This window comes from Streptomyces toyocaensis (genome assembly GCF_000725125.1).
In the GTDB taxonomy this organism is placed as follows: Bacteria; Actinomycetota; Actinomycetes; order Streptomycetales; family Streptomycetaceae; genus Streptomyces; species Streptomyces toyocaensis.
In genome coordinates, this window is sequence record NZ_JFCB01000003.1 from 223,899 (window position 1) to 311,359 (window position 87,461).

91 protein-coding genes and 2 pseudogenes are annotated in these 87,461 nt (G+C 70.6%); 73 read left to right on the forward strand and 20 right to left on the reverse strand.

What is annotated here, in order from left to right:
* Positions 1-471: 471 nt before the first annotated feature.
* The gene (gene rpoB, locus BU52_RS06395; RefSeq protein WP_037929505.1) at positions 472-3,957 is read left to right on the forward strand and encodes a DNA-directed RNA polymerase subunit beta; all 3,486 of its coding nucleotides are present in this window, start codon (positions 472-474) and stop codon (positions 3,955-3,957) included.
* 94 nt (positions 3,958-4,051) lie between these two features.
* A complete protein-coding gene (locus tag BU52_RS06400) occupies positions 4,052-7,951 on the forward strand; it encodes a DNA-directed RNA polymerase subunit beta' (RefSeq protein WP_037929507.1) in 3,900 nt (1,299 codons plus the stop codon).
* A 90-nt stretch (positions 7,952-8,041) separates the two neighbouring features.
* Here BU52_RS06400 and BU52_RS36780 read toward each other — a convergent pair whose 3' ends face one another.
* The 6 genes and pseudogenes from BU52_RS36780 to BU52_RS06430 form a co-directional block, all read right to left on the reverse strand.
* Positions 8,042-9,406, reverse strand: coding sequence for a M48 family metalloprotease (locus BU52_RS36780; RefSeq protein ID WP_037929509.1), 1,365 nt, complete (start codon positions 9,404-9,406; stop codon positions 8,042-8,044).
* A 43-nt stretch (positions 9,407-9,449) separates the two neighbouring features.
* On the reverse strand, positions 9,450-10,037 hold the full coding sequence (locus tag BU52_RS06410; RefSeq protein WP_407702029.1) for a Pycsar system effector family protein: 588 nt from the start codon (positions 10,035-10,037) through the stop codon (positions 9,450-9,452).
* Positions 10,034-11,725 carry a hypothetical protein gene (locus tag BU52_RS06415; RefSeq protein WP_063829994.1) on the reverse strand — a complete coding sequence of 564 codons (1,692 nt, stop codon included), beginning with the start codon at positions 11,723-11,725 and terminating at the stop codon, positions 10,034-10,036. The genes BU52_RS06410 and BU52_RS06415 overlap by 4 nt, the downstream gene beginning before the upstream one ends.
* 13 nt (positions 11,726-11,738) lie before the next feature.
* A complete protein-coding gene (locus BU52_RS06420; protein ID WP_037929511.1) occupies positions 11,739-13,991 on the reverse strand; it encodes a hypothetical protein in 2,253 nt (750 codons plus the stop codon).
* Positions 13,988-14,866 carry a hypothetical protein gene (locus tag BU52_RS06425; RefSeq protein ID WP_037929513.1) on the reverse strand — a complete coding sequence of 293 codons (879 nt, stop codon included), beginning with the start codon at positions 14,864-14,866 and terminating at the stop codon, positions 13,988-13,990. The genes BU52_RS06420 and BU52_RS06425 overlap by 4 nt, the downstream gene beginning before the upstream one ends.
* 298 nt (positions 14,867-15,164) lie before the next feature.
* Positions 15,165-15,863 (reverse strand): annotated as a pseudogene (locus BU52_RS06430) (Crp/Fnr family transcriptional regulator); the annotation flags it as partial.
* 446 nt (positions 15,864-16,309) lie between these two features.
* Here BU52_RS06430 and rpsL point away from each other — a divergent pair.
* The 6 genes from rpsL (at position 16,310) to BU52_RS06460 (ending at position 22,046) form a co-directional block, all read left to right on the forward strand.
* Positions 16,310-16,681 (forward strand): 30S ribosomal protein S12, encoded by a 372-nt coding sequence (gene rpsL / locus BU52_RS06435; RefSeq protein ID WP_003948652.1) that lies wholly within the window; start codon positions 16,310-16,312, stop codon positions 16,679-16,681.
* Positions 16,682-16,683: 2 nt separating this feature from the next.
* On the forward strand, positions 16,684-17,154 hold the full coding sequence (rpsG, locus tag BU52_RS06440) for a 30S ribosomal protein S7 (protein ID WP_003992340.1): 471 nt from the start codon (positions 16,684-16,686) through the stop codon (positions 17,152-17,154).
* 39 nt (positions 17,155-17,193) lie between these two features.
* Complete coding sequence (fusA, locus tag BU52_RS06445; RefSeq protein WP_037929515.1) at positions 17,194-19,320, forward strand: elongation factor G; 2,127 nt, start codon at positions 17,194-17,196, stop codon at positions 19,318-19,320.
* A 169-nt stretch (positions 19,321-19,489) separates the two neighbouring features.
* Positions 19,490-20,683 (forward strand): elongation factor Tu, encoded by a 1,194-nt coding sequence (gene tuf, locus BU52_RS06450; protein WP_016434619.1) that lies wholly within the window; start codon positions 19,490-19,492, stop codon positions 20,681-20,683.
* A 188-nt stretch (positions 20,684-20,871) separates the two neighbouring features.
* Entirely contained in the window at positions 20,872-21,783 is a 912-nt protein-coding gene (locus BU52_RS06455; protein WP_037929518.1) for an RpnC/YadD family protein, read from the forward strand.
* Positions 21,783-22,046 (forward strand): hypothetical protein, encoded by a 264-nt coding sequence (locus BU52_RS06460; RefSeq protein WP_037929521.1) that lies wholly within the window; start codon positions 21,783-21,785, stop codon positions 22,044-22,046. The genes BU52_RS06455 and BU52_RS06460 overlap by 1 nt, the downstream gene beginning before the upstream one ends.
* 70 nt (positions 22,047-22,116) lie before the next feature.
* Here the strand turns inward: BU52_RS06460 and BU52_RS06465 are convergent, their stop codons facing one another.
* The 3 genes from BU52_RS06465 to BU52_RS06475 all read right to left on the reverse strand — a co-directional run bounded on the left by BU52_RS06465 (position 22,117) and on the right by BU52_RS06475 (position 25,214).
* Positions 22,117-23,490: an alpha-lytic protease prodomain-containing protein gene (locus BU52_RS06465; RefSeq protein ID WP_078903131.1), complete on the reverse strand. Its 1,374-nt coding sequence runs from the start codon at positions 23,488-23,490 to the stop codon at positions 22,117-22,119.
* Between the two features lie 91 nt (positions 23,491-23,581).
* Positions 23,582-24,529, reverse strand: coding sequence for a LysR family transcriptional regulator (locus BU52_RS06470; RefSeq protein WP_037929524.1), 948 nt, complete (start codon positions 24,527-24,529; stop codon positions 23,582-23,584).
* A 94-nt stretch (positions 24,530-24,623) separates the two neighbouring features.
* Positions 24,624-25,214 carry a TetR/AcrR family transcriptional regulator gene (locus BU52_RS06475; RefSeq protein WP_037929527.1) on the reverse strand — a complete coding sequence of 197 codons (591 nt, stop codon included), beginning with the start codon at positions 25,212-25,214 and terminating at the stop codon, positions 24,624-24,626.
* 165 nt (positions 25,215-25,379) lie between these two features.
* Between BU52_RS06475 and BU52_RS06480 the strand changes: the two genes are divergently transcribed.
* Both BU52_RS06480 and BU52_RS06485 read left to right on the forward strand, forming a co-directional pair.
* Positions 25,380-26,399 carry an aldo/keto reductase gene (locus BU52_RS06480; RefSeq protein WP_037929530.1) on the forward strand — a complete coding sequence of 340 codons (1,020 nt, stop codon included), beginning with the start codon at positions 25,380-25,382 and terminating at the stop codon, positions 26,397-26,399.
* Between the two features lie 125 nt (positions 26,400-26,524).
* Positions 26,525-27,679, forward strand: coding sequence for an endo-1,4-beta-xylanase (locus BU52_RS06485; RefSeq protein ID WP_037929533.1), 1,155 nt, complete (start codon positions 26,525-26,527; stop codon positions 27,677-27,679).
* 72 nt (positions 27,680-27,751) lie between these two features.
* Here the strand turns inward: BU52_RS06485 and BU52_RS34630 are convergent.
* Positions 27,752-27,913 (reverse strand): annotated as a pseudogene (locus tag BU52_RS34630) (SAM-dependent methyltransferase); the annotation flags it as partial.
* Positions 27,914-28,172: 259 nt separating this feature from the next.
* Between BU52_RS34630 and BU52_RS06490 the strand changes: the two are divergent.
* The 3 genes from BU52_RS06490 (at position 28,173) to gdhA (ending at position 30,875) form a co-directional block, all read left to right on the forward strand.
* Positions 28,173-29,051 carry a helix-turn-helix domain-containing protein gene (locus tag BU52_RS06490; protein WP_037929536.1) on the forward strand — a complete coding sequence of 293 codons (879 nt, stop codon included), beginning with the start codon at positions 28,173-28,175 and terminating at the stop codon, positions 29,049-29,051.
* On the forward strand, positions 29,048-29,257 hold the full coding sequence (locus tag BU52_RS06495; RefSeq protein WP_037929538.1) for a DUF397 domain-containing protein: 210 nt from the start codon (positions 29,048-29,050) through the stop codon (positions 29,255-29,257). Before BU52_RS06490 ends, BU52_RS06495 begins: the two co-directional genes overlap by 4 nt.
* Positions 29,258-29,516: 259 nt before the next feature.
* Positions 29,517-30,875 carry an NADP-specific glutamate dehydrogenase gene (gene gdhA / locus BU52_RS06500; protein ID WP_037929541.1) on the forward strand — a complete coding sequence of 453 codons (1,359 nt, stop codon included), beginning with the start codon at positions 29,517-29,519 and terminating at the stop codon, positions 30,873-30,875.
* 18 nt (positions 30,876-30,893) lie between these two features.
* Here gdhA and BU52_RS06505 read toward each other — a convergent pair whose 3' ends face one another.
* A complete protein-coding gene (locus tag BU52_RS06505) occupies positions 30,894-31,652 on the reverse strand; it encodes a YqjF family protein (RefSeq protein ID WP_037929544.1) in 759 nt (252 codons plus the stop codon).
* A 123-nt stretch (positions 31,653-31,775) separates the two neighbouring features.
* Between BU52_RS06505 and BU52_RS06510 the strand changes: the two genes are divergently transcribed.
* Positions 31,776-32,108, forward strand: coding sequence for a cupin domain-containing protein (locus BU52_RS06510; RefSeq protein WP_037929547.1), 333 nt, complete (start codon positions 31,776-31,778; stop codon positions 32,106-32,108).
* A 65-nt stretch (positions 32,109-32,173) separates the two neighbouring features.
* On the opposite strand, the gene BU52_RS06515 is transcribed toward BU52_RS06510, so the two are convergent.
* The 4 genes from BU52_RS06515 to BU52_RS06530 form a co-directional block, all read right to left on the reverse strand.
* Complete coding sequence (locus tag BU52_RS06515) at positions 32,174-32,911, reverse strand: ATP-binding cassette domain-containing protein (RefSeq protein ID WP_037929550.1); 738 nt, start codon at positions 32,909-32,911, stop codon at positions 32,174-32,176.
* Positions 32,908-33,495, reverse strand: a complete 588-nt coding sequence (locus BU52_RS06520; RefSeq protein WP_037929553.1) for a hypothetical protein — start codon at positions 33,493-33,495, stop codon at positions 32,908-32,910. The genes BU52_RS06515 and BU52_RS06520 overlap by 4 nt, the downstream gene beginning before the upstream one ends.
* Positions 33,492-34,766, reverse strand: coding sequence for a hypothetical protein (locus tag BU52_RS06525; protein WP_037929556.1), 1,275 nt, complete (start codon positions 34,764-34,766; stop codon positions 33,492-33,494). Before BU52_RS06525 ends, BU52_RS06520 begins: the two co-directional genes overlap by 4 nt.
* A gap of 83 nt (positions 34,767-34,849) precedes the next feature.
* Positions 34,850-35,302 (reverse strand): hypothetical protein, encoded by a 453-nt coding sequence (locus tag BU52_RS06530; RefSeq protein WP_051857979.1) that lies wholly within the window; start codon positions 35,300-35,302, stop codon positions 34,850-34,852.
* Positions 35,303-35,992: 690 nt separating this feature from the next.
* On the opposite strand from BU52_RS06530, the gene rpsJ reads away from it, so the two are divergent.
* From rpsJ to truA, 31 genes are all read left to right on the forward strand, one after another.
* The gene (rpsJ, locus tag BU52_RS06535) at positions 35,993-36,301 is read left to right on the forward strand and encodes a 30S ribosomal protein S10 (RefSeq protein ID WP_003948644.1); all 309 of its coding nucleotides are present in this window, start codon (positions 35,993-35,995) and stop codon (positions 36,299-36,301) included.
* A 17-nt stretch (positions 36,302-36,318) separates the two neighbouring features.
* Complete coding sequence (gene rplC, locus BU52_RS06540) at positions 36,319-36,963, forward strand: 50S ribosomal protein L3 (RefSeq protein ID WP_037929559.1); 645 nt, start codon at positions 36,319-36,321, stop codon at positions 36,961-36,963.
* Between the two features lie 8 nt (positions 36,964-36,971).
* Positions 36,972-37,631 (forward strand): 50S ribosomal protein L4, encoded by a 660-nt coding sequence (rplD, locus tag BU52_RS06545; RefSeq protein WP_037929562.1) that lies wholly within the window; start codon positions 36,972-36,974, stop codon positions 37,629-37,631.
* Positions 37,631-38,050, forward strand: coding sequence for a 50S ribosomal protein L23 (gene rplW / locus BU52_RS06550; RefSeq protein WP_037929565.1), 420 nt, complete (start codon positions 37,631-37,633; stop codon positions 38,048-38,050). The genes rplD and rplW overlap by 1 nt, the downstream gene beginning before the upstream one ends.
* A 38-nt stretch (positions 38,051-38,088) precedes the next feature.
* Positions 38,089-38,925 carry a 50S ribosomal protein L2 gene (gene rplB / locus BU52_RS06555; RefSeq protein WP_030220992.1) on the forward strand — a complete coding sequence of 279 codons (837 nt, stop codon included), beginning with the start codon at positions 38,089-38,091 and terminating at the stop codon, positions 38,923-38,925.
* A gap of 12 nt (positions 38,926-38,937) precedes the next feature.
* Complete coding sequence (gene rpsS, locus BU52_RS06560; protein WP_003948639.1) at positions 38,938-39,219, forward strand: 30S ribosomal protein S19; 282 nt, start codon at positions 38,938-38,940, stop codon at positions 39,217-39,219.
* A gap of 43 nt (positions 39,220-39,262) precedes the next feature.
* A complete protein-coding gene (gene rplV, locus BU52_RS06565; protein ID WP_014054168.1) occupies positions 39,263-39,610 on the forward strand; it encodes a 50S ribosomal protein L22 in 348 nt (115 codons plus the stop codon).
* The gene (gene rpsC / locus BU52_RS06570) at positions 39,610-40,437 is read left to right on the forward strand and encodes a 30S ribosomal protein S3 (protein WP_037929573.1); all 828 of its coding nucleotides are present in this window, start codon (positions 39,610-39,612) and stop codon (positions 40,435-40,437) included. The genes rplV and rpsC overlap by 1 nt, the downstream gene beginning before the upstream one ends.
* A gap of 5 nt (positions 40,438-40,442) precedes the next feature.
* Positions 40,443-40,862, forward strand: coding sequence for a 50S ribosomal protein L16 (rplP, locus tag BU52_RS06575; protein WP_007443989.1), 420 nt, complete (start codon positions 40,443-40,445; stop codon positions 40,860-40,862).
* Complete coding sequence (gene rpmC / locus BU52_RS06580; protein ID WP_007494763.1) at positions 40,862-41,086, forward strand: 50S ribosomal protein L29; 225 nt, start codon at positions 40,862-40,864, stop codon at positions 41,084-41,086. The genes rplP and rpmC overlap by 1 nt, the downstream gene beginning before the upstream one ends.
* On the forward strand, positions 41,086-41,373 hold the full coding sequence (rpsQ, locus tag BU52_RS06585) for a 30S ribosomal protein S17 (protein WP_006130775.1): 288 nt from the start codon (positions 41,086-41,088) through the stop codon (positions 41,371-41,373). The genes rpmC and rpsQ overlap by 1 nt, the downstream gene beginning before the upstream one ends.
* Positions 41,374-41,481: 108 nt before the next feature.
* The gene (gene rplN, locus BU52_RS06590; RefSeq protein ID WP_003998823.1) at positions 41,482-41,850 is read left to right on the forward strand and encodes a 50S ribosomal protein L14; all 369 of its coding nucleotides are present in this window, start codon (positions 41,482-41,484) and stop codon (positions 41,848-41,850) included.
* A gap of 2 nt (positions 41,851-41,852) precedes the next feature.
* The gene (rplX, locus tag BU52_RS06595; RefSeq protein ID WP_037929577.1) at positions 41,853-42,176 is read left to right on the forward strand and encodes a 50S ribosomal protein L24; all 324 of its coding nucleotides are present in this window, start codon (positions 41,853-41,855) and stop codon (positions 42,174-42,176) included.
* On the forward strand, positions 42,176-42,733 hold the full coding sequence (gene rplE, locus BU52_RS06600) for a 50S ribosomal protein L5 (protein WP_006130773.1): 558 nt from the start codon (positions 42,176-42,178) through the stop codon (positions 42,731-42,733). Before rplX ends, rplE begins: the two co-directional genes overlap by 1 nt.
* Before the next feature lie 5 nt (positions 42,734-42,738).
* A complete protein-coding gene (locus BU52_RS06605; protein WP_003948630.1) occupies positions 42,739-42,924 on the forward strand; it encodes a type Z 30S ribosomal protein S14 in 186 nt (61 codons plus the stop codon).
* A gap of 238 nt (positions 42,925-43,162) precedes the next feature.
* Positions 43,163-43,561, forward strand: coding sequence for a 30S ribosomal protein S8 (gene rpsH / locus BU52_RS06610; protein ID WP_004984520.1), 399 nt, complete (start codon positions 43,163-43,165; stop codon positions 43,559-43,561).
* A gap of 24 nt (positions 43,562-43,585) precedes the next feature.
* On the forward strand, positions 43,586-44,125 hold the full coding sequence (gene rplF, locus BU52_RS06615) for a 50S ribosomal protein L6 (RefSeq protein WP_033272455.1): 540 nt from the start codon (positions 43,586-43,588) through the stop codon (positions 44,123-44,125).
* Between the two features lie 3 nt (positions 44,126-44,128).
* Positions 44,129-44,512 (forward strand): 50S ribosomal protein L18, encoded by a 384-nt coding sequence (gene rplR / locus BU52_RS06620; RefSeq protein WP_037929584.1) that lies wholly within the window; start codon positions 44,129-44,131, stop codon positions 44,510-44,512.
* A 41-nt stretch (positions 44,513-44,553) separates the two neighbouring features.
* Positions 44,554-45,159, forward strand: coding sequence for a 30S ribosomal protein S5 (gene rpsE / locus BU52_RS06625; protein WP_004927232.1), 606 nt, complete (start codon positions 44,554-44,556; stop codon positions 45,157-45,159).
* Between the two features lie 3 nt (positions 45,160-45,162).
* Positions 45,163-45,345 carry a 50S ribosomal protein L30 gene (gene rpmD, locus BU52_RS06630; protein WP_037929587.1) on the forward strand — a complete coding sequence of 61 codons (183 nt, stop codon included), beginning with the start codon at positions 45,163-45,165 and terminating at the stop codon, positions 45,343-45,345.
* Between the two features lie 2 nt (positions 45,346-45,347).
* A complete protein-coding gene (gene rplO, locus BU52_RS06635) occupies positions 45,348-45,803 on the forward strand; it encodes a 50S ribosomal protein L15 (RefSeq protein ID WP_037929590.1) in 456 nt (151 codons plus the stop codon).
* A gap of 244 nt (positions 45,804-46,047) precedes the next feature.
* Entirely contained in the window at positions 46,048-47,361 is a 1,314-nt protein-coding gene (gene secY, locus BU52_RS06640) for a preprotein translocase subunit SecY (protein ID WP_037929593.1), read from the forward strand.
* Positions 47,361-48,014, forward strand: coding sequence for an adenylate kinase (locus tag BU52_RS06645; RefSeq protein ID WP_037929596.1), 654 nt, complete (start codon positions 47,361-47,363; stop codon positions 48,012-48,014). Before secY ends, BU52_RS06645 begins: the two co-directional genes overlap by 1 nt.
* 161 nt (positions 48,015-48,175) lie before the next feature.
* Positions 48,176-49,012 (forward strand): type I methionyl aminopeptidase, encoded by an 837-nt coding sequence (map, locus tag BU52_RS06650; RefSeq protein WP_037929599.1) that lies wholly within the window; start codon positions 48,176-48,178, stop codon positions 49,010-49,012.
* A 217-nt stretch (positions 49,013-49,229) separates the two neighbouring features.
* The gene (infA, locus tag BU52_RS06655) at positions 49,230-49,451 is read left to right on the forward strand and encodes a translation initiation factor IF-1 (protein WP_003948620.1); all 222 of its coding nucleotides are present in this window, start codon (positions 49,230-49,232) and stop codon (positions 49,449-49,451) included.
* Between the two features lie 60 nt (positions 49,452-49,511).
* Complete coding sequence (gene rpmJ, locus BU52_RS06660; protein WP_003998809.1) at positions 49,512-49,625, forward strand: 50S ribosomal protein L36; 114 nt, start codon at positions 49,512-49,514, stop codon at positions 49,623-49,625.
* A gap of 192 nt (positions 49,626-49,817) precedes the next feature.
* A complete protein-coding gene (gene rpsM, locus BU52_RS06665) occupies positions 49,818-50,198 on the forward strand; it encodes a 30S ribosomal protein S13 (protein WP_004984507.1) in 381 nt (126 codons plus the stop codon).
* Between the two features lie 64 nt (positions 50,199-50,262).
* The gene (rpsK, locus tag BU52_RS06670; RefSeq protein WP_003956432.1) at positions 50,263-50,667 is read left to right on the forward strand and encodes a 30S ribosomal protein S11; all 405 of its coding nucleotides are present in this window, start codon (positions 50,263-50,265) and stop codon (positions 50,665-50,667) included.
* A 154-nt stretch (positions 50,668-50,821) separates the two neighbouring features.
* Positions 50,822-51,844, forward strand: coding sequence for a DNA-directed RNA polymerase subunit alpha (locus BU52_RS06675; RefSeq protein ID WP_003966937.1), 1,023 nt, complete (start codon positions 50,822-50,824; stop codon positions 51,842-51,844).
* Between the two features lie 179 nt (positions 51,845-52,023).
* Entirely contained in the window at positions 52,024-52,524 is a 501-nt protein-coding gene (gene rplQ / locus BU52_RS06680) for a 50S ribosomal protein L17 (RefSeq protein ID WP_037929603.1), read from the forward strand.
* Between the two features lie 142 nt (positions 52,525-52,666).
* Positions 52,667-53,524, forward strand: coding sequence for a tRNA pseudouridine(38-40) synthase TruA (truA, locus tag BU52_RS06685; protein WP_037929606.1), 858 nt, complete (start codon positions 52,667-52,669; stop codon positions 53,522-53,524).
* Between the two features lie 19 nt (positions 53,525-53,543).
* On the opposite strand, the gene BU52_RS06690 is transcribed toward truA, so the two are convergent.
* A complete protein-coding gene (locus BU52_RS06690; RefSeq protein ID WP_037929609.1) occupies positions 53,544-54,431 on the reverse strand; it encodes a hypothetical protein in 888 nt (295 codons plus the stop codon).
* 74 nt (positions 54,432-54,505) lie between these two features.
* Between BU52_RS06690 and BU52_RS06695 the strand changes: the two genes are divergently transcribed.
* The 4 genes from BU52_RS06695 to glmM all read left to right on the forward strand — a co-directional run bounded on the left by BU52_RS06695 (position 54,506) and on the right by glmM (position 58,686).
* Positions 54,506-55,711: a glycosyltransferase family 87 protein gene (locus tag BU52_RS06695; protein WP_051857981.1), complete on the forward strand. Its 1,206-nt coding sequence runs from the start codon at positions 54,506-54,508 to the stop codon at positions 55,709-55,711.
* A gap of 232 nt (positions 55,712-55,943) precedes the next feature.
* A complete protein-coding gene (gene rplM, locus BU52_RS06700) occupies positions 55,944-56,387 on the forward strand; it encodes a 50S ribosomal protein L13 (RefSeq protein ID WP_037929612.1) in 444 nt (147 codons plus the stop codon).
* Between the two features lie 41 nt (positions 56,388-56,428).
* Positions 56,429-56,941 (forward strand): 30S ribosomal protein S9, encoded by a 513-nt coding sequence (gene rpsI / locus BU52_RS06705; protein ID WP_010036632.1) that lies wholly within the window; start codon positions 56,429-56,431, stop codon positions 56,939-56,941.
* A gap of 386 nt (positions 56,942-57,327) precedes the next feature.
* Complete coding sequence (gene glmM / locus BU52_RS06710) at positions 57,328-58,686, forward strand: phosphoglucosamine mutase (protein WP_037929615.1); 1,359 nt, start codon at positions 57,328-57,330, stop codon at positions 58,684-58,686.
* 460 nt (positions 58,687-59,146) lie between these two features.
* Here glmM and BU52_RS06715 read toward each other — a convergent pair whose 3' ends face one another.
* Complete coding sequence (locus tag BU52_RS06715; RefSeq protein WP_037929617.1) at positions 59,147-60,094, reverse strand: DUF389 domain-containing protein; 948 nt, start codon at positions 60,092-60,094, stop codon at positions 59,147-59,149.
* Positions 60,095-60,122: 28 nt separating this feature from the next.
* Positions 60,123-61,091 carry a type I pantothenate kinase gene (gene coaA / locus BU52_RS06720; protein WP_037929619.1) on the reverse strand — a complete coding sequence of 323 codons (969 nt, stop codon included), beginning with the start codon at positions 61,089-61,091 and terminating at the stop codon, positions 60,123-60,125.
* Positions 61,092-61,303: 212 nt separating this feature from the next.
* Between coaA and BU52_RS06725 the strand changes: the two genes are divergently transcribed.
* The 11 genes from BU52_RS06725 to BU52_RS35560 all read left to right on the forward strand — a co-directional run bounded on the left by BU52_RS06725 (position 61,304) and on the right by BU52_RS35560 (position 71,084).
* The gene (locus BU52_RS06725; protein ID WP_037929621.1) at positions 61,304-62,089 is read left to right on the forward strand and encodes a hypothetical protein; all 786 of its coding nucleotides are present in this window, start codon (positions 61,304-61,306) and stop codon (positions 62,087-62,089) included.
* A 104-nt stretch (positions 62,090-62,193) separates the two neighbouring features.
* Positions 62,194-64,041 carry a glutamine--fructose-6-phosphate transaminase (isomerizing) gene (glmS, locus tag BU52_RS06730; RefSeq protein ID WP_037929624.1) on the forward strand — a complete coding sequence of 616 codons (1,848 nt, stop codon included), beginning with the start codon at positions 62,194-62,196 and terminating at the stop codon, positions 64,039-64,041.
* Between the two features lie 64 nt (positions 64,042-64,105).
* Positions 64,106-64,630, forward strand: coding sequence for a DUF3515 family protein (locus BU52_RS06735; protein WP_235216270.1), 525 nt, complete (start codon positions 64,106-64,108; stop codon positions 64,628-64,630).
* Between the two features lie 44 nt (positions 64,631-64,674).
* Positions 64,675-65,046 carry a holo-ACP synthase gene (locus BU52_RS06740; protein ID WP_037929627.1) on the forward strand — a complete coding sequence of 124 codons (372 nt, stop codon included), beginning with the start codon at positions 64,675-64,677 and terminating at the stop codon, positions 65,044-65,046.
* Between the two features lie 5 nt (positions 65,047-65,051).
* Positions 65,052-65,174: a hypothetical protein gene (locus tag BU52_RS36785; RefSeq protein WP_268747595.1), complete on the forward strand. Its 123-nt coding sequence runs from the start codon at positions 65,052-65,054 to the stop codon at positions 65,172-65,174.
* Positions 65,175-65,269: 95 nt separating this feature from the next.
* On the forward strand, positions 65,270-66,106 hold the full coding sequence (locus BU52_RS06745; RefSeq protein ID WP_037929630.1) for an RNA polymerase sigma factor SigF: 837 nt from the start codon (positions 65,270-65,272) through the stop codon (positions 66,104-66,106).
* Between the two features lie 97 nt (positions 66,107-66,203).
* Positions 66,204-67,637: a bifunctional ADP-dependent NAD(P)H-hydrate dehydratase/NAD(P)H-hydrate epimerase gene (locus BU52_RS06750; protein WP_037929633.1), complete on the forward strand. Its 1,434-nt coding sequence runs from the start codon at positions 66,204-66,206 to the stop codon at positions 67,635-67,637.
* A 184-nt stretch (positions 67,638-67,821) separates the two neighbouring features.
* Positions 67,822-69,030, forward strand: a complete 1,209-nt coding sequence (gene alr / locus BU52_RS06755) for an alanine racemase (protein WP_051857982.1) — start codon at positions 67,822-67,824, stop codon at positions 69,028-69,030.
* Positions 69,027-70,256, forward strand: a complete 1,230-nt coding sequence (locus BU52_RS06760; protein ID WP_037929636.1) for an alpha/beta fold hydrolase — start codon at positions 69,027-69,029, stop codon at positions 70,254-70,256. The genes alr and BU52_RS06760 overlap by 4 nt, the downstream gene beginning before the upstream one ends.
* Positions 70,225-70,752: a tRNA (adenosine(37)-N6)-threonylcarbamoyltransferase complex ATPase subunit type 1 TsaE gene (gene tsaE / locus BU52_RS06765; RefSeq protein WP_037929639.1), complete on the forward strand. Its 528-nt coding sequence runs from the start codon at positions 70,225-70,227 to the stop codon at positions 70,750-70,752. Before BU52_RS06760 ends, tsaE begins: the two co-directional genes overlap by 32 nt.
* A 158-nt stretch (positions 70,753-70,910) precedes the next feature.
* Positions 70,911-71,084: a hypothetical protein gene (locus tag BU52_RS35560; RefSeq protein ID WP_167343502.1), complete on the forward strand. Its 174-nt coding sequence runs from the start codon at positions 70,911-70,913 to the stop codon at positions 71,082-71,084.
* A gap of 9 nt (positions 71,085-71,093) precedes the next feature.
* Here BU52_RS35560 and BU52_RS06770 read toward each other — a convergent pair whose 3' ends face one another.
* The gene (locus tag BU52_RS06770; RefSeq protein ID WP_037929787.1) at positions 71,094-71,642 is read right to left on the reverse strand and encodes a hypothetical protein; all 549 of its coding nucleotides are present in this window, start codon (positions 71,640-71,642) and stop codon (positions 71,094-71,096) included.
* A gap of 129 nt (positions 71,643-71,771) precedes the next feature.
* Between BU52_RS06770 and tsaB the strand changes: the two genes are divergently transcribed.
* The 11 genes from tsaB (at position 71,772) to BU52_RS06825 (ending at position 84,443) form a co-directional block, all read left to right on the forward strand.
* The gene (gene tsaB / locus BU52_RS06775) at positions 71,772-72,425 is read left to right on the forward strand and encodes a tRNA (adenosine(37)-N6)-threonylcarbamoyltransferase complex dimerization subunit type 1 TsaB (protein WP_037929642.1); all 654 of its coding nucleotides are present in this window, start codon (positions 71,772-71,774) and stop codon (positions 72,423-72,425) included.
* The gene (gene rimI / locus BU52_RS06780) at positions 72,422-72,982 is read left to right on the forward strand and encodes a ribosomal protein S18-alanine N-acetyltransferase (protein ID WP_037929645.1); all 561 of its coding nucleotides are present in this window, start codon (positions 72,422-72,424) and stop codon (positions 72,980-72,982) included. The genes tsaB and rimI overlap by 4 nt, the downstream gene beginning before the upstream one ends.
* Positions 72,975-74,078: a tRNA (adenosine(37)-N6)-threonylcarbamoyltransferase complex transferase subunit TsaD gene (tsaD, locus tag BU52_RS06785; RefSeq protein WP_037929648.1), complete on the forward strand. Its 1,104-nt coding sequence runs from the start codon at positions 72,975-72,977 to the stop codon at positions 74,076-74,078. The genes rimI and tsaD overlap by 8 nt, the downstream gene beginning before the upstream one ends.
* A complete protein-coding gene (locus tag BU52_RS06790) occupies positions 74,075-74,332 on the forward strand; it encodes a hypothetical protein (RefSeq protein WP_037929651.1) in 258 nt (85 codons plus the stop codon). The genes tsaD and BU52_RS06790 overlap by 4 nt, the downstream gene beginning before the upstream one ends.
* 85 nt (positions 74,333-74,417) lie before the next feature.
* Positions 74,418-74,813, forward strand: a complete 396-nt coding sequence (locus BU52_RS06795; RefSeq protein ID WP_037929790.1) for a CU044_2847 family protein — start codon at positions 74,418-74,420, stop codon at positions 74,811-74,813.
* Between the two features lie 105 nt (positions 74,814-74,918).
* Positions 74,919-76,964 carry a VMAP-C domain-containing protein gene (locus BU52_RS06800; RefSeq protein WP_235216271.1) on the forward strand — a complete coding sequence of 682 codons (2,046 nt, stop codon included), beginning with the start codon at positions 74,919-74,921 and terminating at the stop codon, positions 76,962-76,964.
* Positions 76,961-77,911, forward strand: coding sequence for an AAA family ATPase (locus BU52_RS06805; protein ID WP_037929657.1), 951 nt, complete (start codon positions 76,961-76,963; stop codon positions 77,909-77,911). Before BU52_RS06800 ends, BU52_RS06805 begins: the two co-directional genes overlap by 4 nt.
* Before the next feature lie 2 nt (positions 77,912-77,913).
* Complete coding sequence (locus tag BU52_RS06810; protein ID WP_051857985.1) at positions 77,914-81,243, forward strand: SAV_2336 N-terminal domain-related protein; 3,330 nt, start codon at positions 77,914-77,916, stop codon at positions 81,241-81,243.
* A gap of 209 nt (positions 81,244-81,452) precedes the next feature.
* Positions 81,453-82,502: a LacI family DNA-binding transcriptional regulator gene (locus BU52_RS06815; RefSeq protein ID WP_037929660.1), complete on the forward strand. Its 1,050-nt coding sequence runs from the start codon at positions 81,453-81,455 to the stop codon at positions 82,500-82,502.
* A 245-nt stretch (positions 82,503-82,747) separates the two neighbouring features.
* Positions 82,748-83,104, forward strand: coding sequence for a YciI family protein (locus BU52_RS06820; protein WP_037929663.1), 357 nt, complete (start codon positions 82,748-82,750; stop codon positions 83,102-83,104).
* Between the two features lie 64 nt (positions 83,105-83,168).
* Positions 83,169-84,443: an RNA polymerase sigma factor gene (locus BU52_RS06825; RefSeq protein ID WP_037929666.1), complete on the forward strand. Its 1,275-nt coding sequence runs from the start codon at positions 83,169-83,171 to the stop codon at positions 84,441-84,443.
* On the opposite strand, the gene BU52_RS06830 is transcribed toward BU52_RS06825, so the two are convergent.
* Complete coding sequence (locus tag BU52_RS06830) at positions 84,444-85,631, reverse strand: class I SAM-dependent methyltransferase (RefSeq protein ID WP_037929669.1); 1,188 nt, start codon at positions 85,629-85,631, stop codon at positions 84,444-84,446.
* A gap of 90 nt (positions 85,632-85,721) precedes the next feature.
* Here BU52_RS06830 and BU52_RS06835 point away from each other — a divergent pair, with 90 nt between their 5' ends.
* Positions 85,722-86,642 carry a polysaccharide deacetylase family protein gene (locus tag BU52_RS06835; RefSeq protein WP_051857986.1) on the forward strand — a complete coding sequence of 307 codons (921 nt, stop codon included), beginning with the start codon at positions 85,722-85,724 and terminating at the stop codon, positions 86,640-86,642.
* Positions 86,639-87,418 (forward strand): polysaccharide deacetylase family protein, encoded by a 780-nt coding sequence (locus BU52_RS06840; protein WP_051857988.1) that lies wholly within the window; start codon positions 86,639-86,641, stop codon positions 87,416-87,418. The genes BU52_RS06835 and BU52_RS06840 overlap by 4 nt, the downstream gene beginning before the upstream one ends.
* The last annotated feature ends 43 nt before the right edge of the window (positions 87,419-87,461 follow it).

Here is an 87,461-nt window from a genome sequence, read left to right on the forward strand (position 1 = left end):
GCACCCGGGACGGCGGGGGGTATGGTGATCTTCGTTGTGCCTCCACAGGCCGCGAAGAATCGCCTCGCGGCAGACGGTCGTGGCAAGGGGGGCCTTGACGAACCGCACGCAGCGCGCAATTCTCAGGACGCGTCGTCACAAGGATCCGAATCCGAGGCATGGATCGACGGCAAAGAGGGCAGTATCACGGTGCGTTGAGGGCAGCGCCTTGTCGCAGGAGATGAGAACAACGAGGGCCTCCACCCGGTCTCGTACACCGAACTGGACATCAGTGTGCCAAGTGGCTACACTGACCCTTTGCGCTGCCTGTTAGCTGTCCCCTGCCCGTCACCAGGGGCATACCCTCACTCGAGCACGACGATCAGATGATCTCTGACCTGGGCTTTTGTCCACATCCGAGGAATCTGTCCCCGTGCACAGTGGGGGGCCGGTACGCGCGTAGTGAGTCCGAGCCCTCGGAAGGACCCCCTCTTGGCCGCCTCGCGCAACGCCTCGACCGCGAATACGAACAACGGCGCCAGCACCGCCCCGCTGCGCATCTCCTTTGCAAAGATCAAGGAGCCTCTCGAGGTTCCGAACCTGCTCGCGCTGCAGACCGAGAGCTTCGACTGGCTGCTCGGAAACACCGCCTGGCAGAGTCGGGTCGAGGAGGCTCTCGAGAACGGGCAGGACGTCCCCACCAAGTCCGGTCTGGAGGAGATCTTCGAAGAGATCTCCCCGATCGAGGACTTCTCCGGGTCGATGTCCCTGACCTTCCGCGACCACCGCTTCGAGCCGCCGAAGAACTCCATCGACGAGTGCAAGGAGCGCGACTTCACGTACGCGGCCCCGCTCTTCGTCACGGCTGAGTTCACCAACAACGAGACCGGCGAGATCAAGTCCCAGACCGTCTTCATGGGCGACTTCCCGCTCATGACGAACAAGGGCACCTTCGTCATCAACGGCACCGAGCGTGTCGTGGTGTCCCAGCTGGTCCGCTCGCCCGGCGTCTACTTCGACTCCTCCATCGACAAGACCTCCGACAAGGACATCTTCTCCGCCAAGATCATCCCCTCCCGGGGTGCCTGGCTGGAGATGGAGATCGACAAGCGCGACATGGTCGGTGTGCGCATCGACCGCAAGCGCAAGCAGTCCGTCACCGTCCTCCTGAAGGCGCTCGGCTGGACCACCGAGCAGATCCTCGAGGAGTTCGGCGAGTACGAGTCCATGCGCGCCACCCTGGAGAAGGACCACACCCAGGGCCAGGACGACGCGCTGCTCGACATCTACCGCAAGCTCCGTCCGGGCGAGCCCCCCACGCGTGAGGCCGCGCAGACGCTGCTCGAGAACCTGTACTTCAACCCCAAGCGCTACGACCTCGCCAAGGTCGGCCGCTACAAGGTGAACAAGAAGCTCGGCGGGGACGAGCCGCTGGACGCCGGCGTGCTCACCACCGACGACATCATCGCCACCATCAAGTACCTGGTGAAGCTGCACGCCGGTGAGACCGAGACGGTCGGCGAGTCCGGGCGTTCGATCATCGTCGAGACCGACGACATCGACCACTTCGGCAACCGTCGTATCCGCAACGTCGGCGAGCTGATCCAGAACCAGGTCCGTACGGGTCTCGCCCGTATGGAGCGCGTCGTGCGCGAGCGCATGACCACCCAGGACGTCGAGGCGATCACGCCGCAGACGCTGATCAACATCCGGCCGGTCGTCGCCTCCATCAAGGAGTTCTTCGGCACCAGCCAGCTGTCCCAGTTCATGGACCAGAACAACCCGCTGTCGGGGCTGACGCACAAGCGTCGTCTGAACGCCCTCGGCCCGGGTGGTCTGTCCCGTGAGCGGGCCGGCTTCGAGGTCCGTGACGTGCACCCCTCGCACTACGGCCGCATGTGCCCGATCGAGACGCCGGAAGGCCCGAACATCGGTCTGATCGGTTCGCTCGCCTCCTACGGGCGGATCAACCCGTTCGGCTTCATCGAGACGCCGTACCGCAAGGTCGTCGACGGCCAGGTCACCGACGAGGTGGACTACCTGACCGCCGACGAGGAGGACCGCTTCGTCATCGCGCAGGCCAACGCGCCGCTCAACGACGAGATGCGCTTCGTCGAGAACCGCATCCTGGTCCGCCGCCGCGGCGGCGAGGTCGACTACGTCCCCGGCGACGACGTCGACTACATGGACGTCTCGCCGCGCCAGATGGTGTCGGTCGCGACCGCCATGATCCCGTTCCTCGAGCACGACGACGCCAACCGTGCCCTCATGGGCGCGAACATGATGCGCCAGGCCGTGCCGCTCATCAAGAGCGAGTCCCCGCTCGTCGGCACCGGCATGGAGTACCGCTCCGCCGTCGACGCCGGCGACGTGGTCAAGGCCGAGAAGGCGGGTGTGGTCCAGGAGGTCTCCGCGGACTACATCACCACCGCCAACGACGACGGCACGTACATCACGTACCGCCTCGCCAAGTTCTCCCGGTCGAACCAGGGAACCTCGGTCAACCAGAAGGTCATCGTCGCCGAGGGCGACCGGATCATCGAGGGCCAGGTCCTCGCCGACGGTCCGGCCACCCAGAACGGCGAGATGGCGCTCGGCAAGAACCTGCTGGTCGCGTTCATGCCGTGGGAGGGTCACAACTACGAGGACGCGATCATCCTGTCGCAGCGCCTCGTGCAGGACGACGTCCTCTCCTCGATCCACATCGAGGAGCACGAGGTCGACGCCCGTGACACCAAGCTCGGCCCCGAGGAGATCACGCGGGACATCCCGAACGTCTCCGAGGAGGTCCTCGCCGACCTCGACGAGCGCGGCATCATCCGTATCGGTGCCGAGGTCATCGCCGGTGACATCCTCGTCGGCAAGGTCACGCCCAAGGGTGAGACCGAGCTGACCCCCGAGGAGCGTCTGCTGCGCGCGATCTTCGGTGAGAAGGCCCGTGAGGTCCGCGACACCTCGCTGAAGGTGCCGCACGGCGAGACCGGCAAGGTCATCGGTGTGCGCGTCTTCGACCGCGAGGAGGGCGACGAGCTTCCCCCCGGTGTGAACCAGCTGGTGCGCGTCTACGTCGCGCAGAAGCGCAAGATCACCGACGGTGACAAGCTCGCCGGCCGCCACGGCAACAAGGGCGTCATCTCGAAGATCCTGCCCATCGAGGACATGCCGTTCCTCGAGGACGGGACCCCGGTCGACATCATCCTCAACCCGCTGGGTGTGCCGTCCCGAATGAACCCGGGACAGGTCCTGGAGATCCACCTGGGCTGGCTCGCCAGCCGGGGCTGGGACGTCTCCGGCCTCGCGGAGGAGTGGGCCGAGCGACTCCAGGCCATCGGCGCCGACCAGGTCGAGCCCGGTACCAACGTCGCCACCCCGGTGTTCGACGGTGCGCGCGAGGACGAGCTCGCGGGCCTCCTCCAGCACACCATCCCGAACCGCGACGGCGAGCGCATGGTGCTTCCGTCCGGCAAGGCGCGGCTGTTCGACGGCCGCTCGGGTGAGCCGTTCCCGGACCCGATCTCCGTCGGTTACATGTACATCCTGAAGCTGCACCACCTGGTCGACGACAAGCTGCACGCGCGTTCGACCGGTCCGTACTCCATGATCACCCAGCAGCCGCTGGGTGGTAAGGCTCAGTTCGGTGGCCAGCGGTTCGGCGAGATGGAGGTGTGGGCACTCGAGGCGTACGGCGCCGCCTACGCGCTCCAGGAGCTGCTGACCATCAAGTCCGACGACGTCACCGGCCGCGTGAAGGTCTACGAGGCCATCGTCAAGGGCGAGAACATCCCCGAGCCCGGCATCCCCGAGTCCTTCAAGGTGCTCATCAAGGAGATGCAGTCCCTGTGCCTGAACGTGGAGGTGCTGTCCTCGGACGGCATGTCCATCGAGATGCGCGACACCGACGAGGACGTCTTCCGCGCAGCGGAGGAGCTTGGCATCGACCTGTCCCGGCGCGAGCCGAGCAGCGTCGAAGAGGTCTGACGGGAGTCCGGCGGCCTTCCCCGTGAAGGCCGCCGGCCCCAGGACCCCCGTTTCAGACCCCATGACTTACAACCCTGAGAGGGATTGACGCATAGTGCTCGACGTCAACTTCTTCGACGAGCTCCGGATCGGTCTGGCCACCGCTGACGACATCCGTCAGTGGAGCCACGGCGAGGTCAAGAAGCCCGAGACCATCAACTACCGCACCCTCAAGCCCGAAAAGGACGGACTCTTCTGCGAGAAGATCTTCGGTCCGACCCGGGACTGGGAGTGCTACTGCGGCAAGTACAAGCGCGTCCGCTTCAAGGGCATCATCTGTGAGCGCTGTGGCGTCGAGGTCACGCGCGCCAAGGTGCGCCGTGAGCGGATGGGCCACATCGAGCTGGCGGCGCCCGTCACGCACATCTGGTACTTCAAGGGTGTTCCGTCGCGGCTGGGCTACCTGCTCGACCTCGCCCCGAAGGACCTGGAGAAGGTCATCTACTTCGCGGCGTACATGATCACGTACGTCGACGAGGAGCGCCGCACCCGCGACCTGCCCTCGCTGGAGGCCCATGTCTCCGTCGAGCGCCAGCAGATCGAGAACCGCCGCGACGCCGACCTCGAGGCCCGCGCCAAGAAGCTCGAGACCGACCTGGCCGAGCTGGAGGCGGAGGGCGCCAAGGCCGACGTGCGCCGCAAGGTGCGCGAGGGTGCCGAGCGTGAGATGAAGCAGCTGCGCGACCGCGCGCAGCGCGAGATCGACCGCCTCGACGAGGTGTGGAACCGGTTCAAGAACCTCAAGGTCCAGGACCTCGAGGGCGACGAACTGCTCTACCGCGAGCTGCGCGACCGCTTCGGCACGTACTTCGACGGTTCGATGGGTGCCGCGGCGCTGCAGAAGCGCCTGGAGTCCTTCGACCTGGACGAGGAGGCCGAGAAGCTCCGCGAGATCATCCGCACCGGCAAGGGCCAGAAGAAGACCCGTGCGCTCAAGCGCCTGAAGGTCGTCTCCGCGTTCCTGCAGACGTCCAACAGCCCCAAGGGCATGGTGCTCGACTGCGTGCCGGTCATCCCGCCGGACCTGCGTCCGATGGTGCAGCTCGACGGTGGCCGCTTCGCGACCTCGGACCTGAACGACCTGTACCGCCGCGTCATCAACCGCAACAACCGCCTGAAGCGGCTTCTCGACCTCGGCGCGCCCGAGATCATCGTGAACAACGAGAAGCGCATGCTCCAGGAGGCCGTGGACGCGCTCTTCGACAACGGCCGTCGCGGCCGCCCGGTGACGGGCCCCGGCAACCGTCCGCTGAAGTCGCTGTCCGACATGCTCAAGGGCAAGCAGGGCCGCTTCCGTCAGAACCTGCTCGGCAAGCGTGTCGACTACTCGGCGCGTTCCGTGATCGTCGTCGGTCCGCAGCTGAAGCTGCACCAGTGCGGTCTGCCGAAGGCGATGGCGCTGGAGCTGTTCAAGCCGTTCGTGATGAAGCGCCTGGTCGACCTGAACCACGCGCAGAACATCAAGTCGGCCAAGCGCATGGTCGAGCGCGGCCGCACCGTGGTGTACGACGTCCTCGAAGAGGTCATCGCCGAGCACCCGGTGCTGCTGAACCGTGCGCCCACGCTGCACCGCCTCGGCATCCAGGCCTTCGAGCCGCAGCTCGTCGAGGGCAAGGCCATCCAGATCCACCCGCTCGTCTGCACCGCGTTCAACGCGGACTTCGACGGTGACCAGATGGCCGTGCACCTGCCGCTGTCCGCGGAGGCGCAGGCCGAGGCCCGCATCCTGATGCTGTCCTCGAACAACATCCTGAAGCCGGCCGACGGCCGTCCGGTGACCATGCCGACCCAGGACATGGTCCTCGGTCTGTTCTTCCTCACCACCGACGGCGAGATGCGCGACCTCAAGGGTGAGGGCCGTTCCTTCGCCTCGGTCGCGGAAGCGATCATGGCCTTCGACGCGGGCGAGCTGTCGCTCCAGTCGAGGATCGACGTCCGCTTCCCGGTCGGCACCATCCCGCCGCGCGGCTGGACCCCGCCGGCGCGCGAGGAGGGTGAGCCCGAGTGGCAGCAGGGTGACAGCTTCCGGCTGAACACCACGCTGGGCCGTGCGCTCTTCAACGAGCTGCTGCCCGAGGACTACCCGTTCGTCGACTACGAGGTCGGCAAGAAGCAGCTCTCCGAGATCGTCAACGACCTCGCCGAGCGCTACCCGAAGGTCATCGTGGCGGCGACGCTCGACAACCTGAAGGCTTCCGGCTTCTACTGGGCCACCCGTTCCGGCGTCACCGTCGCCATCTCCGACGTCGTCGTTCCCGAGGCGAAGAAGGAGATCGTCCGCGGTTACGAGGCGCAGGACGAGAAGGTCCAGAAGCAGTACGAGCGCGGTCTGATCACCAAGGACGAGCGCACGCAGGAGCTCATCGCGATCTGGACCAAGGCGACCAACGAGGTCGCCGAGGCGATGAACGACAACTTCCCGAAGACCAACCCGATCTTCATGATGGTGAACTCGGGTGCACGAGGCAACATGATGCAGATGCGTCAGATCGCCGGTATGCGTGGTCTGGTGTCGAACGCGAAGAACGAGACGATCCCGCGGCCCATCAAGGCCTCGTTCCGTGAGGGTCTGTCCGTGCTGGAGTACTTCATCTCCACGCACGGTGCCCGTAAGGGTCTGGCGGACACCGCTCTGCGTACCGCCGACTCGGGTTACCTCACCCGTCGTCTGGTCGACGTCTCCCAGGACGTCATCATTCGCGAGGAGGACTGCGGCACCGACCGCGGTCTGCGTCTCAAGATCGCGAGCCGGGGCGCGGACGGCGTGCTGCGCAAGGAAGGCGACGTCGAGACGTCCGTGTACGCGCGCTGCCTCGCCGAGGACATCGTGGTCGACGGCCAGGTGCTGGCCCCGGCCGGCACCGACCTGGGCGACGTCCTCATCGAGGAGCTCGTCTCCCGCGGCGTCGAGGAGGTCAAGACCCGCTCGGTCCTGACCTGCGAGTCCGCCGTCGGCACCTGCGCGATGTGCTACGGCCGTTCGCTGGCCACGGGCAAGCTGGTCGACATCGGTGAGGCGGTCGGCATCATCGCCGCCCAGTCCATCGGTGAGCCCGGCACCCAGCTGACGATGCGTACCTTCCACACCGGTGGTGTGGCCGGTGACGACATCACCCAGGGTCTGCCCCGTGTCGTCGAGCTCTTCGAGGCCCGTACGCCGAAGGGTGTCGCCCCGATCTCCGAGGCCTCCGGCCGCGTGCGGATCGAGGAGACCGAGAAGACCAAGAAGCTCGTGGTCACCCCGGACGACGGCAGCGACGAGACGGCGTACCCGATCTCCAAGCGCGCCAAGGTCCTGGTCTCCGAGGGCGAGCACGTCGAGGTGGGCCAGCAGCTCACCGTGGGTGCCACCAACCCGCACGACGTGCTGCGCATCCTGGGTCAGCGTGCCGTCCAGGTCCACCTGGTCGGCGAGGTCCAGAAGGTCTACAACTCGCAGGGTGTGTCGATCCACGACAAGCACATCGAGATCATCATCCGGCAGATGCTGCGCCGTGTGACGATCATCGAGTCGGGCGACGCCGAGCTGCTGCCCGGCGAGCTGGTCGAGCGCTCGAAGTTCGAGACCGAGAACCGTCGTGTGGTCCAGGAGGGCGGTCACCCGGCCTCCGGTCGTCCGCAGCTGATGGGTATCACCAAGGCCTCGCTGGCGACGGAGTCCTGGCTGTCGGCCGCCTCCTTCCAGGAGACGACCCGAGTGCTGACGGACGCGGCGATCAACGCCAAGTCCGACAGCCTCATCGGCCTCAAGGAGAACGTCATCATCGGTAAGCTCATCCCGGCCGGTACGGGCCTGTCCCGCTACCGCAACATCCGGGTCGAGCCGACCGAGGAGGCCAAGGCCGCGATGTACTCGGCCGTCGGCTACGACGACATCGACTACTCGCCGTTCGGCACGGGCTCCGGCCAGGCCGTTCCGCTGGAAGACTACGACTACGGTCCGTACAACCAGTAAGCGAGCAGCTTGATCCGAGGGGCGGTCACTCCGTACGGGGTGGCCGCCTCTCGGCGTGCCGGGCCGCGCTGTCGGCCGGGGCTGGTGCCGTCAGCGGGTGGGCTGGAGGTACGGCTGCAGGTGGTGCAGCCGAGTGTAGTAGTCCGGGTGTGAGGACAGGAGCTTGCTCACCGGCGTCTCGGTGACCGGCACGCCTCCGTTCGCCGCGCTCAGCGCGGCGGTCTGCTGCTGCTCCTGGTGGTGCAGCTTCTCCAGTACGGCGGCCAGCATCGGGGCGAAGCCGAGCGCTGCGGCGTGCTGGTCGGCGCGCAGCTCGGACCGGCGGCCGACGGCGGCGAGCGCGTACGGCATGGCGAGGATCAGCAGCGGCAGGCCGTAGAGGGTGCTGATCGTGGCGAGCGCGATGCCGCCGACGAACAGGCCGAAGAACAGCACGCCGAAGCAGGAGAACACCCGCGACACCCGGAACATGAATCCGGTGACCGCGCGCAGTACCCGCCAGGCGATCCGGCCGGGCTGCGCGTACCAGTAGCCGAGCAGTCCGGACCAGGCGTGGCCGCCCACGTGGTGGCCCAGCTCGTGGGCCAGGACGGCGGCCAGCTCGCCGTTGGGCAGCTGGTTCATGGCGAACCGGGTGACCCCGACGATGTGCCCGGCCGCGGCGACCGCGTTGAGGCTGTCGCTGTCCTCGACCCACAGCTCGTAGTTCCGGCCCTCGACGCCCGCGCGGGCGGTGACCTCGCGCCAGACCGGCTCGATTTTGGCTCTTTCCGCAGGGGTGGGGTAGCGCAGACGGAGCAGATGGCGCGCGAGGGCGCTTTCGGTCGGCCGGTGGAACACGAGCGCGCCGCTGGCCAGCCAGGCCAGGACGACCAGGACGCCGAATCCGCCGAGCGGGACCGAGATCAGGGCGACGACCACGAGGCTGCAGAGGAAGTTCGGCAGGTAGAGGAGCAGATTGCCGAAGGCGGTGGCGTCGGTGCGGCGCTGCTGCCCGGAGATGTGGACCCGGCCGCGGTCGGTGCTGATGTGGTGCGGGTGCAGCGGGGAGTCGGGCGCGGGCGGCGCGGGCGGCGCGGGCGGCGCGGCGGCCTGCGGGTAGGGAGGCTGCGGGGCCGTCGTGCTGTGGGGGTACTGCGGGGTGGTCGGGTACTGCGGGGCGGTCGGGTACTGCGGGGCTTGTGGGTACTGCGGGGCGTGGGCGTACTGCGGGGGGTAGGGGTACTGGGGTGGTGGTGCCTGCGGAGCGGTCTGCTGGGCGTGGGGCGGCGGGTACTGCGGTGTGTGCGGGTACGGCTGCTGAGGGATGCCGGGCCGGGCCCCGGGCGGGGGCTGGGGTGCGGCCTGCTGGGGGTGGGGCCCCGGGTATCGCGGAGGGACCTGCGCGGTCTGCGGCTCGTGCGGCCGACCGGTCGGCTCGGGGTACTCCGGTGGGGTCGGCGGGGGCTGGGTCATGGTGCGTCCTTCGCTTTCACGTGAGCGGTGGCCGGCCCGTGGGTCAGCCGATCAGCAGGGAGGCGGGCAGCAGGAGCGTCCCGGTGCAGAAGGCGATCAGGCCGGCGCGGATCCACTGGTGCTTGCGCCAGGCGATCCGGCTCGTCTCCGTGAGCGCCGCCGTGAGACCGGCCACCGGGTCGGCCTCGGTGTCGGCGAGCGCGGCGTCCAGCCGGCCCGCCCGCACGGCCCGCCGGATGTCCCCGAAGTACGAAAGCGGCTGCCCCTGGACCCACGTCCCGCTGCGGTAGCGGGGCAGCACGGCCAGGAGCAGCGAGAACAGGGAGAAGGCGAGGGCCGACGTCCCGGCCCACCACACCGCGGCGCCGGCGCCCGAGAGGGTGTCAGGGGACCAGTTCCGGCCGGCGAGCAGTCCGCTGAAGACACCCGCGGTGATGCCGAGCGCGGCGACCAGGACGGCTGCCTTGCTGTCGGCGCGCGCGATCTCGGTACGCAGGTCCGCCAACAGCCGCTCGCAAAGCTGCGCGCGTGCCGCCGTGGGCGGTGAGGGGGTGCGCGGGGGCGCCGGATCCGGATCGGGGGTGCCCGTGGTCGCCGTCGTCGGGGCGGGCACCGGGTCGGTGGCCGTCACAGGCCTTCCTCCTGAGCGGTGTCGCCCGGCGGCCGCCCTGCCTCGGCGCGGGCTTCGGCGGAGTGGCCGGTCGGTGCGGGGGCTTCGCCAGGCGGGGCGGCGTCGTCGGGTTCGGGGGTCGCGGTGGGCGGTGCGGGCTGCTCGGGCGGTGCGGTGGGCGTGGTGCCGTAGCCCGGCGGCGGCTGCCACGCGGGGGCGGGCGGGGCCCCCGGCATGGGTGGCGGCGTGTAGGGGGCCGACGGGGCTCCAGGCATGGGTGGCGGCGCGTAGGGGGCCGACGGGGCCGGGACCGCGTAGGGCGGGGTGGGCTGTGCTCCCGGGGTGTACGGGCCGGGGGCCGGGTGCGGAGAGGGGGACGTGTGGCCAAGGGGCGGCGTGTGGGGCGGGGTGGGCTGTGCTCCCGGTGTGAGGGGACCGGGGGCCGTGGAGGGCGGCGGGAACGTGTGGCCCCCGGGTGGGACGTAGGGCGTGGTCGGCGGTCCGGGCGGCGTGTACGGCGCCCCGGGCTGGGACGGCACGACCGGACCCCCGCCGCCGCCCGCGCCCGCGGGCGCGGGCGCGGGTGTGTCCGGGCCGGGAGGGTCCGCCGGGGGGAGCGGGGACGGGTTCTGAGGGACGCCCGGGAGGCGCTGGTTGAGGATGTCGCTGACCGTGCGCAGGGCCAGCTGCTTGGGTCCCTCCAGCTCGAACCTCTCCGCGCCCTCGCTCCCCAGCAGCTCCTTCACCAGCTCCATCTGCGCCTGGATCATGCGCAGTTGGTCCTCGCGCATACTGGTCATCACGAGCCGCGAGTCCTCCGGGTGCTGGGCGAGATGGAGCGCCCAGGCCTGCACACCGCCCTGCGACAGATGCCACTGGTAGAACGCGATCTTCTCCGCCTCGATCTGCTGCAGCTCCAGCATCTGCCGGCCCTGCAGCATCATCTGCTCGTGCTGCCAGCGCTGCTGCTGGAGGGCCAGTTCCTGCTGGCGGCGCCCGTACTCCATGGCCCGCCCGAGCTGCAGCTCGTCCTGCTGCCGGAACCGCTGGTCCGTCTCGACGTCCACCCGCATGCCCTGCTGCGCCGTGCGGATCTGCTCGGCCGCCGAGTGGTCGATCGCCTGGAGGCGCTGCTGGTGGTCGATGTTCGCCTGGTCACGGCGCATCCGCAGCGTCCAGGTGACCTGGAGTCCCGCGGTCGCACCGAGCGGCCCGACGAGCGTGACCGCCCGCAGCAGCTCCCGCTCGGCCGCCCCGCTGTCGGCGATGGCGAAGCCGCGGGTGACCGGCCGGGCCGCCTGCTGCAACTCGCCGGTCAGCAGCGCGGGCACGTCCCTGATGCCGCTCGCCACGAACCGCGCGGGGTCCACGACCTGCCAGGAGACGTCCACCTCCGCCGTGAATTCGAAGGCGTCGTTGTCGCTGGGCAGGGCGAGGGTGTCGGTGAAGGGATGCACGCCCATGTCGATCTCGTACACCGCGGTGTACCGGCGGGCCGCGATCTCGCCGCGGCTCGGTCTGGTCGGCGGGGGGTAGGCCTCGTACCCGCCCTTCGGGGTGGAGAAGACGAGGGCGTGGTCGATACGGACCACGTGCTTCAGGGACAGCTCGAAGCGGGACAGCTGCCGCACGGTGAGCACCGGGTCGATCAGCCGCGTGTGCCGGTCGGCGGGCTGCTGCCACTCGGGTGGGCGGTGGAAGGAAGGCATGGCGCGTCTTTCGTCAGCGGGGTGGAAGCGTGCTCAGCAGACGGGCGGCCACCTCCGGGGGAGGGTTGCCGTCCTCGCCGGGCATGGTGCGCAGCAGATGACTCAGCCGCTGGTACTCGGTCGGGGTGGTGACGAGCCTCGGCAGAAGCGCGGCGAGCGCCCATTCGGCGGTCGTGGAACGGCTCGCGATCAGCACCCAGTCGCGCAGCGTGTCCAGGGCCGGCCGGGTGTACTGCGGGTCGTCGAGGGCCTCCCGCCACAGACGCGCGATGCCCTGGGCGGCGGTGCCGTCGTCGTCGGCCGAGGCGCGGGCGTACCAGCTCAGGACCAGCGGGGTGCCGTACCGCTCGTCGCCCTCGGTGCGACGGCAGGCGTTGACGAAGCCGCCGAGGGACAGGTCGCGCACGGCCCGTTCGTCGTCGAGTCGGGAGAGCAGGTCGGCGAGGACCTCGTCGGCGGCCCGCGACAACAGCAGCAGCTCCACCGCCTCGGCGAGTTCCCGCGCCATCTCCACGTCGAAGTCGTCCGGATCGCCCCGGTGCCGGTACAGCGCCCGGGTGGCGTCGCGCAGCGCCGCGAGTGCCTGAGCCGGCCGTTCGGGGCCGATCAGCGCGTACGCCCGGACCGCCACCCAGCGCAGCCGCCGGTCCTCGGCCGTGGACCAGGCGTCGAGGATGCGCGGGATGTTGGGCGTGTCGATGTGGTGGGCCAGGGTGAGCGAGTTGACCGCGACGAGTCGGTGCCGGAACCGGTTGGAGGTCGCCCACACCTCGATGACCAGCGCCATCGCGGACGGAAGGTCGGTGCGGGCGAGGACGGCGACAGTGGAGGCGGCCCGGGTACGGACCAGCGGCCGGCCGTCGTCGGCGAGCCGGCGCAGCCAGGCGATCAGCGCGGGGCGGGCCGACGGGTGGCCCGTCCACACCTCCCGCAGCAGCACCAGGGCGGCCCGCTCGTCGTGGAACGCGGCCTTGGTCTGGGTCACCGGGCCCCACTCGGTGTGCTCCTCGGCCGTGTAGCGGTGGGCGCGGGCGAGCTGGAGGCGCTTGCCGATGTGGGTGCCGAAGACGGGGACCTCGGGGACGCGGGCCCGGTTCTCGGTCTGCTGCAGGAAGCCGTAGAGCAGGTCGCTGAGTTCGGCGGTGAGCGCGTACGGTCCGTCGTCGAAGGCGGCGAGCGCGACGAGGAACGCCTTGTCGCGCAGGTGGACGGTGGTCTCGTCCTCCTCGAACCACTCCTGGACCTGGCTCTCCAGCGAGGCGAGCGAGAAGCCGGCGACCTCCTGTTCGGTGGCCTCGCCCGCGGCGTACCGGCCGAGGAGCTGGGCGAAGGCGGCGACCTCGCGCAGCTGGTGGCCGTGGTCCAGGAACTCCTTGACCTCCGGGAGGCCCAGCAGGCGTCCGGCGGTCGCGTCGGTGGTGCGGGCGCGCAGGTGTGCGGCCAGGACGTTCTCGGCCGCGGGCGGCCGCCAGTCGGCGGCGGACACGTCGTCCTCCAGGACGGCGGCGGGGCCGACGGTGATCACCGCGTAGGCGTCCTGCTCGGCGAGCCGGTCCGCGGCGCCGAGCAGATGGGTCTCGCGCAGGGCGTTGCCCCGGCGGGTCGCGAGGTCGCACAGCACGTATCCGCGGGCGCGGCCGCTTCCCCGGCCCGCCCCCCTGCCCGGATCCGGGTCGTCGTCGCGCGTGGTGAGACGGTCGGCGAGGGAGGCGGGCGTGGTGTCACGGTCCAGGGCGAGCACGGGGGTGGCGCCGACTGCGCGCAGCAGCATCAGGGCGGCCGTCCGGCGGCCGGTGAAGCGGGCGCCGGACAGCACCAGGACGCGTTCCCGGCGCAGACGCAGCACGAGGTCGTCGAAGTCGTCGCCGTCGGCGGTGACGAAGGAGGCGGCGAGCCGTTCCAGGGTGCCGCGTGGGATCTCGCCCGAGGCGGAGACGGCCGTGGACAGCCCGGGGAACGTCCAGTGGTGGACCGTCTTGCTGCCCATGACGACGTCGCCGGTGACCCGGCCGCCGGAGACGCCGTGCTGGTCGCCGGCGGTGTAGCCGCCGCCGAAGCCGGCCCGGGTGCCGACCCTCATGGTGCGCGGGCTGTGGTCGACCAGGTCACGCCGGGCCGACCAGGCGTTCTGCGGCTGGTCCCGTTCCTCCGACTCCTCGGCGGCACCGTCCTTGGGGGCCTCGTCCGGTGCGGTCTCGCCCGGTGCGGGGGCGGCCGCGGGGCTGCCGCCTCCCGGGCCCGCGGCCGGCTGGTCCTGGCCGCTCACGGCCGCTCACTCCGCTCCGTCTTGCTGCCCATGACGACGTCGCCGGTGACCTGACCGCCGGAGACGCCGTGCTGGTCGCCGGCGGTGTAGCCGCCGCCGAAGCTCACCGTGCCGCCGCTGATGTCGAAGACCGGGCCCGGCGCCGGGGCTCCCCGATGTCCGGCCGGCGCCGGGCGGCTCTGGTGAGGACCGTCCTGCGGTGCGGGGGCGGCCGGCGCCGGACGGTCCCCCGATCCGCCCGGCGCCTCCCCCGCCCCCCGGTCACCGTGGTCCTGGGACGCACCGCTCCGGCCGCCGGAACCGTCGGGTACGGGGCCGTGCAGCCACGCCGTCAGCGGGCCGTTCTTGCTGTCCACCGTCACGCGGTGGAAGTCGGCGGCCGGGACGCCGACGTGGTCGTGCCGTACGACACCGGTGTAGACGGCGTCGGAGACACACAGGGCGAAGTCGTCGGCGCGCTCGCGCAGGGCCGCGCGCAGCAGGGCGGCGTCCAGCAGCCGGCAGGCGTGGTTCAGGTCGGAGCCGACCCAGCCGTCATGGCGGTCGACGGCCACGTATCCGCCGGCGACGACACCGCGCAGCCGGATCTGCGCGGAGCGGGACGCCATGCGGTTGACGGCCCGCAATTGCTCCGGGACACCGGTGAGCAGGGCCCGCAGCAGCGCCGTGACCGGGGCGTTCGCGTCGATCAGCTCCATCACGGAGTCCCCGCGGTCGGCCCGCATGCGCAGGGTCTCGTCGATGCCGGCGGTCTCCAGCGCGCGGTCGGTGACGTCGTACAGCATGCGCCGCAGATACGCCTGTTCGACGTCGTCCCGGTCGCTGAACCTCTCGATGTCCAGCAACAGGATCGTGCGGCTCACGGGGTCGGTCATGGTCGCCCTTCGAACGGTGGGGGATGGCCGTGCAGGGCAGCAGAGTGTCGGGAGCGGGAGGTGGGGCGTGAGGGCGTATGACCCACTGGAACTGTGACCGCGTACACAGAACGCCACCGCCCCGGGAAGCGCCGCCGTCAGCGTGGGGTCACACGGGCCCGCTGCCCCGTCCCGCCGGCCCGCCCGCCGGGCCGTGTCGGGGGCGCGTGGTTTCCCCGGGCGGTGGGGGGCCGTCCGCCGGCGGGCTCGCGTCGGGTGGGCGCTGGGGTGACGGGATGCCGGGGACCGGCTGGTCCGTGGCGGCGATCCTGCGGAGGATCCCGGGGCGGAGGATCAGCAGCGTGCGCCGGCCGGTCGAGACGGCCTCCTTCTCGCGCAGTTCCCGCAGCAGGCGCTGGACCATCTCCCGCGACGCGCCGACGGAACCCGCGAGCTCCTGCTTGCTGAGCGGTACGGCGAGCTCGATGCCCTCGGCGGTACGGCGGCCGTGGCTGCGGGCCAGGTCCAGCAGGAGCACCGCGAAACGCTGCCGGACGCTCATCGACGCGAACTCCAGACGCCGCCGGTCGGCCGCCCGGGTGCGGTCCGCCGTGAGACCGAGGAGGGCGAAGGACACCGCGGGGGAGTGGCCCAGGAAGTCCTTGAAGAGCCCGTGCTCCACGGCCACCGCCCGCACCGGCTCCAGCGCGGTCACCGTCGCCGACCGGGGACGCCCCGTCAGCGCCGCCGACTCGCCCACGACGTCACCGGCGCCGCGCAGGGCGAGCAGCGCCTCGTAGCCGTTGGCCGCCGCCGCCGTGACCTTCGTCCAGCCCTGGACGAGGAAGAGGACGTGCGAGGAGGGCTCGCGCTGGTGCAGCAGGACGACCCGGGGAGCGAAGCGCAGCTCGCGCCCGAGGGAGAGGAGTGCGGTGCGTTCCTGGCTCTCCAGGCGGGCCAGGAACGGTACCCGGTCCTCCAGACCGCCGTCGTCCGGTCCGTGCGGCGCCGATGTCATCAGGCTGAACCCCCCGTTCGTCTGCGGCGGACGGATCAAAGTACTGAGGGTCGCATCTGTGAAGGGCGCGATCCGGCCACCACGGGATACCGGCCACGGACCGGCCACCCGGCGGCCGCCACCGGCGGGAGTGGTCGTGGGCGGGCCGTCCGGAGGGGTCCGGGGAACCGGCGGGGCGAAGGGGGAGAAGTCCGGCGTGTCGGGCCGCGCTCCATTTGTTTTGACCGGAGTCCGTGAGCTAGGTACGCTCAGACCTTGTGCCTGGGGTGTGCCCTGGCCTTCGTGCGTGCCATCACACCGCACCGGGGGCTGTGAAACGGCCACCGCGATTCAGCGCTTCCTTCTGCCTTGCGGTGGGAGTCCGCCGGATTCGACACACCCGACCGCGTGGGTCGGAGATGTTCCAGGTTAGCTGTACCCATCGGCACACAGAAACCGGAGAAGTAGTGCCTACGATCCAGCAGCTGGTCCGCAAGGGCCGGCAGGACAAGGTCGAGAAGAACAAGACGCCCGCACTCGAGGGTTCTCCTCAGCGTCGTGGCGTCTGCACGCGTGTGTTCACGACCACCCCGAAGAAGCCGAACTCGGCCCTGCGTAAGGTCGCGCGTGTGCGTCTGACCAGCGGGATCGAGGTCACCGCTTACATTCCGGGTGAGGGACACAACCTGCAGGAGCACTCCATCGTGCTCGTGCGCGGCGGCCGTGTGAAGGACCTGCCGGGTGTTCGCTACAAGATCATCCGCGGCTCGCTCGACACCCAGGGTGTCAAGAACCGCAAGCAGGCTCGCAGCCGTTACGGCGCCAAGAAGGAGAAGTAAGAATGCCTCGTAAGGGCCCCGCCCCGAAGCGCCCGGTCATCATCGACCCGGTCTACGGTTCTCCTCTGGTGACCTCGCTGATCAACAAGGTGCTGCTGAACGGCAAGCGCTCCACCGCCGAGCGCATCGTCTACGGTGCCATGGAGGGTCTGCGTGAGAAGACGGGCAACGACCCGATCATCACGCTGAAGCGCGCGCTGGAGAACATCAAGCCGACCCTCGAGGTCAAGTCTCGCCGTGTCGGTGGTGCGACGTACCAGGTTCCGATCGAGGTCAAGCCCGGCCGCGCCAACACGCTCGCGCTGCGCTGGCTGGTCGGTTACTCCCGCGCACGTCGCGAGAAGACCATGACCGAGCGTCTGCTCAACGAGCTCCTCGACGCCAGCAACGGCCTCGGCGCCGCTGTGAAGAAGCGCGAGGACACGCACAAGATGGCCGAGTCCAACAAGGCCTTCGCGCACTACCGCTGGTAGTCGCAGACCCCATCGAGACCGAGAGAAGACTGAAGCCTTATGGCTACCACTTCGCTTGACCTGGCCAGGGTCCGCAACATCGGGATCATGGCCCACATCGACGCGGGCAAGACGACCACCACCGAGCGGATCCTGTTCTACACCGGCGTTTCGTACAAGATCGGTGAGGTCCACGACGGCGCTGCCACCATGGACTGGATGGAGCAGGAGCAGGAGCGTGGCATCACGATCACCTCTGCTGCCACCACCTGCCACTGGCCGCTGGAAGACGTCGACCACACCATCAACATCATCGACACGCCGGGCCACGTCGACTTCACCGTCGAGGTGGAGCGTTCCCTGCGCGTGCTCGACGGTGCCGTGACGGTGTTCGACGGCGTCGCCGGCGTCGAGCCCCAGTCCGAGACGGTGTGGCGTCAGGCGGACCGCTACGGCGTTCCGCGTATCTGCTTCGTCAACAAGCTCGACCGTACCGGTGCCGAGTTCCACCGCTGCGTCGACATGATCAGCGACCGTCTGGGTGCCCAGCCGCTGGTCATGCAGCTGCCGATCGGTGCCGAGGCCGACTTCAAGGGCGTCGTCGACCTCGTGACGATGAAGGCCTTCGTGTGGTCCGCCGAGGCGGCCAAGGGCGAGATGTACGACATCGTCGACATCCCGGCCACGCACACCGAGGCCGCCGAGGAGTACCGCGGCAAGCTGCTCGAGGCCGTCGCCGAGAACGACGAGGAGCTGATGGAGCTGTACCTGGAGGGCACCGAGCCCTCCGTGGAGCAGCTGTACGCGGCGATCCGCCGCATCACCATCGCCTCCGGCAAGGGCGGCGGCACGACCGTCACCCCCGTGTTCTGCGGCACCGCGTTCAAGAACAAGGGCGTTCAGCCCCTGCTCGACGCGGTCGTGCGCTACCTGCCCTCCCCGCTCGACGTCGAGGCCATCGAGGGCCACGACCCGAAGGACGCGGAGAAGGTCGTCGCGCGCAAGCCGTCGGAGGACGAGCCCCTCGCCGCGCTCGCGTTCAAGATCATGAGCGACCCGCACCTCGGCAAGCTCACCTTCGTCCGCGTGTACTCCGGCCGTCTGGAGTCCGGCACCCAGGTGCTGAACTCCGTGAAGGGCAAGAAGGAGCGCATCGGCAAGATCTACCGCATGCACGCGAACAAGCGTGAGGAGATCGAGTCGGTGGGCGCCGGTGACATCGTCGCCGTCATGGGTCTGAAGCAGACCACCACCGGTGAGACGCTGTCCGACGACAAGAGCCCGGTCATCCTGGAGTCCATGGACTTCCCGGCGCCGGTCATCCAGGTCGCCATCGAGCCCAAGTCGAAGGGCGACCAGGAGAAGCTCGGCGTCGCGATCCAGCGCCTGGCCGAGGAGGACCCGTCCTTCCAGGTCCACTCGGACGAGGAGACCGGCCAGACCATCATCGGTGGTATGGGCGAGCTGCACCTCGAGGTGCTGGTCGACCGTATGCGCCGTGAGTTCAAGGTCGAGGCCAACGTCGGCAAGCCCCAGGTCGCGTACCGTGAGACGATCCGCAAGGCCGTCGAGCGCGTGGACTACACCCACAAGAAGCAGACCGGTGGTACCGGTCAGTTCGCGAAGGTGCAGATCGCGATCGAGCCGATCGAGGGCGGCGACGCCAGCTACGAGTTCGTGAACAAGGTGACCGGTGGCCGCATCCCGAAGGAGTACATCCCTTCGGTGGACGCCGGTGCCCAGGAGGCCATGCAGTTCGGCATCCTGGCCGGCTACGAGATGACGGGCGTCCGCGTCACGCTCATCGACGGTGGCTACCACGAGGTCGACTCCTCCGAGCTCGCGTTCAAGATCGCCGGTTCGCAGGCCTTCAAGGAGGCCGCGCGCAAGGCTTCGCCCGTGCTCCTGGAGCCGATGATGGCCGTCGAGGTCACCACGCCCGAGGACTACATGGGTGAGGTCATCGGTGACATCAACTCCCGCCGTGGCCAGATCCAGGCCATGGAGGAGCGGGCCGGTGCCCGCGTCGTGAAGGGTCTCGTGCCCCTCTCGGAGATGTTCGGTTACGTCGGCGACCTGCGCAGCAAGACGTCCGGCCGTGCCAGCTACTCCATGCAGTTCGACTCCTACGCCGAGGTTCCGCGGAACGTCGCCGAGGAGATCATCGCGAAGGCCAAGGGCGAGTAAGGGACTCCGTTTAACGGACTCCCCATCCACGCTTTAGGCTTGACCCCGGAGCCTGCAAGTGGGCATTCCGCCGCCAATCCGGCGGAATGCCCAGGGTCCGGGTTTCCCAGCAAAGATCACCTGGCGCCGATGAGTAAGGCGTACCAGAACCACTCTCAGGAGGACCCCCGTGGCGAAGGCGAAGTTCGAGCGGACTAAGCCGCACGTCAACATCGGCACCATCGGTCACATCGACCACGGTAAGACGACCCTCACGGCCGCCATTACCAAGGTGCTGCACGACGCGTACCCGGACCTGAACGAGGCCTCGGCCTTCGACCAGATCGACAAGGCTCCCGAGGAGCGCCAGCGCGGTATCACCATCTCCATCGCGCACGTCGAGTACCAGACCGAGACGCGTCACTACGCCCACGTCGACTGCCCCGGTCACGCGGACTACATCAAGAACATGATCACGGGTGCGGCGCAGATGGACGGCGCCATCCTCGTGGTCGCCGCCACCGACGGCCCGATGCCGCAGACCAAGGAGCACGTGCTCCTGGCCCGCCAGGTCGGCGTTCCGTACATCGTCGTCGCCCTGAACAAGGCCGACATGGTGGACGACGAGGAGATCCTGGAGCTCGTCGAGCTCGAGGTCCGTGAGCTGCTCTCCGAGTACGAGTTCCCGGGCGACGACCTGCCGGTCGTCAAGGTCTCCGCGCTCAAGGCGCTCGAGGGCGACAAGGAGTGGGGCAACTCCGTCCTCGAGCTGATGAAGGCCGTGGACGAGAACATCCCGCAGCCCGAGCGTGACGTCGACAAGCCGTTCCTGATGCCGATCGAGGACGTCTTCACGATCACCGGTCGTGGCACCGTCGTCACCGGTCGTATCGAGCGTGGTGTCCTCAAGGTCAACGAGACCGTCGACATCGTGGGCATCAAGCCGGAGAAGACCACCACCACGGTCACCGGCATCGAGATGTTCCGCAAGCTGCTCGACGAGGGCCAGGCCGGTGAGAACGTCGGTCTGCTGCTCCGCGGCATCAAGCGCGAGGACGTCGAGCGCGGCCAGGTCATCATCAAGCCCGGTTCGGTCACCCCGCACACCGAGTTCGAGGCCCAGGCCTACATCCTGTCGAAGGACGAGGGTGGCCGTCACACCCCGTTCTTCAACAACTACCGCCCGCAGTTCTACTTCCGTACGACGGACGTGACCGGCGTCGTGACCCTCCCCGAGGGCACCGAGATGGTCATGCCGGGTGACAACACCGAGATGAAGGTGGAGCTCATCCAGCCCGTCGCCATGGAGGAGGGCCTGAAGTTCGCCATCCGTGAGGGTGGCCGGACCGTGGGCGCCGGCCAGGTCACCAAGATCAACAAGTGAGCTTGCTGATCTGACCTGGTAGCTCCTGCTGCGAGCATCTGAGAGGGCCCGCACGACTTCGGTCGTGCGGGCCCTTTCGCCCGTGCGGTGCTCCTCGGCGTCAACGCAGCGCCGGGCGGGTCGCTCGGTCGCGTGAACGGTGCCGCATATGCATGCGGTGTATGCCGTGGCGTCCTTAGGTTCGCCGCATGGTCAGCTCATCCCATGAGACCCTGCACCGGATCTTCCAGCAGGACCCGGGTCTCTTCGCCCGCGCCGCCAGACACGTCGGCGTCGCCTTTCCCCCGCCCGTCTCCACCACCGCACTCTCCACGGACCTCACGGAGACGCAGCCGCTGGAACGCCGGGTGGACACGCTGCTGCAGATGGACACCGAGGACGGCAGCTTCCTCCTGGCCGTCGAGTCGCAGAGCCGGCCGGCCCCGGCCAAGCCCGCCAGTTGGGCCTACTACCTGTCCTACGTGTACGCCAAGTACCGCATTCCGCCGGTACTCCTCGTCGTCTGCGCGGACCGGGGGACGGCCGAGTGGGCGGCCCGGCAGGTCGACATCGGCCCACGGCAGTGGTCCTCGCTCACCCTGCGCCCCCTCGTCCTGGGGCCCGACGACGTACCGGTGATCGACAGCCCCGACGAGGCCGCTCGCGACATCCCGCTCGCGGTTCTGTCCGCGGCGCTGCACCGCCGTGATCCGGGCGCCGATGCCATACTGAACGCGCTGGCCAAGGCACTCAAGAGCGTGTCGGCCGACGACGAGGACACCGCAACCACCTTCATCGAACTCACGGAACAGGGCCTCGGCACGACGCGGGCCGCAGAATTGTGGAGGCATCTCATGGCCGTCGACCTTTCGTTCTTCCAGTCGCAGACCGCTCAGCAGCTCCGGGCGGAGGGCCGGGCGGAGGGCCGGGCGGAGGGCCGGGCGAAGGACCTCCTGCTCCTGCTGGGGCATCGGGGTGTCGAGGTCTCCGAACAGGACCGGGAACGCATCGTCGGCTGCGGTGACCCCGACGTGCTGGGCGCGTGGTTCGAGAAGGCCCTCACCGCCAGATCGACGGCGGAGGTCTTCGCGTCGGCCGGTGAGTCGGGGCTCGCCGACTGATGGACCTTTCCCTCTTCCAGTCGCAGACCGCTCAGCAACTCCGGGCGGAGGGCCGGGCGGAGGGCCGGGCGGAGGGCCGGGCGGAGGACCTTCTGCTCCTGCTGGGGCATCGGGGTGTCGAGGTCTCCGAACAGGACCGGGAACGCATCGTCGGCTGCGGTGACCCCGACGTGCTGGGCCTGTGGTTCAGGAAGGCCCTCACCGCCACGTCGACGGCGGAGGTCTTCGCGTCGGACGGGGAGGCCGGGACCGCGGACCGGTGACAGCGAAGCGGCCCCGGGCGCGCCGTCGTGGCGTGCCCGGGGCCGCTTCCGTCCCCCGTCGGTCAGGTCATCACACGCGCTGCCACAGCGCCGGGACGTTCGGGGGTTCCCAGCCCGGCTGGGCCTGGTGGCCCTGGAGGCAGCGGTAGGTGGCGCCGCCGTAGGTGACCGTGTCGCCCGGCTGGTAGACGGTGCCCACCGACCAGGTGCCGCCCCCGGGCGGCGGCTCCTCGCCGCCGCCGTCGTCGGTCGTCTTCAGGGTGAGGCCGTAGTTCTGGAGCAGCGGATTGATCGGCTGGTGGAACGTCGTACCGCCGCTGCTGCAGTTGCCCGAGCCGCCCGAGGTGACGCCCTGCGCCTGGCTGCCCGAGATGTACGAGCCGCCCGAGTCACCGGGCTCGGCGCACACCGTGGTCTGGGTGACGCCGGTGATGGTGCCCTCGGGGTAGGTCACGCTGGTGTTGTGCTGCTGGATGGTGCCGCAGTGCCAGCCCGTGGTGGAGCCGGAGCGGCAGATCGAGGCGCCGACCGTGGCCTGGGTGGAGCCGGTGACCTGGACGTTCTGACCGCCCGCGCCCTTCACGAACGGCGTCGCCGTCCACTGGGAGTTGGTGGCCACCCACGCCATGTCCCGGCCCGGGAAGACCGAGCCCTGGAAGGTGCCCTGGGCCACCCGGTTGTGGCCGCTGGTGCTGTCGCCGGTCCGGCCGCAGTGCCCGGCCGTGGCGTAGCCCTGCTGCGTGCCCTTGGTGACCGGGAAGCCGATCGAGCAGCGGCCGCTGTTGTTGATGTAGTACGCCTCGCCGCCCCGCAGGTCGTACAGCGCGCGGGGCCGGTCGGCCGACTTCTCGATCCGGGTGAGGGAGTTGTCGACGCCGGCCGCCGACAGGAACGTGCGGGCGGCGGAGGGGCGTACCGCCCGCACGGTGACCGTGTTCGTGCGGACGTCGACGTACCAGACGGGGGCGTCGGTGGTGTCGTTCCGCTGAGCCGCCCGGTCCAGGCGGGACTTGGCCGCGTCCAGGTCGCTCAAGGAGTGACGCACGACGCTGGCCTCGGCGCCCTGTGCCTCGATGGCCGGTACGTCGCGGGCGTCCGTGGTCGCCACCGTCAGCGTGCCGGAGTCCGCGCCGCGCACCCAGGCGCCCGCGAAGTCGGAGCCCAGCGCCGCGCGGAGGCGGCCCGCGGTGGCGCCCGCCTCCGCCTCGTTCGCCAGGCGGCGTTCCGCCTGCGCGCGGTTCAGACCGAGGTCGCGCTCCATGGCCTTCAGGAGGGCGGGCGGAGCGGCGTCCGTGCGCAGGGTCTCCGCGGCCGAGGGCGCGGCCGGGGGAGCGGCCGGTCCCGCGCTCGCGGAGCCGCTGAGCCCGGCCACGAGCAGGGCGGCCGTCGCCGCGGCGGCGGCCGCCGCGGCTCTGGCGTGCCGGGGGAGGTGTCGGTGGGGCATGGAGCATCTCCTCGGGTCGGTGGGGAGGTGCCGAAACCGTAGGGAGGGACGAGCGGATGCCGTAAGCCGTCGGCCGGCCCCCTCCCCGGCGTTATGGAACGGGCTGTGCGGCGCGCCACTCCGCGTAGCTGTCGCTGCGGGCCGCCACGCCCTCGTGGGCCAGCCGGGCCTGGGCGAGGACGGTGGCCGCGGTCTGCGCCCGCTGCGTCACCCGGTGCCAGCCCAGCAGATGCCGCCAGGTCAGTGGCGTGCCGGTGAGCGGGCGGGTGATGATCCCGGGCGTGTTCGGGAAGGTCGCCCGGCACAGTCCGACCGCCCGGCCGACCTGCACCAGGTGGACCAGGGACGAGGTGTCCGTCTCGTACATACGGTGCGGGGTGAAGCCGGCACGGGCGCAGGCCGCCGTGAAGCAGTCCCCGAAGCAGCCGTCGCCCGGCACACAGGCCCACTCCTCACCGGCCAGCTCCGTCAGCTCGACCTCGCCCGGGCGCGCGAGCGCGTGCCCCTCCGGCACCATGACGAACACCGGGTCGACCGCGACCTCCTGCCAGACCAGGCCCTCCGCGCCGGGTGGCGGGGCCGAACCGCACGTCCCCGCGAGGGCGAAGTCCAGCCGCCCCTCGGTCAGCAGGCCGGCCAGCTCCCGTTCGGACCAGGAGGTGCAGGTGGTCACCCGCGCGTCGGGCGTCACGTCCGCGAGCCGGTCCACCACGGCGCCGAGGAGGGGGCCGTGGGTGCCGCCCAGCCGGAGGCACGCCGTCGCACGGGATGTCCGGGCGAAGCGGGCCGCCTCCTGCTGCAGCTCGGTCACCGCGGGCAGCACGATCCGGCTGCGCTCCAGCACGAGTTCGCCCAGCGCGGTGGCCCGCACGCCGTGCCGCCCCCGCTCGAACAGCTCGCCCCCCAGGGCGCGTTCGATCCGCTTGAGCTGGGCGCTCAGCGCGGGCTGCGCTAGCCCCAGGTCGGTCGCCGCCCGGGTGAGACTGCCCGCGTCCGCGATCGCCCGGATCGTTCTCAGATGCCGCAACTCCAGCTCCATGAGGGGAGCTTGCGGCGTGGGAGGGGCGGGGGCAAGGGGTTGGTACGGACCTGCTGTCCGGTCGGCTGTCGGCGCGGGTGGCGCGGGCCGGTCGTCAGCGGGGTGCGCGCAGCCCGTCGACGAGGACACCGGCCAGCCGGCGCGCGTCGTAACCCGGATCGCTCTCCGCGCCGATGCAGAGGTTCCCGACGCCGCGCATGAGGGTGAGGGCGTCGATGTCGGTGCGGATCTCACGGGCGGAGATCGCGGCGTCGAGCAGCTCGGCGCAGACGGGCAGGAGACGGTCGACGAAGTAGGTGTGCAGTCCTTCGAAGCCGCTGTCGCCGGAGCGCAGGACGGCGGCGAGTCCGTGCTTGGTGACCAGGAAGTCGACGAAGAGGTCGATCCACTGCCGCAGGGCGGCGTGCGGGGTCGCGGCGGCGGCCAGGAGGGCCGGCCCGGCCTCGGCGCAGGCGTCCACCTGGTGCCGGTAGACGGCGATGATCAGGTCGGCCCGGGTCGGGAAGTGGCGGTAGAGGGTGCCGAGCCCGACGCCGGCCCGGGACGCGATGTCGCGCACCGGGGCGTTCACACCCGACGTGAGGAAGGCCGCGACGGCCGCCTCGAGCAGCGTCTCCTTGTTGCGCCGGGCGTCCTTCCGCCGTGCCCGGTCCCCGGGCCCGGCGCCCTCGTCGCTCTGGTTCACCGCGTTGTTCCTCCAGCTCTCGCGCGCTCCCGCATGGTCTCACGCATGCCCGCGCACGCTCACTCCTCGGGGCGCTTGCCAAAACGGAACAGTGTTCCGTATCGTTTCGAGCGTACCGGAACGGCGTTCCGTTTCTGATTCCTTCTGTCATGAGGAGACACAGTCATGCGATACCGCACCCTCGGCCGGACCGGCGTCCAGGTCAGCACGCTCGCGCTCGGCGCGATGAACTTCGGCGCGATCGGGCGCACCGGCCAGGAGGAGGCCACCGCCATCGTCGACGCCGCCCTGGAGGCCGGTGTCAACGTCATCGACACAGCCGACCGGTACGGCGACGGGGAGTCGGAGGAGATGGTCGGCAAGGCCATCGCCGGGCGCCGCGACGACATCGTGCTGGCCACGAAGGCGACCATGCCGATGGGGGAGGAGCGCAACCACCGGGGCGGTTCGCGCCGCTGGCTCGTCACCGCGCTGGAGGACAGCCTGCGCCGGCTCGGCGTCGACCACGTCGACCTCTACCAGATGCACCGCTGGGACCCGGCCACCAGTGACGAGGAGACCCTGTCGGCACTCACCGACCTGCAACGCGCTGGGAAAATACGCTACTTCGGCTCCTCCACCTTCCCCGCGTACCGCATCGTGCAGGCGCAGTGGGCCGCGCGGGAGCTGCGCCTGGGCCGGTACGTCACCGAGCAGCCCAGCTACTCGATCCTGCAGCGCGGCGTCGAGGCCCATGTCCTGCCGGTGACCGAGGAGTACGGGCTCGGCGTGCTGGCGTGGAGCCCGCTGGCCTCGGGCTGGCTGTCGGGCGCGGTACGCGCGGGACGCGACGTCACCACGCACCGCTCGACGGTCATGCCGGACCGCTTCGACCCCGCGCTCCCCGCCAACCGGGCCCGGCTCGACGCCGTCGAGCGGCTGGCCGCGGTCGCCGACGAGGCCGGACTGACGATGATCCAGCTTGCGCTCGGCTTCGTGACGGCGCATCCCGGTGTGACCAGCGCGCTCATCGGTCCTCGCACGGTGGACCACCTGCGGGCGCAGCTCGCCGCCGCCGACACCGTGCTCCCCGCCGACGTGCTCGACGCCGTCGACGCGATCGTCGCTCCCGGCACCGACCTGGCGCCCCACGAGAAGCACGACACGCCGCCCTCGCTGCTCGACGCCTCTCTGCGCCGCCGCTGACCGGAACAGCGGCGCGCACGGGTATTGACGCGCCGCTCGGCCAGACCTTAGCGTCCGCCCATCCCTAATGTTTCGGATTTGGCTTCGAAACATTCGAGAACGACGATGGGAATGAGACTCCCCGCATGAGATCCATTCGTTTCGCCACCGTGGCCGTCGCCACCGCCGCTCTGACGCTGCCGCTCCTGGCGGGCACGGCGACCGCCGACCCGTCCGCCGGCCGGAAGGCCCCGCCGCACTCCAACGCCGCGTTCGACCGGCTGCGTGCGGCCGCTCCCGAGGGCTTCGTCGTGGGCACCGCCGTGGCAGGCGGCGGCCACCACCTGGAGCAGGACTACCCGGACCCCTTCACGTACGACAAGGAGTACCGGAAGCACCTGGGACGCCAGTTCAGCTCGGTCTCCCCCGAGAACCAGATGAAGTGGGACTACATCCACCCCGAGCGGGACCGCTACGACTTCGGGCAGGCCGACGCCATCGTCGAGTTCGCCAAGCGCCACAAGCAGGTCGTGCGCGGCCACACCCTGCTGTGGCACAGCCAGAACCCGGCCTGGCTGGAGGAGGGCGACTTCTCGCAGGAGGAGCTGCGCTCCCTCCTGCACGACCACATCACCACCGTCGTCGGCCGCTACGCCGGCAAGATCCAGCAGTGGGACGTCGCCAATGAGATCTTCGACGACCAGGGCAAGCTGCGCACCCAGGACAACATCTGGATCCGCGAGCTGGGGCCGGGCATCGTCGCGGACGCCTTCCGCTGGGCCCACGAGGCCGACCCCGAGGCGAAGCTGTTCTTCAACGACTACAACGTGGAGGGTGTCAACGCGAAGAGCGACGCCTACTACACCCTCATCCAGGACCTGCTGAAGCAGGGCGTGCCCGTGGACGGCTTCTCCGTCCAGGGACACCTGAGCACGCGCTACGGCTTCCCGGGCGACCTGGAGGGCAACCTGCGCCGCTTCGACGCGCTCGGCCTGGAGACCGCCGTCACCGAGCTGGACGTCCGCATGGACCTGCCGGAAAGCGGTGTGCCCACCGAGGCCCAGGAGCGGAAGCAGGCCGACTACTACCAGCGGATGCTCCAGGCGTGCCTGGCCGTCGAAGGCTGCAACTCGTTCACCATCTGGGGCTTCACCGACAAGTACTCATGGGTGCCGGTGTTCTTCGAGGGTGAGGGCTTTGCGAACGTCATGACCGACGACTTCGCGCGCAAGCCCGCCTTCTACGCGCTGCGGGACACGCTGAAGGAGGCGCGGCACGACGACTGCGAGAAGCGCCGGTAGAACCGGCACAGGCCCCCGGACGGGCGGCACACACCCGTCCGGGGGCATCCTCCTCTTCCGACCCCGCGGGCCTCACGCCCTACGGGCCACCGCCACATAGGCCCCGCTGTGGACGCCGTCCTGCCCGGGAACCGGCTCCCCGAGCTCCGGATGCCACTCCTCGGCCGCCGCGATGCCGGCGTCGACGATCTCCAGCCCCTCGAAGAACCGGGTGCCGGGCGCCAGCGCCTCCGTGAGCCGCTCCACCAGCTCCTACGCCCCGTCGGTGGCGTAAGACGCAGTTCGGCCACCCAGGTTGGAAGCGCAGCCGCTCGAACGTGTGAATTGCGCGTTCTGCCCGCACCGGGGTTCATGTCGCGATCTAACGTGAGTTGTGGCGGTTCGGTTCACCTGTGGTGACTGTCCGTCGGTTGTCCGGTGCTGTCCGGGCTGACGGGGCGGTTGGTGCGGGTAGGGCGCCGCGGTACGGCGCGGGACGACGGAGGGGTGCGGCATGACAGCAGTCGACGGTGAGGCGGTACGGCTCAAGGGGGAGGCGGACGAGCCGGGGTGGGAGGTGGACCCGGACGACGAGTGGGGTGTCGCGGTCATCACCACGGTGGGGCGGCAGTTGAAGCTGCGGCGCGAGGCGGCGGGGATGCGGGCCGGCGAGTTCGGGAGGGCGATCGGGTACGGGGAGGACCTTGTCTACAAGGTCGAGGGCGGGAAGCGGATTCCGCAGCGGGAGTATCTGGACAGGGCCGACGAGGTGCTGGGGGCGGGTGGGCTGCTCTCGGCGGCATGGGAGGACGTGAAGAAGGTCCGGTACCCGAGAAAGGTCCGGGAACTGGCCAAGCTGGAGGCGCAGGCGGTCGAGATCGGTGTGTACGAAAGCATCAGCATCAACGGTCTGCTGCAGACGTCGGAGCATGCGCGAGCCCTGTTCGAGGTATGGCAGCCCGCCTATTCGGAAGAGGACTTGGAGCGCGTGCTGGCAGCACGAATGGCTCGCCAGGTCATCTTCGAGCGTTCACCCGCGCCCGCGCTGAGCTTTGTCGAGGAAGAAGCGGCTCTGCGACGTCGTGTGGGGAGCACAATGGTGTGTCGGCGGCAGCTCGAACATCTGCTGGAGGTGGGTCGGCTGCGCAACGTCACCCTCCAAGTGATGCCGACGAGTAGCAAAGCCCACCCCGGACTGAGCGGAAGGATCGAGATCCTGAAGTTCGCGGACGGAACTGCTGTGGGGCGATCGGACGGCGCATTCAACGGCCGCCCCACCTCGGACCCGAAGCAGCTCCGCATCCTTGAGCTGCGGTATGGCACCATCCGAGCTCAGGCGCTCCCGCCCGAGGAGTCGCTGGCCCTCATCGAGCAAGTGCTTGGAGAGACATGACACGCAAGGCCTCTGCAGGGGACGCCTCCGAGCTGAAGTGGTACAAGAGCAGCTACAGCAGCGGCCCCGACGGTGACTCCTGCGTCGAGATCGCGATAGCACCCCCCACCATCCACGTCCGTGATTCCAAGAGCCCCGCCGGACCCCGGCTCGCGCTCACGCCGGACGCGTGGGCGAGCTTCGTGGCGTACGCGTCGGAGCGCTGACGCGTCAACGGTGCGCGTCGAGATCGACCTCGCGAGGTTGCCGGGATCGGTGGCACCCGCCATCCGGACTCCGTACACCCCGTCCAGATAGCGGACGATCCGGCCCGGCTCTTGGTATCGCGTTAACGCAGGAGTAACACTGGGAAGGTCGGCCGCTCCGTCGTATACGAACGGGGCGGCCCTGTCCCGCGCGCGGCAACGGCGCCGAGCGCTCATCACCGGTCACGCACCGGTGTCAGCCGTGCCAGGAAGGGACCCCGTGACCACACGACCCGACCCCAAGATCTCGCTCGACCAGCTGCGCGCCGAGGTGGAGCGCCGTAACCCGGCGGAGCCGGAGTTCCACCAGGCCGCGCGCGAGGTGCTGGAGACGCTCGCTCCGGTACTGGCGGCCCGGCCCGAGTACGCCGACCCCGGGCTCGTGGAGCGGCTCGTGGAGCCGGAACGGCAGATCATGTTCCGGGTGCCGTGGCAGGACGACAACGGCCGGGTCCACGTCAACCGTGGCTTCCGGATCGAGTTCAACAGCGCCCTCGGCCCTTACAAGGGCGGACTGCGCTTCCACCCCTCGGTGAACCTCGGCATCATCAAGTTCCTCGGCTTCGAGCAGATCTTCAAGAACGCGCTCACCGGGCTCGGCATCGGCGGCGGCAAGGGCGGCAGCGACTTCGACCCCCAGGGCCGCAGCGACGCCGAGGTCATGCGCTTCTGCCAGTCCTTCATGAACGAGCTGTACCGGCACATCGGTGAGTACACCGACATCCCGGCCGGTGACATCGGCGTCGGCGCCCGCGAGATCGGCTACCTGTTCGGCCAGTACCGGCGGATCACCAACCGCTGGGAGGGCGGCGTGCTGACCGGCAAGAGCGCCGGCTGGGGCGGCTCGCTGATCCGACCGGAGGCGACGGGATACGGCAACGTGCTGTTCGCGGAGGCCATGCTGCGCGCCCGCGGCGAGGACCTCGAGGGGCAGACCGCGGTCGTCTCCGGCTCCGGCAACGTGGCGATCTACACCATCCAGAAGCTGGCCGCCCTCGGCGCCAACCCGGTGACCTGCTCCGACTCCGGCGGCTACGTCGTCGACGAGAAGGGCATCGACGTGGAGCTGCTGCGCCAGGTCAAGGAGGTCGAGCGCGGCCGGGTGAGCACGTACGCCGAGCGCCGGGGCGCCTCCGCGCGGTTCGTGCCCGGCGGGCGGGTCTGGGAGGTCCCGGCGGACGTCGCCCTGCCGTCGGCGACCCAGAACGAACTGAACGCCGTGGACGCCGACGCCCTCATCCGTAACGGTGTGAAGGCGGTCTCCGAGGGCGCCAACATGCCGACCACGCCGGAGGCCGTGCAGCTCTTCCAGCGGGCCGGTGTCGCCTTCGGCCCCGGCAAGGCGGCCAACGCGGGCGGCGTCGCCGTCAGCGCGCTGGAGATGACGCAGAACGCGTCGCGCACCTCGTGGAAGGCGGACCAGGTCGAGCTGGAGCTGGCCCGCATCATGACCGACATCCACACCACCTGCGCCGAGACCGCCGAGCGTTACGGCGCCCCCGGCGACTACGTGACCGGCGCGAACATCGCCGGCTTCGAGCGGGTGGCGGACGCCATGCTCGCGCAGGGCGTCATCTGAGCCGTAGGCACCGTCTCGTCACGGTGTGGGGATGCCGGCCGGACGGGCCGGGCGCCCGAAACGGACGGGGACGCCCGGTGAGTACAGCACGCTCACCGGCTCCCCGGCCGGCCTCGGCAGCCCTGCCGCGGTGATCAGGTCCTCCTCGCACTCCACCAGCTCCGCCCGGTGCAGCGGCCAGCGCGGATGCTCGTTGGGCAGGTACATCGACCGCCCGAAGAAGGCGTTGTGCATGCCCCAGCGCGCGGTGAGGAAGTGCTCCAGCTCGGTCGGCTCCTCGACCGGCTCGCCCCGGCGCACGGTGAGACGGTTGCCGGCGCCGCGCGGCCCCGGCCAGCGCCGGGAACCGGTGTAGGTGACGGTGCCGCCGTCGAGGTGGTCGACGCTCATCCGCGACCAGAGGTACGGCATCCGGAACCCGAGGCGGGCGACCACCACCGGGATCAGCCGGGAGGCGTCCAGGGAGAGGAAGACGACGCCCCGCCGTCCGTGCGCGTCGACCGAGTAGAGGCGGACGTTGGTCTCGGGAAAGCTGCCGAGATAGGGGACACCCGGCAGACGGAGCCACCCCACGCGGTGCATCCGGAACGCGACGAGACCGACGTACGTGACTCCGTCCAGCGTGTCCGGCACCGTGCCCGGTGGCAGCAGCCCGGCCACGTCGGCCGGGTCCACCGCCCAGTGCACGAACGTCAGGTCGAGCCAGGACTGCGTGAGCAGCGGGCGCGCGATCGCCTCCGGCGGATCGGGCGTGACGGGCTGCGGTGTCTGCGGCACCCCGCCAGTATCGCGGAGCGGCCCGGCAGCGGTCCGGCTCCCCGGGGGCGTGGCGGACACCGGCCACGATGTGCCCCACATGGCCCTGGCGAGCGCCGGGTCCGTCCGGGAAGGCTGGGGACCATGCAGAAGCTCTCCCTCGACGCCCTCGCCCGCGAACACCTGGAACGCGCCGCCGCCGCGCCCAACGGCCGCAGCGCCGCCACCGTCTACGGCGGGCACGAACACACCCTGCGCCAGACCCTCCTCGCCCTGACCGCGGGCACGAGCCTCGCCGACCACGACAGCCCCGGCGAGGCCACCCTGCTGGTGCTGCGCGGCCGTGTCCGCCTCACCAGCGGCGAGAGCGAGTGGGAGGGCCGCACCGGCGACCTCATCGTCATCCCCCCGGCCCGTCACGGCCTCCATGCCCTGGAGGACGCGGCGGTGATCCTCACGGTCGCGCGGCGCGGATGACGGCGCGGGCCGCGGCGGGTGACCTCCCGTGAGCACGGAGCGCCTGCCGGCGAGCCCCGTCCCGGTCAGACGGAATGGACGAAGTGGGTGTAGGCGGCTTCCGCGAGGCGTCCGGCGGGGGTTCCGTACGGGGCGTGGGAGAGGAAACCCGCGGTGTCGCCGTCGTACTGGAGACGGCCGGACGCGAGCACCGTGACGTGGTCGGCGTCCTCGGCGAGGTCGGCGACGTCGTGCGTGGACATCAGGACGTGGATCCGCCTCGTCGCGGCGGCAGCGGCGATGACGTCGCGGAACACACGCCGCTGGGCGGGGTCCATGCCGGCGGTGGGCTCGTCCAGGAGCAGGACGCGGCAGTCGTGGACCAGGGCCGAGGCGACTCCCAGCCGGCGGAGCTGCCCGCCGGACAGCTTGGCGGCCTTCTGACCGGCGTGCTCGGCCATGTTCACCAGGCGGAGAGCGTCCTGCGCCCGGGTCCAGGCGTCGGTGCGGCTCATGCCCTTCAACCAGCCGGTGTAGGCGACCTGCTCGCGGCAGGTCAGACCGGGGGCCGCGGTGATGTTCTGGGGCATCCAGGAGACGTGGCGGCGGTACGCGCGTGCGCGGGAGTCCAGGTCGTCGAACATGACGTGGCCGGCCTGGGGCTCGACAACGGCGGCGGCGAGTTTGAGGGACGTGGACTTCCCCGCGCCGTTGGGACCGAGGAGGATCGTCACCCCTTCACGGACGCGGTAGGTGAAGCCGTCCAGCACGGGCCGGCTGCGGCGCTTGTAACGGTAGGTGCAGTGGGTGAAGGAGACGGTCACGGGAGTTTCCTCGCGGTGATGAAGGTGGCTGCGATACCAGCGGTGATCGACAGGACTGCGGCCGCCGTGGCGTGCCCGGTACCGGGCGGCAGGGCGGTCACGGCCCACGCGTGGAAGACACTGCCGGTGCGGCGGCCGAGCAGGATGACGGCGAACACCCAGCCCAGCGGAACGACGATGCCGGCCCGCCCGATGACGGCGCGGGCGGTGAGCATGAGTCCCGTCAGGAACAGCGTGTTGCGCCCGGCCTGCAGGGCGGTGTCGGCGTCGGTGACCTCGTGCACCAGGGCCGTCGCCACCAGTGCGGCCCCCATCGCGGCGGCCGCCAGCGAGGTGTCCAGCCAGGCGGTGCGGCGGATGCCCGTGAGCTCGCTGTGCGGCTGCCGGGAGTCCAGGCAGTGCGCGAGGGGTCCGGCGACCAGCAGTGGCAGGAAGAACGCCAGCGGCACGGTGTTGCCCGCGTTCACGGTGATGGCCGGGAGGATCACCGCCCCGTCCCGCACGGCGAGCAACAGCAGCGCGTACACGGCCAGCGCGGCCGTGAGGACGGTCGGGACGAGACGGACCCTCAGCCACCAGATCACGTCGGCCGCCCCTCACAGGCCGCGGCCTTGGTCTTGGCGAACCACTGCTTCTGCTCGCCGACGGACTGCGCCGAGACGCGTTCGACGGTGGCGACGGCCTGCTGGTACTGGGCACGCGTGTAATAGGGGTCCTCGGCCGTGACGCGCTGGTACGGCGTGATGTCGCCGAGCTTCTTCTCCAGCCAGAAGTGGATCGTGCGGGCGAGCTTCGGGTCCGCGTCGCATCCGAACCGCACGGCACCGGCGACGATCGAGCGGTCGAGCCGGCCCTTGTGGTGGGCGATGCCGAGTTGCATGTAGGCCGTGCGGTCGGTGTTCTGCTGGGTGAAACGCCCGTAGGCCAGTTGGTCCACCACTCTCTGGGGCAGCGAGGTGGTGACGGCGTAGGTCTCGAGGACGCGGAACGCCCTGGCGACCTGCGCGTGCACCTCGGGCAGGTCGTGGGCCCCCTGTTCGGGCAGGCACACCTGGGGGCGGGTGCCTTGGCACGCGAGAGCGACGTGGGTGTTGAGGCTGGGGTTGTAGTCCCAGTCCTTGACGATGCCGTAGGCGGCGAGGGTGGGGGCCACCACCAGCGCGGTGGCGGTCAGGGCGCGCAGCACGGGCCGCCGGCGGGCCCACACCAGGGCCACGGCGGCGGCCACGCCGAGCGTCGGCATCATCTGGGCGGCCATGGACTCCGCTGTCGCGGATTCACCGACGCCCAGGTGGGCGAAGTACTCGCCGGAGAGGTGCCGCAGGGCGAACGGCTGCATGGCGTGCGGATAGGCCACGATGATGAACACCCCGCACGCGAGCACGGGAGCGGCGATCAAGGGCTTGACGTGGTGGCCGACGGTGAAACCGATCACGGCCCAGGCGACGGTCAGGACACAGGTGAGCAGGAGCGGGGGCAGACTGGCAGGGGTGGGCCAGGTCGGGCGTTCGGTGAAGGCCCAGGCGGCGGACGCGACGAACATCAGCCATCCCACCGTGACGACGGGCACCAGTGCCTGGGCGATCACCTGCCAGGTGGGGCGGTACGCGGCGAGCTGCCAGGTGCCCGCTTCCCGCACGCGGGCCGCGGACCAGGCGGCGAGCGCGGCGACCAGGGCGTAGGTGGGGGCAGCCATGTACTCGATGGGGCGCTGGACGAGCAGCGGGGCCCACGGGTAGGGGAAGTAGTGGATCTGGTCGGCCGCCTCCTGGGTGTAGTACAGGACGGTGATGCCGATGGCGATCGGCAGGCACATGACCGCGGGGGACGTGCGGAAGAGGGTCCGTGTCTTCAAGTGGTGCTCTCCGGCGGGAGCAGGTGGTGCACGGAAGGATGCCTTCCGTGCACCACTACGGGCTGGGCGTGGGAACCTTGCGCCTAGTCGGCCTGGGAGGTGTCCACGTAGACCTCGGCCACGTTCAGCAGGCAGCAGGAGCCGCCCTGGGCGATCTTGTCGGCCTCGAACTGCAGCGTGTGCTCACCGGTCGGCACGTTGGTCCACTCACCGTTGGACCAGGAGCTGGAGCCGTTGAAGCAGTTGGTGAACGTCTTGCTGCCGAGGTCGTCGTTCGGCGTCCAGGTGTCGATCTTCCACATCTTGACGACGACCTGCTTCGAGGTGCCGTACTGGGCGAAGCAGCTGCGGAACTGGACCTGGCTGTAGGTGCCGGAATCGGTCCACTCACGGGAACGCTCGCCGTCGGTCCAGCTGGAGATGTAACTCGACCAGTTCGCCGAGGCCGTGGTGGCGGTGAAGCCGACGACGGCCATGGCGGCGGTGACGGTGAAGGCCGCCTTCCTCCGGAAGGCCTTCGATGCGCTGAGCTGCACAGCAATCACTCCTTGCAAGGTAAGTTGATCATGAGCGGGTGACTGCGAGAGGCTAAGCAGAAGGTGAATACTTGTCAAAGTCTTTTAAAAACAGCCGAGTTGAGGTAGCGGCGCGGCCGGCGGAAGTCCTGGGCGGCCGGGTGCGGTCCAGGTCGTGACGCACCCCGCACGGCTCCGAGGGCGCGACGTCACCCGCTGCGGGCGCGGTGGTGTGCGGGTGGGCGCCCGGATCGGCGCGGGCCGGGGAGTGGCGGGGGAGTGGCCGCGGGGTGGCGGGTGCGTCGGGGAGTCCCGGTTTGATCCGCGTCACTCCAGGGGTACTCTCTTGCGCCCGATTGGCCAGGCCCCCACCCGCTGTGGCAAACTGTCGGAGTTGCTCGGTCGAGCGTTGATGCTGCGCGCCTCCCGCCGGGAGGACCGGAAGCGAGTCCCACAGTACTCGTCGTCCCTGATCAGGGGCGGACGTACGGGAATCTTCCGGGAAGCGTATGTGCAGCGCCGGCCAGGTGCCCGGTGGGCCTTTCGCCCCCGGTCCGCGGTTCTGGTAGGGCCGTGTCAATCCCGCAGGGATGTTCGAACAAGGGACATTCATGTCAGCGGGAGTGCGACACGCCCGACCGCGTGGGTCGGAGGACGAGACCTGGAACGCCGGGTTCCGGAGCGTAAGAGAGACAGGACTACGGAGTAGCCATGGCGGGACAGAAGATCCGCATCCGGCTCAAGGCCTACGACCACGAGGTCATCGACTCCTCGGCGAAGAAGATCGTCGAGACGGTGACGCGCACTGGTGCGTCGGTCGCGGGCCCGGTGCCGCTGCCCACTGAGAAGAACGTGTACTGCGTCATCAAGTCGCCGCACAAGTACAAGGACTCGCGCGAGCACTTCGAGATGCGCACGCACAAGCGCCTGATCGACATCCTCGACCCGACCCCCAAGACCGTTGACTCTCTGATGCGACTCGACCTCCCGGCCGGTGTCGACATCGAGATCAAGCTCTGAAGGCCGGTGATCTGAAGATGACCAAGCAGATCAAGGGCATCCTGGGCGAGAAGCTCGGCATGACGCAGGTGTGGGACGAGAACAACCGCGTTGTTCCGGTCACCGTCGTCAAGGCCGGCCCCAACGTCGTCACCCAGGTCCGCACGAACGACGTCGACGGCTACGAGTCGGTCCAGATCGCCTTCGGCGAGATCGACCCGCGCAAGGTGAACAAGCCCCTCAAGGGCCACTTCGCCAAGGCCGACGTCACCCCCCGCCGTCACCTCGTCGAGATCCGCACCGCGGACGCCTCCGAGTACACGCTGGGCCAGGAAGTCACCGCTGAGGTCTTCGAGGCCGGCGTGAAGGTCGACGTCACCGGCAAGAGCAAGGGCAAGGGCTTCGCCGGTGTCATGAAGCGTCACAACTTCAAGGGCCTCGGCGCCGGTCACGGCACCCAGCGCAAGCACCGCTCGCCGGGCTCCATCGGTGGCTGCGCCACCCCGGGTCGCGTGTTCAAGGGCCTCCGTATGGCGGGTCGCATGGGCAACGAGCGGGTCACCACCCAGAACCTGACCGTCCACGCCGTTGACGCGGAGAAGGGTCTGCTGCTCATCAAGGGCGCGGTTCCCGGTCCGAACGGCGGCCTCGTCCTGGTCCGCACCGCGGCCAAGGGGGCCTGAGGTAACCGATGAGCACTGTTGACATCCTTTCGCCTGCCGGCGAGAAGACCGGAAGCGTCGAGCTCCCCGCGGAGATCTTCGGCGTGGAGAAGATCAGCATTCCGCTGATCCACCAGGTCGTCGTCGCGCAGAACGCCGCTGCCCGCCAGGGCACCCACAAGACCAAGACCCGCGGTGAAGTCCGTGGTGGTGGCCGCAAGCCGTACCGCCAGAAGGGCACCGGCCGCGCCCGTCAGGGCTCGACCCGCGCGCCGCAGTTCGCCGGTGGTGGCGTCGTCCACGGCCCGCAGCCGCGCGACTACTCGCAGCGGACCCCGAAGAAGATGAAGGCCGCGGCCCTGCGCCACGCCCTCACCGACCGGGCCCGCCACAACCGCATTCACGTCGTCACCGGCGTGATCGAGGGTGAGACGCCCTCCACGAAGGCCGCTCGGACGCTGTTCGGCAAGATCTCGGAGCGCAAGAACCTGCTCCTGGTCGTCGACCGCGCCGACGAGGCCGCGTGGCTGTCCGCCCGCAACCTGCCCCAGGTCCACATCCTGGAGCCGGGCCAGCTGAACACGTACGACGTTCTCGTCTCGGACGACGTGGTCTTCACCAAGGCCGCTTTCGAGTCCTTCGTCGCCGGCCCGAACAAGGCCAACGACAACGAAGGGAGCGAGGTCTGATGGCTGCCCGTCACCCCTCGATCGCCTCGAAGGCCGCGAAGGCGGCCAAGGCCGCGCGCGTCGCCAAGGCGCGCCGCCACGAGGCCGAAGGCAAGAACACCGTCGTCACCCCGGCGAGCAAGGCCTTCACGGACCCCCGTGACGTCCTGCTGAAGCCGGTCGTGTCCGAGAAGAGCTACGCGCTCATCGACGAGAACAAGTACACGTTCATCGTCGCGCCGGGCTCCAACAAGACCCAGATCAAGGAGGCCGTCCAGGCGGTCTTCGAGGTCAAGGTCACCGGGGTCAACACGATCAACCGCATCGGCAAGCGCAAGCGCACCAAGACCGGTTTCGGCCAGCGTGCGGCGACCAAGCGCGCGATCGTGACCCTCGCCGAGGGCGACCGTATCGACATCTTCGGCGGTCCGACCGCGTAAGCGGTCAGGATCGTTCGATATCGGACGAGGACTGAGAAATGGGTATCCGCAAGTACAAGCCGACGACTCCGGGCCGTCGTGGCTCCAGCGTCGCCGACTTCGTCGAGGTCACGCGGTCCACGCCGGAGAAGTCGCTGGTCCGTCCCCTGCACAGCAAGGGCGGCCGTAACAATTCCGGACGTGTGACCGTCCGCCACCAGGGTGGTGGCCACAAGCGCGCCTACCGCGTGATCGACTTCCGTCGTCACGACAAGGACGGCGTGCCGGCGAAGGTCGCGCACATCGAGTACGACCCCAACCGCACCGCGCGCATCGCGCTGCTGCACTACGCCGACGGCGAGAAGCGCTACATCCTCGCCCCGCGCAACCTGCAGCAGGGCGACCGCGTCGAGAACGGTCCCGGGGCCGACATCAAGCCGGGCAACAACCTGGCCCTCCGCAACATCCCGGTCGGTACCACGATCCACGCGATCGAGCTCCGTCCCGGTGGTGGCGCCAAGTTCGCCCGCTCCGCCGGTGCCTCCGTGCAGCTGCTCGCGAAGGAGGGCACGATGGCCCACCTCCGCATGCCGTCCGGAGAGATCCGTCTGGTCGACCAGCGCTGCCGCGCGACGGTCGGCGAGGTCGGCAACGCCGAGCAGTCGAACATCAACTGGGGCAAGGCCGGCCGCAAGCGGTGGCTGGGCGTCCGCCCGACCGTCCGTGGTGTCGTCATGAACCCGGTCGACCACCCGCACGGTGGTGGTGAGGGCCGTACCTCCGGTGGCCGCCACCCCGTGTCCCCGTGGGGCAAGAAGGAAGGCCGTACTCGTTCGCCCAAGAAGGCGTCGAACAAGTACATCGTCCGCCGCCGCAAGACGAACAAGAAGCGCTAAGGACGGGTTGAGATGCCTCGTAGCTTGAAGAAGGGACCCTTCGTCGACGACCACCTGATCAAGAAGGTGGATGTCCAGAACGAAGCCGGTACCAAGAACGTCATCAAGACCTGGTCCCGTCGCTCGATGATCGTCCCGGCGATGCTGGGCCACACGATCGCGGTGCACAACGGCAAGACCCACATCCCGGTGTTTGTCACCGAGTCCATGGTCGGCCACAAGCTCGGCGAGTTCTCGCCGACGCGCACCTTCCGGGGTCACGTCAAGGACGACCGGAAGTCGAAGCGCCGCTAGTCAGCGGGGTGGATTGACCATGACAAACACTGAAGGGACAACCATGGAAGCCAGGGCCCAGGCGCGGTACATCCGCGTCACGCCCATGAAGGCCCGCCGCGTGGTGGACCTCATCCGTGGCATGAGCGCCACGGAGGCTCAGGCGGTCCTGCGTTTCGCCCCGCAGGCCGCGAGCGTGCCGGTCGGCAAGGTGCTGGACAGCGCCATCGCCAACGCCGCGCACAACTACGACCACACCGACGCCGACAGCCTCGTCATTTCCGAGGCGTACGTCGACGAGGGCCCGACCCTGAAGCGGTTCCGGCCGCGCGCCCAGGGCCGTGCCTACCGGATCCGCAAGCGGACCAGCCACATCACCGTGGTCGTCAGCAGCAAGGAAGGAACCCGGTAATGGGCCAGAAGGTAAACCCGCACGGGTTCCGGCTCGGTGTCACGACCGACTTCAAGTCGCGTTGGTACGCCGACAAGCTGTACAAGGACTACGTCAAGGAAGACGTCGCCATCCGTCGGATGATGACGTCCGGCATGGAGCGCGCCGGCATCTCGAAGGTGGAGATCGAGCGCACCCGTGACCGCGTGCGTGTGGACATCCACACCGCCCGTCCCGGCATCGTCATCGGCCGCCGCGGCGCCGAGGCCGACCGCATCCGCGGTGACCTGGAGAAGCTGACCGGCAAGCAGGTCCAGCTGAACATCCTCGAGGTCAAGAGCCCGGAGACGGACGCTCAGCTGGTGGCCCAGGCCGTCGCCGAGCAGCTGTCCTCCCGCGTCTCCTTCCGTCGTGCCATGCGCAAGAGCATGCAGGGCACGATGAAGGCCGGCGCCAAGGGCATCAAGATCCAGTGCGGTGGCCGCCTCGGTGGCGCCGAGATGTCCCGCTCGGAGTTCTACCGCGAGGGCCGTGTGCCCCTGCACACGCTCCGCGCGAACGTGGACTACGGCTTCTTCGAGGCCAAGACGACCTTCGGCCGCATCGGTGTGAAGGTCTGGATCTACAAGGGCGACGTCAAGAACATCGCCGAGGTCCGCGCCGAGAACGCCGCTGCCCGTGCGGGTAACCGCCCGGCCCGCGGTGGCGCCGACCGCCCGGCCCGTGGTGGCCGCGGTGGCGAGCGTGGCGGCCGCGGCCGCAAGCCGCAGCAGGCTCCCGCTGCCGAGGCCCCCAAGGCCGAGGCTCCGGCTGCCGCTCCGGCTGAGAGCACCGGAACGGAGGCCTGACCGACATGCTGATCCCCCGTAGGGTCAAGCACCGCAAGCAGCACCACCCGAAGCGCCGTGGTATGGCCAAGGGCGGTACGACGGTTGCGTTCGGCGAGTACGGCATCCAGGCCCTCACGCCGGCGTACGTGACCAACCGCCAGATCGAGGCGGCCCGTATCGCGATGACCCGCCACATCAAGCGTGGCGGCAAGGTCTGGATCAACATCTACCCGGACCGCCCGCTCACGAAGAAGCCTGCCGAGACCCGCATGGGTTCCGGTAAGGGTTCTCCGGAGTGGTGGATCGCGAACGTGCACCCGGGACGGGTCATGTTCGAGCTGTCCTACCCCAACGAGAAGATCGCCCGTGAGGCGCTGACCCGTGCGGCCCACAAGCTGCCGATGAAGTGCCGGATCGTCAAGCGCGAGGCAGGTGAAGCGTGATGTCGGCCGGTACCAAGGCGTCCGAGCTGCGCGAGCTGGGCAACGAGGAGCTTCTCGCGAAGCTTCGCGAGGCCAAGGAAGAGCTGTTCAACCTCCGCTTCCAGGCGGCGACCGGGCAGCTCGAGAACCATGGCCGTCTGAAGGCGGTCCGCAAGGACATCGCGCGGATCTACACCCTGATGCGCGAGCGTGAGCTGGGCATCGAAACGGTGGAGAACGCCTGATGAGCGAGAACAACGTGACTGAGACGAACACTGAGGCTCGGGGCTTCCGCAAGACCCGTGAGGGCATCGTCGTCAGCGACAAGATGGACAAGACCGTCGTCGTCGCTGTCGAGGACCGCAAGAAGCACGCGCTGTACGGCAAGGTCATCCGCAGCACGAGCAAGCTCAAGGCCCACGACGAGCAGAACGCCGCCGGCGTCGGCGACCGCGTCCTCCTGATGGAGACCCGGCCGCTGTCCGCCACGAAGCACTGGCGCGTCGTCGAGATCCTCGAGAAGGCCAAGTAATTCCTGCGGCAAACCGCAGGGTAGTTCCGCCAGGCTCCGACGGGGCTGCGGCTGTTCGTTCAGCGCAGCAGCCCCGCCGGGGAACCGGCAGACGATCAGGAGATAGACGTGATCCAGCAGGAGTCGCGACTGCGTGTCGCCGACAACACTGGTGCGAAGGAGATCCTTTGCATCCGTGTGCTCGGTGGCTCCGGTCGCCGCTACGCGGGCATCGGTGACGTCATCGTCGCCACCGTCAAGGACGCGATCCCCGGTGGCAACGTGAAGAAGGGTGACGTCGTCAAGGCGGTCATCGTTCGCACCGTCAAGGAGCGCCGCCGTCCGGACGGCTCGTACATCCGCTTCGACGAGAACGCCGCCGTCATTCTGAAGAACGACGGCGACCCTCGCGGCACCCGTATCTTCGGCCCCGTGGGCCGTGAGCTGCGCGAGAAGAAGTTCATGAAGATCATCTCCCTCGCGCCGGAGGTGCTGTGAGCATGAAGATCAAGAAGGGCGACCTGGTTCAGGTCATCACCGGCAAGGACAAGGGCAAGCAGGGCAAGGTCATTGCCGCTTTCCCGCGCGAGGAGCGCGTCCTGGTCGAGGGTGTCAACCGGGTCAAGAAGCACACGAAGGCCGGCCCGACCGCTCGCGGTTCCCAGGCCGGCGGCATCGTGACCACCGAGGCCCCGATCCACGTCTCCAACGTCCAGCTGGTCGTGGAGAAGGACGGCAACAAGGTCGTCACGCGCGTCGGTTACCGCTTCGACGACGAGGGCAACAAGATCCGCGTTGCCAAGCGGACGGGTGAGGACATCTGATGACGACCACCACCACTCCGCGTCTGAAGACGAAGTACCGCGAGGAGATCGCGGGCAAGCTGCGCGAGCAGTTCTCCTACGAGAACGTCATGCAGGTTCCCGGCCTCGTCAAGATCGTGGTCAACATGGGTGTGGGCGACGCCGCCCGCGACTCCAAGCTGATCGAGGGCGCCATCCGCGACCTCACCACGATCACCGGTCAGAAGCCGGCCGTCACCAAGGCCCGCAAGTCCATCGCGCAGTTCAAGCTGCGTGAGGGCCAGCCGATCGGTGCCCACGTCACGCTCCGTGGCGACCGCATGTGGGAGTTCCTGGACCGCACCCTGTCGCTCGCGCTGCCGCGCATCCGCGACTTCCGCGGCCTGTCCCCCAAGCAGTTCGACGGCCGTGGCAACTACACCTTCGGTCTCACGGAGCAGGTCATGTTCCACGAGATCGACCAGGACAAGATCGACCGTGTCCGGGGTATGGACATCACCGTGGTGACCACGGCGACCAACGACGAAGAGGGCCGTGCCCTTCTCCGTCACCTCGGCTTCCCGTTCAAGGAGGCGTGAGCGAGATGGCGAAGAAGGCTCTCATCGCGAAGGCTGCTCGCAAGCCCAAGTTCGGAGTGCGCGGCTACACCCGCTGCCAGCGCTGCGGTCGTCCGCACTCCGTGTACCGCAAGTTCGGCCTGTGCCGCGTGTGCCTTCGTGAGATGGCTCACCGTGGCGAGCTGCCGGGCGTGACCAAGAGCTCCTGGTAATCCGGTAGTTCCGGACTCCCAGGGCTCTCGGTAAGCAATGGGAACGGCAGGAGGCCCGCCCCGCATGGCTTAGGCTTGTGGGGTTGGGCACCTGCCGTGCCCGTACGCACGCGGGCAGCTGCCCGCTCATGTTTGCTTACTACGCCGTAGGTCCACCGCGCCGCACCCGTCCCGTCTCGGATCGGGGAGAGGGATGGCGCACCAGGAAACCCCGGCGAGAGAGGCCGAAGGCCAATTCATGACCATGACTGATCCGATCGCAGACATGCTTACGCGTCTGCGGAACGCGAACTCGGCGTACCACGACTCCGTGGCGATGCCGCACTCGAAGATCAAGTCGCACATCGCGGAGATCCTCCAGCAGGAGGGCTTCATCACGGGCTGGAAGGTCGAGGACGCCGAGGTCGGCAAGAACCTCGTCCTGGAGCTGAAGTTCGGCCCCAACCGTGAGCGCTCCATCGCGGGCATCAAGCGGATCTCCAAGCCCGGTCTCCGGGTGTACGCGAAGTCCACCAACCTGCCGAAGGTGCTGGGCGGCCTCGGCGTGGCGATCATCTCCACGTCGCACGGGCTCCTCACCGACAAGCAGGCCGGCAAGAAGGGCGTGGGTGGGGAAGTCCTCGCCTACGTCTGGTAGCGGAAGGGAACGGAGGAAACAGCTATGTCGCGCATCGGCAAGCTCCCCATCGCGGTTCCCGCCGGCGTGGACGTCACCATCGACGGCCGTACGGTCTCGGTCAAGGGCCCCAAGGGCACGCTGACCCACACCGTCGTGGCGCCGATCGAGATCGCCAAGGGTGAGGACGGCGTGCTCAACGTCACCCGCCCCAACGACGAGCGTCAGAACAAGGCCCTGCACGGCCTGTCCCGCACGCTGGTGGCGAACATGATCACCGGCGTGACCCAGGGTTACGTGAAGAAGCTCGAGATCAGCGGTGTCGGTTACCGCGTTGTCGCCAAGGGTTCGAACCTGGAGTTCTCCCTCGGTTACAGCCACCCGATCACGGTCGAGGCCCCCGAGGGCATCACCTTCAAGGTGGAGGCCCCCACCCGTTTCTCGGTCGAGGGCATCGACAAGCAGAAGGTCGGCGAGGTTGCGGCCAACATCCGCAAGCTGCGCAAGCCCGACCCGTACAAGGCCAAGGGCGTCAAGTACGAGGGCGAAGTCATCCGCCGCAAGGTCGGAAAGGCGGGTAAGTAAGCCATGGCATACGGGCAGAAGATCCTCAAGGGCGACGCCTACAAGCGTGCTGCTATCAAGCGTCGTCACATCCGGATCCGCAAGAAGCTCGCGGGTACCGCCGAGCGTCCTCGCCTGGTCGTGACCCGCTCCAACCGCCACATCGTGGCGCAGGTGATCGACGACCTGAAGGGTCACACCCTGGCGTCCGCGTCCACCCTGGACGCGTCCATCCGGAGTGGCGAGGGCGACAAGTCCGCGCAGGCCAAGCAGGTCGGCGCCCTGGTCGCCGAGCGCGCCAAGGCCGCCGGTGTCGAGGCCGTCGTGTTCGACCGTGGTGGCAACCAGTACGCCGGGCGCATCGCCGCTCTGGCGGACGCCGCCCGCGAAGCCGGTCTGAAGTTCTGAGCCGGTTCCGTAGCTAGCGGAAACAGAGAGAGGTAATTCCAATGGCTGGACCCCAGCGCCGCGGTGGCGGTGCCGGTGGCGGCGAGCGGCGGGACCGGAAGGGCCGTGACGGCGGCGCAGCTGCCGCCGAGAAGACCGCATACGTTGAGCGCGTCGTCGCGATCAACCGTGTCGCCAAGGTTGTGAAGGGTGGTCGTCGCTTCAGCTTCACCGCGCTGGTCGTGGTGGGCGACGGTGACGGCACCGTGGGTGTCGGATACGGCAAGGCCAAGGAGGTGCCGGCCGCCATCGCCAAGGGCGTTGAGGAGGCCAAGAAGCACTTCTTCAAGGTCCCCCGCATCCAGGGCACCATCCCGCACCCCATCCAGGGTGAGAAGGCTGCCGGCGTCGTGCTGCTCAAGCCCGCGTCGCCCGGTACCGGCGTGATCGCCGGTGGTCCGGTGCGTGCCGTGCTCGAGTGCGCCGGTATCCACGACGTGCTGTCGAAGTCGCTCGGCTCCGACAACCAGATCAACATCGTGCACGCGACCGTGGAGGCCCTCAAGGGCCTGCAGCGTCCCGAGGAGATCGCGGCCCGCCGTGGTCTGCCCCTCGAGGACGTCGCTCCCGCGGCTCTTCTCCGTGCGCGTGCCGGGGCGGGTGCGTAGGTCATGGCGCAGCTCAAGATCACGCAGGTCAAGTCCTACATCGGCAGCAAGCAGAACCACCGTGACACGCTGCGTTCGCTTGGCCTGAAGAGGGTCAACGACGTGGTCGTCAAGGAGGACCGCCCCGAGTTCCGCGGCATGGTGCACACCGTCCGCCACCTCGTGACGGTCGAGGAGGTCGACTGATCATGGCGGAGAACAACCCGCTCAAGATCCACAACCTCCGTCCCGCCCCCGGCGCCAAGACCGCGAAGACCCGTGTCGGTCGTGGTGAGGCGTCGAAGGGTAAGACGGCCGGTCGTGGTACGAAGGGCACCAAGGCCCGTTACCAGGTTCCGGAGCGCTTCGAGGGTGGCCAGATGCCGCTCCACATGCGCCTCCCGAAGCTGAAGGGCTTCAAGAACCCGTTCAAGACCGAGTTCCAGGTCGTCAACCTGGACAAGCTCGCCTCCCTCTACCCCGAGGGCGGGGAGGTCACGGTCGAGGACCTGGTCGCCAAGGGTGCCGTGCGCAAGAACCAGCTCGTCAAGGTCCTGGGCCAGGGCGAGATCTCCGTGGCGCTGCAGGTGACGGTCGACGCCGTCTCCGGCTCCGCCAAGGAGAAGATCACCGCCGCCGGCGGTACCGTCACCGAGCTCGTCTGACCCGTTCAGGTGTCTCGATGACGTAGAGCGATCCCGACCGGGGATACCCCACAAATGGGGTATCCCCGGTTGGTCGTTCCTAGGGCGGCAGTCTCGCCGGTAAGGTGGCCTGCGCTGCCCGCTGACCTCGGGCGCCCCACACGGGGCACTCAGAGCGGCAGTTGACCGTTACGTAATCGTCCTTAGTCGGAATCTCAAGACCGTCACCCTTGACGCAGTTGCGCGGGGGGTCGCAGGAGGCACCGTGCTCACCGCGTTCGCCCGGGCGTTCAAGACGCCCGACCTGCGCAAGAAGCTGCTCTTCACGCTCGCCATCATTGTGGTGTACCGCATCGGTACCAACGTTCCCATTCCGGGCGTGGACTACCGCAACGTACAGACCTGTATCGACAACGCCGAGGCCAACTCGGGTCTGTTCGGTCTGGTCAACATGTTCAGCGGCGGCGCGCTGCTCCAGATCACGATCTTCGCGCTGGGCATCATGCCGTACATCACCGCGGCCATCATTCTGCAGCTGCTGACGGTGGTGATCCCGCGCCTGGAGGCCCTCAAGAAGGAGGGCCAGGCCGGTACGGCGAAGATCACGCAGTACACCCGTTACCTGACCGTCGCGCTCGCCATCCTCCAGGGCACCGGCCTGGTGGCCACCGCCCGCAGCGGTGCCCTGTTCCAGGGCTGCCCGGTCGCGAGCCAGATCGTCCCGGACCAGTCGATCTTCGTGACGATCACCATGGTCATCACGATGACCGCCGGCACGGCGTTCGTCATGTGGCTCGGTGAGCTCATCACCGACCGCGGCATCGGCAACGGCATGTCGATCCTGATGTTCATCTCGATCGCCGCGACCTTCCCCTCCGCCCTGTGGGCCATCAAGGAGCAGGGCAGCCTGGCGGGCGGCTGGATCGAGTTCGGCACCGTCATGCTCGTCGGGTTCGTCATGGTCGGCCTGGTGGTCTTCGTCGAGCAGGCCCAGCGCCGGATCCCCGTGCAGTACGCCAAGCGCATGGTCGGCCGCCGTTCCTACGGCGGTACGTCGACGTACATCCCGCTCAAGGTGAACCAGGCGGGTGTGATCCCCGTCATCTTCGCCGCGTCGCTGCTGTACATCCCGGCGCTGATCGTCCAGTTCTCCAACTCGACGGCGGGCTGGGCGACGTGGGTCGAGGCGAATCTGGCCAACCCCGCCGCCACGGCGCACATCATTCTGTACTTCCTGATGATCGTGTTCTTCGCGTTCTTCTATGTGGCGATCTCCTTCAACCCCGAGGAAGTCGCCGACAACATGAAGAAGTATGGTGGCTTCATCCCGGGCATCCGGGCTGGCCGACCGACCGCTGAGTACCTCAGCTTCGTACTCAACCGGATCACCTGGCCGGGTTCGCTGTACTTGGGTCTGATCTCTCTCGTGCCGACAATGGCGTTGGCTGGTTTCGGGGCGAACCAGAACTTCCCGTTCGGCGGGACCAGCATCCTGATCATCGTGGGTGTCGGTCTCGAGACGGTGAGGCAGATCGAGAGCCAGCTCCAGCAGCGCAATTACGAAGGGTTCCTCCGCTGATGCGAATCGTCCTCGTCGGGCCGCCGGGTGCTGGTAAAGGTACGCAGGCCACCCGCCTTGCCGAGAAACTGCGCATCCCGCACATCTCCACAGGTGACCTGTTCCGCGCCAACATCAGCCGGCAGACGGAGCTCGGGAAGCTCGCGAAGTCCTACATGGACGCGGGCAATCTCGTCCCCGACGAGGTCACCATCGCCATGGCCAAGGACCGCATGGAGCAGCCCGACGCCGAGGGCGGCTTCCTGCTGGACGGCTTCCCGCGCAACGTGTCGCAGGCCGAGGCGCTGGACGAGCTGCTGCAGACCGAGGGCATCAAGCTGGACGCCGTGCTCGATCTGGAAGCTCCCGAGGACGAGGTCGTCAAGCGGATCGCCGGGCGGCGCGTCTGCCGCAAGGACTCCGCGCACGTGTTCCACGTGACGTACAGCCCGCCGAAGCAGGAGGGTGTCTGCGACGCCTGCGGTGGTGAGCTCTACCAGCGTGACGACGACTCCGAGGAGACGGTGCGGACGCGGCTGGAGGTCTACCACACGCAGACCGAGCCGATCATCGGCTACTACCGGGCGCAGGGGCTCGTGGTCACCATCTCCGCGATGGGTCCCGTCGACGAGGTCACGGGCCGTGCGCTGGAGGCGCTGAAGAGCGGTAAGTAGTTCCGTACGTCGGTCGCAGCCGCGGTTCCTTGGCGCAAGGAGCCGCGGCTGTGGCTTGAGCGGGGTGTTCGCCCGGCCCGGCGGAGCCGCCCGCGGATCGCGCCCCGTATCGTTGGATGTGCTCGTTTCCCTGCCTGGTCCCAGAAAGGCCCCCGTCCCCCATGGTGCAGATCAAGAGCCCTGAGCAGATCGCCAAGATGCGTGAGGCGGGGCTGGTCGTCGCCGCCATCCACGCGGCCACCCGTGAGGCCGCCGTGCCCGGGGCCACGACGAAGGATCTGGACCAGGTCGCGCGCAAGGTCCTCGCCGAGCACAACGCCAAGCCGAACTTCCTCGGCTACGGCGGTTTCCCCGCGACGATCTGCACCTCGGTCAACGAGGTCGTCGTCCACGGCATCCCCTCCGACGACGTCGTGCTCAAGGACGGCGACATCATCTCCATCGACTGTGGCGCGATCATCGACGGCTGGCACGGTGACGCCGCCTACACCGCCTTCGTCGGGTCCGGCCACTCCCCGGAGCTGGTCGAGCTGTCCCGGGTGACCGAGGAGTCGATGTGGGCCGGCATCGCGGCCATGAAGCAGGGCAACCGGCTCGTCGACATCTCGCGCGCCGTGGAGACGTACATCCGTCGCCAGCCGAAGCCGGGCGGCGGCAAGTACGGGATCATCGAGGACTACGGCGGCCACGGCATCGGCACCGAGATGCACATGGACCCGCATCTGCTGAACTACGTCGACCGCAAGCGGGGCAAGGGCCCCAAGCTGATCCCGGGCTTCTGCCTCGCCATCGAGCCGATGGTCTCCCTGGGCACCCCGAAGACGGAGGTCCTCTCCGACGACTGGACCGTCATCACCACGGACGGCACCTGGTCGTCCCACTGGGAGCACTCCGTCGCCCTGACCGCCGAGGGCCCCCTCGTCCTGACGGCCCCCGACGGCGGCAAGGCAAAGCTCGCCGAGATGGGCGTCACGGCGGCGCCGGACCCGCTCGGCTGACGACCGGAAACGGGCGCGTCCGCCGGTCGAAGGCCGGCGTCGAGGGGTGGGCTCCGGTCGGTTAAGGATCTCCCGGGTGGGGCAGGCTATCTCGATTCGTGTTTCCGGGTGCGCTGACGTAGACTGACTCGTCGGCTCTTGTGCACCCGCATGTCTGCATGTGCTCACCACGGTGCACGCCGGAGTCGATCAAGGTAGTCGATTCGAAGGGCGAAGCGTGGCCAAGAAGCAAGGTGCCATCGAGATCGAGGGCACTGTCGTCGAGTCTCTTCCGAACGCCATGTTCAAGGTCGAGCTCCAGAACGGCCACCAGGTCCTGGCACACATCAGCGGCAAGATGCGCATGCACTACATCCGCATCCTCCCTGACGACCGGGTCGTGGTGGAGCTGTCTCCGTACGACCTGACGCGTGGCCGGATCGTCTACCGGTACAAGTAGATCTTGCCCGCGCCCCGGCCCGCCGGGGTGATGGCACTGACCCGGAGAACCTCACATCCCATGAAGGTCAAGCCGAGCGTCAAGAAGATCTGCGACAAGTGCAGGGTGATCCGCCGTCACGGCCGGGTCATGGTCATCTGCGAGAACCCGCGCCACAAGCAGCGCCAGGGCTGACCGCAGCACGACCGACCCTCTGCGACTTCCGCAGAACTTCGCGCGACGCGAGCAGTACACGTTCATACGCAGGTCCCGAGCCGCACGGCTCGACACCCCCGGCTCGGAGGCCGGGGACCCGGTCCGTACCTCGTACGGCGGGCGGGGAGCCGGTCCTGTGGAAGACCTCCGACAATCAACTGGAGCCATTGAATGGCACGCGTTTCCGGTGTTGACATCCCGCGCGAAAAGCGCGTGGAGATCGCCCTCACCTACGTGTTCGGCATCGGCCGGACCCTTTCGCAGCAGACGCTGGCCGCCACCGGCGTCGACCCGAACACCCGCGTTCGCGACCTCTCCGAGGAGCAGCTCGTCGCGATCCGCGAGTACGTCGACAACAACATCAAGACCGAGGGTGACCTCCGTCGCGAGATCCAGGCCGACATCCGCCGCAAGGTCGAGATCGGTACCTACCAGGGTCTGCGTCACCGTCGCGGTCTGCCCGTCCGCGGTCAGCGCACCAGCACCAACGCGCGTACCCGCAAGGGCCCGCGTCGCGCCATCGCCGGCAAGAAGAAGCCGGGCAAGAAGTAGTCCTCAGCGGACGCTCATCCAGCGGTCTTGCTGCAGGACCGACCACCTCCCGTAGGAGTTATAGATGCCCCCCAAGGGTCGTCAGGGCGCTGCCAAGAAGGTGCGCCGCAAGGAAAAGAAGAACGTCGCTCACGGCCACGCGCACATCAAGAGCACGTTCAACAACACCATCGTCTCGATCACGGACCCGTCCGGCAACGTGATCTCCTGGGCCTCCGCCGGCCACGTCGGCTTCAAGGGCTCCCGGAAGTCCACGCCGTTCGCCGCGCAGATGGCCGCCGAGTCGGCCGCCCGCCGCGCCCAGGAGCACGGCATGCGCAAGGTCGACGTGTTCGTCAAGGGCCCGGGCTCCGGTCGTGAGACCGCGATCCGTTCCCTGCAGGCCACGGGTCTCGAGGTCGGCTCCATCCAGGACGTCACCCCGACCCCGCACAACGGCTGCCGTCCGCCGAAGCGCCGCCGCGTCTGACGCACGGCGGCTTCGGTCGGCTTCGGGTTCCGGGCGGTACGGCTCGTAAGGGCCGTATCGCCCGTACCCTTGCAGTACCCGCACTTTTCACCGGGTGCGGTTTCCGTCGGGCGTCAAATAGCGGGCGTCCACGAGAGAAGGATCTGATCCACACATGCTGATCGCTCAGCGTCCCTCGTTGACCGAAGAGGTCGTCGACGAATTCCGCTCCCGGTTCGTGATCGAGCCGCTGGAGCCGGGCTTCGGCTACACCCTCGGCAACTCCCTCCGCCGCACCCTCCTGTCGTCGATCCCCGGTGCCGCTGTCACCAGCATCCGCATCGACGGCGTCCTGCACGAGTTCACCACCGTGCCGGGCGTCAAGGAGGACGTCACCGACCTGATCCTCAACATCAAGCAGCTGGTCGTCTCCTCCGAGCACGACGAGCCCGTGGTGATGTACCTGCGCAAGCAGGGTCCGGGTCTGGTCACCGCCGCCGACATCGCGCCCCCGGCCGGTGTCGAGGTGCACAACCCCGACCTCGTCCTCGCCACGCTCAACGGCAAGGGCAAGCTGGAGATGGAGCTGACCGTCGAGCGCGGTCGCGGCTACGTCTCCGCCGTGCAGAACAAGCAGGTCGGTCAGGAGATCGGGCGTATCCCGGTCGACTCGATCTACTCGCCGGTTCTCAAGGTCACCTACAAGGTCGAGGCGACCCGTGTCGAGCAGCGCACCGACTTCGACAAGCTGATCGTCGACGTCGAGACCAAGCAGGCGATGCGTCCGCGCGACGCCATGGCCTCCGCCGGCAAGACCCTGGTCGAGCTGTTCGGTCTCGCCCGCGAGCTGAACATCGACGCCGAGGGCATCGACATGGGCCCGTCCCCCACGGACGCCGCCCTCGCCGCCGACCTGGCGCTGCCGATCGAGGAGCTGGAGCTCACCGTTCGGTCGTACAACTGCCTCAAGCGTGAGGGCATCCACTCCGTGGGTGAGCTCGTCGCTCGCAGCGAGGCGGACCTGCTCGACATCCGCAACTTCGGTGCGAAGTCGATCGACGAGGTCAAGGCGAAGCTGGCCGGCATGGGCCTGGCCCTCAAGGACAGCCCGCCCGGATTCGACCCCACCGCCGCCGCGGACGCGTTCGGTGCGGACGACGACGCGGACGCGGGCTTCGTCGAGACCGAGCAGTACTGAGTTCGGGACCGACGGTCCATATCCGGGTGCGGGTGCGCTGTGGCTTGTCGCGCAGTTCCCCGCGCCCCTTCCGGGAGCGCCCCTTCGGGGCTGCTTCCGGATCTCCGACAGGCGACCGCCTGCTCGGATACTGACTCCGGTACCTGATACGGCCGGGGCAGACACCTAGGAGAAACACCATGCCGAGGCCCACCAAGGGTGCCCGTCTGGGCGGCAGCGCCGCGCACGAGAAGCTGATGCTCGCGAACCTCGCGAAGGCGCTTTTCGAGCACGGCCGCATCACCACCACCGAGGCGAAGGCGCGCAAGCTGCGTCCGTACGCCGAGCGTCTGGTCACCAAGGCGAAGAAGGGCGACCTTCACAACCGCCGTCAGGTGCTCCAGGTGATCACGGACAAGAGCATCGTCCACACGCTCTTCACCGAGATCGGCCCGCGGTACGAGAACCGTCCCGGTGGCTACACCCGCATCACCAAGATCGGCAACCGCCGTGGCGACAACGCGCCCATGGCCGTCATCGAGCTGGTCGAGGCGCTGACGGTGCAGCAGGAGGCCACGGGCGAGGCCGAGGCCGCCACGAAGCGCGCGGTCAAGGAAGACGCCCTCAAGAAGGACGAGGCCGTCGAGGCCAAGTCCGACGAGGCTGCCGAGGCTCCGGCCGAGGAGTCGAAGGACGCGTAAGCGTTCTGCCGGGGGCTGTGCGTTCGCGGCTGCGGCGCTGTCGTGGCTGGTCGCGCAGTTCCCCGCGCCCCTTCGGGGCGCGTTGCGGGTCCGCTTCTTTCCAGGAGCGGGCCCGCTTCCGTGTGGGTGAGAGGATCTCTGTGTGAGTGACGAAGTGCGGCCCGGGTTCGTGCGGGTGCGGCTGGATCTTTCCTATGACGGGACCGAGTTCTCCGGCTGGGCCAAGCAGGCCGGTGGACGGCGGACCGTGCAGGGGGAGATCGAGGACGCCCTGCGGACCGTGACACGGTCCGGCGGGACGACGTACGAGCTGACCGTGGCCGGACGGACCGACGCCGGTGTGCACGCCCGGGGCCAGGTCGCGCACGTCGACCTGCCGCGGGAGGTGTGGGCCGAACACCACACGAAGCTGCTGAAGCGGCTCGCCGGACGGCTGCCGAGGGACGTGCGGGTGTGGGCGCTCAGGGAGGCGCCCGCCGGGTTCGACGCGCGGTTCTCCGCGATCTGGCGGCGCTATGCGTACCGGGTGACCGACAACCCCGGGGGCGTCGACCCGCTGCTGCGCGGCCATGTGCTGTGGCACGACTGGCCGCTCGACGTCGACGCCATGAACGAGGCCGCGCGCGGGCTGCTGGGGGAGCACGACTTCGCCGCGTACTGCAAGCGGCGCGAGGGTGCGACGACCATCCGCACGCTCCAGCAACTGAGCCTGGAGCGGGGTGCGGACGGGATCATCACGGCGACCGTCCGGGCGGACGCCTTCTGCCACAACATGGTGCGTTCGCTGATCGGCGCGCTGCTGTTCGTCGGCGACGGCCACCGTCCGCCGGACTGGCCGGGGAAGGTGCTGGCGGCGGGTGTACGGGACTCGGCCGTCCATGTCGTACGCCCGCACGGCCTGACCCTGGAGGAGGTCGGGTATCCCGCCGACGAGCTGCTGGCCGCCCGCAGCAGGGAGGCCCGCAACAAGCGGTCCCTGCCGGCGGCCAGGTGCTGCTGATCCCGGTCCGGCGGCGGCGCTACCCGTTCGCCGCCGCCGACGCCTGGGCCTCGCCCCTGCGGCGGATCTGACGGAACGTGAACTCCTGGAGGTCGTCGCCCGTGGCGAACACGGTCTTGTCCTTCGTCGTCACGTCCTTGCCGTCCGTGAACCCGGCGAGGGTGAAGTAGGCGTAGCGGCCGTAGGAGTTGGTGGTCGACCGGCAGACTGCGCCGACGCAGAAGTCCTTGACGCCTCCGCCCGACAGCGACTTGACGATGCTCCTCTTGTCGGCCTGCTGCTTGGCCCTGGTCGCCTGGGCCTCGGTCCCGAAGACCGCCACGCCGACCGTCACCGCCACCTTGTCCTCGGTGTAGGTGACCCGGATCAGGCGGGTGCAGCCGTTGTCGGTGAGGACCTTGGGGAGCGTGGCCTTCGCGGCCGAGGCGCAGTTGGTGGTGTCGGCCGTCGGGCCCTTCTTGTACACCGTCTCACCCATGGTCAGCTGCGTGCCCGGGAAGAGGAGGTCGGGGCTCAGCGGGGCCTTGTCCTTCTGCGCGCTGGCGATGAAGTCCTTCGGGTCCAGCGGAGGCGGGGCGCTGGTGGGGGCGAACGACGGGACCGTGCCGGTGGGGCTCGGCAGGGAGACGTCGGAGCCACCGGGCAGCTGGGAGGAGGCGCCGGGCGAGGCCTTCCCGCTGTCGTTCGCCGACACGACGGCGACCGCCACGGCGGTGCCTATCGCGACGGTGGCGAGTGCGCCGCCGCCTATGAACAGCAGCCGGCGCCGTTTGGCGCGGGCCTCGGACGCGTCGGCGAGCGCCGCCCAGTCGGGCGACTGGCCGGAACCGCCGCTGTTCCACGGCTGCTGGGAATTCGGTTTCCAGGGATCCCACTGCTGCGGAGGTCCCCCCTGACCAAAGCTCATGGGGCGCATCTTAGACGGGACAAGAGGTGTGCTGGTCCGCGTCAACGGGCGTCACAGGCCCTAGCTTTGGCTCCATGGCAACGGGCAAAAGCGACATCTCCGGGTGGTTGGTGCGACCTGCGGGCGGCTGGTGGTGGGCCGGACTCGTGGGTGTGCTGGGAGCGCTGACGGCGCATACGGTGCTGGTGACCTCGGACGGAGGCATGGACAACGGGATCGTCGTGGACGCCGCGCGGACCTGGCTGGACGGGGGATCGCCCTACGACGACCGGCACTTCCTCTATTTCCCGAGCGCGGTCATGGCCGCCGTCCCGCAGGCGCTGCTGCCGCGTTCCGTGCTCGACGTGCTGGTGCCGGTCGCGGTGACCGTCGCCCTGGCGCTGGGCTGGGCCTGCGCGCTGCTGCTGCACCGGGTGCCGCTGCGCAGCAGGCTCGCCGTCCTCGGGCTGCTGGGCCTCGCCGCCGGCTTCGCGCCGTTCGGGCAGCTGGTGCGGCTGGGGAACTGGACGGTGACGGCCGTGCTGGCGCTGCCGCTGTGCCTGCTGCTGGCGAGCCGGAACCGGTGGGTCGCGGCGGGTGCGGTCATCGGAGTGGCGGTGGCGCTGAAGCCGCTGCTCGCGCCGATGGCGCTGCTGTTCCTCTTCGCCCGCCGCTGGGGTGCGCTGGCCCTGGTGGTCCTGGTGCCGGCGGTCTCCTCCGTGGTGGCGGCGCTGTTCCTGCCCGACCCCACGGGCTTCCTCACCCGCACCCTGCCCTTCCTGCTGAGCGGCGACGACGCCTTCGTACGCCTCTACGAGGCCTCGCCGGCGGCCGTGCTGCCCCGGCTCGGCCTGCCCCGGGCCCCGGCCACGGCGCTCGCGCTGCTCATGGCCGCCACGGGCGTCGTGTGCGCGTACGTGCGCTGGCGCGGGCCGGGTCCGGTGCCGCTGCGCCTCACGGAGACGTCCGCCGGGCTGATGCTGTCCGCGTTCCTGGTGTCCCGGCCCTCCTACAACCACTACCTCCTGGTCGTGCTGCCGCTGCTGCTCGCCGGGCTGCCGTATGCCGGTGCGGTGGCCCGGCGGCCCTGGTTCTGGCTCTCCCTGGTGCCTCAGCTCCCGGGGGTGACCTGGCCGTGGCTGGAGTCGGGGAAGCGGCGGGCGTTCCGGGACGCCTTCACGCTGTGTGCGCTGGCGGTGACCGTCTCGTACCACTGTGTGCGGGGTGCGCGGGTGACCCGCGGGGCCGACGGACCGCCGGAGACGCGGGAGGGGCGGCGTCCGGCCGTAGAATCGGCGTAGCCCACCGACGGCGGTCTCGTTTTGACCCGTCCGGCCGAGCATGGGTATTCTGCATGTTCGTTGTGTGTAGTGGCTTACTCATTCTCACGTGAGGGGCCCTTACACCGGTCCACCGGGCCGATGACCAGCGACCAGCACGCGGTTTGCGTCACCGCTGTGCGGTCAGGGCTGTCGTGATCGTCTTCGGTGACCTTGTCAGGACCATTCACTGAAGAAGCGAAGGCTACGAACCGTGCGTACGTACAGCCCCAAGCCCGGCGATGTGACGCGCCAGTGGCACGTCATCGACGCTCAGGACGTCGTCCTGGGCCGTCTGGCCTCCACTGCGGCCTCCATCCTGCGCGGCAAGCACAAGCCGATCTACGCGCCCCACGTCGACACCGGTGACTTCGTCATCGTCATCAACGCGGACAAGGTGCACCTCTCCGGCAACAAGCGGACCCAGAAGATGGCGTACCGCCACTCGGGTTACCCGGGTGGTCTGCGCTCCGTCCGCTACGACGAGCTGCTCGCGAAGAACCCCGAGAAGGCCATCGAGAAGGCCGTCAAGGGCATGCTCCCCAAGAACACCCTGGGCCGTCAGATGCTCTCGAAGCTGAAGGTCTACTCGGGCGACCAGCACCCGCACGCTGCCCAGCAGCCGGTGCCGTTCGAGATCACCCAGGTCGCGCAGTAAGTCCGGCCACCCCTAAGACTGAAGAGAATCTGAGGAGAATCGTGGCCGAGACCACTGCCGAGCAGCCGCTCGAAGAGCTTGACATCGACAGCTACACCACCGAGTCCGAGGTGCCCGTCGAGGGCGAGTACACCTCGGAGTCCATGGCCTCCCGCTTCGGCGAGCCCCAGCCGGCCGCCGGCCTGGGCCGCCGCAAGAACGCCATCGCCCGCGTCCGGATCGTCCCGGGCACCGGCAAGTGGAAGATCAACGGTCGCACCCTCGAGGACTACTTCCCGAACAAGGTGCACCAGCAGGAAGTCAACGAGCCCTTCAAGGTGCTCGAGCTCGAGGGCCGTTACGACGTCATCGCCCGCATCGCGGGTGGCGGTGTCTCCGGTCAGGCCGGTGCGCTCCGTCTCGGTGTCGCCCGTGCGCTGAACGAGGCGGACGTCGACAACAACCGCGGCGCGCTGAAGAAGGCCGGCTTCCTGCGCCGCGACGACCGTGCGGTCGAGCGCAAGAAGGCCGGTCTGAAGAAGGCCCGCAAGGCCCCGCAGTACAGCAAGCGCTAATCACAGGGCGCTCGCGCGTACTCCGAACGCCCCGGCGGCACGCCACAGTGCTGCCGGGGCGTTCGTTTATTCACTGCCGTGGGCGTATAACGGCACAAGGCGCTCAAACGCTAATGTGATCTGATGGTCGGGCGTCGGGTGTCGGGCATGGCCGGTGCCCGGCGGGGCGGCTGCGGTGGGCCCGGGGTGCGTGCCTGGGACGCGTGTCCGGGGTGCGGAGCCGCGGTCGCATCGCCGGCTGCGGCGGTCGTGAGGTCGCGAACTGGTGACGTCGTGAACTCGTGACGGTCGTCGGGTCCCGGCCGTCGACACACACGCCTCGTCAGTGGCACGGCCATCGGCCGTACGGCTGCACATACTGAACTGACGCTTCCTCAGGAGGACAAGTGGGACGACTCTTCGGCACGGACGGCGTGCGCGGTGTCGCGAACGCGGACCTGACGGCGGAGATGGCGCTCGGCCTGTCCGTCGCCGCGGCGCACGTACTGGCCGAGGCGGGCACGTTCGAGGGGCACCGGCCCACCGCCGTGGTCGGGCGTGACCCGCGCGCGTCCGGAGAGTTCCTGGAGGCCGCCGTGGTCGCCGGCCTCGCGAGCGCGGGCGTGGACGTCCTGCGCGTCGGCGTGCTGCCGACGCCGGCGGTGGCGTACCTCACCGGCGCGCTCGGCGCCGACCTCGGTGTGATGCTCTCCGCGAGCCACAACGCCATGCCGGACAACGGCATCAAGTTCTTCGCGCGCGGCGGGCACAAGCTCGCCGACGAGCTGGAGGACCGGATCGAGTCCGTGTACGAGGAGCACCGCACCGGCGCGCCGTGGGACCGGCCGACCGGCGCCGGCGTCGGCCGTGTGCGGGACTACGAGGAGGGGCTGGAGAAGTACGTCGCGCACCTCGTCGGCGTTCTCCCGAACCGGCTGGACGGTCTGCGGATCGTCCTCGACGAGGCGCACGGTGCCGCCGCGCAGGTCTCGCCGGAGGCGTTCACGCGGGCCGGGGCCGAGGTCGTCACGATCGGGGCCGAGCCGGACGGGCTCAACATCAACGACGGCTGCGGCTCGACCCACCTCGACCGGCTCAAGGCCGCGGTCGTCGAGCACGGGGCCGCGCTGGGTATCGCGCACGACGGCGACGCCGACCGGTGCCTGGCCGTGGACCACACCGGTGAGGAGGTCGACGGCGATCAGATCCTCGCGGTGCTGGCGCTGGCGATGCGGGAGCGGTCCGCGCTGCGGTCCGACACCGTCGTGGCGACGGTGATGTCGAACCTCGGGTTCAAGCTGGCGATGGAGCGGGAGGGCATCCGGCTGGTGCAGACCGCTGTCGGTGACCGTTACGTGCTGGAGGAGATGAAGCAGAAGGACTACGCCCTCGGGGGCGAGCAGTCCGGGCACGTCATCATCCTCGACCACGCGACGACCGGTGACGGCACGCTGACCGGTCTGCTGCTCGCGGCTCGGGTCGCCGGGACCGGGCGGACGCTGCGGGAGCTGGCGTCGGTGATGGAGCGGCTTCCGCAGGTGCTGATCAACGTTCCGGACGTGGACAAGTCCCGGGTGAAGACCTCCGCGGAGCTCGCGGCGTCGGTCGGCGAGGCGGAGCGGGAACTGGGGGAGACAGGGCGCGTGCTCCTGCGGCCCTCGGGCACGGAGCCGTTGGTCCGCGTGATGGTCGAAGCGGCGGACATCGACCAGGCCCGTTCGGTGGCCGGGCGCCTGGCGGACGCGGTGAAGTCCGCGCTGGGGTAGGTGCGCGTCGCGCGTCGTGTGCCTGCGGCGCAGCGGTCTGTGCGGTGGGGGTGCGCGTAGCGCCTTCGGGTGGTGGGTGGGTCGGGGTCGGGTCGGGGGTGTCCGTCCTCGGACCGGCGCGACCGGGTCGGCCGGTGGAGGTGCGGGGTGCTTGTTCGCACCAGCCGCTGCGGGCGCACACCCCCGCCCCGCCCCCTCCGCGCCGTCGGCGGCCGCAGGCGGGCTACACCGCGAGCGGCCCGCCGTTCCCGCCGTCCCGCCCGGCAACCGTTCCCGCCGTCCCCGGCGTTCTCGCGGGCAGTCGTGCCGCTGGGGCGGCACGGGTGGGCGCGACGGCACCCCGCGGGCGCCGGGCTGCGCAACCTCCCCCGGTCAGCATCCGCGCCGGGCACCCCCTGGGCGCCGGGCTGCGTCCAACCTCCCCCCGGCCTCCACCCGCGCCGGGCGTCGTGTGCCTCCGTCAAGCGGACCTGCGTCTGTGCAGGCGTTCGTGCTGCCTGGACCAGAGGGCCTTCTGCGTCAGCAGGGTCAGCGTCCCCGCGAGGGTGATCCCCAGCAGGTTGAGCAGCAGCTGCTGGGACGAACCCCACGTCTGCACCGTGTCCCCGTAACTCAGCGCCACGGCGGCGTTCGCCGCGGCCGGCACCGTCGTCACCGAGATGGCGACCCCCACCAGCGCACCCGACTTCGCCGACGTCAGCGACAGCGTGCCGGCCGCTCCGGCCAGTACCGCCACGACGAAGGAGAACCAGTCGGGCGCGTACACGAAACCGGTCTGCGGCCGCTCGCCCTCCAGCTTCTCCTCGGTGAACAGTCCGACCGCGTCCATGAAGAGGCTGAAACCCACCGTCAGCGCCATCGCCACCGCGAACCCCACCAGCAGCGCCACCATCGAACGCGCCGCGAGACGCGGCCGGCGCTGCACCACCGCCGTGGAGATGCCGGCCAGCGGGCCGAACTCCGGGCCCACCGCCATGGCGCCCACGATCAGGACCGCGTTGTCCAGGACGACACCGCACGCCGCGATCATGGTCGCCAGTGTGAGGAACGCGAGATAGGTGACCGAGAGGGTCGACTCCTCGTGGGTGGCCTCGGTCAGGTGCTCCCACAGCACCGCGTCCGCGCTCTCGCCCGGTGCCTCCTTCTCGGCCTTGTCCGCGCGCTGCGACAGCGCCAGGTCGACGTTCTCCACGGCGATGGAACCGGTCGCGTCCAGTCCGAGCCGCTGCAACCCGCTGAGCAGGTCGTCCCCGGCCTCCCGGGCCACGTCGCACAGCACGACGTCCCCGGCGGGGTCGCGGGCGGCACCCGGCAGGACACAGAGGTGCGCGGTCCCGATCGTCCCCTCGATCAACCGGACCACGTCGTCGGTCCGTTCGGCGGGTGTGATCAGGCGCAGGTGCAGCATGGCGGCAGCGTAGCCGCCGTGGTCCGGTTCACAGCTTGCGCAGGCTGAGACGCTGGACCTTGTGGTCCGGGCCCTTGCGCAGGACCAGGGTGGCCCGGCCCCGGGTGGGGGCGATGTTCTCCACCAGGTTGGGCTTGTTGATGGTGCGCCACATCGTGCGGGCGTAGTCGAGGGCCTCCTCCTCGGAGACCTGGGTGTACTTGCGGAAGTACGACGACGGGTCCTGGAACGCGGTCTCGCGCAGCCTCTTGAAGCGGTGGAGGTACCAGCGCTCGATGTCCTCGGTGCGGGCGTCGACGTACACGCTGAAGTCGAAGTAGTCGGCGAGCCCGACCCGGGTGCGGCCGTCCTGGCCGGGCAGGGCGGGCTGGAGGACGTTGAGTCCCTCGACGATCAGGATGTCCGGGCGGCGCACGGTGAGCTTCTCGCCCGGGACGATGTCGTAGATCAGGTGGGAGTAGACGGGGGCCGTGACCTCGGCCTTGCCCGCCTTGATGTCGGCGACGAAGCGGGTGAGGGCGCGGCGGTCGTACGACTCGGGGAAGCCCTTGCGCGACATCAGGCCGCGCTCCTGGAGCTCCCTGGTCGGCAGCAGGAAGCCGTCCGTGGTGACCAGCTCCACGCGGGGGTGTTCCGGCCAGCGGGACAGCAGGGCGCGGAGCAGCCGGGCCACGGTGGACTTGCCGACGGCCACGGAACCGGCGACCCCTATGACGAAGGGTGTGCCCGACTGGGAGCCCTGCTCGCCGAGGAACGTGTTCAGGGCGCCCCGGAGGCCGTCGGTGGCCCCGACGTAGAGATTGAGCAGCCGGGAGAGCGGGAGGTAGATGTCCCGTACCTCGTCGAGGTCGATGACGTCACCGAGACCGCGCAGCTGTTCGACCTCGGCGGCCGACAGTGGCAGCGGGGTCTTGTCGCGCAGCGCGCTCCACTCGGCGCGGGTGAGGTCGACGTAGGGAGTCGCCTCCGGCCGCTGCCGGTGGGCGCTCCGGGGCATCGAGGAGACCGGAGAGATCACAGTCCATTGTTAACGGAGTTCGAACGCGGCGACAGGTGGGCTGCGTCACGCCCGCCCGTCGCCGGGGATCACGTGCTGATCACGGTCGCATACCGGGTGGTCGTTCGAAGATCATTTCGTGGGGTTCCCGTGGTTAAGGTGCGCGCAATGCGTCGCGGATTCCTCCCGCGCCTTCGAGAAAGAGTTCCCCCGTGAGAACCAGCGCCGTCCGTCGTACCGTGTTCGCCGCCTCCGCCGCCGCACTGGCCCTGCTCGTCACCGCCTGTGGTGGCTCCGGCGACGAGGGCAAGAGCGGCGACGGCAAGGGCAAGGCCGACTCGGCCGCTTCCGCCGCGCCGGCGGACAAGGCGCTCGGCGCCGCCGAGCTGGAGAAGGCCGCGCTCGCCCAGTCGGACGTCAAGAGCGGAAAGGTCGCCACCAAGCTTCCGGCGACGGACGACATCACCGAGGACCAGGTGAAGTCCGGCGACGCGGCCTGCCTGCCGCTGGCCCACGCCCAGGCCGGTGTGGCCCAGGGTGAGCCCGCGGCGACCGTGAAGCGGTCCTGGACGGGGGAGCCCGTCAAGCCCTCCGAGGGCACGAAGCCCGAGGACGCCCTGCTGGCCGCCCTCGACGTGGACAAGATGCTGATCAACCTCGCCTCCTACGACGGCGACGGTGCCGCGCAGGCGCTGAAGGGCCTGACCACCGCCGCCGAGAAGTGCGCGGGCGGCTTCACCGCCACCGTGGCCGGTGAGGAGATGAAGGTCGTCAAGGTCGCCACGACCGCCGCGCCGGAGGGCGGGGACGAGGGCACCGCGATCACCCTGACCGTGGCCGCCGAGGAGGACGTCAAGGCACCGAGCAAGATCGTCGTCGTCCGCAAGGGCGCCACCCTGGTCTCGTTCAGTGCCGTCAATCTGGCCGCCATGGCCACCGGCGAGGACTTCGAGGTCCCGGCGGACGTCGTCGACGCCCAGGTCGGCAAGCTCGGCTGACGTCGCGTCGCCTTCCCACCGGTGCTTCGTGCACCGGTGGGAATTTCCGATTTCGGGCAGACAGAGGCCCTTTCCGGTGGCTGACGGATCGTAGGCTGCCGGTCATGTGCGGAATCGTGGGATACGTGGGGCCGCAGTCGGCGCTGGACGTCGTGACGGCCGGACTGAAGCGACTGGAGTACCGGGGCTACGACTCGGCGGGTGTCGCCGTGCAGGCCGACGGCGGGCTGGCGACGGCGAAGAAGGCCGGCAAGCTGCTCAACCTCGAGAAGGAGCTGGCCGACCGTCCGCTGCCGGCCGCGACCACCGGTATCGGGCACACCCGTTGGGCCACGCACGGCGGCCCGACCGACGCCAACGCCCATCCGCACATCGACAACGCGGGCCGGGTCGCCGTCGTCCACAACGGCATCATCGAGAACTTCGCCGCCCTGCGCGAGGAGCTGGCGGAGCGCGGCCACGAGCTGCGCTCCGAGACGGACACCGAGGTCGTCGCCCACCTGCTCGCCGAGGAGTTCTCCGGCTGCGCCGACCTGGCGGAGGCCATGCGGCTGGTGTGCCGGCGCCTGGAGGGCGCGTTCACCCTCGTCGCCGTGCACGCCGACGAGCCCGACGTGGTCGTGGGCGCGCGCCGCAACTCGCCGCTGGTGGTGGGCGTCGGGGAGGGCGAGGCATTCCTCGCCTCGGACGTCGCCGCCTTCATCGCGCACACACGGTCCGCGATCGAGCTGGGCCAGGACCAGGTCGTCGAGCTGCGCCGGGACGCGGTGACGGTCACCGACTTCGACGGCGGCGCGGCCGACGTCCGCGAGTACCACGTCGACTGGGACGCCTCCGCCGCCGAGAAGGACGGCTACGCCTCCTTCATGCTCAAGGAGATCGCCGAGCAGCCGAAGGCGGTTGCCGACACGCTGCTGGGCCGTATCGACGGGTCGGGCTCGCTGACCCTGGACGAGGTGCGCATCCCGGCGAACGTGCTGCGCGAGGTCGACAAGGTCGTCATCGTCGCCTGCGGTACGGCCTTCCACGCCGGGCTGATCGCCAAGTACGCCATCGAGCACTGGACGCGGATCCCCTGCGAGGTGGAACTGGCGAGCGAGTTCCGTTACCGGGACCCCATCCTCGACCAGCAGACCCTGGTCGTCGCCATCTCCCAGTCCGGCGAGACCATGGACACCCTGATGGCGCTGCGTCACGCCCGCGAGCAGGGCGCCAAGGTCCTCGCGATCTGCAACACCAACGGCTCCACGATCCCGCGGGAGTCGGACGCGGTGCTGTACACGCACGCGGGACCGGAGGTCGCGGTCGCCTCGACCAAGGCGTTCCTGACCCAGCTGGTCGCCTGCTACCTCGTCGCGCTGTACCTCGGCCAGGTGCGGGGCACCAAGTGGGCCGACGAGATCCGGGCGGTGGTCCGGGACCTGTCCTCGGTCTCCGGTGCGGTGGACCGCGTGCTCGGGACCATGGGGCCGGTGCGGGAACTGGCCCGTTCCCTCGCGGCCAAGGACACGGTGCTGTTCCTGGGCCGGCACGTCGGCTACCCGGTGGCGCTGGAGGGGGCCCTGAAGCTGAAGGAGCTCGCCTACATGCACGCGGAGGGCTTCGCGGCGGGTGAGCTGAAGCACGGGCCGATCGCGCTGATCGAGGACGACCTGCCGGTCGTCGTGGTCGTCCCGTCGCCGCGCGGGCGCTCCGTCCTCCACGACAAGATCGTCTCCAACATCCAGGAGATCCGCGCGCGGGGTGCGCGGACGATCGTCATCGCGGAGGAGGGCGACGAGGCGGTGGTGCCGTACGCGGATCACCTGATCCGGATCCCGGCCACCCCGACGCTGCTCCAGCCGCTGGTGGCGACGGTGCCGTTGCAGGTCTTCGCGTGCGAGCTGGCGACGGCCCGGGGCAACGAGGTGGACCAGCCGCGCAACCTGGCGAAGTCGGTGACGGTGGAGTAGGCCCCGACCGGGACCCGGAGGGGTGGGTGCGGGAGGCCGGGTCCCTGTGGGGGAGGATGGGTCCGTGAGACCGGAAGAAGCTCGGGAACCGCGTCGGCGGACCCTGCGCGCGGCGTTCACCCCGGTGCGGGTGGCGCTCGCGGGCGTCGTCGCGGCGGCCGCGGTCTCCGCCTTCCTGGTCGTGGACTCCCACCGGATCGACTCCGCCCCGCGGGGCGGAGACGCGCGATGCTCCGACGTCGTGGACCGGCTGCCCGACGAGGTCGACGCGGGATCGCGTGACTGGGCCCTCGGGGACGGTGTCGCCTCGTGGGGCGACCGCGCGCTGGTGCTGCGCTGCGGGGTCGACGAACTCCAGCCGAGCGTCAACCTCTGCGTTTCGGCCGACGGGGTCGACTGGGTCCTGGACGAGGACCGGATGAAGGCGGAGGGCGTGAGCGTCCTCACCACCTACGGGCGCTCTCCGGCGGTGGAGGTCACCTACGACGGCCCGCGGGAAGACGTCGGCGGGATCCTCGTCGAGCTCAACGGGGCCGTCGACCGGATTCCGCAGCAGCGCAGATGCATCGGGGCCAGCGACACCTTGTAGGTGCTTCGCGGGGCAGCCCCGGCCGGCGGTCGTAGGCTGCCCGTATGAGCATCATCGGAGTGGGGATCGACGTGGCCGAGGTCGACCGGTTCGCGGCGTCCCTGGAGCGGACGCCCGGTCTGGCCCGGCGGCTCTTCGTGGACAGCGAGCTGCTGCTGCCCAGCGGGGAGCGGCGCGGCGTCGCCTCCCTCGCCGCGCGGTTCGCCGCCAAGGAGGCGCTGGCCAAGGCGCTCGGGGCGCCCGCGGGTCTGTACTGGACCGACGCCGAGGTGTGGTGCGAGGACAGCGGGCAGCCGCGGCTGCGGGTCAAGGGGACGGTCGCCGCCCGGGCGGCGGAACTCGGCGTACGGTCCTGGCACCTGTCCCTCAGCCATGACGCCGGGGTGGCCTCGGCCGTCGTCGTCGCGGAGGGGTGAGCCCGGTGCTCGCGTTCCCGGGTGCCGGTGTCGACCTGCCCGTCTGGGGCGACGCGTTCCTCGTCGTCGGCGCCGTGCTCACCGTCGTCTTCGCTCTCGTACGCTTGGTGCGTCAACGTCGTAGGTGATTGCGGTGTGTGCGTCGCCTGAACGGGGGTAGACGCGAGAAGCCGGTGCCCGGAGCGGGGCCGATCGAAAGGGAGGGCTAACAGTGACGTCGACGATGGCACGGACGGACCGAGCTCACAGCGTGACCGAGCTGCCGGAGGTCGCCGATCCCGGCCAGGTCGCGCCGCAGGACGCCCGGGAGCTGTCCAAGCAGTTCTTCCGTCGGCTGACGGAGCTGGAGGAGGGCACCCACGAGTACCAGTACGCGCGCAACACGCTGATCGAGATGAACATGTCCCTCGTCCGCTACGCGGCGGGCCGGTTCCGCAGCCGCGGTCCGGAGGAGATGGAGGACATCGTCCAGGTCGGCATGATCGGGCTGATCAAGGCGATCGACCGGTTCGAGCTCTCCCGCGAGGTGGAGTTCACCTCCTTCGCGATCCCCTACATCGTCGGCGAGATCAAGCGCTTCTTCCGGGACACCTCCTGGTCCGTGCACGTGCCGCGCCGCCTCCAGGAGGCCCGGGTGCAGCTCGCCCGCGCCACGGAGGAACTGCGCAGCCGCCTGGGCCGCACGCCCACGACCGCCGAGCTCGCGCAGCTGATGAGCCTGACCGAGGAAGAGGTCAACGAGGCCCGGATCGCGTCCAACGGCTACAACTCCGCGTCGCTCGACGCCGCCATCGGCAGCGAGCCCGACGGCGAGAGCGTGCTCGCGGACTTCATCGGCACCGAGGACGCCGCGCTGGAACTGGTCGAGGACTTCCACGCGCTCGCCCCGATGATCGCCGACCTCGACGAGCGCGAGCGCAAGATCGTGCACTGGCGGTTCGTGGAGGAGCTGACGCAGGCGGAGATCGGTGAGCGCCTCGGCTGCTCGCAGATGCACGTGTCGCGCCTGCTCTCCCGCACGCTGAAGAAGCTGCGGGCGGGCATGCTCGCCACGAACTGAGGCGACGACGGACTCACGGTGGGTGAGGTGCGTGCGGGGTGCGGCCAGGGGGCCGCACCCCGCACGCGTGTCCGCCGGTTACGGGAGACTCGGACGCATGCGGACTGCGTACAGCGTGGAGACGGTCAGGACGGCGGAGCGGGAACTGATGGCACGGCTGCCGGAGGGGGCGCTGATGCAGCGCGCCGCCGCCGGACTCGCCGCGGCCTGCGCGGACGTGCTGGGGCGGGTGTACGGCAGCAGGGTCGTCCTGCTCGTCGGCAGCGGGGACAACGGCGGCGACGCCCTGTACGCCGGTGCCCGCCTGGCCCGGCGTGGCGCGGGCGTGAGCGCGGTGCTGCTCGCACCGGAACGCGCCCACGCGGGCGGGCTCGGGGCGCTGCGCCGGGCGGGCGGACGGGCGGTGGGCACGGACGGGGCCCGGGAGCTGATCGAACGGTCGGACCTCGTCGTCGACGGCATCGTCGGGATCGGCGGCACGGGCGGGCTGCGCCCGGAGGCGGTACCGCTGGCCGAGGCGGCCGAGCGGGCGCGGGCGGCCGTGGTCGCCGTCGACCTGCCGAGCGGGGTCGACGCCGACAGCGGCAGGGTGCGGGGGAGGGCGCTCCGCGCCGACCTCACGGTGACCTTCGGCACGCACAAACCGGGGCTGCTGATCGATCCGGCGCGGGAGTACGCGGGGACCGTGCGGCTGGTCGACATCGGGCTGTCGCTGCCCGAGGAGCCGGAGCTGGAGGCCCTGCAGCACGCGGACGTGGCGCGGCTGCTGCCGGTGCCGCGGGTCGAGAGCGACAAGTACCGGCGGGGTGTCGTCGGCATCGCCGCCGGGTCCGCCCGCTATCCGGGCGCCGCGGTGCTCGCGGTGGCCGGGGCGCTGCGGGGCGGGGCCGGGGCCGTCCGGTACGTCGGTCCCGCCGGGGAGGCCGTCATCGCCCGCTTCCCGGAGACGCTGGTGTCGGACCGGGGTCCGAAGCACGCGGGGCGGGTGCAGGCGTGGGTGGTCGGGCCCGGGGCCGGGGACGACGCGGCGACGGTGGCGGAAGTGCTGGCGGCGGACGTGCCCGTGCTCATCGACGCGGACGGGCTGCGGCTGGCGGAGGCGTCCGCGGTGCGGGACCGCCGGGCGCCGACGCTGATGACCCCGCACGCGGGGGAGGCCGCCGCGCTGCTCGGCGTCGAACGGGAGGAGGTCGAGGGCGGCCGGCTCTCCGCGGTGCGGGAACTCGCCGGGCGGTACGGGGCGACCGTGCTGCTGAAGGGGTCCACGACGCTGGTCGCGGGCGCGGGCGGCGGGCCCGTGCGGGTGAACCCGACGGGGACGTCGTGGCTGGCCACGGCGGGCAGTGGTGACGTCCTGTCGGGACTCGGGGGCTCGCTGCTGGCGGCGGGTCTCCCGGCGGTGGACGCGGCGAGCGCGGCGGCGTATCTGCACGGGCTGGCGGGGCGGTTCGCGGCGGACGGGGCGCCGGTGGGGGCGCGGGACGTGGCGGATCGGATCGCGGGGGCGTGGCGGAGCGTGGCGCGGGGGTGAAGGGACGAGTGGGCGAGTGGGGTGCGCGGGGCGGGCCGGAGGCTTTCTCGCCCCCGCCGCCCCTTCCCTTCCCGTCCCGGTGCTGCGCCCCCGGACCCCCCTTCGGCCCTGGACGGGCGTCGTCCTCGGACGCCGGACGGGCTGACGGGAAGGGCCGGCGGAGGGCTCTGAGAGACTGGGGCGGATGAGAGAGACAGTTGCCCCGGGGGGCGCGGAGCTGCGGGCCCGCGCGGAGATCGACCTCGCCGCCGTGCGGGCCAATGTGCGCGCCCTGCGGGAGCGCGCGCCCGGCGCCGCCCTCATGGCCGTCGTCAAGGCCGACGGGTACGGGCACGGCGCTGCCGCCTGCGCCCGCGCGGCCGTCGAGGCCGGGGCGACCTGGTTGGGCACCGCCACCCCGCAGGAGGCGCTCGCGCTGCGCGCGCCGGGTGCCGGGGTGCCGGACCACGTACGGATCATGTGCTGGCTGTGGACGCCCGGCGGTCCCTGGCGGGAGGCGGTCGAGGCCGGCCTCGACGTGTCCCTGAGCGGCACGTGGGCGCTGGACGAGGTGACCCGGGCAGCCCGCCTCGCCGGACGGCCCGCGCGGGTGCAGCTCAAGGCCGACACCGGGCTCGGGCGCGGCGGCTGCCAGCCCGCCGACTGGGCGGAACTGGTCGCGGGCGCCCTGCGCGCCGAGGCCGAGGGGCTGCTGCGGGTCACCGGCCTGTGGTCCCACTTCGCCTGCGCCGACGAGCCGGGGCACCCCTCCATCACGGCCCAGCTGACCCGCTTCCGGGAGATGGTGGCCTACGCGGAGCGGCAGGGCGCCGACCCCGAGGTGCGCCACATCGCCAACTCGCCCGCCACCCTCACCCTCCCCGAGAGCCACTTCGACCTCGTCCGTCCCGGCATCGCCATGTACGGCGTCTCACCCAGCCCCGAGATCGGCACCCCCGCCGACTTCGGACTGCGCCCGGTGATGACCCTGTCCGCCTCGCTCGCGCTGGTGAAGCGCGTTCCGGGGGGCCACGGCGTCAGCTACGGACACCACTACGTCACGCCGGGCCCGACCACCCTCGGCCTGGTCCCGCTCGGCTACGCGGACGGCATCCCGCGCCACGCCTCCTCCTCCGGGCCCGTCCTGGTCGAGGGCAAGTGGCGCACGGTCGCGGGGCGGGTGGCGATGGACCAGTTCGTCCTCGACCTGGGCGGCGACGACCCCGGCCCGGGCGCGGAAGCCGTCCTCTTCGGCCCCGGTGACCGCGGCGAGCCGACGGCCGAGGACTGGGCGCAGGCGGCCGGGACCATCGCGTACGAGATCGTCACCCGGATCGGAACGCGCGTTCCGCGCGTCCATGTGAACGAGGGGCCGGATCCGGTCGGCGGCCCGGGGAGGGGGAGCGGTACGTGAGCGAGACCATCGCGGAGGTCGCCGCCTCCGCGGCCGACGTGACCCGCGGGGGCTGGCGCCGGGCCACGGGCGTCGCGGGCGTCGCGATAGGCGTGCTCGCCACCGGAGCCGCCGCGGGCGTCGCCATAGAGAGGATGACGGTCGGCCGGGGCATGCGCAGGAAGGCCAGGCTCGTCCTCGACTCCGCGGGGCCGTACGGCGCGCTGCGCGGCACACCCGGCAGGGCGTACGCCGACGACGGTACCGAGCTGTACTACGAGGTCGACGACCTCGACCCCGACCCGGAGGCGACGCCCGCGCGGCGACGCCGGCTGTTCGGCCGCAGGTCCCCGGCTCCGGTGACCGTCGTCTTCTGCCACGGGTACTGCCTCAACCAGGACTCCTGGCACTTCCAGCGGGCCGCGCTCAGGGGTGTGGTCCGCACCGTGTACTGGGACCAGCGCAGCCACGGCCGCTCGGCGCGGGGCGCGGCGCAGACGGAGCGCGGCGAGCCGGTCACCATCGAGCAGCTGGGGCGGGATCTGAAGGCCGTCATCGACACCGCGGCGCCCGAGGGGCCCCTCGTGCTGGTCGGTCACTCCATGGGCGGCATGACGGTGATGGCCTTCGCCGACCAGTACCCGGAACTGATACGGGAGCGGTGCGTGGGCGTCGCCCTGGTCGGTACGTCGTCGGGGCGGCTCGGGGAGGTCAACTTCGGGCTGCCGGTGGCCGGTGTCAACGCGGTGCGGCGGGTGCTCCCGGGGGTGCTGAAGGCGCTCGGGCAGCGGGCCGAACTCGTGGAGAGGGGGCGCCGGGCCACCGCCGACCTGTTCGCCGGGATCATCAAGCGGTACTCCTTCGCGTCCCGGGACGTGGACCCGGCCGTCGCCCGGTTCGCCGAGCGCATGATCGAGGGCACGCCCATCGACGTGGTCGCCGAGTACTACCCGGCGTTCAACGACCACGACAAGACCGAGGCCCTCGCCCACCTCGCCGGCCTGCCCGTGCTGGTGCTGGCCGGAGTGGAGGACCTGGTGACGCCCAGCGAGCACAGCGAGGCGATCGCCGATCTGCTCCCGGAGGCGGAACTGGTGCTGGTCCCGGACGCCGGGCACCTGGTGATGCTGGAGCACCCGGAGGTGGTCACCGACCGCCTCGCCGACCTGCTCGCCCGCGTCGGAGCGGTGCCCACGGCGGCTACCGTTGGTGGCTATGGAAGCAGCAGCACCGCACAACCCGGCTGAGCCGCCGGCCGCGAACTCCGTCGAGCTGACCGTCACCTCCGCCGAGCAGATGCGCGAACTGGGGCGCAGGCTCGCCAAGCTGGTGCGGGCGGGTGACCTCCTCCTGCTCTCGGGCGAGCTCGGCGCCGGCAAGACGACGCTGACCCGGGGACTCGGCGAGGGGCTCGGCGTACGGGGCGCGGTCACCTCACCGACGTTCGTGATCGCCCGCGTGCACCCGTCACTGGGGGACGGCCCGCCGCTGGTCCACGTCGACGCGTACCGCCTCTCCGGCGGCCTGGACGAGATGGAGGACCTGGACCTCGACGTCTCGCTGCCGGAGTCCGTGATCGCCGTGGAGTGGGGCGAGGGCAAGGTCGAGGAGCTGACCGACGACCGCCTCCGGATCGTCATCCACCGCGCGGTCGGCGACACGTCCGACGAGGTGCGGCACGTGACCGTGACCGGTCTCGGCGAGCGCTGGGCGGGGACAGGCCTGAGCGCGCTGGCCGCCTGAGGCGCCGTTCCCCCAAGGGGGCGGGCGCCGTCGCGCCGTGCTTTCCGACAGGACGTCGGCAAACTGTTGCGTTCGGGGTCCCCAGCGTGGTCACATGGTATCCAGTTCGTAGTTAGGTCTACCTAACTACGCCCGCCCCCGGCCCCCAGGAGGCGTCCATGCCGGCCACCCAGAGCTCCGTTGAGTCCACGCAGCGGCCGCGGCCGCTCCCCGGGGTGTCCATGCGTGATCTGCTCGCCGCCTGCGCCGCGGCCGCGGCGGTCTCCACCCCGCCCCGCGCCCCCGAGCGGCCCAGCGCCGGACGGGTCCGGGACCACCGCGAGGCGGCGTAGCCCCGGGCCTCACGGCACGACGACGACCGTCCGCCCGATCGTCGCGAACGTCCACATCGCCGCGCCGTCCGCGCGCGTCTCGCGGATGCCGCCCGTCCGCTCCCGCGGGTCGAGCGCCGGCGCCGAGCCGTCCACCGCCGCGCTGAACCCGATCGCGGTGCCGTCGACGCTGGCGAACCGCACGACGTGCTCGACCGGGACGCCGTCCGATCCGGTGACCGCCCCGGACCGGGAGGTCACCCGGTAGGTGCCGGGCGCCGGGTCCACCGTGCTGGGGCTGACCCCGAAGGTGCGCCGCACCGTGCCGTTCTCCTCCACCAGCCACACCCGGTCGGCGTCCAGCGCGTACACGACCCGCTTGCCGAGCCCCGAACGGGCGGGCAGGGCCGTGCGGCGGTCCTTGTGCGGGGACGCCTCGCGCACGGCCCCGGCGGGCCCGGCGGCCGGGTGGCGCAGGTCGGCCGGGACGGTCACCGCCGCACGGTGACCGAGGTAGCCGACCGTCGCGAGGGCGGCCGCGGTCAGCCCCGCCACGATCATCGAGCTGCTGCCTGCCACCACCGTCACCTCTGTCCCGCTCTGTACCACTCTGCCCCGGCATGTACGTCCGCCGACGTGACCGTAGCAGTCCGTGACCGTCCGGCCCGTGCGGCCGTGGCCGGGGCGCGGGAGCCGTAGGCTGTTTGCGTGCTCTTGCTCGCTCTGGATACCGCCACCCCCGCCGTCACCGTCGCGCTGCACGACGGCGACGACGTCATCGCCTCGTCGAGCCGGGTGGACGCCCGCCGGCACGGCGAGCTGCTGCTCCCGGCGATCGACCGGGTCCTCGCCGAGGCAGGCCTGCCGCTGGACGCCGTCACCGGCATCGTCGTCGGTGCCGGCCCCGGCCCGTACACCGGGCTGCGGGTCGGCCTGATGACCGCGGACACCTTCGGGCTCGCGCTCGGTGTACCCGTGCACGGTCTGTGCACGCTCGACGGACTCGCCTACGCGGCCGACCTGGAGGGCCCCTTCGTCGTGGCGACCGACGCCCGCCGCAAGGAGGTCTACTGGGCCCGCTACGCCGACTCGCGCACCCGCCTCACCGAGCCCGCCGTGGACCGGCCCGCCGACATCGCCGGCCAGGTCGCGGGCCTGCCCGCGGTCGGCGCCGGCGCCCTGCTCTACCCGGACACCTTCCCCCAGGCGCACGAGCCCGAGCACGTGACCGCCGCCGCCCTCGCCCGGCTGGCCGCGGAGCGGCTCGCGGCGGGCCGGGACCTCCCCGCGCCCCGGCCGCTGTACCTGCGCCGCCCCGATGCCCAGGTCCCCAAGAACTACAAGGTGGTCACCCCCAAGTGACGGGAACCGAGACGGCCGTGCTGCGCGAGATGCGCTGGTGGGACATCGACTCCGTACTGGAGCTGGAGCGGGACCTGTTCCCCGAGGACGCCTGGTCGCGCGGGATGTTCTGGTCCGAGCTGGCCCACGCGCGCGGGCCCGGGGCCACCCGGCGCTACGTCGTCGCCGAGGAGGGCGACCGGATCGTCGGCTACGCGGGCCTGACCACCTCCGGCGCGGAGTCCGACGAGGGGCAGCCCACCGCGAGCGCCGACATCCAGACCATCGCCGTCACCCGGGACCACTGGGGGACGGGCCTGGGCTCCCGCCTGCTCACCGAGCTGCTGCGGGCGGCGACCGCCTTCGAGTGCGCCGACGTGATGCTGGAGTGCCGGGTGGACAACGTCCGCGCCCAGAAGCTCTACGAGCGCTTCGGCTTCGAGATCATCGGTGTCAGGCGCGGCTACTACCAGCCGGGGAACGTGGACGCCCTGGTGATGCGGCTGACCGACCCGTCCACCTCTGTGAACCCGGGGAACCCCGGCAACGGCGTACAAGGAACCGAGATCCATGGCTGACGAACCCCTGGTACTGGGGATCGAGACCTCCTGCGACGAGACCGGTGTCGGCATCGTGCGCGGAACCACCCTGCTGGCGGACGCCGTCGCCTCCAGCGTCGACGAGCACGCCCGCTTCGGCGGCGTCGTCCCGGAGGTGGCGAGCCGCGCCCACCTGGAGGCGATGGTCCCCACCATCCGGCGCGCACTGCGGGAGGCGGGCGTGAGCGCCCGCGACCTCGACGGCATCGCCGTCACCGCCGGTCCCGGACTCGCCGGCGCCCTGCTGGTCGGCGTCTCGGCGGCCAAGGCGTACGCCTACGCCCTCGGCAAGCCGCTGTACGGGGTCAACCACCTCGCCTCCCACATCTGCGTCGACCAGCTGGAGCACGGCGCGCTGCCCGAGCCGACCATGGCCCTGCTGGTCTCCGGAGGCCACTCCTCCCTCCTGCTGTCCACGGACATCACCTCCGACGTCCGCCCCCTGGGCGCGACCATCGACGACGCGGCCGGCGAGGCCTTCGACAAGATCGCCCGCGTGCTGAACCTGGGCTTCCCGGGCGGCCCGGTCATCGACCGCTACGCCCGCGAGGGCGACCCGGACGCGATCGCGTTCCCGCGCGGACTGACCGGCCCCCGGGACCCGGCGTACGACTTCTCCTTCTCCGGGCTGAAGACGGCCGTGGCCCGCTGGATCGAGGCCAGGCGGGCGGCGGGCGAGGAGGTGCCGGTGCGCGACGTGTCGGCGTCCTTCCAGGAGGCGGTCGTGGACGTCCTCACCCGCAAGGCCGTGCGGGCCTGCAAGGACGAGGGTGTCGACCACCTGATGATCGGCGGTGGAGTGGCCGCCAACTCCCGGCTGCGGGCCCTGGCCCGGGAGCGCTGCGAGGCGGCCGGCATCCGGTTGCGCGTGCCCCGCCCCAAGCTGTGCACGGACAACGGCGCGATGGTCGCCGCGCTGGGCGCGGAGATGGTCGCCCGGGGCCGTCCGGCCTCCGACTGGGACCTGTCGGCCGACTCCTCCCTCCCGGTCACGGACCCCCACGTCCCCGGCACCGCCCACTCCCAGTCCCACGACCACGTCCACGAGAGCACCGGGGAGAACCTGTACTCATGACGGTCGCGCTGATGTGGGAGGCCAGGGCGGTCCCCGGCCGGGGCGCGGACCTGCTGGCCTGGACCGAGGAACGGGTCCGGGAACTCCCGGAGCGGCCGCTGCGCCGCGAGACCTTCCGTGCCCCGCAGGACCGTGTCCTGGTCATCACCTGGTGGGACGCCCCGTACGACGCGGACCTGCCCGAACTCCCCGAACCGGACGGCGAGCTGACCTCCCGTCCGGTGCACCGGTGGCGGTTCGAGTCGCTCGGGTGACCGGACCGGTACGCAATGCATCGATCCGGTAACCGAGTGAGGTGAGGTCGTCACCGGTACGCCTGTCGCCGGGGACAATGTGAACGTGTCCCCTACACGTGACGTAGAACTCGCCGACGGCACACCGGTCCGGTTCCTGCTCGCTCCAGCGGCCGGTGCGACGCCCGCCGAGCCCGACGACGACCTGCCGGAAGGCATGGGACGTGCGGTGCCCGTGGCCCGTGGCACCCGTTCCGTCGCTCATTTCGCGGCCGGAGCGCTGCGTGGCGCGCTCAGTCCGCTCGGACCGCTGATCCAGGAGGTCCATGACGCCGCCACAGCCGTGCCCGACCCGCCGGCCGAACTGAGCGTGACCTTCGGAGTCCAGATCGGCCAGGACCTCAAGCTCGGGGTCGTCGGTGGTACGGGCCAGGCGCATCTCACCGTCACCGCCACATGGAGGCCCGACCCCGGACCCGGTGCGACACCCGCGGCGGAGTGACGCGTGGGATGGTTCGGAACCGCAGGGGACGGTGCCGTTGATCCCTCCCGGCACGTCGTGTCCGTCCGCCGGTCCGAGGGCGGCAAGACCGTGGGGGCTGGGTTCGTGCTCGGTGCTGACACCGTGCTGACCTGTGCCCATGTCGTCAACGCCGCCCTGGACCGGCCGATGCTCGAGCCGCGGGCGCCCGGGCCGGACGAGGTCACCGTCGAGGTCCGGGACGAGATGGGCGCCGGACACCGGTACTCCGCCCGAGTGGCCCACTGGATCGCGCCGCGCGCCCGCGACGGCGGCACGGTGCGGCCGGATGACGACGAGTGGCTGGGCGACCTCGCGGTGCTGCGGGTCGACGGACCGCCCGGTGGCCTCCTCGCCGGGCCCAGGCTGGTCGACATGGAGGTCGGCCAGGAAGTCGAGGCCTGGCACGGCACCGGTGGGGCAGCCACCTACGCCCGCCTCACCGTTCACGGCCTGGACCGTTTCCGGGCTTATCTGGACGGCGCCGCCACCGGCATGGCGGTGGGTCCCGGGTACAGCGGGGGCCCACTGTGGTGCCGTGCGGAGAAGGCCGTGGCCGGTTTGGTCGTCGCCCACTTCATGCCGCCCCGGGACCGGGCCACGGGCGCCCGGCTGCCTTACAGCCCTCAGCACCTGGTGCGGCGCAGCTGGGCCGTGCCCTGGCAGCGTGTCGCGGACGAGTTACGTCCGCTGGGCGTGCTCGGCGGCGAGGCACCCGAACTGCTGGATACGGACGACCACGCCTTCCTGCTGCTGACGGAGGCGATCGAGGACGTCTTCCCCTCGGCGAGCAGCCGGGTGACGGGCGCTCAGCGCCTCGCCCGTGCCTGCGGCGTCGCGCCCGGCAGTGCTGTCACCCCGCCCACGCCGGAGGAGTTCGCCGCCTTCCTCCTCACTCACCCGCGGGCCCTCGCGGCCCTGGCCGGACACCTGCGGCGCGATGCCCCGCGGGACGCCGACCGCATCCTGGCGGCGGGGGGCCTGTCCCGCACGCCGCGGCTGCTGTCCCCGCAGGAGTACGCCGCCCTGCGGGGTCACCTGAAGACCATGGAGCCGGACGTGCTCGCACGGTTTCCCGAAGCCGTCCGGGCCGCTCTGCCGCACCTCGCGGCGTTCCCCTGCGGGGACACGACGGAGTCTCTCCTCGATCACCTGGAGGGACTGCCCGGGGACGGCCACGCGGGGAGCGCAGGGCCCAGGGTGCCCGCGCTGCTGCGGGTCATGGAGTACGTCGGCGCCTTGTGCCCCGGTTCCAGGCGGGCGGAACTGCGGCTGTGGGCGGACGGGGTGGCGCGTCGCCTCGGCATCGCGCGGGCCGCGATCGGCGAGCGTCGCTCGGACGCCCAGGAGTGGGCGCGGTCCCTGCGTCACCGGACCGCCCGGGTCCGTCTGCTGGTCCAGGTGACACGGGCCGGGCAGGGCCGTCACCGGCTGCGGATCTGGTGCGACGAGGGCTCGGGGCCCCGGCAGGTCTCGACGGACAGCGTGCGCTCGTACTCGGCGTCCGACGCGGCACGCGAGGTGCTGCGCGTGCTGGACTCCCTCACTCCGCCCGCCGATGACGAACGGCCGCCCCTGCTCGAAGTGCTCGTGGACCGGACCGGTCTCAACCTGCCCGTCGACGAGTGGACGGCACGCGATCCGGACGCGCTGGTGCCCGGAGTGCTCGGCGTGGAGTTCCCGCTGGTGGTGCACTGTCCCGAACTGCTGCGCAGGCACGGGCGTTTCATGGCCCACTGGCGGAGCCGCTGGAACCGGCTCGACTCGGGCAAGACGTTCGTGGTCTCCGAGCCGATGGACCGGGAGACGATCTACTCGAGCCTGGTCAACCAACTCGACACCGTACGCGTCTGTGTGGACGTGCCGCCCGGACCGAGGGACGGCATCGTGCAGACGTGTCTCGCCCTGGGCATACCTGTGGTGGTGTGGGACCGAGGCCGCGACGGCGCCTCGCACACCGTCCGGTACGTGGCGGACCTCGCCACCCGGGAACTGCCCGACGGAGTACGCGACTACCGGGCCAACGCCAAGGCCAGCCCGCCCGACTTCCCAGGCCGCCCGGTCCTCGCCTGGGCCGACGCCGACCGCACCGTGCCACGCCTGCACCTGACCGAACCACAGGAGAGCGCATGACATCCGCTGCCGATGCCGAGTGGCGCCTGTTCCGCGGCGACGGCGTCCCACGGTACGTCACCCTGCCGTCGGCACCTCCCTGGCGCCGCTTCGTCCCCGCACGGGCGACGCGGCCGGAACTGCCGTACGTCATCGCCCCACAGCACGCCGACGTCGTCAACGCGGCACTGCATCTGCGCCGTCCGCTGCTGGTGACCGGGCCGGCCGGCACCGGCAAATCCTCGCTGGCCCGGGCCATCACCCACGAGCTGTGTCTGGGTGAACTGCTGCGCTGGCCCGTCAACAGCCGCTCCACGGTGAAGGATGCCCTCTACCAGTACGACGCGATCGGCCGCCTGCGGGAGACGACCCTCAGCCGGGACCGGGGCGAGCGGGAGCCGTCCATCGGCACGTTCATCCGTCTCGGACCGCTCGGCACCGCGCTCGTCCCCTCGGCCGGTCCGCGCTGCCTGCTCATCGACGAGATGGACAAGGGAGACGTCGACCTGCCGAACGACTTGCTCACGGTCTTCGAGGAGGGGTTCTTCGACATCTCGGAACTGACCCGGCTGCCGGAGGACACGGCCGATGTCGAGGTGCAGACCTGCGACCACAGGGGCACCGTCCTGGTGCGCCAAGGCCTCGTCCAGTGCGCGGAGTTCCCGGTGGTCGTCATCACCAGCAACGGTGAACGCGACTTCCCGCCCGCGTTCCTGCGCCGCTGTCTTCGTCTCGACCTGCCGCTGCCCGACGAGGAGCGGTTGCGCACCATCGTCGCCGCGCACCTCGGCGAGGAAGCGATGCGGGAGGCGGACGACCTGATCGAGGCGTTCCTGCGCCGCCGTGCCCTGGGCGAACTCGCCACGGACCAGCTGCTCAACGCGGTGTTCCTGCGGATCGGCGGCGTCGACCTGGACGCGGAGGGGCTGCTGGACGCCGTACTGCACCAGCTCACCGGGGCCATGTGATCATGCCGGCCGGTGGAGAGCGGCTCGGCGAGGTGCTGCGGCTCCTCGGTGCCTGCAGGCTGGACCTGGACGCCGATCAGGTCCTCGACGTGCTGTGGCTGGCCCGGCGGCTGCCCCCGGACACCGAGGCTCCACTCCACCGGCAGGCGCCCCACCGGTTCGAGCAGCCGGAGCCGCCCGACGGCCCCGGCCCGGAGGACCGGGGCGCGCCGCAGCGGCCGGCCCGCGAACCCGCCGACCCGGAGCTGCCGGACCTCACCAGCCCCACCACCCTGCACGCGGCCGTCCGGCACACGCCGGCCCCCGACGTGCGGCCCCGGCCAGCCGGTCAGGAGCTCCGGCGGGCCCTGCCGGTGCGGGTGCCGGAGGAAAAGGCCCTCGGCAACGAGCTGGAACTCGGCCGCTCGCTCAGGCCGCTGCGCCGGCGCCACGACAGCCGGCACCGCACGGAGATCGACGAGGACCGTACGGCCGCCGAACTCGCCGAGACCAACCTGCCCGACGTGGTGGAGCGCCCGCTGCGGGAGCGCTGGCTCGACCTCACACTGCTCGTCGACGACGGACTGTCCATGCTGCTGTGGCACCGGCTCGGCACCGAGTTGCGCACCCTGCTGGAGCGACTGGGCGCCTTCGCCGTCAACCGTGTCCTCGGTCTCGACAGCCGCCACGCCGGACACCCACGGCTGCACGCCCGGCCGTTCCGTCCGGGCAGCACCGAGCTGCCGCTGAGCACAGTCAACGATCCCTCCGGCCGGAGCCTTCTGCTGGTCGTCAGCGACGGCATGGGCGCCGCCTGGCGCTCCGGCGCGATGTACGGGCTGCTGGCCGAGCGGGCGGCCCGCGGGCCCGTCGCGGTCCTGCACACCCTGCCCCCCGACATGTGGGAGGCCTCCGGCATCTCCGCCGAGCGCTGGCAGGCCACCACACGGCGCATCGGCGGTGCCAACACGTCGTGGAAGGTCGTGGACCCCGTACTCCCGCAGGAGCTCAGTCGCTTCGAGGACACCCCGGTCCCCGTCCTCGAACCCACGGCTGACTCGCTCGGGGTCTGGGCACGTCTGCTCGCGTCCCCGGGCATCACGGTGGAGCTACCGCTGTTGACCCGCCCCGACCGGTACGCCGCCGTCGCACCCGCCCGGGACCTGAGCAGCGCCCAGCACTTCCGCGACGCGGCCACCCCGGAGGCGTACCGCCTCGCCGCCCATCTCGCGGCGGTGGCCCCGCTCTCCGTGCCCGTGATGCGGCTGGTGCAGGCGGCGGTCCCCTGGCGGGCCACGCCCTCCCATCTGGCGGAGGTGTTCCTCGGCGGCCTGGTCCGGCCGCACCCGGCGCCCGTGCCGGGTCCGCTGCCGGCCAAGCACCGGGTCTTCGATTTCTCCGAGGCGTCCAAAGCCGTGCTTCTGGACGCGGTGCCGCAGGCCGAACTTCTGCGTACGGGCCGCAGGATCGGGCGCCGTCTCGAAGAGCTCGCCGGCAACGCGCCCGATTTTCCCGCCTGGCTGCTGCACCCGGACGGGCCCGACACGCTGCCGGGCTCGCAGCAGCCCTTCACGCGTGTCGAACGCAGGCTGCTCGCGCGTTTCGGTGTGTCGCTGGGGGGCGCGGGCTCCGACGCCGGTTCCGGGACAGCGGGGCCCGCCGTCGTCACGGACGACTGGGAGCCGCTCACCGAGAGCGACCCCCGCCGGATCGGAGGCTTCGAACTCCGCGGCCGAAGGCGCGGCCGGCGAACGCTGGTCTACCGAGGCTTCGGCGCACGAGGCCAGGAGGCCGTGCTGCGGGTGCCCCGCCCGGACCTGCCCGCCGTCAACGCCGGACTGGTCGCGGTGGAGGCCGAGGCGCTGACCCGTCTGCAGGGCCAGTACGCCCCTGCACTGCTGGCCACGGGGCTGGAGGAATCCCCTCCCTGGCTCGCCATGACACCGATCGCGGACGCGCAGGCGCCCGACGCACAGCCGCCGCGCCTGGCGGAGATCTTCGCCCGGGCCCTGACGGACGGCACCGCGCCCTTCGACATCCTGCAGGGGCTGCTCGTCTCCTGCTATCTCGCCAACGCGGTCGCCCTGTGCCACCTCAACGGCCTGGTGCCGGCCACCCTGGACGCGGACAGCGTCTACGTGCTCCGCCGCACCGTGGTCCTCGGCGACCTGTCCGACTGCGCGGTGGACGGCCGTTACCTGGGATCCGGCGCGGAGCCCGTCCCTGCGGACAACGTACGAGCCCTGGGGGAAATGCTCCAGGTCATCAGCAGCAAGGCGGGCTGGGATCTGCCGGGGCTGCCGGAAGGCATGCACCTGTGGCAGGGCGACACCTGGGAGCAGTTGCGGCGGCTCGTTCTGCGCTGCATCGATCCCGAGCCGACCGCACGGCCGCCCGCCAGTGAGGTCGCCGAGGTCCTGACCCGGTACGTGGCCCGCACCCGCCTCCAGATGGCCGGCGCCGCGTCGCACGGCATCAAGGCAGGCCCGGCCGCTCGTGTGCGGCTCAGCCCGCCGCCCGCGGATCCCGGCGCCGTGCGTCCCTCGCTGCGGCTGCCGCGTCGGGGAACCGCTCGACGGGAGGCCGAGGCACGGCTGCGACGTGTACGTGGACCCGTGCCGCACAGCAGGCGTCTGACCCTGGTCGGCGCCTACCACTACAGCGGACGCGCGACGACCACCATGGTGCTCGGCTCCGTTCTCGCCGCGGTGCGCGGCGAACCTGTCCTGGCCCTCGACGGGTCCGCCTCCGAGGGATCGCTGGACGCCTTCCTCACCGACCGCAACCGCGCCGTCGTGCGGGACCTGGCGGCACTGCCGCCGAACCCGTCGTACGAGGAGATTCGCGCACGTACCACCCGTTTGCCGTCGGGGCTCGAAGTCGTCGCCCACAGGAGCGGGCACTTCAGCGCCAACCCTGCCCATCAGCAGGAATACGCCCACGTGCTGGGACAGACCGCGCCCTACTACCCGTACGTCCTCACGGACTGGACTCCACTCCGGTTCGACCGGTCGGCCGATGCCGTCCTCGACCACACCGACCGGCTGATCATCTGCTGCGGTACCTCGGACTGGTTCCTCCACGCGGCTGTCCGCACCCTCACCACCATCCGGGCGGCGGGCCGCGAGGCACTCGCACGGCGAGCGCTCGTGGTCGCCACGGACATCGACGGGCCCTCGGCCCGGGCCCTTCCGGAGACGTTCGCCGGGCGGCTGCGGATCGAGCCCGGGCAAGTGGTGAGAATCCCCTTCGACACGGCCCTGCAGTCCGCGGGCTGGGAGCTGAACCGGCTGCGTCCGGCCACCACGGCGGCGTTCCTCCGTCTCGCGGAGCTGGTGGCTCCGGAGGACTGACCGAGGCAGGGCAGAGGGCACGCGGCGAGGGCGAGCGTGGCCGTGGGGCCGACGTCCGTGCCGCCGGCAGCCGGTCCCCGGCGGCCGTTCGGAGAGCGGTTCTCGCGCCCCGACGGCGCGAATGATTCGGTGGGAGCAGCGAATGTTCCGCGGTTCCTCATGCCTCCGAGGTCTTCGTCAAGCGGTCCGACGGGGATACGATCGCCGCCATGACTTCCCCGCAGCCCGCTGAAACCCGGACGCAAGGGCGCAGCGCGCAGACCGCGACGCTCGCCGAGATCGCCCGTGAGGCCGGCGTCTCCGCGCCGACTGTTTCGAAGGTCCTCAACGGTCGTGCCGATGTCGCTCCCGGCACCCGCAGCCGGGTCGAGGAGCTGCTGCGTGCCCACGGCTACCGGCGCCGCCGTGCCGAGGCCACCCGCTCGCCCCTGATCGACCTGGTCTTCCACGAACTGGAGAGCGCCTGGGCGATGGAGGTCATCCGGGGCGTGGAGAACGTGGCGCGGGACGCGGGGCTGAGCGTCGTCCTCTCCGAGAGCGCGGGGCGGCTCACGCCGGGACGGACCTGGGCCGACCAGGTCGCCGCCCGCCGCCCGCACGGCGTGATCCTCGTGCTGTCCGGCCTCGACGAGTCCGGGCGGGCCCTGCTGACCAGCCGGTCCATCCCGTTCGTGGTGATGGACCCGGCCGGTGACCCGGGCACCGACGTGCCCTCCATCGGCGCGACCAACTGGCAGGGCGGGCTCGCCGCCACCCGGCATCTGGTCGAGCTGGGCCACACCCGGATCGGCGCGATCAGCGGACCCTCGCGGATGATGTGCAGCCGCGCCCGCGTCGACGGCTACCGGGCCGCCCTGGAGACCGCCGGGCTCCCGGTGGACCCGTCACTGATCGTGTCCGGCGACTTCCACCACGACGCCGGCTACCGGCAGGGCCTCGCCCTGCTGCGCCGCGAGGACCGGCCCACCGCGGTCTTCGCCGGCAACGACCTCCAGGCCCTCGGACTGTACGAGGCCGCGCGCGAGCTGGGCCTGCGGATCCCGGAGGATCTGAGCGTGGTCGGGTTCGACGACCTGCCGGTGGCCCGCTGGGTGGGTCCGCCGCTGACGACCGTACGGCAGCCGCTGACGGAGATGGCGGAGGCGGCGGCCAGGCTGGTCCTGGACCTCGGCAAGGGCGCGGACGCGCCGGCGGCGACCCGGGTGGAGCTGGCGACGAGCCTGGTGGTGCGGAGCAGCACGGCCGCGCCCGCCGCCTGAGCGCTCGAAAGTTTCGCCCCGGACGAAGGGCTGCCCGCGCCCTGGGACTCCGACCGCCTGGTGGCCGGCGAAACCGGACGCGGGGGAGCGGTGGGCCTCGCTGAGGTGAGCGGTGGGCGCCGGGCCGCCAGGGAGGAGAGACTCGAAGAGAGTCTCCGGCGCCGGTGTCGATTCCCGTGTCTCCCGTTCGACGCAGGGGTGAGAGGCCGGGAACGGACCCGGTCCGCACGACACGAGGAGCCACCATGCCCCGCTATCTCTCCATGATCCGGATCGATGAGAACAACGCCCCCGAGGGCGGCCCCAGCCCCGAGCTGATGCAGCGGATGGGCGAGCTGATCGAGGAGATGACCAAGGCCGGGGTCCTGCTGGACACCGGCGGTCTGACGCCGACCGCCCAGGGCACCCGCGTGCACTACGAGGGCGGCGAACTGTCCGTGACCGACGGGCCGTTCACCGAGTCCAAGGAGGTCATCGGCGGCTACGCCATGATGCAGGCCAAGGACCTGGCCGAGGCCGTCGAGTGGACCAAGCGGCTCCTGAAGGTGCACGAGCCGTACTGGACGGTGACCTGTGAGGTGCGGGAGGTCGTGGAGGGCTGACCGGCCCCGCCCGCCGGAGATCCTTCCTTGGCTCCGCCGCCGTACGGGTGTCTGATGGTGGGCTGTGACACCACAGCCCACCGCCGGACCCCGTGACACGGCCCGGACCGTCGAGACCGTCTTCCGCATGGAGTTCCCGCGGGTCGTCGCCGGGGTGACCCGGGTCGTACGGGACGTCGGCATCGCCGAGGAACTCGCGCAGGACGCCCTCGTCGCCGCCCTGGAACAGTGGCCGGAGCGCGGGGTGCCCGACAACCCGGGCGCCTGGCTCATGACCACCGCGCGCAACCGCGCCGTCGACCTCGTCCGCCGCCGCGAGACCTACGCCCGCAAGCTGGCCGAGATCGGCCGGGACCAGTCGGCGGTGACGGCCCCGCCGGAGGAGCCCGCCGACCCCGACGACATCGACGACGACCTCCTCCGTCTCGTCTTCACCACCTGCCACCCGGTGCTGTCCGCCGAGGCCCGGACCGCCCTCACCCTGCGTCTGCTCGGCGGCCTGACCACGGCCGAGATCGCCCGCGCCTTCCTCGTCCCCGAGGCGACGGTCGCCCAGCGCATCGTGCGCGCCAAACGCACCCTGGCGACCAGGAACGTCGCCTTCGAGGTCCCCTACGGCCCGGACCGCGGGGCCCGCCTCGGTTCGGTCCTCGACGTCATCTACCTGATCTTCAACGAGGGGTACTCCGCCACGGCCGGCGACGACTGGCTGCGCCCGGCCCTGTGCGAGGACGCGCTGCGGCTGGCCCGCGTCCTGTCCGGGCTGATGCCCGGTGAGCCCGAGGTGCACGGACTCACCGCGCTGCTGGAGTTCCAGGCCTCCCGCGCCGCCGCCCGCACCGGTCCGGACGGCGAACCGGTGCTGCTGCAGGACCAGAACCGGGCCCGCTGGAACCGCCTGCTCATCCGCCGCGGCGTCACCGCCCTCGCCCGCGCCGAGGCCACCGCCGCCGACGTCCCGGGCCGGTACGCCCTCCAGGCGGCCATCGCCGCCTGCCACACCCACGCGTACCGCTACGAGGAGACCGACTGGCCCCGCATCGCCACCCTGTACTCACTCCTCGCAGCCCGGGCCCCCTCCCCGGTCGTCGAACTCAACCGCGCGGTCGCCGTCTCCATGGCCGAGGGTCCCGCCGCGGCGCTGCCCCTCGTCGACGCCCTGACCGACGTGCCGGCGCTGCGGAACTACCACCTGCTGCCCAGCGTCCGCGGCGATCTGCTGGCCCGCCTCGGCCGCCGGGAGGAGGCCCGGGCGGAGTTCGAGCGGGCGGCGTCGCTGACCCGCAACGCGCGAGAGAGGGAACTGCTGCTGCGCCGCGCGGCCCTCAGCGGCGCCTGATCAGCGCACGGGGTGCCCCAGCAGCATGGCCGGCGCGCCGTCGACGCGGGTCAGGAACACGGTGACGGACCCGGCGCCGTGCGGCTTGGGCAGGACCTTGCGGCGCAGTTCCTCCGGCTCGACCGCCGAGCCGCGCTTCTTGACCGTCAGGGTGCCGGTCCCGCGCTCCCGCAGCAGCGCCTTCAGCTTCTTGGCGTTGAAGGGGAGCGTGTCGGTGATCTCGTAGGCGGTGGCGTACGGCGTGCGGTGCGCCGCGTCGGAGGTGACGTATGCGATGGTCGGGTCGATCAGCCCGCCGTCCAGTTCCTCGGCCACCTCGGCGACCAGGTGGGCGCGGATGACGGCGCCGTCCGGCTCGTACAGGTACCTTCCGACCGGCCGGACCGCGGGGTCCGGGAGCATGGCGTCGGGGCTCGCGAAGAGGCCGGCTCCGGACGGCAGCAACGTCGCCCGCCGCGCCCCCGGCGTCACGCCGGGGCCGAACCACAGCACGGCCTCCTTGACGTCCCCGCCGTCGGAGACCCACTCGGCCGTCGCCTCCGCGGGGATCGCCTCGTGCGGGATGCCGGGCGCGATCTTCAGGAGGCCGAGCGGTGCCGCGAGGGCGGCGGACACGGCCCAGGACAGGGGAGGGGAGTAGGCCTCCGGATCGAAGATCCGGCCGCGTCCGGAGGAACGCCGGGCGGGGTCGGCGAACACGGCGTCGTACCCGGTCGTGTCCACCTCCGTCACGTCGGCCTCGCGCACCTCGATCAGGTCGGCGAGACCGAGCGCGTCGGCGTTGGCGCGGGCCGCCTCGCAGGTCAGCGGGTCCCGGTCGACGGCCAGCACCCGGATCCCGGCGCGGGCGAACGCGATCGCGTCGCCGCCGATCCCGCAGCACAGGTCGGCGACGGACCGCACCCCCTTCGCCCGGAGGCACTCGGCCCGGTACGCCGCCACGCTCGCCCGGGTCGACTGCTCGACCCCGTTCGGCGTGAAGAACATGCGGCGCGCGTCCTCGGCACCGAACTTCGCCACCGCCCTCTGCCGCAGGCGTGCCTGGCCGAGTGCCGCCGACACCAGTGCGGCGGGATGCTCGCGGCGCAGCCGGGTCGCGACGGCGAGTTCGTGCGCCGGGTCGGTGTCGCGCACCTCGTCGAGGAGGGCGCGGCCTTCGGGGGTGAGGAGGGGGGCGAGGTCGTTCACCGGGTCATTGTGGGCCAGTCGGTGGACCGCACGCCTCCGGCCGCGGTGTCGGGGCAGGGCCGGGCCCTCCGGCTGCGAGGATGCGGCCCCATGCGAGAAGTAGGACAAAACGATAAAAAGCAGGCGCGGCGTGGCGTCCGGATCGGCCTCGCCGTACTCGCTCTCGCCACCATCGCCTCGGGCTGCGGACAGGGCGGCACCAGGGCCGAACCGGCGGGCGGCCAGCAGCCCCTCCAGGCACCGCCGGCCCGCGCGCTCGACTCCTACGCCACCAAACTGCGCGCCGCGCACGCCGCGCGGGTCGCCGCCGCGAAACGCTGGGGCCTTCAGCGCGTCCCCCTGACCGCCCCCTCACCCCCCGGGCGGAAGCCGAGGATCACCACCCGCGACGGGTTCGAGGTCGACGGCCACCGCCGGCTGGGCCTCCCGCCGGTCTTCACCACCGTCCCCACCGAGGAGAAGATCCTCTTCCTCACCATCGACGACGGCGAGGAGAAGGACCCGGCGTTCCTGCGGATGATGAGCGACCTGCGGATCCCCTACAGCGCCTTCCTCAGCGACTACCTCGTCAAGGAGGACTACGGCTACTTCGCGAGGATGCAGGACGCGGGCGCCGGCCTGCACAACCACACCCTCCACCACCCCTACCTGCCGGGCCTGTCCCGGGCCGGCCAGCAGCGCGAGATCTGCGGCATGCAGAACGTCATCGAGAAGCGCTACGGCACGCGCCCCACCCTCTTCCGCCCGCCCTACGGCAACTACGACAAGGACACCCTGCGCGCCGCGAAGTCCTGCGGGATCACCCACGTCCCCCTCTGGAGCGAGGAGGTCTTCGTCGACCGCTGGGAGTACCGCGAGTGGGACCGCTCGCTGCACCCCGGGGACATCGTCCTCACCCACTTCCGCGGGCGCGGGGAGTGGAAGGGCACGATGCCGGACATGGTCCGCCGCTTCCTGGACAAGGTCACGGCCGAGGGCTACGCGGTGGCGCGGCTGGAGGACTACCTGTGAGAGCCCGTCTCCTGGCGGGCGCCGGTGCCCTGCTGGTCGCGATCGCCGGATGTGGTCCGTCGGGCGGGACGGGGGAGGACGGGGCGGGCCGCTCGCCCGGAGCCGGGCCGGCGCCGGAGGCCGGTTCCCTCCCCTCCGTGGTCGACCACGTCCCGACCGGCGACAGGGTCGTCTTCCTCACCTACGACGACGGCGCCGAACGCGACCCCCGGTTCATCGACCTGGTGCGCGAGCGCCGGCTCCCCGTCAGCATGTTCCTCACGGACAGCGTCGTCGGCCCCGGCTACGCCCACTTCGCCCGCCTGCGCGCGGTCGGCGCGAGTCTGCAGAACCACACCCTCGACCACCCGGCCCTGCGCGGTCTGCCGTACGCCGGTCAGCGCGCCGAGATCTGCGGGCAGCAGCGCAAGCTCGCGTCCCGCTTCGGCGTGCGCCCCCGCCTCTTCCGCCCGCCCTACGGCACGTACGACACCACCACCCTGCGCGCCGCCGCCGACTGCGGCATCGAGGCGGTGGTCCTGTGGCGGGCGGTCCTGGAGCCCGACGGCCACCTCACCTACACCCGCGGCCCCCACCACCTGAATCCCGGCGACATCGTCTCCGTACCGTCCGGCGAGGCCCCGTCCCTGTCACTGGCGGAGCGGACGACACGGCTGCTGGGGGAGCTGGAGGAGCGGGGACTGAGAGTGGGGCGCCTGGAGGACCACGTCGGACGCGCCGGCCGCTCGCCGGATCCCGGCGGGCACCGCTCACCCCACAGCCCGTCCGGCGTTTGAGGACGAGGCCCGTTCAGGGCCGAAGCGGGGCCCGGGGGCGCAG

Excerpts from the sequence above, each read along its gene's own strand:
- BU52_RS06790 (WP_037929651.1), top strand. The coding sequence starts at position 74,075 with ATGACGGTCGCGCTGATGTGGGAGGCCAGGGCGGTCCCCGGCCGGGGC.
- rpmC (WP_007494763.1), top strand. The coding sequence starts at position 40,862 with ATGTCGGCCGGTACCAAGGCGTCCGAGCTGCGCGAGCTGGGCAACGAG.
- map (WP_037929599.1), top strand. The coding sequence starts at position 48,176 with ATGGTGCAGATCAAGAGCCCTGAGCAGATCGCCAAGATGCGTGAGGCG.
- BU52_RS06810 (WP_051857985.1), top strand. The coding sequence starts at position 77,914 with ATGCCGGCCGGTGGAGAGCGGCTCGGCGAGGTGCTGCGGCTCCTCGGT.
- rplD (WP_037929562.1), top strand. The coding sequence starts at position 36,972 with ATGAGCACTGTTGACATCCTTTCGCCTGCCGGCGAGAAGACCGGAAGC.
- BU52_RS06510 (WP_037929547.1), top strand. The coding sequence starts at position 31,776 with ATGCAGAAGCTCTCCCTCGACGCCCTCGCCCGCGAACACCTGGAACGC.
- rplQ (WP_037929603.1), top strand. The coding sequence starts at position 52,024 with ATGCCGAGGCCCACCAAGGGTGCCCGTCTGGGCGGCAGCGCCGCGCAC.
- rpsC (WP_037929573.1), top strand. The coding sequence starts at position 39,610 with ATGGGCCAGAAGGTAAACCCGCACGGGTTCCGGCTCGGTGTCACGACC.
- BU52_RS06645 (WP_037929596.1), top strand. The coding sequence starts at position 47,361 with ATGCGAATCGTCCTCGTCGGGCCGCCGGGTGCTGGTAAAGGTACGCAG.
- BU52_RS06745 (WP_037929630.1), top strand. The coding sequence starts at position 65,270 with ATGGCACGGACGGACCGAGCTCACAGCGTGACCGAGCTGCCGGAGGTC.
- rplO (WP_037929590.1), top strand. The coding sequence starts at position 45,348 with ATGGCGGAGAACAACCCGCTCAAGATCCACAACCTCCGTCCCGCCCCC.
- BU52_RS06740 (WP_037929627.1), top strand. The coding sequence starts at position 64,675 with ATGAGCATCATCGGAGTGGGGATCGACGTGGCCGAGGTCGACCGGTTC.
- BU52_RS06805 (WP_037929657.1), top strand. The coding sequence starts at position 76,961 with ATGACATCCGCTGCCGATGCCGAGTGGCGCCTGTTCCGCGGCGACGGC.
- BU52_RS06675 (WP_003966937.1), top strand. The coding sequence starts at position 50,822 with ATGCTGATCGCTCAGCGTCCCTCGTTGACCGAAGAGGTCGTCGACGAA.
- rplR (WP_037929584.1), top strand. The coding sequence starts at position 44,129 with ATGGCATACGGGCAGAAGATCCTCAAGGGCGACGCCTACAAGCGTGCT.
- rplC (WP_037929559.1), top strand. The coding sequence starts at position 36,319 with ATGACCAAGCAGATCAAGGGCATCCTGGGCGAGAAGCTCGGCATGACG.
- rpsK (WP_003956432.1), top strand. The coding sequence starts at position 50,263 with ATGCCCCCCAAGGGTCGTCAGGGCGCTGCCAAGAAGGTGCGCCGCAAG.
- BU52_RS06495 (WP_037929538.1), top strand. The coding sequence starts at position 29,048 with ATGACACGCAAGGCCTCTGCAGGGGACGCCTCCGAGCTGAAGTGGTAC.
- tsaE (WP_037929639.1), top strand. The coding sequence starts at position 70,225 with ATGGAAGCAGCAGCACCGCACAACCCGGCTGAGCCGCCGGCCGCGAAC.
- BU52_RS06485 (WP_037929533.1), top strand. The coding sequence starts at position 26,525 with ATGAGATCCATTCGTTTCGCCACCGTGGCCGTCGCCACCGCCGCTCTG.
- BU52_RS06815 (WP_037929660.1), top strand. The coding sequence starts at position 81,453 with ATGACTTCCCCGCAGCCCGCTGAAACCCGGACGCAAGGGCGCAGCGCG.
- rpsM (WP_004984507.1), top strand. The coding sequence starts at position 49,818 with ATGGCACGCGTTTCCGGTGTTGACATCCCGCGCGAAAAGCGCGTGGAG.
- BU52_RS35560 (WP_167343502.1), top strand. The coding sequence starts at position 70,911 with ATGCCGGCCACCCAGAGCTCCGTTGAGTCCACGCAGCGGCCGCGGCCG.
- rpsJ (WP_003948644.1), top strand. The coding sequence starts at position 35,993 with ATGGCGGGACAGAAGATCCGCATCCGGCTCAAGGCCTACGACCACGAG.
- BU52_RS06460 (WP_037929521.1), top strand. The coding sequence starts at position 21,783 with ATGGACCTTTCCCTCTTCCAGTCGCAGACCGCTCAGCAACTCCGGGCG.
- BU52_RS06480 (WP_037929530.1), top strand. The coding sequence starts at position 25,380 with ATGCGATACCGCACCCTCGGCCGGACCGGCGTCCAGGTCAGCACGCTC.
- tsaD (WP_037929648.1), top strand. The coding sequence starts at position 72,975 with ATGGCTGACGAACCCCTGGTACTGGGGATCGAGACCTCCTGCGACGAG.
- rpmJ (WP_003998809.1), top strand. The coding sequence starts at position 49,512 with ATGAAGGTCAAGCCGAGCGTCAAGAAGATCTGCGACAAGTGCAGGGTG.
- rplX (WP_037929577.1), top strand. The coding sequence starts at position 41,853 with ATGAAGATCAAGAAGGGCGACCTGGTTCAGGTCATCACCGGCAAGGAC.
- rplB (WP_030220992.1), top strand. The coding sequence starts at position 38,089 with ATGGGTATCCGCAAGTACAAGCCGACGACTCCGGGCCGTCGTGGCTCC.
- rpsG (WP_003992340.1), top strand. The coding sequence starts at position 16,684 with ATGCCTCGTAAGGGCCCCGCCCCGAAGCGCCCGGTCATCATCGACCCG.
- BU52_RS06820 (WP_037929663.1), top strand. The coding sequence starts at position 82,748 with ATGCCCCGCTATCTCTCCATGATCCGGATCGATGAGAACAACGCCCCC.
- fusA (WP_037929515.1), top strand. The coding sequence starts at position 17,194 with ATGGCTACCACTTCGCTTGACCTGGCCAGGGTCCGCAACATCGGGATC.
- BU52_RS06415 (WP_063829994.1), bottom strand. The coding sequence starts at position 11,725 with ATGCCTTCCTTCCACCGCCCACCCGAGTGGCAGCAGCCCGCCGACCGG.
- alr (WP_051857982.1), top strand. The coding sequence starts at position 67,822 with ATGAGAGAGACAGTTGCCCCGGGGGGCGCGGAGCTGCGGGCCCGCGCG.
- coaA (WP_037929619.1), bottom strand. The coding sequence starts at position 61,091 with ATGCCCCGGAGCGCCCACCGGCAGCGGCCGGAGGCGACTCCCTACGTC.
- rplE (WP_006130773.1), top strand. The coding sequence starts at position 42,176 with ATGACGACCACCACCACTCCGCGTCTGAAGACGAAGTACCGCGAGGAG.
- rpsE (WP_004927232.1), top strand. The coding sequence starts at position 44,554 with ATGGCTGGACCCCAGCGCCGCGGTGGCGGTGCCGGTGGCGGCGAGCGG.
- rplF (WP_033272455.1), top strand. The coding sequence starts at position 43,586 with ATGTCGCGCATCGGCAAGCTCCCCATCGCGGTTCCCGCCGGCGTGGAC.
- BU52_RS06470 (WP_037929524.1), bottom strand. The coding sequence starts at position 24,529 with ATGGAGCTGGAGTTGCGGCATCTGAGAACGATCCGGGCGATCGCGGAC.
- BU52_RS06455 (WP_037929518.1), top strand. The coding sequence starts at position 20,872 with ATGGTCAGCTCATCCCATGAGACCCTGCACCGGATCTTCCAGCAGGAC.
- rplP (WP_007443989.1), top strand. The coding sequence starts at position 40,443 with ATGCTGATCCCCCGTAGGGTCAAGCACCGCAAGCAGCACCACCCGAAG.
- BU52_RS06690 (WP_037929609.1), bottom strand. The coding sequence starts at position 54,431 with ATGAGCTTTGGTCAGGGGGGACCTCCGCAGCAGTGGGATCCCTGGAAA.
- BU52_RS06605 (WP_003948630.1), top strand. The coding sequence starts at position 42,739 with ATGGCGAAGAAGGCTCTCATCGCGAAGGCTGCTCGCAAGCCCAAGTTC.
- BU52_RS06465 (WP_078903131.1), bottom strand. The coding sequence starts at position 23,490 with ATGCCCCACCGACACCTCCCCCGGCACGCCAGAGCCGCGGCGGCCGCC.
- BU52_RS06750 (WP_037929633.1), top strand. The coding sequence starts at position 66,204 with ATGCGGACTGCGTACAGCGTGGAGACGGTCAGGACGGCGGAGCGGGAA.
- BU52_RS06490 (WP_037929536.1), top strand. The coding sequence starts at position 28,173 with ATGACAGCAGTCGACGGTGAGGCGGTACGGCTCAAGGGGGAGGCGGAC.
- rplV (WP_014054168.1), top strand. The coding sequence starts at position 39,263 with ATGGAAGCCAGGGCCCAGGCGCGGTACATCCGCGTCACGCCCATGAAG.
- glmS (WP_037929624.1), top strand. The coding sequence starts at position 62,194 with ATGTGCGGAATCGTGGGATACGTGGGGCCGCAGTCGGCGCTGGACGTC.
- rpmD (WP_037929587.1), top strand. The coding sequence starts at position 45,163 with ATGGCGCAGCTCAAGATCACGCAGGTCAAGTCCTACATCGGCAGCAAG.
- BU52_RS36780 (WP_037929509.1), bottom strand. The coding sequence starts at position 9,406 with ATGACCCAGCCCCCGCCGACCCCACCGGAGTACCCCGAGCCGACCGGT.
- rplW (WP_037929565.1), top strand. The coding sequence starts at position 37,631 with ATGGCTGCCCGTCACCCCTCGATCGCCTCGAAGGCCGCGAAGGCGGCC.
- rpsH (WP_004984520.1), top strand. The coding sequence starts at position 43,163 with ATGACCATGACTGATCCGATCGCAGACATGCTTACGCGTCTGCGGAAC.
- BU52_RS06715 (WP_037929617.1), bottom strand. The coding sequence starts at position 60,094 with ATGCTGCACCTGCGCCTGATCACACCCGCCGAACGGACCGACGACGTG.
- BU52_RS06425 (WP_037929513.1), bottom strand. The coding sequence starts at position 14,866 with ATGACCGACCCCGTGAGCCGCACGATCCTGTTGCTGGACATCGAGAGG.
- BU52_RS06835 (WP_051857986.1), top strand. The coding sequence starts at position 85,722 with ATGCGAGAAGTAGGACAAAACGATAAAAAGCAGGCGCGGCGTGGCGTC.
- rpsS (WP_003948639.1), top strand. The coding sequence starts at position 38,938 with ATGCCTCGTAGCTTGAAGAAGGGACCCTTCGTCGACGACCACCTGATC.
- rpsQ (WP_006130775.1), top strand. The coding sequence starts at position 41,086 with ATGAGCGAGAACAACGTGACTGAGACGAACACTGAGGCTCGGGGCTTC.
- BU52_RS06695 (WP_051857981.1), top strand. The coding sequence starts at position 54,506 with ATGGCAACGGGCAAAAGCGACATCTCCGGGTGGTTGGTGCGACCTGCG.